At 57.7% G+C, this 114,137-nt stretch carries 102 protein-coding genes and 1 tRNA gene (1 of these 103 running past the window's edge); 49 read left to right on the top strand and 54 right to left on the bottom strand.

The annotated features are described in order from the left end of the window. Together G7W63_RS16115 and G7W63_RS20035 are read left to right on the top strand one after the other, a co-directional pair. Positions 1-211, top strand: the 3' portion of a protein-coding gene (locus tag G7W63_RS16115) for a gamma-glutamylcyclotransferase family protein (protein WP_166260558.1). 200 nt of this gene lie to the left of the window's left edge; only the last 211 of its 411 coding nucleotides appear in the window; its start codon lies beyond the left edge, outside the window; the stop codon is at positions 209-211. Between the two features lie 391 nt (positions 212-602). Further along, the gene (locus tag G7W63_RS20035; RefSeq protein ID WP_242634454.1) at positions 603-995 is read left to right on the top strand and encodes a fibronectin type III domain-containing protein; all 393 of its coding nucleotides are present in this window, start codon (positions 603-605) and stop codon (positions 993-995) included. Positions 996-1,029: 34 nt separating this feature from the next. Here G7W63_RS20035 and G7W63_RS16105 read toward each other — a convergent pair whose 3' ends face one another. From G7W63_RS16105 to G7W63_RS16090, 4 genes are all read right to left on the bottom strand, one after another. Continuing rightward, positions 1,030-3,618, bottom strand: coding sequence for a CHASE2 domain-containing protein (locus G7W63_RS16105; protein ID WP_166260555.1), 2,589 nt, complete (start codon positions 3,616-3,618; stop codon positions 1,030-1,032). A 30-nt stretch (positions 3,619-3,648) separates the two neighbouring features. After that, positions 3,649-5,301: a FecR family protein gene (locus G7W63_RS16100; protein ID WP_242634453.1), complete on the bottom strand. Its 1,653-nt coding sequence runs from the start codon at positions 5,299-5,301 to the stop codon at positions 3,649-3,651. Positions 5,302-5,305: 4 nt separating this feature from the next. After that, a complete protein-coding gene (locus G7W63_RS16095; RefSeq protein ID WP_166260549.1) occupies positions 5,306-6,028 on the bottom strand; it encodes a response regulator transcription factor in 723 nt (240 codons plus the stop codon). Between the two features lie 98 nt (positions 6,029-6,126). Continuing rightward, positions 6,127-8,337 carry a DNA topoisomerase III gene (locus G7W63_RS16090; protein ID WP_166260546.1) on the bottom strand — a complete coding sequence of 737 codons (2,211 nt, stop codon included), beginning with the start codon at positions 8,335-8,337 and terminating at the stop codon, positions 6,127-6,129. 211 nt (positions 8,338-8,548) lie between these two features. Here G7W63_RS16090 and G7W63_RS16085 point away from each other — a divergent pair, with 211 nt between their 5' ends. Then, the gene (locus G7W63_RS16085) at positions 8,549-8,881 is read left to right on the top strand and encodes a BolA family protein (RefSeq protein ID WP_166260543.1); all 333 of its coding nucleotides are present in this window, start codon (positions 8,549-8,551) and stop codon (positions 8,879-8,881) included. Between the two features lie 12 nt (positions 8,882-8,893). Further along, positions 8,894-9,520 carry an L-threonylcarbamoyladenylate synthase gene (locus G7W63_RS16080; protein ID WP_166260540.1) on the top strand — a complete coding sequence of 209 codons (627 nt, stop codon included), beginning with the start codon at positions 8,894-8,896 and terminating at the stop codon, positions 9,518-9,520. Between the two features lie 38 nt (positions 9,521-9,558). Here G7W63_RS16080 and G7W63_RS16075 read toward each other — a convergent pair whose 3' ends face one another. After that, on the bottom strand, positions 9,559-10,197 hold the full coding sequence (locus tag G7W63_RS16075; protein WP_166260537.1) for a hypothetical protein: 639 nt from the start codon (positions 10,195-10,197) through the stop codon (positions 9,559-9,561). 150 nt (positions 10,198-10,347) lie between these two features. On the opposite strand from G7W63_RS16075, the gene G7W63_RS16070 reads away from it, so the two are divergent. Next, entirely contained in the window at positions 10,348-10,524 is a 177-nt protein-coding gene (locus G7W63_RS16070) for a hypothetical protein (protein WP_166260534.1), read from the top strand. A 23-nt stretch (positions 10,525-10,547) separates the two neighbouring features. Here the strand turns inward: G7W63_RS16070 and G7W63_RS16065 are convergent, their stop codons facing one another. Together G7W63_RS16065 and G7W63_RS16060 are read right to left on the bottom strand one after the other, a co-directional pair. Beyond that, positions 10,548-11,027 (bottom strand): DUF6231 family protein, encoded by a 480-nt coding sequence (locus tag G7W63_RS16065; protein ID WP_166260531.1) that lies wholly within the window; start codon positions 11,025-11,027, stop codon positions 10,548-10,550. A gap of 65 nt (positions 11,028-11,092) precedes the next feature. Beyond that, positions 11,093-11,881 (bottom strand): ZIP family metal transporter, encoded by a 789-nt coding sequence (locus G7W63_RS16060; RefSeq protein WP_166260528.1) that lies wholly within the window; start codon positions 11,879-11,881, stop codon positions 11,093-11,095. A 181-nt stretch (positions 11,882-12,062) separates the two neighbouring features. Here G7W63_RS16060 and G7W63_RS16055 point away from each other — a divergent pair, with 181 nt between their 5' ends. Next, positions 12,063-12,956 (top strand): chemotaxis protein, encoded by an 894-nt coding sequence (locus tag G7W63_RS16055; protein WP_166260525.1) that lies wholly within the window; start codon positions 12,063-12,065, stop codon positions 12,954-12,956. Between the two features lie 6 nt (positions 12,957-12,962). Here G7W63_RS16055 and G7W63_RS16050 read toward each other — a convergent pair whose 3' ends face one another. Next, positions 12,963-13,958, bottom strand: a complete 996-nt coding sequence (locus tag G7W63_RS16050; RefSeq protein ID WP_242634452.1) for a PA2778 family cysteine peptidase — start codon at positions 13,956-13,958, stop codon at positions 12,963-12,965. Positions 13,959-13,977: 19 nt separating this feature from the next. Beyond that, the gene (locus tag G7W63_RS16045) at positions 13,978-14,379 is read right to left on the bottom strand and encodes a PA2779 family protein (RefSeq protein ID WP_166260522.1); all 402 of its coding nucleotides are present in this window, start codon (positions 14,377-14,379) and stop codon (positions 13,978-13,980) included. Positions 14,380-14,550: 171 nt separating this feature from the next. Between G7W63_RS16045 and G7W63_RS16040 the strand changes: the two genes are divergently transcribed. Continuing rightward, positions 14,551-15,210, top strand: a complete 660-nt coding sequence (locus tag G7W63_RS16040; RefSeq protein WP_166260519.1) for a DUF2238 domain-containing protein — start codon at positions 14,551-14,553, stop codon at positions 15,208-15,210. An 8-nt stretch (positions 15,211-15,218) separates the two neighbouring features. On the opposite strand, the gene G7W63_RS16035 is transcribed toward G7W63_RS16040, so the two are convergent. The 5 genes from G7W63_RS16035 to G7W63_RS16015 all read right to left on the bottom strand — a co-directional run bounded on the left by G7W63_RS16035 (position 15,219) and on the right by G7W63_RS16015 (position 20,251). Then, the gene (locus G7W63_RS16035) at positions 15,219-15,947 is read right to left on the bottom strand and encodes a glutamine amidotransferase (protein ID WP_242634451.1); all 729 of its coding nucleotides are present in this window, start codon (positions 15,945-15,947) and stop codon (positions 15,219-15,221) included. A gap of 119 nt (positions 15,948-16,066) precedes the next feature. After that, complete coding sequence (locus G7W63_RS16030) at positions 16,067-17,509, bottom strand: dihydrolipoamide acetyltransferase family protein (protein ID WP_166260513.1); 1,443 nt, start codon at positions 17,507-17,509, stop codon at positions 16,067-16,069. 15 nt (positions 17,510-17,524) lie between these two features. Then, positions 17,525-18,490, bottom strand: coding sequence for an alpha-ketoacid dehydrogenase subunit beta (locus G7W63_RS16025; RefSeq protein ID WP_479724287.1), 966 nt, complete (start codon positions 18,488-18,490; stop codon positions 17,525-17,527). 7 nt (positions 18,491-18,497) lie between these two features. Beyond that, a complete protein-coding gene (pdhA, locus tag G7W63_RS16020) occupies positions 18,498-19,589 on the bottom strand; it encodes a pyruvate dehydrogenase (acetyl-transferring) E1 component subunit alpha (RefSeq protein WP_166260507.1) in 1,092 nt (363 codons plus the stop codon). Between the two features lie 131 nt (positions 19,590-19,720). Continuing rightward, positions 19,721-20,251, bottom strand: coding sequence for a YqiA/YcfP family alpha/beta fold hydrolase (locus G7W63_RS16015; protein ID WP_166260504.1), 531 nt, complete (start codon positions 20,249-20,251; stop codon positions 19,721-19,723). Positions 20,252-20,630: 379 nt separating this feature from the next. Here G7W63_RS16015 and G7W63_RS16010 point away from each other — a divergent pair, with 379 nt between their 5' ends. Together G7W63_RS16010 and G7W63_RS16005 are read left to right on the top strand one after the other, a co-directional pair. Further along, positions 20,631-20,936: a hypothetical protein gene (locus tag G7W63_RS16010; RefSeq protein ID WP_166260501.1), complete on the top strand. Its 306-nt coding sequence runs from the start codon at positions 20,631-20,633 to the stop codon at positions 20,934-20,936. Then, on the top strand, positions 20,933-21,721 hold the full coding sequence (locus G7W63_RS16005) for a hypothetical protein (RefSeq protein ID WP_166260498.1): 789 nt from the start codon (positions 20,933-20,935) through the stop codon (positions 21,719-21,721). The genes G7W63_RS16010 and G7W63_RS16005 overlap by 4 nt, the downstream gene beginning before the upstream one ends. A 125-nt stretch (positions 21,722-21,846) precedes the next feature. Here the strand turns inward: G7W63_RS16005 and G7W63_RS16000 are convergent, their stop codons facing one another. After that, positions 21,847-23,361 carry a CoA-acylating methylmalonate-semialdehyde dehydrogenase gene (locus tag G7W63_RS16000; protein WP_166260495.1) on the bottom strand — a complete coding sequence of 505 codons (1,515 nt, stop codon included), beginning with the start codon at positions 23,359-23,361 and terminating at the stop codon, positions 21,847-21,849. 169 nt (positions 23,362-23,530) lie between these two features. Here G7W63_RS16000 and G7W63_RS15995 point away from each other — a divergent pair, with 169 nt between their 5' ends. Then, positions 23,531-24,430: a LysR family transcriptional regulator gene (locus G7W63_RS15995; RefSeq protein ID WP_166260492.1), complete on the top strand. Its 900-nt coding sequence runs from the start codon at positions 23,531-23,533 to the stop codon at positions 24,428-24,430. Positions 24,431-24,471: 41 nt separating this feature from the next. Here the strand turns inward: G7W63_RS15995 and G7W63_RS15990 are convergent, their stop codons facing one another. Further along, entirely contained in the window at positions 24,472-25,347 is an 876-nt protein-coding gene (locus G7W63_RS15990) for an AraC family transcriptional regulator (RefSeq protein WP_166260489.1), read from the bottom strand. A gap of 217 nt (positions 25,348-25,564) precedes the next feature. Here G7W63_RS15990 and G7W63_RS15985 point away from each other — a divergent pair, with 217 nt between their 5' ends. The 16 genes from G7W63_RS15985 (at position 25,565) to G7W63_RS15910 (ending at position 40,743) form a co-directional block, all read left to right on the top strand. Then, positions 25,565-26,731 (top strand): acyl-CoA dehydrogenase family protein, encoded by a 1,167-nt coding sequence (locus tag G7W63_RS15985; protein WP_166260486.1) that lies wholly within the window; start codon positions 25,565-25,567, stop codon positions 26,729-26,731. A gap of 124 nt (positions 26,732-26,855) precedes the next feature. Continuing rightward, complete coding sequence (locus G7W63_RS15980; RefSeq protein WP_166260483.1) at positions 26,856-27,635, top strand: enoyl-CoA hydratase; 780 nt, start codon at positions 26,856-26,858, stop codon at positions 27,633-27,635. A 39-nt stretch (positions 27,636-27,674) separates the two neighbouring features. Beyond that, the gene (locus G7W63_RS15975) at positions 27,675-28,760 is read left to right on the top strand and encodes an enoyl-CoA hydratase/isomerase family protein (protein ID WP_166260480.1); all 1,086 of its coding nucleotides are present in this window, start codon (positions 27,675-27,677) and stop codon (positions 28,758-28,760) included. Between the two features lie 73 nt (positions 28,761-28,833). After that, positions 28,834-29,721, top strand: a complete 888-nt coding sequence (gene mmsB, locus G7W63_RS15970; protein ID WP_166260477.1) for a 3-hydroxyisobutyrate dehydrogenase — start codon at positions 28,834-28,836, stop codon at positions 29,719-29,721. A 133-nt stretch (positions 29,722-29,854) separates the two neighbouring features. Continuing rightward, positions 29,855-31,504: an AMP-binding protein gene (locus G7W63_RS15965; RefSeq protein ID WP_166260474.1), complete on the top strand. Its 1,650-nt coding sequence runs from the start codon at positions 29,855-29,857 to the stop codon at positions 31,502-31,504. Further along, entirely contained in the window at positions 31,501-31,917 is a 417-nt protein-coding gene (locus G7W63_RS15960) for a PaaI family thioesterase (RefSeq protein ID WP_166260471.1), read from the top strand. Before G7W63_RS15965 ends, G7W63_RS15960 begins: the two co-directional genes overlap by 4 nt. A 118-nt stretch (positions 31,918-32,035) precedes the next feature. Next, on the top strand, positions 32,036-32,809 hold the full coding sequence (locus G7W63_RS15955) for an ABC transporter ATP-binding protein (RefSeq protein ID WP_166260468.1): 774 nt from the start codon (positions 32,036-32,038) through the stop codon (positions 32,807-32,809). Then, positions 32,806-33,528, top strand: coding sequence for an ABC transporter ATP-binding protein (locus G7W63_RS15950; RefSeq protein ID WP_166260465.1), 723 nt, complete (start codon positions 32,806-32,808; stop codon positions 33,526-33,528). Before G7W63_RS15955 ends, G7W63_RS15950 begins: the two co-directional genes overlap by 4 nt. A gap of 124 nt (positions 33,529-33,652) precedes the next feature. Continuing rightward, positions 33,653-34,867 carry an ABC transporter substrate-binding protein gene (locus G7W63_RS15945; protein ID WP_166260462.1) on the top strand — a complete coding sequence of 405 codons (1,215 nt, stop codon included), beginning with the start codon at positions 33,653-33,655 and terminating at the stop codon, positions 34,865-34,867. A gap of 124 nt (positions 34,868-34,991) precedes the next feature. Then, complete coding sequence (locus G7W63_RS15940) at positions 34,992-35,879, top strand: branched-chain amino acid ABC transporter permease (RefSeq protein ID WP_166260459.1); 888 nt, start codon at positions 34,992-34,994, stop codon at positions 35,877-35,879. Between the two features lie 2 nt (positions 35,880-35,881). Further along, complete coding sequence (locus G7W63_RS15935; RefSeq protein ID WP_166260456.1) at positions 35,882-36,877, top strand: branched-chain amino acid ABC transporter permease; 996 nt, start codon at positions 35,882-35,884, stop codon at positions 36,875-36,877. Positions 36,878-37,025: 148 nt separating this feature from the next. Next, positions 37,026-37,451, top strand: a complete 426-nt coding sequence (locus tag G7W63_RS15930) for an OsmC family protein (protein ID WP_166260453.1) — start codon at positions 37,026-37,028, stop codon at positions 37,449-37,451. A 17-nt stretch (positions 37,452-37,468) separates the two neighbouring features. After that, positions 37,469-38,350: a LysR family transcriptional regulator gene (locus tag G7W63_RS15925; protein WP_166260450.1), complete on the top strand. Its 882-nt coding sequence runs from the start codon at positions 37,469-37,471 to the stop codon at positions 38,348-38,350. A 128-nt stretch (positions 38,351-38,478) separates the two neighbouring features. Continuing rightward, positions 38,479-38,844 (top strand): DUF7352 domain-containing protein, encoded by a 366-nt coding sequence (locus G7W63_RS15920; RefSeq protein ID WP_166260447.1) that lies wholly within the window; start codon positions 38,479-38,481, stop codon positions 38,842-38,844. Positions 38,845-38,899: 55 nt separating this feature from the next. After that, complete coding sequence (locus tag G7W63_RS15915; protein WP_166260444.1) at positions 38,900-39,841, top strand: sodium-dependent bicarbonate transport family permease; 942 nt, start codon at positions 38,900-38,902, stop codon at positions 39,839-39,841. 317 nt (positions 39,842-40,158) lie between these two features. Next, the gene (locus G7W63_RS15910; protein WP_166260441.1) at positions 40,159-40,743 is read left to right on the top strand and encodes an outer membrane beta-barrel protein; all 585 of its coding nucleotides are present in this window, start codon (positions 40,159-40,161) and stop codon (positions 40,741-40,743) included. Positions 40,744-40,853: 110 nt separating this feature from the next. On the opposite strand, the gene G7W63_RS15905 is transcribed toward G7W63_RS15910, so the two are convergent. The 14 genes from G7W63_RS15905 to G7W63_RS15840 all read right to left on the bottom strand — a co-directional run bounded on the left by G7W63_RS15905 (position 40,854) and on the right by G7W63_RS15840 (position 58,911). Next, complete coding sequence (locus G7W63_RS15905; protein WP_166260438.1) at positions 40,854-42,212, bottom strand: mechanosensitive ion channel family protein; 1,359 nt, start codon at positions 42,210-42,212, stop codon at positions 40,854-40,856. A 21-nt stretch (positions 42,213-42,233) separates the two neighbouring features. Beyond that, positions 42,234-43,232, bottom strand: coding sequence for a branched-chain amino acid aminotransferase (locus G7W63_RS15900; protein WP_166260435.1), 999 nt, complete (start codon positions 43,230-43,232; stop codon positions 42,234-42,236). 193 nt (positions 43,233-43,425) lie between these two features. Continuing rightward, a complete protein-coding gene (locus tag G7W63_RS15895) occupies positions 43,426-45,126 on the bottom strand; it encodes an AMP-binding protein (protein ID WP_166260432.1) in 1,701 nt (566 codons plus the stop codon). Positions 45,127-45,179: 53 nt separating this feature from the next. Continuing rightward, positions 45,180-45,755, bottom strand: a complete 576-nt coding sequence (locus tag G7W63_RS15890) for a peroxidase-related enzyme (RefSeq protein ID WP_166260429.1) — start codon at positions 45,753-45,755, stop codon at positions 45,180-45,182. 67 nt (positions 45,756-45,822) lie between these two features. Beyond that, entirely contained in the window at positions 45,823-46,731 is a 909-nt protein-coding gene (locus G7W63_RS15885) for a hydroxymethylglutaryl-CoA lyase (protein WP_166260426.1), read from the bottom strand. Further along, the gene (locus tag G7W63_RS15880) at positions 46,731-48,734 is read right to left on the bottom strand and encodes an acetyl/propionyl/methylcrotonyl-CoA carboxylase subunit alpha (RefSeq protein ID WP_166260423.1); all 2,004 of its coding nucleotides are present in this window, start codon (positions 48,732-48,734) and stop codon (positions 46,731-46,733) included. The genes G7W63_RS15885 and G7W63_RS15880 overlap by 1 nt, the downstream gene beginning before the upstream one ends. Then, the gene (locus G7W63_RS15875) at positions 48,727-49,554 is read right to left on the bottom strand and encodes an enoyl-CoA hydratase-related protein (RefSeq protein ID WP_166260420.1); all 828 of its coding nucleotides are present in this window, start codon (positions 49,552-49,554) and stop codon (positions 48,727-48,729) included. Before G7W63_RS15875 ends, G7W63_RS15880 begins: the two co-directional genes overlap by 8 nt. A gap of 14 nt (positions 49,555-49,568) precedes the next feature. After that, on the bottom strand, positions 49,569-51,176 hold the full coding sequence (locus tag G7W63_RS15870) for a carboxyl transferase domain-containing protein (RefSeq protein WP_166260417.1): 1,608 nt from the start codon (positions 51,174-51,176) through the stop codon (positions 49,569-49,571). Positions 51,177-51,372: 196 nt separating this feature from the next. Then, entirely contained in the window at positions 51,373-52,539 is a 1,167-nt protein-coding gene (locus tag G7W63_RS15865; RefSeq protein WP_166260414.1) for an isovaleryl-CoA dehydrogenase, read from the bottom strand. Between the two features lie 99 nt (positions 52,540-52,638). Further along, positions 52,639-53,088, bottom strand: coding sequence for a MerR family transcriptional regulator (locus G7W63_RS15860; protein ID WP_166260411.1), 450 nt, complete (start codon positions 53,086-53,088; stop codon positions 52,639-52,641). Between the two features lie 177 nt (positions 53,089-53,265). Continuing rightward, positions 53,266-55,110 carry a protein kinase domain-containing protein gene (locus tag G7W63_RS15855; RefSeq protein ID WP_166260408.1) on the bottom strand — a complete coding sequence of 615 codons (1,845 nt, stop codon included), beginning with the start codon at positions 55,108-55,110 and terminating at the stop codon, positions 53,266-53,268. Between the two features lie 9 nt (positions 55,111-55,119). Continuing rightward, a complete protein-coding gene (locus G7W63_RS15850) occupies positions 55,120-56,718 on the bottom strand; it encodes a dihydrolipoyllysine-residue acetyltransferase (protein ID WP_166260405.1) in 1,599 nt (532 codons plus the stop codon). Positions 56,719-56,744: 26 nt separating this feature from the next. Next, on the bottom strand, positions 56,745-57,722 hold the full coding sequence (locus G7W63_RS15845; RefSeq protein WP_166260402.1) for an alpha-ketoacid dehydrogenase subunit beta: 978 nt from the start codon (positions 57,720-57,722) through the stop codon (positions 56,745-56,747). Between the two features lies 1 nt (position 57,723). Further along, on the bottom strand, positions 57,724-58,911 hold the full coding sequence (locus tag G7W63_RS15840) for a thiamine pyrophosphate-dependent dehydrogenase E1 component subunit alpha (RefSeq protein WP_166260399.1): 1,188 nt from the start codon (positions 58,909-58,911) through the stop codon (positions 57,724-57,726). A gap of 583 nt (positions 58,912-59,494) precedes the next feature. Between G7W63_RS15840 and G7W63_RS15835 the strand changes: the two genes are divergently transcribed. From G7W63_RS15835 to G7W63_RS15810, 6 genes are all read left to right on the top strand, one after another. Continuing rightward, positions 59,495-60,592: a Glu/Leu/Phe/Val family dehydrogenase gene (locus G7W63_RS15835; RefSeq protein ID WP_166260396.1), complete on the top strand. Its 1,098-nt coding sequence runs from the start codon at positions 59,495-59,497 to the stop codon at positions 60,590-60,592. After that, positions 60,589-61,989 (top strand): sodium-dependent transporter, encoded by a 1,401-nt coding sequence (locus G7W63_RS15830; RefSeq protein ID WP_166260393.1) that lies wholly within the window; start codon positions 60,589-60,591, stop codon positions 61,987-61,989. The genes G7W63_RS15835 and G7W63_RS15830 overlap by 4 nt, the downstream gene beginning before the upstream one ends. A gap of 230 nt (positions 61,990-62,219) precedes the next feature. Further along, positions 62,220-63,845, top strand: coding sequence for an acyl-CoA synthetase (locus G7W63_RS15825; protein WP_166260390.1), 1,626 nt, complete (start codon positions 62,220-62,222; stop codon positions 63,843-63,845). A 49-nt stretch (positions 63,846-63,894) separates the two neighbouring features. Then, positions 63,895-64,656 carry a 3-hydroxyacyl-CoA dehydrogenase gene (locus G7W63_RS15820; protein WP_166260387.1) on the top strand — a complete coding sequence of 254 codons (762 nt, stop codon included), beginning with the start codon at positions 63,895-63,897 and terminating at the stop codon, positions 64,654-64,656. Positions 64,657-64,671: 15 nt separating this feature from the next. Next, positions 64,672-65,832, top strand: coding sequence for an acyl-CoA dehydrogenase family protein (locus tag G7W63_RS15815; protein ID WP_166260384.1), 1,161 nt, complete (start codon positions 64,672-64,674; stop codon positions 65,830-65,832). Positions 65,833-65,998: 166 nt separating this feature from the next. Continuing rightward, positions 65,999-67,180: a thiolase family protein gene (locus tag G7W63_RS15810; protein WP_166260381.1), complete on the top strand. Its 1,182-nt coding sequence runs from the start codon at positions 65,999-66,001 to the stop codon at positions 67,178-67,180. Positions 67,181-67,234: 54 nt separating this feature from the next. Here the strand turns inward: G7W63_RS15810 and G7W63_RS15805 are convergent. From G7W63_RS15805 to G7W63_RS15790, 4 genes are all read right to left on the bottom strand, one after another. After that, positions 67,235-67,311, bottom strand: a tRNA-Arg gene (locus G7W63_RS15805). A 70-nt stretch (positions 67,312-67,381) separates the two neighbouring features. After that, the gene (locus tag G7W63_RS15800; RefSeq protein ID WP_166260378.1) at positions 67,382-67,999 is read right to left on the bottom strand and encodes a TPM domain-containing protein; all 618 of its coding nucleotides are present in this window, start codon (positions 67,997-67,999) and stop codon (positions 67,382-67,384) included. A 71-nt stretch (positions 68,000-68,070) separates the two neighbouring features. Further along, entirely contained in the window at positions 68,071-68,835 is a 765-nt protein-coding gene (locus G7W63_RS15795) for a TPM domain-containing protein (RefSeq protein ID WP_166260375.1), read from the bottom strand. After that, positions 68,835-69,392 carry a LemA family protein gene (locus tag G7W63_RS15790; protein WP_423202296.1) on the bottom strand — a complete coding sequence of 186 codons (558 nt, stop codon included), beginning with the start codon at positions 69,390-69,392 and terminating at the stop codon, positions 68,835-68,837. The genes G7W63_RS15795 and G7W63_RS15790 overlap by 1 nt, the downstream gene beginning before the upstream one ends. Positions 69,393-69,628: 236 nt before the next feature. Here G7W63_RS15790 and G7W63_RS15785 point away from each other — a divergent pair, with 236 nt between their 5' ends. The 4 genes from G7W63_RS15785 (at position 69,629) to G7W63_RS15770 (ending at position 73,011) form a co-directional block, all read left to right on the top strand. Beyond that, positions 69,629-70,432, top strand: a complete 804-nt coding sequence (locus tag G7W63_RS15785) for a flagellar motor protein MotA (RefSeq protein WP_242634450.1) — start codon at positions 69,629-69,631, stop codon at positions 70,430-70,432. 6 nt (positions 70,433-70,438) lie between these two features. Next, positions 70,439-71,497, top strand: a complete 1,059-nt coding sequence (locus G7W63_RS15780) for a peptidoglycan -binding protein (RefSeq protein WP_166260369.1) — start codon at positions 70,439-70,441, stop codon at positions 71,495-71,497. 67 nt (positions 71,498-71,564) lie between these two features. Continuing rightward, on the top strand, positions 71,565-72,350 hold the full coding sequence (locus G7W63_RS15775; protein WP_166260366.1) for a TIGR04283 family arsenosugar biosynthesis glycosyltransferase: 786 nt from the start codon (positions 71,565-71,567) through the stop codon (positions 72,348-72,350). Then, complete coding sequence (locus tag G7W63_RS15770) at positions 72,328-73,011, top strand: TIGR04282 family arsenosugar biosynthesis glycosyltransferase (protein ID WP_166260363.1); 684 nt, start codon at positions 72,328-72,330, stop codon at positions 73,009-73,011. Before G7W63_RS15775 ends, G7W63_RS15770 begins: the two co-directional genes overlap by 23 nt. Before the next feature lie 13 nt (positions 73,012-73,024). On the opposite strand, the gene G7W63_RS15765 is transcribed toward G7W63_RS15770, so the two are convergent. Further along, on the bottom strand, positions 73,025-75,886 hold the full coding sequence (locus G7W63_RS15765) for an insulinase family protein (RefSeq protein WP_166260360.1): 2,862 nt from the start codon (positions 75,884-75,886) through the stop codon (positions 73,025-73,027). A gap of 21 nt (positions 75,887-75,907) precedes the next feature. Continuing rightward, entirely contained in the window at positions 75,908-76,216 is a 309-nt protein-coding gene (locus G7W63_RS15760) for a hypothetical protein (RefSeq protein ID WP_166260357.1), read from the bottom strand. Between the two features lie 383 nt (positions 76,217-76,599). On the opposite strand from G7W63_RS15760, the gene G7W63_RS15755 reads away from it, so the two are divergent. Both G7W63_RS15755 and G7W63_RS15750 read left to right on the top strand, forming a co-directional pair. Further along, entirely contained in the window at positions 76,600-78,585 is a 1,986-nt protein-coding gene (locus G7W63_RS15755; protein WP_166260354.1) for an SDR family oxidoreductase, read from the top strand. 34 nt (positions 78,586-78,619) lie between these two features. Continuing rightward, positions 78,620-79,222 carry a peroxiredoxin gene (locus G7W63_RS15750; RefSeq protein WP_166260351.1) on the top strand — a complete coding sequence of 201 codons (603 nt, stop codon included), beginning with the start codon at positions 78,620-78,622 and terminating at the stop codon, positions 79,220-79,222. 78 nt (positions 79,223-79,300) lie between these two features. Here the strand turns inward: G7W63_RS15750 and rnt are convergent, their stop codons facing one another. Further along, positions 79,301-79,930: a ribonuclease T gene (gene rnt / locus G7W63_RS15745; protein ID WP_166260573.1), complete on the bottom strand. Its 630-nt coding sequence runs from the start codon at positions 79,928-79,930 to the stop codon at positions 79,301-79,303. A gap of 22 nt (positions 79,931-79,952) precedes the next feature. Further along, positions 79,953-81,017 carry a dihydroorotase gene (pyrC, locus tag G7W63_RS15740; RefSeq protein ID WP_166260348.1) on the bottom strand — a complete coding sequence of 355 codons (1,065 nt, stop codon included), beginning with the start codon at positions 81,015-81,017 and terminating at the stop codon, positions 79,953-79,955. A 231-nt stretch (positions 81,018-81,248) separates the two neighbouring features. Between pyrC and G7W63_RS15735 the strand changes: the two genes are divergently transcribed. Continuing rightward, the gene (locus tag G7W63_RS15735) at positions 81,249-82,157 is read left to right on the top strand and encodes a flagellar protein MotY (protein WP_166260345.1); all 909 of its coding nucleotides are present in this window, start codon (positions 81,249-81,251) and stop codon (positions 82,155-82,157) included. A 49-nt stretch (positions 82,158-82,206) separates the two neighbouring features. On the opposite strand, the gene G7W63_RS15730 is transcribed toward G7W63_RS15735, so the two are convergent. Then, positions 82,207-83,130 (bottom strand): histone deacetylase family protein, encoded by a 924-nt coding sequence (locus G7W63_RS15730; RefSeq protein WP_166260342.1) that lies wholly within the window; start codon positions 83,128-83,130, stop codon positions 82,207-82,209. Positions 83,131-83,359: 229 nt separating this feature from the next. Here G7W63_RS15730 and G7W63_RS15725 point away from each other — a divergent pair, with 229 nt between their 5' ends. Further along, complete coding sequence (locus tag G7W63_RS15725; protein ID WP_166260339.1) at positions 83,360-86,104, top strand: bifunctional acetate--CoA ligase family protein/GNAT family N-acetyltransferase; 2,745 nt, start codon at positions 83,360-83,362, stop codon at positions 86,102-86,104. Positions 86,105-86,116: 12 nt separating this feature from the next. Here G7W63_RS15725 and rdgC read toward each other — a convergent pair whose 3' ends face one another. The 8 genes from rdgC to G7W63_RS15685 form a co-directional block, all read right to left on the bottom strand. Beyond that, complete coding sequence (gene rdgC / locus G7W63_RS15720; protein ID WP_166260336.1) at positions 86,117-87,055, bottom strand: recombination-associated protein RdgC; 939 nt, start codon at positions 87,053-87,055, stop codon at positions 86,117-86,119. A gap of 102 nt (positions 87,056-87,157) precedes the next feature. Next, positions 87,158-87,358, bottom strand: coding sequence for a DUF2788 domain-containing protein (locus G7W63_RS15715; RefSeq protein ID WP_166260333.1), 201 nt, complete (start codon positions 87,356-87,358; stop codon positions 87,158-87,160). Positions 87,359-87,447: 89 nt separating this feature from the next. Continuing rightward, positions 87,448-88,218: a peroxide stress protein YaaA gene (gene yaaA / locus G7W63_RS15710; protein ID WP_166260330.1), complete on the bottom strand. Its 771-nt coding sequence runs from the start codon at positions 88,216-88,218 to the stop codon at positions 87,448-87,450. Positions 88,219-88,296: 78 nt separating this feature from the next. Further along, a complete protein-coding gene (locus G7W63_RS15705) occupies positions 88,297-88,548 on the bottom strand; it encodes a glutaredoxin family protein (RefSeq protein ID WP_166260327.1) in 252 nt (83 codons plus the stop codon). Beyond that, positions 88,548-89,336: a YciK family oxidoreductase gene (locus G7W63_RS15700; protein ID WP_166260324.1), complete on the bottom strand. Its 789-nt coding sequence runs from the start codon at positions 89,334-89,336 to the stop codon at positions 88,548-88,550. The genes G7W63_RS15705 and G7W63_RS15700 overlap by 1 nt, the downstream gene beginning before the upstream one ends. A gap of 75 nt (positions 89,337-89,411) precedes the next feature. Then, entirely contained in the window at positions 89,412-90,086 is a 675-nt protein-coding gene (locus tag G7W63_RS15695; RefSeq protein WP_166260322.1) for an HAD-IA family hydrolase, read from the bottom strand. 25 nt (positions 90,087-90,111) lie between these two features. Beyond that, on the bottom strand, positions 90,112-90,825 hold the full coding sequence (gene ubiG, locus G7W63_RS15690; protein WP_166260319.1) for a bifunctional 2-polyprenyl-6-hydroxyphenol methylase/3-demethylubiquinol 3-O-methyltransferase UbiG: 714 nt from the start codon (positions 90,823-90,825) through the stop codon (positions 90,112-90,114). 100 nt (positions 90,826-90,925) lie between these two features. After that, entirely contained in the window at positions 90,926-92,266 is a 1,341-nt protein-coding gene (locus tag G7W63_RS15685; protein WP_166260316.1) for a TRZ/ATZ family hydrolase, read from the bottom strand. A gap of 156 nt (positions 92,267-92,422) precedes the next feature. On the opposite strand from G7W63_RS15685, the gene mtnA reads away from it, so the two are divergent. Continuing rightward, complete coding sequence (gene mtnA / locus G7W63_RS15680) at positions 92,423-93,505, top strand: S-methyl-5-thioribose-1-phosphate isomerase (RefSeq protein WP_423202295.1); 1,083 nt, start codon at positions 92,423-92,425, stop codon at positions 93,503-93,505. Between the two features lie 43 nt (positions 93,506-93,548). On the opposite strand, the gene G7W63_RS15675 is transcribed toward mtnA, so the two are convergent. The 4 genes from G7W63_RS15675 to G7W63_RS15660 all read right to left on the bottom strand — a co-directional run bounded on the left by G7W63_RS15675 (position 93,549) and on the right by G7W63_RS15660 (position 100,304). Continuing rightward, entirely contained in the window at positions 93,549-94,352 is an 804-nt protein-coding gene (locus G7W63_RS15675; protein WP_166260313.1) for a helix-turn-helix domain-containing protein, read from the bottom strand. A gap of 73 nt (positions 94,353-94,425) precedes the next feature. Next, the gene (locus tag G7W63_RS15670) at positions 94,426-96,597 is read right to left on the bottom strand and encodes a carboxy terminal-processing peptidase (RefSeq protein WP_166260310.1); all 2,172 of its coding nucleotides are present in this window, start codon (positions 96,595-96,597) and stop codon (positions 94,426-94,428) included. Positions 96,598-96,901: 304 nt separating this feature from the next. Further along, positions 96,902-99,052, bottom strand: coding sequence for a 3-hydroxyacyl-CoA dehydrogenase NAD-binding domain-containing protein (locus tag G7W63_RS15665; protein ID WP_166260307.1), 2,151 nt, complete (start codon positions 99,050-99,052; stop codon positions 96,902-96,904). A gap of 43 nt (positions 99,053-99,095) precedes the next feature. Continuing rightward, positions 99,096-100,304: an acetyl-CoA C-acetyltransferase gene (locus G7W63_RS15660; RefSeq protein WP_166260304.1), complete on the bottom strand. Its 1,209-nt coding sequence runs from the start codon at positions 100,302-100,304 to the stop codon at positions 99,096-99,098. A 215-nt stretch (positions 100,305-100,519) separates the two neighbouring features. On the opposite strand from G7W63_RS15660, the gene G7W63_RS15655 reads away from it, so the two are divergent. Further along, on the top strand, positions 100,520-100,783 hold the full coding sequence (locus G7W63_RS15655) for a late competence development ComFB family protein (protein WP_166260301.1): 264 nt from the start codon (positions 100,520-100,522) through the stop codon (positions 100,781-100,783). Between the two features lie 50 nt (positions 100,784-100,833). Here G7W63_RS15655 and G7W63_RS15650 read toward each other — a convergent pair whose 3' ends face one another. Next, positions 100,834-103,335 carry a DUF349 domain-containing protein gene (locus G7W63_RS15650; protein ID WP_166260298.1) on the bottom strand — a complete coding sequence of 834 codons (2,502 nt, stop codon included), beginning with the start codon at positions 103,333-103,335 and terminating at the stop codon, positions 100,834-100,836. Positions 103,336-103,516: 181 nt separating this feature from the next. On the opposite strand from G7W63_RS15650, the gene G7W63_RS15645 reads away from it, so the two are divergent. Beyond that, positions 103,517-104,029, top strand: a complete 513-nt coding sequence (locus tag G7W63_RS15645; RefSeq protein WP_166260295.1) for a regulatory protein RecX — start codon at positions 103,517-103,519, stop codon at positions 104,027-104,029. A 48-nt stretch (positions 104,030-104,077) separates the two neighbouring features. Here G7W63_RS15645 and mltF read toward each other — a convergent pair whose 3' ends face one another. After that, on the bottom strand, positions 104,078-105,562 hold the full coding sequence (gene mltF, locus G7W63_RS15640; protein WP_166260567.1) for a membrane-bound lytic murein transglycosylase MltF: 1,485 nt from the start codon (positions 105,560-105,562) through the stop codon (positions 104,078-104,080). Positions 105,563-106,019: 457 nt separating this feature from the next. On the opposite strand from mltF, the gene purL reads away from it, so the two are divergent. Together purL and G7W63_RS15630 are read left to right on the top strand one after the other, a co-directional pair. Continuing rightward, a complete protein-coding gene (purL, locus tag G7W63_RS15635) occupies positions 106,020-109,925 on the top strand; it encodes a phosphoribosylformylglycinamidine synthase (RefSeq protein WP_166260292.1) in 3,906 nt (1,301 codons plus the stop codon). 599 nt (positions 109,926-110,524) lie between these two features. Next, the gene (locus tag G7W63_RS15630) at positions 110,525-110,836 is read left to right on the top strand and encodes a YqfO family protein (RefSeq protein WP_166260289.1); all 312 of its coding nucleotides are present in this window, start codon (positions 110,525-110,527) and stop codon (positions 110,834-110,836) included. 21 nt (positions 110,837-110,857) lie between these two features. Here the strand turns inward: G7W63_RS15630 and G7W63_RS15625 are convergent, their stop codons facing one another. Then, positions 110,858-111,409, bottom strand: a complete 552-nt coding sequence (locus G7W63_RS15625) for an NUDIX hydrolase (RefSeq protein ID WP_166260286.1) — start codon at positions 111,407-111,409, stop codon at positions 110,858-110,860. An 89-nt stretch (positions 111,410-111,498) separates the two neighbouring features. Here G7W63_RS15625 and G7W63_RS15620 point away from each other — a divergent pair, with 89 nt between their 5' ends. Genes G7W63_RS15620 through purT form a run of 4 tightly spaced genes read left to right on the top strand, consistent with a single transcriptional unit; the run spans position 111,499 to position 114,045 of the window. Continuing rightward, positions 111,499-112,077, top strand: coding sequence for an NUDIX hydrolase (locus tag G7W63_RS15620; RefSeq protein ID WP_166260283.1), 579 nt, complete (start codon positions 111,499-111,501; stop codon positions 112,075-112,077). A gap of 23 nt (positions 112,078-112,100) precedes the next feature. After that, complete coding sequence (locus G7W63_RS15615) at positions 112,101-112,637, top strand: gamma carbonic anhydrase family protein (protein WP_166260280.1); 537 nt, start codon at positions 112,101-112,103, stop codon at positions 112,635-112,637. After that, positions 112,634-112,816: a DUF1289 domain-containing protein gene (locus G7W63_RS15610; protein WP_166260277.1), complete on the top strand. Its 183-nt coding sequence runs from the start codon at positions 112,634-112,636 to the stop codon at positions 112,814-112,816. The genes G7W63_RS15615 and G7W63_RS15610 overlap by 4 nt, the downstream gene beginning before the upstream one ends. 47 nt (positions 112,817-112,863) lie before the next feature. Further along, entirely contained in the window at positions 112,864-114,045 is a 1,182-nt protein-coding gene (gene purT / locus G7W63_RS15605; protein WP_166260274.1) for a formate-dependent phosphoribosylglycinamide formyltransferase, read from the top strand. Positions 114,046-114,137: the final 92 nt, after the last annotated feature.

Genomic DNA, 114,137 nt, shown 5'->3' with positions numbered 1-114,137 from the left:
CATACCTCTGCTGGCCCGTCTGGATGAGCTTGAAGACTATAAGGCCGGCGCTCCCCGCACAGGCCTCTATACCCGCAAGTTGCTCAAAACGGCGTTCGGCCCGGCCTGGGTTTACCTTTTTAACAAGTGCCCGAACGAGAGCTCCCGACTACCCGACGGCGACTGGAAAGGTTCCTCAATAACCGTCCGCAACCTTCGTCGTGCTCGTTGAAGACCTGTCAAATAAATGACTGAAAAAATCTGACTCATCCTGATGCAGTGGTAATGCGGCAAATTTTAGTCGGTTGTTGGCGCGGGTTTGTGTTCTGTAGCGAAATGAGCCACAAAAATAGCTATAGAATATTTTACCTTTAGTAAACAAGGCTTAGGGCCATGCCCAATAGCTAGTATATAATTTATTCAACTGAAAACAGTAATTTATATGTCTTAATTAAGCCATATTCTGCAGTTTAATGCTGCTTCAGCCCCGCTAAAACACTTCGCCGGATACTTTCGGTGACAAGTTATTGACATTTTTGCCCTCGAAATACAGACCTATCGCACGCAATATCCTCGTTGCTTTTCATACAATTTCACAAAGTCGTCGGGGAAATGGTGGAGCAATGATAAATCGCGTCATAACAAGAACACTAACGGGTATTGCAGCGATTCTGATGGCGGGAGCCCTGAGTGGTTGTGTCGATGACTTGACGGATCTTGGTTCAGCATCCGAAGCCAAGGCTTTCTCAGGCAGTAAAACGGCTTCCTTGAGCTGGAATGCGCCAGCCACCCGCATAAACGGAGAAGGTCTGGCGATGGGCGAGCTGAAGGGCTACATCATTCTGTACGGGCAGGATCCATCGAAGCTTGATCGTCGTGTCGAGATCATTGAAGCCAGCACCATGGATTACACCGTTGCCAACCTCACCAACGGCGAATGGTATTTTGCGATTCAGGTTGTCGACACCTACGGGCTCGCCAGTGCGCCTTCCCAGGTTGTTAGTAAGGTGATCTGACTTGAGTTACCCCTGATAGGGGTTCTGATATGGGTTATCTGCGGCCATAGTCGGGGTCGGCCATGGGCAGTTTGAGTGTAAAGGTGGAGCCAACACCCTCGGCAGACTTCACCGCAATTTCTCCCCTGTGTTTTTCCACCACAACGTTCACAAATGACAGGCCCAGTCCGGTGCCGTGGTTGCCTGAGAGCTCACTACTCTTCTGACGGCGGTAACGATCAAACAGAAAAGGGAGTTCATGGGTCGCGATCCCCGAGCCCTCGTCTGCTACCGTAAGGCACGCCTGATGCCCGGCCTCGAACACCTGTATGGTCACGGTTGAGCCGCTGTCGCTGTACTGGACGGCATTGGTCAGCAGGTTGATGACCGCACGCTCCAGCAACTCGGCATTACCATTCAGCCAGATGTCGTCGCAGCCCTGTAAGTGCACCTCGATCCCCTTCTCGGCTGCCTGCTCAATGACACTGTCACGGGCATTCTCAACAATGGCAAGGAACTCACACTCGTAAAACCGCGTTTCCGTCAGCTGCTCTGCCCGGGCAAGCTGCACGAATTCCTCTGCCAGCTGGTAGCTGCGCCGGGCAAGGCGGCCAAGCTGGTCCAGCTGCTCGGGCATTATCTGCTCCGGACTGCGTTTGAGCTGCTCGATAAGAGCCAGCTGGGAAACTAGCGGCGAGCGTACATCGTGGGAAATAAAGTCGATAGCCTCCCGGTGCTGCCGCTGCTGGGCGCGAAGCTCGGAAATATCCGCTATGTTGGCGATGATGCCGCTTTGACGTCCGTCGGTGAGATCGGACGGTGCGAAGTGTATAAGAAAATCCTTGTCCCGTATCCGTAGGTCCACGGTTCGGCTTTGCTGCATCGTCAAAGTTTCAGATACGGTTTCGTACCAGGGGGGCGTATCCCTCGGGTCGTGTCCCTGCAACAGCCGCGTCAGGGGCATGCCAATCAGGCTGGGCCGGGGCTCACCGAACCATTCTTCTATGTGCCCATTGGTAAACTGGATGACACCCAGGGCGTCGGTGACAATGATTCCGTCGGGCATACGTTCGAAACTGCGGCCTATAAACGTCTGCATGCTGTGCAGGCGTTCGGTGGCAAGTCGGACACGTTCAATACGCGCTGAAATATTCTCCTGGGTCAGGCGTGTGCTGCCGGCTTGGTTCCGGTTGACGAGGGCAAGGCGCTGGAGATAGCGCTGGCTGGCATCCAGGGTCATGTCCTGGGGCAGCAGCAACCCAAGAATAAACACCTCACCGTTTCGTATGAGTCTGACCCAGCTCTGGTTATCACTGTGAGTCCAGTCCCCCGGCGTCGGCAGGGGGGGCTGATCTTTTGCGCTCAGGACTTTGCTGGCAAGGACCTCATCGCCCCAAGACAACCACCAGCCTTCTGCCTGTAACAGCGACGCCAGGTGTTCAACCAGCTGCATGGGGTGACGCTGTGCTGGCTCGGAAAGGCTCAGTTGGCGGCCTCGACCCAGCTCATCAAGTTGCCGGTTGAGAAAGCGGTTGGTCATGGCAAGCCGACGGGCGCTCCACAAAGGGAATGCAAAGACCGGCATCAGTAATGCCGATGCGACCGGGAAATGGAGCCCGCCGATAAACATGGCGCTGCTCACCATTAGCAACAGAAGCCCCACCAGAGCGCTGCACAGCGCCAGGGTTCGGGCAGGGCGCAGCCTCGGCAGCATCAGGGCCAGCACTATGATGACGATAGCCGGCAGCCACCAGGAAACTGTTCCCTGAACTCGCGTGATCAATGCGTCGGTTTGCAGAGCGGAGTAACTGTTGGCATGGAACTCGACCCCCGACATGGGACTGGCGTGACTTGAAAAAGGCGTCGGCAGTATGTCACCGAAGCCCGGCGCGGTTGCACCTATAAACACGGTTGTGTCCCTGAACAGGGGTGCCAGAGACTCGGAGGCAAGAACATCGGAGAAAGAATAGGTGGGAATGGTGCCGGATTGTCCAGCCAGGGGCACGGCGACGAAGTGCTTGCGCACGTTCATGAAGGCCGGGCTGTTCTGGCTATCCGGCCCTGTCCGAGCCTGGGCCAGAGGCTGGCGTTGCGCCGCAAGCCCGAGACTTGGCCAGAGTTGATCCCCCAGGCCATTGAACAGGTAAAGGCCACGGGCCACGCCGTCGGCGTCCAGCTCTACATGAGCGTGCCCTAGTGCTGCTGCAGCCTCAGACAGCTGAGGGGTGGGCAGCACAGCCGACATCAGCCGACCCGCAGACGGTGAGGCCAGGTGCATGGCGAGCACGGTGTCACCGTGACGGTTCATGGCTTCAGCCATAACGCTGTCATGGGCCGAGGGCTCGGGAAACAGAACGTCGAAAGCGATGGTGCGTGCGCCGGCCGCGTCAAGCCGTTGAATGAGTTCAGCATGGACTGAACGGGGCCAGGGCCAGCGCCCCAACGTCTCCAGACTTTTCTCATCGATTCCCACCACTACGACGTTATCGGCCACCGGAGCCGGATAGGCGGTGATCAGGACATCGTAGAGCCAGGCGTCCAGGCGTTCCGGTGCGAAGGTCTGGTTAAGCAGAACAAGGAGCGCAAAGAGAGGCAGGGCCAGCGTCCAGGATATGTGATGAAAGAAAAGCCAATCCCGTTTCATGGGCCCTACTGTGAGGTTGTCACTGGGTGATCACTCGATAAACAGCTCCCGTCCGGGGCCCCAGCGACTGGCCAGCGGACCTTCAGAAAGAGCTTTCAGGCGAACAAAATACCGCCTTCCGGGAATCAGACGCAAGGCCGCGGTCGTATCCCCGACAGTAGCTTCCTTTACTATATTCTGAAAGCCGGGATCCTCCGACAGCTGGAGAAGATAGTCATTGGCAGTGGCGACCGATTCCCAGAAAATGCGGACTTGGCTATCGATGTAGTTGATGTTGATGATTCTGGCGGGGGGCAGGGTGCCATTGACCAGCATCTTCCGGGGTTCGCTGGTGGCAACCGAATTGCCGCCGGCTTCCGTCACCACGCGCCAGTAGTATTCCCCCGGGCTGAGGGGGCGCGAGGGAAGAGCCGAGGTATCCGATGCCCACTCGCTGGTTGCCACCAGGTTGCCAAAATCATCTTTTGCTGAAATTTCCAGGCGCCCCACCTCATTTTCGCCCAGATAGCGCCATATGAATTCGGGCATATCGTCATTGAGGCTCTCCCCGGCAGCTGGGCTCAGCAGTGTGGCTGCTCTGGCCTTCAGATCAACGTCCACCTCCTGGACAGCGGGCAGCCCGGCAATGCCTGAGCGGGTAACCGCCGCAAGCTCGACCCGGTAACGGCCATTGTCCAGCTGTGCCAGGGTGGTTGACGAGTCCCCGGTAAGGCGGCTGAGTACATTCTGGCCGGTTGCAAGGTCGAATACGTCCAGCTGATGGGCCGGTGCTCCATTAGCTTTCCAAGTCAGGGTGGCTGGTAGCCGGTCCAGGCTTGGCGCGAGCGCCGATGTTTCGGGGACAGGGGGCAGGCGGCGAATTTCCACTCCGCGACTGGATGGCGAGTCGACGCTGGCACTGAAGCCCGCCGGTATCTGACGCTGGTTGCCAGGCGGGCCGAACGCGACCAGACCTTCTGTAACTCTCAGCAGGCTCTTGCTCCCGTCGCTGGCAAGGGAAAATCTGGTACCACGCACTGCAGCCACAGCTGACGGGGTTTCAATTTCGAACCGGGAGCCATCCTCGACCATAGGCTCCACATCGGTACTGACTCGCCCCTTGATTAGGCGCATCCGGGTGTCCACCATGCCGGTGCGGCCATATTGGGTCAGCCTGTTGAACACCAGGCGGGAGTTGGGCTCCACCCATATCATCGAGCTGTCGCCGAGTTTGATGGTGGCAGTACCCTGCTGGGTCGCGAGTTCATCTCCGACACGAAGAAGCATCCCGGTCTGCATGGGCTGGGCGCGGCTGTTGCCGGCAAGCCTGACGTGACCCTGGCCCGAAGCTGCGCTGATGGTGGCAGGTTCTGGTTGGCGTTTGAGCCAGTGCATGGGGATTCTGATCCGATCGCCGCCCTTGAGGATGATGGGGTTGGCGATGCGGTTGTGCCGGGCCAGCTGACTGCTGCTTATGCCCTTTGCCAGCAGAGCGTCCGCCGCTTCCTGGAAGGTCTCATCCGGACTGAGGGTGTAGCTCCACTCCGGCACCACGGCAATCTTGGATCCGAGCGAACCCGTGTGGGAGCCTGTAGCAACGCCCAGTTCAGCGAACGCAGAAGATGTGCCAAGGGTCAGGCACAGCAGAGTGACGGCCCGGAATAAGGCTCTCCATCGGCATCGGGTTAGGTTCCATGAAGGCACAGGGTTATCCGGCCTCGGCATGGGCGGACTCTGCCGGCGCTGACGTAGTCATGGCTTCCAGACGGTAGCCGCGCTGGTAGATGGTTTTGATGCGGAAGCCATTGTCCGGATTGAGTCCCAGGCGCCGGCGCAGCCGGCTCATGTGGGTGTCGACGGTGCGGGTATTGATGTCCCGGGTGACTCCCCAGACCCGTTCAAGGAGCATGTCCCGGGTCAGCAGGCGGCCCTGGTTCTTGAACAGGAACAGGGTCAGGTCATAGTCTTTGTCGGTGAGAGTCAGCAGAGTCCCACGCAGGGTGATGGTGCGGACCTGGGTGTCAATTTCGAAAGGGCCGAACGTCAGGGTTTCCTTTTCATTGTCCGGGTTGATTCGACGAGCCAGGGCGTGGATGCGAGCCATCAGCTCCGCCGGACGGGCTGGCTTGGCCAGATAGTCGTCTGCACCGGCATCCAGGGCTTCCACGATATCCTGTTCGCTATCCCTCTGGGTCAGGAACACCACAGGAATGGACCAGTTAAGCTGGGCTCGAACGCTGCGCAGCACATCAATACCGGTCATATCAGGGATTTGCCAGTCCAGAATCAGCAGATCGTAACTGCGGTGCTGCACTGCGCTGAGAAACGCTTGGCCTGTGGAAAAGGCGTCACAGTCATGGGCGCGTTCCGACAAGAGGGCCTGGATATGCTGGGCCTGTTCTTTCTCATCTTCCAGCAGGGCAATTCGCATACGACTCTCCTGATACTTCAACGGTGCCGGCGATCAGGCACGAATGGCCCGATATCACATTGATCCACGGGACATTCTGACAAAGTGTTCAGGTAAGGTCAGTGTCGTTTCGTAGCCTTGCGTAACGGTAGGTTCCCGGGCAGAACCGGCTTGCCTTCATGATCGTCGACAGTCTGGCGACAGCCCGGATAGCTGCTGCAGCCCCAGAACCACCCTTTTTTGCCCTCCCGTCGGACCAGCGGCGAATAACAGTGGGGGCAGGGCACAGGTTTCTGACTGCTGCCATCGGTCGGTACGCCTTCACCGAGTGGCCGCGTGCCGTTGCAGTCCGGGTAGCGGGTGCAGGCCAGAAAGTCGCCATATTTGCCGGTCCGCTGGCGCATGGGAGAGCGGCATTTTGGACAATGGACGGAGCCTGCGGACTCCGCTTCAGGTCCGGCGGGAGACGAGACGGGTGCAGGTCCTGCCTGTCGCGCCGGGCGTTGGAGAAAGCTGAGGATTTCGCTTTTCAGATCGGCCAGGAACTGCCGGGGGTCACCTTCGCCCCGGCGAATCTGTTCCAGGGTCATTTCCCAGCGCGCCGTCCTGTCGGGCTGGCTTATGGAGTCCGGCAATACGGCTATCAGGCCATGGCCTTTCTCCGTGGCCTTGATAAAGCGCCCGTCCCGCCTGAGGTAGTCACGCCGGAAAAGGGTTTCGAGGACGCTGGCCCTGGTTGCTTCCGTGCCCAGGCCATCGGTGTCCCGCAGGGTTTTGCGTAACTCCGCATCACTGACAAACCGGGCTATGTTGGTCATGGCCGAGAGTAGGGTCGCGTCGGTAAAATAATGGGGTGGTTGGGTCAGGCGCTCCTTGAGATCGGCGGTGTCACACAGCACCGGGTCGCCTTTGACCAGCCTGGGTAATGCCCGTTTGTCCGGTGTCTCGCGGGCCTCCCGCAAGCGTATTTCCAGAGTCTTCCAGCCAGCACTGAAAACGGCCGTTTCTGAGGCCCGGAAGCGGTGTTCGCCGATGGTCAGGCCAAGCCGGCCTTCCCGGTGGATGGCTTCGGGGCTGAACTGCATCAGGTAGTAGCGGCTGACCAGATCGTATACGCAAGCCTCGCCCTGGCTCAGTCTGGTTGCCGGCCGGGCCCGGCTGGTGGGGATGATGCCGTGGTGGGCGTCCACCTTCTTGTCGTTCCAGGCTGCGGAGCGCAGGTCCAGATCAGCCTGGGCTGTGGCCTCGAGCAGGTCAGTGGCAACCTTGCCAATGGCGCTTACAACGCCCTGGCGCTGTTCAAAATGGCCTTCCGGCAGGTAGCGGCAATCCGAGCGCGGGTAGGTAATAAGCTGGTGTTTTTCGTACAGGTTCTGGGCAATGTCCAGAACCTCTTTGGCGCCCATCTGGTAGAGCCGGCCAGCTTCGATCTGGAGCACTGAAAGCGACAGCGGCAGGGGTGGCGGCTCCTTGCGGTCCCTGAACCGGACTTCCGTCACGGTGCCTGGCCGGCCCTCCACTTCGGCGGCTATCTGCCGCGCAGTGTCACCATCGAGCAGACGGTCTTCTTCATCCAGATGGTGGCGGTAGGCCTCGTCGGCGACCCAGCGAGCCTGGAAGGGTTCCTGGTTTTCGGCATCGGTGGCATGGCAGGTGATGCTGAGCCGGAAATAGGGCCGGGGTGTAAAGTTGGCAATGGTCGCGTCGCGGGTCACCACCAGTCCCAGTACCGGTGTCTGTACCCGGCCGACCGAGTAAACCCCTTTTTCGCCCTGTTGCCGGTAAGACAGGGTGCAGAACCGGGTGAGGTTGATGCCAAACAGCCAGTCCGCGCGCTGGCGGGCCAGGGCAGAGTGAGATAGGTGGCGGAACTGTCTGTTGTCGATCGGGTTGCTGATCGCCCTCGCGACTGCCTGGGGGGTAAGGTCGTTGATCAGCACCCGCTCAACCGGGCACTTTGCGCCGGCGTGCAGGATGACCTCATCCACCAGCAGTTGGCCCTCCCGGTCCGGGTCGCCGGCGTGGACGATGACCTCGGCCTTGCGTATAAGCCCTTCCAGCACCTTCAGCTGGGTGCGGGCAGTGTCGCGGGGTGAAAGCGCCCACCGGTCGGGAAAGATGGGCAGGTCTGCCAGTTGCCAGCGCTGCCAGCGCGGGTCGTAAAAACCGGGCTCGGCGGGTTCAAGCAGGTGGCCGATACACCAGCTAACCACTACTGCCTCATCGCCGGAACCACACCTGAGCCAGCCCGGGCCTTTCTCCATCGGTCCGGGCAGTGCCGCCGCTATGGCGCGGCCCAGGCTGGGTTTCTCGGCAATGAAAAGGCGCATTGGATCCGGGCTCCGCCGACGCTGACTAGCTCTTGGGTTGTCAGTTCGGTGATTTACAGTAATAAGGGGCTCCGGAAGATGGCGAATCCCCGGGTTTCTGTCAACCACTAAGCAGCATGCCGTATGCTGTAGTACACTGGCACGAAACCTGTCGGAGCTGGCTGCCGCAGCTTCGGATAATCAATTTCAAAGCACTTGGAGTTGCCCGAGGATGTCGATAAAAACGTCCATTGAGCAGAAACTGGCTGAACAGTACAGGCCGGTTCATCTCACTGTGGAAAATGAAAGCCATATGCACAATGTGCCACCAAACTCGGAAACCCACTTCAAAGTGACCCTGGTCACCGAGGCGTTCAAAGGTACGGGTAAGGTGAAGCGCCATCAGGGCATATACCAGGCCCTGGCCGAGGAGCTGGCGGGGGAGGTTCACGCCCTGGCGTTACACACCTATTCCCCGGAAGAGTGGGCCGCCCGTCAGGGCACGGCGCCGGATTCACCCCAATGCATGGGTGGCTCGAAGCACGACCGCGCCAGCGAAGCCTGAGCAGGAGGCCCGATGAGCCAGTTTTTTCACATACATCCGGAAACACCGCAAAAGCGGCTGATCAACCAGGCCGTGGGCATCCTGCGCAAAGGCGGAGTCATCGTCTATCCGACAGACTCGGCTTACGCCATTGGCTGCCAGCTCGACGACAAGCAGGCGGCTGATCGTATCAAGCGTATCCGGCGCCTGGACGACAAGCACAACTTCACTCTGATGTGCCGTGACCTGTCCGACATCGGCACGTATGCCAAGGTGGACAATACTCAGTACCGCCTGCTCAAGACGTTTACGCCAGGGCCCTATACTTTCATTCTGGACGCCACCAGCGAAGTGCCACGGCGACTTCAGCACCCAAAGCGACGTACCATCGGCATCAGGGTGCCGGACAATGCCATTGTTCAGGCCCTGCTTGAGGAGTTAGGGGAGCCCCTGATGAGCAGCACGCTCATACTGCCGGGTGAAACCGATCCGATGACCGATTCCGAGCACATCCGTGACACCCTGGAACACGAGCTGGACCTGATCATCGATGGCGGCTTCTGTGGCCCGGAGGCCACCACCGTGGTCAACATGTGCGGGCCGGTGCCTGAGGTGACCAGGGTCGGCAAGGGCGATCCCGCACCGTTTCAGCAGGACTGAATCGTCGATCAGGAGCGTCCGGGCAAGGGCAGGCCGAGTCAGGCCTGGGCGTTGAAGCTGAAGGCGTAGCTGCGCTGGGCGCCCGCGGCGTCCAGAAGTTCTGAGCTTGCTGTCTTGCGAAGGCTGTCGTAGCGGTGAACCAGATCCTGCAGACCGTTGAACTGCTGGTTTTCGCTGACGATGGTATCCAGCAGCGAGTTGTTGACGCCGTAGGCTTTGTTGAGTTTCAGGGCGGTATCCACAAACGCCAGCGTCGGTTCATTGACACTCAGCCGGCTAAAGGCGTCTTTGAACGGTTTGTTGTTGTTCAGATCCTGCTCGATCTGGCTACGGGTCGTTTCGGGCAGGTGGGCGGTCAGGTGAAGGCCCGAGTCCGTTTTCTCGATGGCAAGCCTTGCCCCGGGATTAACGCCATACTCGGCAAGTTTATGCCGCAGGGTTTCCCTGACAAAGGCAGCATCCTGCCCTACATCAGACTTGTACTGCTTGACCGCCAGTCGTGCCGAGGCCTTTGGAAGCTCACCGCCGTTAAGGGTGACGCCTTCGTACAGACCTTCAGCGGACCCTTCAGGGGCCTTGCCCATGGACGCCTTGCGGGCGTTCGCAGCAGAAGTCTGACCTTCGGGAACCGTGAGTAAGCTGGCGCTGGCACGAGCCAGGGATGCGAGTAGTGACACAACGAGCCTCCTGTGCCGACGAAATATGATCGTTCTGATACAACTTCATAGCATCCAAGCATTTTTCGAGCCAACACTTGCGTGTGGGTGTGTTCCTGCCGCTCGGCGGCTGTGGCGAGATTGGCCCCGGTCCACGGCGAGGGCGAGCATATGGAGGCGAACGCCGCGCAGGCCAGGGAGGTCGGTGTACCGAAATGTCTGGTAGGCCAGAACGGAGACCTGTTCATGATCAAGCCAGTGGCGGAAATCAGGCGCAACGCGGTCGCGACAGGACGACTGGGTTATAACAAGGGCCAGCTGAAACCGATCGCAACCGAGCGTTACTAGCGGCGGTGTAACCCCTTAGCCCCTTACCAGCGGGCTTTATCCCACATTTCGGGGTTGGCCCAGTTCTTTGGGTTATTCCAGTCCCGTTTGCGGTTGTAGTTGGCAATATTGTAGGTGAACAGGGTCAGTACCGGGTCACTATCAAACCGGGCCTGCCTGACAAAACCCAGACTGATGTAATCGTTAAAGGTCAGTCCCTGGTCTTCCTCATTCAGAACCGCTATCTGCTGGGTGCCAAAGTTGCGTATATGCCCAAGCAGTAATAAGCCTTGTTCCCTGGGCAGCGTCGCCACCACATCGGTAATCAACGCCAGGTCATGGGGCTGGGAAAGGGTCGGTTCGCCCTGTGGCTGTAATTGCTGGGCTTCGGCCAGTTCGACCTCCGGCTGGGCCTTGGCCCATTCGGCGCCCAGCTCTGCTGCCAGCGAGCCGCAGACTAGAAGGCGCCTGGGTTGGCAAGCGGTGAGCACATCCATCAGCGAGTTTCTGACCTGTGTTGCCATTGTTTTTCCTTTACTCAGCCTGCCGGGTTTCAGCAAGGGTTCGTTGGGCTGGTCCGCCGGTCACGTCAGGCCAGGGTTGCGTCCAGGAACATCATCACCACAAAGCCGCCGAGCAGGGAAAAGGTCGCTACGGTTTTGTAGGCGGTTCGATGGGTCTCAGGAATGATTTCATCACTGATGATGAACAGCATCGCACCGGCGGCGAAGCCGAGTGTCCAGGGCATCAGCGGTTCGGCCAGCCATACCATGGCGCTCCCGAACACTCCCCCTATTGGTTCAAGCAGCCCTGTAAGAAAAGCGATCCAGAAGGCTTTTGTCCGGGAAAGGTTGATAGAGAGCAGCGACACGGCCACGGCAAGCCCTTCGGGGATGTTCTGCAGGCCGATGCCAATGGCCAGCGCGATGCCATTGCTGATGTTGCCACCGCCAAAGCCAACCCCAACCGCCATGCCCTCGGGAAAGTTGTGCAGGGCAATGGCGATGATGAACAGCCAGATCCGCCGGATCTTCTTTGCCTGCTCTGGCCCCTCCCGCCCCAGCTTGAAGTGTTCGTGGGGAAGACTCTGGTGGATGGTATAGAGGGCGATCGCGCCCATCAAGATGCCAGCGATGACCATCAGTGCCGCCGACCAGACCTCACCGGTGAGGTCCTCGCCATATTCCAGCCCGGGCAGGAGCAGCGAGAAGAATGAGGCCGCCAGCATTACCCCGGCCGCAGCGCTGAGCAGGCTATCCTGAAGAGCGTCTGACAGTTTCCGGACCAGGAAAACCCCCAGGGCTCCAAGCCCGGTACCCATACCAGCAAGCAGGCTGGCAATGGAGCCCAGCCATACCACGTTGAGATCTTCCAGCATCAAAGCTCCGTTCGTATCTGGTGATCAATATCATCCGGAAACAAAATGTTTCCCTGAATATGTATTGGGATGCGGGTGTTCTGAAGTAAAGTACTGGCGCAGGCTAGCAAACGCAGTGCATGGAATGTACCTGTCCGAGTTCTTATACCGTCATCCACGTTGAGTAAGGTTTCAGCCTTTTATGTCCAGCAGAGCTGCACCCCCCCAAAAACTTCTACTTTTTACCCTGGCCGGGCATAAATCCTTCGCCATAGGTACGCTTAAAATACGTGAAATCATGCCGTTCCGCAGGCTTACCAGATTGCCATATAGTCACTCTGCCGTTATCGGAACCACCATGTTCCGCGATGCAGCCGTGCCGGTGATCGATATGGCAGCAGCCGTGGGGTACGCACCGCTGAACGAAGAAGAAAAGCAGGCAGGCTCCATTATCATTACGGACGTCCAGCGCAGGGAGATCGGTTTTCTGGTGCGTAACGTCCGCAAGATCGTAGAGGCCGACTGGAAGAATGTTACCTCACCTCCGGCCGTGCTTGGGGAGCGGGCGTTCGTGACTGGTCTGATCAATGTCGAGGATCAGATGGTCCAGCTGCTGGACGTGGAGCTTCTGTTGTCGCTGGTCTACCCGAGCACCGGTGAGGGCGAGGATGTGGTCCTGACGGACGTTCAGAGCGAGCGCCTGAAGCATATCAATATCCTGCTTGTGGACGATTCCCAGGTTGCCCGCAAACAGCTGTCCGACGTGCTTGATAGCAAAAGCGTGCCCTACCAGGTGACATCAAACGGTCAGGATGCGCTGGAAAAGCTACTGGCAGCGGATAAAACCGGCAAGGGCGTGGACGTTCTGGTAAGTGACATCGAGATGCCCGGTCTGGACGGTTACGAGCTTACCTTCAACGTCCGTGACAACCCCAGCATCAAGCAGCCATACATCATTCTGCATACCTCCTTGAACAGCGAAATGAGCTTGAGCTATGCCAACCAGGTCGGCGCCAATGAAGCCCTCACCAAATTCGATGCGGACGAGCTGCTTCAGGCCATTCTGCGAGGAACCGACGAACTGGCGACTCAATAGACAGAGTCACTGAGCCATGACCGGACAGGCGCTGGCAGCGCCGGAGCTGTCGCTTTCCAGAGGTTCGGAAAAACGGTCGGGATTTAATGATCGGGCATGCTCAAGAGCCTCCTCGGCCTGGGCATGACAGCCAGTCTGCCCGAGGGCATGGGCAAGATTGTTCCAGCCCGCTCCAAGTTCGGGAAATTTCTGTGTCAGGCGCAGGTAATGTTGCACCGCTGAGGACCAGTCGGCCTGCTGATAGGCAATATTGCCCTGTCCCATGATGGGCGCTGGCTGTTCGGGCCAGGTAACTTCAGCCATGGCATAGGCCTGACTTGCCGCCTCGGTATGCCCGGTAACCTCCAGATCATTGACCGCCATAAGGTAAGGCAGCGGCTCGGCCGTGGCCGGCAGTTGATCCGGCGGCAGCATGACCGCCGCCCAGTTTCCGGCACGGGTCCAGGTTGCCATAAAGACCTCCAGCGTTTCCTCGTGTTGCTCCCGGGTATCGGTGTTCAGAATGACTCTGCGTGGGTCCGGATCAAACCCCACAACTACCGCAAAATGCCATTGCGGCCACCAGCTCAGTCGCAGGTTCTGCATAACCAGGACCGGATGGCCGGCCGCCACTTCCGAGAGTAAATGGCTGAGTGAGGGCTGAAGGGGATAGACCACGAGTCCGTAACTTCGAGCGGTGGCAACCAGCTCGACTCTCAGGCTCCCTTCACGGTCGGGCAGGTAGACCTTGTTTTTCAGCTCATTGGGATCGGTGGTCAGACCCTGGCTGTTAAGCATCATGGCAAGGGAAGCGGGCCCGCATTGAAAGAGTTCCTGGCCATGGAAAGGCACATGGTCCAGCAACTGGCGCTGATCAAGACGGGTAGCGGAATAGTGTTCGGGGATGGGCGTATGAGCAGGCTGGGCCGGCCACTCGGGTCGGGTGGCGCAGCCGCTGAGAACCACCATCAGCCCGAGACTGATGGCGATACCTGTACACTGTCTTATGGTGATACCTGGCACGTTTGGGTTATCACGCAGGTTATCGGATACAGTTGATGAAGGGGTAGATATTGGTGGCACAGAGGATATCGGTCACCACGAAGACCAGCAGGAAAAGCACGATAATACCCACCACGCTGCCGCCGGCCGGATCGTCCGCCAACTGCTGCTCGAACTGGGCGAGCTCCTGTGGCGTAAGGTTGTTGATGCGTTCTTCAACATCCGCCTGGCTGACACCCATCTCCGCCAGCTTGTCCTTGACCTCTTGCTGTTCAAGCATGCTCAACAGTGACGACCGGTCCAGATCAACCTGCTGTTCCTGAAGCAACTCGCCGGTACCCACAACGCTGGCAACCGCAGGGGAGGCCCAGACGGTAGCAAACGCCATAAGAATGGCCATAACAAACGAAACCTGCCGAAGGTATGTCCGTATTGTACGCATCTCAAACTCCTGTAAATCATGATTATTATTGAGGTAACGGGCTGTTCTTGCAGTGTGGCCCGCTGCTCAGTAGAGCACGTTTTGCCCCTGTCATAGAACGATAGTTGAGGTCATCGGGTTCCGCTTTATATGGTAGGGTGGACAAAATACTGCCAAAAGCCCCAAATATTCATGAAGATCCGCGTCACCCATCAGAAAATCACCCTTGTGCTGCAGCTGATCCTATTGGCGGAAGCCCTATTCGCCTTATGGGGCAGGCAGTGGTTTGTCGCTTTTCTGAGCAGCCTCATTATCATCATTACGTTTTTCCCCCTGGCGCTGGAGCGTCGCTTTCGCATCTATATACCGCCGGAGCTTCAGCTGCTGGCTATCGCCTTTGTGTTTGCTTCGCTTTTCCTTGGTGAAATTCATGGTTATTACACCCGCTTCTGGTGGTGGGACATTGCGCTTCACACTACGTCGGGGTTCCTGCTGGGTATCGTCGGGTTTCTGCTGGTTCACATCATGAACGAGGCCGAGCGCATTGACGTGCACATGAAACCCGGCTTTGTGGCGTTCTTTGCATTTCTGTTCGCCCTCGGGGTAGGGGCTCTGTGGGAAATATTCGAATTCGCCATGGATCAGCTGGCTGGCATGAACATGCAGAAGGCCATGCTGGGGGATCCATCCGGCCTGACGGACACCATGTGGGACCTGATAGTGGACGCCATCGGCGCCCTGATCATTTCAATCCTGGGCTGGCGTTATCTCAAGCTGGCCCACAACAAATCCTTTCTCGAACGCTGGATTGCCAATTTTGTCGCCCGTAACCCGCGCTTTTTTGAAAAGTAGCGGCTGGTTCAGGATGCCTGTTTAACCCTGGACTCGACGTAGCTGACAAAACGGTTCAGCAGACTGGCTGCCATAGCAGCCTCCCGCACAGCGGACCTAAGCGCTTCGGGCGACTGTCCACTTTCCTTGAGCGCCTCAGCCTGGGTCTCAAGATAGGCAATCATGACTTCGGGGGTGAACTCCGGGTGAAACTGCACGCCCCAGGCGCAGTCACCTATACGAAATGCCTGATGGGGCTCGTTATCGGAATGGGCCAGAGGCACAGCCCCAGCTGGCAGGCGGAGCACTGACTGGCGATGGGTCAGATGGGCGGGGAAACACTCAGGCAGACTGCCGAATAGCGGATCATCATTGGCTTCCGGCAACAGCCGTATGTCGAAGGTACCCGACTCCCGACCTTCAGCACGGTTATCCGCAAGGCCTCCGAGGGCGTGGGCCAGCAGCTGGTGCCCATAGCATACGCCCAGCAGCGGAACCGCCTCGCCTACCGCCCGGGCCAGCCAGGCCCCTGTGGTTTCACTCCAAGGCTCACGGTCTGAAACCATGGCAGGCGAGCCGGTAACCAGAATGCCGTCCCAGTCGGCTGGCACACCCGGGTCCTCGCCCTCGGCCACGTGAATTACGCGAATATTCAGGTCCGGCCCCAGTACCTTCAGGAACCAGTCTTCAAAATCACCGAAGCGGTCGCGGACGGGTCCGTAGGTTGATCCTGTTTTCAACAGCGCAAACTTTTTCAAACCCTGACCTCCGCCACACACATGCCACCGGGGGCACGGCCCCATCGATTCAAGAGCAGCATTCTAGCTTAAATGCAGGGCCCTGGCTCAAGGGATCGACAGCTCGGCCAGGGCCTGGCTCAGACTGCGAGCAGGAAGGATTCAGGATCCTGCAATATCTGAATAATGGTTCTCAAAAAGCCGGCAGCGTCTGCGCCATCGTTTAGCCGGTGGTCATAGGTAAGACACAGGGGGAGCTGAAGGCGGGCTTCGATTCGGTAGTTGTCCAGATCGCCCACCGCCACAGGCTCAAGCCTGGTGGCACACATGCCAAGAATGGCCGCCTCGGGGGCGTTGATAAGGGGGGTGAAGCTGGTCCCGCCAATGGAGCCGGGGTTGGTAATGCTGAAGCTTGCACCCACCATTTCGTCACGGCTCAGTTCGCCGTCCCGTGCCCTGTTGGCAAGTTCCACGGTTTCGACGGCAAGTTCGGTGACATCCTTCCGGTCCACATCCCGGATCACAGGCACCAGCAAGCCTCTGTCTGTGGCCACAGCCATACCAAAGTGATGGTAGTGCTTCAGTACCACCTCATCATTGGTGACGTCCAGGCTGGCATTAAAGCGGGGGTACTGCTTGAGGGCCGCCACCGCCGCCTTGAGTACCAGCACTGTCAGTGTCAGCTTGCCACCGCGCGCTTCTACCGCATCTTTGTGCCGGCGCCGGAAGCGTTCCAGTTCGGTAACGTCAGCCACATCCTGATGCATCACATGGGGGATCTGTTGCCAGGCACTGGCGGTCTGCCGGGCGATTGCGCGTCGCACCGACCTCAGCTTCTGTCGCTCGACGCTGCCCCAGCGCTCGAAGTCTGGAAGGGCGGGGGTTTCGGGCCGCCGGGCCTCGCTGGTTTCCTTTTCAGTGTCGGGTTTCGGCTCCTGACCTTCCGGCTCCCGGGACTCGTCCTCGGCGACACTTTTGACGTCCTCCTTGACCACTCGTCCACCGGGACCGCTGGGCTCTACCTGATGAAGATCCACATCCAGCTCACGAGCCAGTTTTCGGGTTGCGGGCGCGGCAGGTACCGGCTCTTGATGCGCCGCGTCCTTATTCTGTTGCTGTTTCCGGGAGCCCGTGCCGGTTTCGGGGGGTTCTTTTCCGGCGGCCTCTTCATGATCGTCATCGCCTTGATCGTCATCATCAGCTTGCTCGCTCTCACCGGTTGCTGCTCCGGCGGTCTCTTCCTCGTCCTGATCATCCGATGTTTGCTCTGGTGGCGCCGTATTGTCGGATTCGGCGCTATCGGTTTCGTCATCTCTTTCGTCAGTGTCTTCCTGCCCGGAGTCTCCCTCTTCGGTATAGGTTACAAGCACCTGGCCTACTTTTATAAAGTCGTCCTCGCTCACTTCCACGGACTTGATCGTGCCATTGAAGGGTGCAGTAATGTCGTTTACGGCCTTGTCGGTCTCCACGCTCACCAGCAGGTCGCCGTCCTTGACCTGGTCGCCTTCGGATACGTGTACGCCTACAATTTCAGCTTCGGTGATGCCTTCGCCGGGGTCTTCCAGCTTGTATTCCTTGGCCATGCAATTGCTCCTTGTTTACGCACTCAACGCCCGCCGGGCGCCCTCAATGATGCGGCTGACATCCGGAATGTAATCCTGCTCCCGGGCGAAGAAGGGCGTGATAACGTCATAGCCCGCAACGCGTTCCACAGGCGCCTCCAGGTAATAGAACGACTTTTCGTTGATGCGCGCGATGATCTCGGCGCCCGGACCGAAACTGCGATGGGCCTCATGCACGATGACCACCCGACCGGTTTTTTGCACCGACTCGCTCAGTTTCCTGTCATCCAGAGGCGAGATCGACAGCAGATCAATCACCTCAGCTTCCACGCCGTCTTCGTCAGCCAGCTGCTCTGCCGCTTGCAGGGAACGTTGGGTAAGGGCGCCATAGGTAATCAGGGTAAGATCGCGACCCTCCCGCACAACCTGGGACTCACCAATGGGCAGGGTTTCCGCTTCCTCAGGCACTTCTTCCCTGAATGAGCGATAGTTCAGCTTGGGTTCGAAGAAAATAACTGGGTCCGGGTCACGGATGGCGCTCACCAGCAAGGCCCGGGCGTTCCGTGGCCCGGACGGGATGACCATCTTGAGGCCCGGGGTATGGGCGAAGTAGGTTTCCCGGCTTTCGGAGTGATGCTCCAGCGCCCGAACGCCACCACCGTAGGGCATTCGGCACACCAGGGGGACGGTGTAACGACCGCGGGAGCGCCAGCGCATGCGGGATGTCTGGCCTTCCAGTTGGTGGAAGGCGAAATAGCTGAAGCCGGAAAACTGCATTTCACATACCGGCTTCATACCGTAAATAGCCATGCCGGTGGCCATGCCAACGATGCCGGACTCGGCCACAGGGGTATCCATGACCCGGTCCTCGCCGAACTGCTTCAGAAGACCGTCAGTCACCCGGAAGATACCGCCATCCACGCCAACGTCCTCGCCCAGCACCAGTACCGATTCGTCTGCCTCCATTTCCTGTTTCAGGGCCATATTTATGGCCTCAACCATCGTCAGCTCAGCCACGGCGAACCTCCATGCTCTGTTTCAGGGCGTCCCTTTGTTCCTTGAGGTAAGGGGGCATGTCGGCGTACACATGGTCGAACATGTCGAGAGGATCCCCGAGGTCTTCCATTTGCTCCGCGGCCTCGTCCCAGGCCTTGTTGACCTCCTCCACCACCTCTTCGTCAATTTTCTTGATCTGCTTTTCGGTCAGCAGTTTTTTATCCTTCAGATACTGCTGCATGCGAATGATGGGGTCCCGCTCCATCCAGGTTTCCACTTCGTCATCGGAGCGGTATTTGCTGGGGTCATCGGCAGTAGTGTGTACCGATAGCCGGTAGGTGACGCATTCAATAAGGGTAGGGCCTTCGCCCTTGCGCGCGCGCTCGACCGCTTCCTGGGTAGCGGCGTAGACCGCCAGCAGGTCATTGCCATCCACCTGGATACCCGGCATGCCATAGGCCAGGGCCTTCTGGGCGAGAGTGGATGAGGCCGTCTGCTGCTCCCGGGGCACTGAGATCGCCCAGTGGTTGTTCTGGCACAGAAAAACGGTCGGCGTGTTGAAGACCTGGGCCATGTTGAGAGACTCGTGAAAATCCCCCTCGGAAGTGGCGCCGTCGCCGAAATAGACCATGGTCACCTTCTTTTCCCGGCGGATTTTCATGGCATAGGCGATGCCCACGGCCTGGCACATCTGGGAGGCCACCGGAATAGAGATGGGCAGGTCATTCTGGTTTTCGGGAATTTGGCCGCCTTCATTGTAGCCGGCGTTGTAAAGGATCAGGCCGGTGAGGGGCGTGCCTCGCCACAGGGCAACTGCGGTCTCGCGAAAGCTGGGCACCACCCAATCCTCGTCCTTAAGGGCTGCAACGGAGCCGATCTGGCTTGCTTCCTGGCCCTTGACCGGTGCAAAGGTTCCAACCCGTCCCTGGCGCTGCCATTTAAGCAAATGTTCATCAAAGCGCCGGCATAACAGCATGACGCGGTGCATCCGCTTCAGTGTCTTACCGTCTATTTTCGGTTCCAGGTCCTTGTCGAGCTTCCCCTTGTCGTCAAGGACGGACAGATACTCCAACTGCAGTTTGGGTTTGAGCTTCTTCCTCGGCATCTGATGCTCTCCCTGTCTGTGCCTTTGGCTTCAACCTGTGGTTGTGAGCTCCTTTTACGGTGTTCTAGTACAGAGATAGGTCTTCAGAAACAAAATAACAGGGGTGAGCCCAAGAATTAAAGACTGACAGCTCAGCGGTCTTCAAGGCAGCGTGTCAGGAACAGCCGGAATTCGGCGCAGATTCTGTCCAGGCTGTCCTGGAGACGGTGCCCGTCGGGCAGCAGGAGTAGGGGTAGCGCCTGGCGCTGTGCGAGTTCGATGACAGGAGTAGGCAGCACCACATCATCCTGCCAACCATGGATTATCTGGGTGTGTCGGGCCTGTATCTGCGGACTGGACCGTGGGTAATCCGGCATGGCCAGGGCCGGTGCCAGCAGAAAACACCCAAGCACAGGGAGATCAGCGCTGGCCTGGGCACAAACCCAACCGCCCATGCTCGAACCCACCAGAAGGGTATGGGCGGGGTCTGCGTTGTTCTCCATCATGGCCTGCCGCAGCTGCTCCAGACGAAGGAGAGGATCCCTGGTGTCGCGGTGATCCAGTGCGGTTGCTGTGATCCCCGGAACTTTTTCAGCCTCGGATTTCAGGGCCTGAATCTTGGTGCCGTCAGGGCCGCTTTCCAGGCCGTGGGAAAGGAAAACTTGAATGGGGTGTGGAGTCATACGCTTCTTGCCGTGTGCCGGAATAAGGTGTCAAGCCATCCTAGAGGGAGGGGAGGCGAGATTAAAGTCGCGTTCTCGGGTATCAGGTAAAGATTAAATTACTGCAATGTTGGTCGCTAGCTGCTGTCGATTTCGAAGTGCTGAGACCGGCGTCACATTCGTTGTTGTGAGTGTTGGCAGGGAGTGCTTAATATCTGATGGATAAAATTGACGATTCACCTTTTGTAAAACTATGTTACGTTTCATTACATTTTCTGGGTTAACGCTTATTTTTAGGCCGATTACCAGTAAAGTGAATGGATGAGAAGCCGAACTGGATATGACGCTTTTCATTGGGTACCGAGGTGCCCTACCAGGATCCGCTTAAACAGGAAGTATTATGGCGCTGTCTGGAAGAACGTATTGTTCTGAGTTGCTCGACTTCGACTGGTTGACTGAACAAGTAGTTACGCTATTCGCACTCAGCTGTTTGCTAGTTCGTTTTCTGATCCCCACCACCCGTAATTCAAGGATGACCGCCAGGCTTGGCCTATGGCGGGCTGATGCGTGCGCGCAGACAATTGGTGACCAGGCCGCGGCAGTGGGAATCGACGATCAGATGGTTCCGGAGGTGGCGAAGGAAGGTGCCGCCGCCAGGAGAAGAAAAGCAGAAGAAGTAACCATGCTAAAAAGGATGACGAGATGAATAACATGGATAAGAACACCTGTAAGACCTTGTTCCGCACGACGGCAATTGCCGCCTCTATTTTTGCTCTGAGCGCTTGCGGTGGTGGGGGCAGCAGCGGCAGTGATTCCCCTACAGCACCGGCTTCTAGTCTGAAAGACCAGGTAGCGCCGGGGGTATACACGACGGAGCTCGTGGATGATTCCGGTAAGATTACAGAAGGTTTTGTTTCAATACTAAGCCCGACTGGAAAGCATGTGGTTGCCGTCAACCAAGCTGACATGACCACCGGTGCTCTCGAATTTCGGACCGACGGTACCTTTTCCGGTGTAGGTCAGCGTATATTCGTCAAAGACGGCTGGAAGATACGGAATCTAGATATTAAAGGAAAGGTAGGGGACGATCGGGAGTCCTTGCAGTTGGTCACTAATGATTATCGGGCCGCGCTTAGCCGTAAAAATGAACTCAGCGACCAGCCAATCTCACTAGAGCTAATTTCGGGCAGCTATACGCGAACAACAGCTGATGGTGACACTGTATTTACGCTGAATGGGGAGTCTCTTGACGGCTTTAGCGCAGACACGAGCTGTGTTTACAATGGTCAGGTGGCCATTCCAGATACATCGATAAATGTGATAGAGATTTCGTTCCTCGCAGAGAATTGCAAGGATGTTCAGCAAACCACAGGTGAACAGCGAAACGGGCAATTCACCGCCCTCGCAACTTACGATAACGAAGGGAATGGGACGTTGACTTTTGTCGGCAATAACGGCGAGGTCAACGTTCTATTTTTAGGCGAGCGGTGAGTCTTGCGGGTTAGAGAAACGTTGTTGATCTGCTCATTCTCCAGATGACAACGTATTTCAGGACGGGACATCAGTTATAAAAAGGCCCGCTTATAGCGGGCCTTTTTATATGCATTATCGTTTAATCACTTAAGCGTAATAGTAGTATTCACCGTCGCGCCCACTTCGTTTTCGTCAAACCAGCGTGCTGTGATGGTCTTGGTCTGGGTATAGAACTGCACCACCTGCTTGCCGTAGGGCCCGAGGTCGCCCAGTTTGGAGCCTCTGGAGCCGGTGAACGAGAACAGCGGAACCGGAACCGGAATCGGCACGTTGATGCCGACCTGGCCCACATCGATCTCTTCCTGGAAATGTCGAGCAGCCGCGCCGGAGCGGGTGAAGACCGCGGTGCCGTTACCGTTCGGGTTGGCGTTGATCACGTTGATGGCGTCATCCATGGAGTCGGCTGTCATGACACACAGAACCGGGCCGAACATTTCTTCCTTATAGATAGTCATGTCAGCGGTTACGCCCGAGAACAGGGTGGGGCCGATGAAGTTGCCGTCCTCGTAACCTGGTACTTTCGGATTGCGACCATCCAGATGCAGGGTCGCGCCTTCCTTAACGCCGGTTTCCACAAAGCCATTGACCCGTTCCAGTGCGGCCCGGGAAATAAGCGGTCCGACATCCGTTCCGGCCTCGTGACCGGCGTTGACCTTGAGCGTCTCCGCTTTTGCCACCAGCTCCGGAATCCACTCGGCCGATTCGCCAACCAGAACCACCACGGACAGGGCCATGCAGCGCTGGCCGGCAGCGCCAAAGGCTGAGCCTGCCAGTGCGTTGAGGGTCTGTTCCTTGTTGGCATCCGGCATGACGATGGCGTGGTTTTTCGCGCCCATCATGCACTGGGCGCGTTTGCCCGCCTGGGTGGAGCGGTTGTAAACGTGGGTGCCCACGGGTGTGGAGCCAACAAAGGAAACCGCTTTAATGTCCTTGTGGTCGCAGATGCCGTTGACCACGTCCTTGCCGCCATGAACCACATTCAGAACCCCTGCCGGTATACCTGCCTCAAGGGCGAGCTCCACCAGACGCATGGTCACCATGGGGTCCTGTTCGGATGGCTTCAGTACAAAGGTGTTACCGGTGGCGATGGCCATGGGGAACATCCACAGGGGAATCATGGCCGGGAAATTGAACGGGGTGATGCCCGCACAGACGCCCAGGGGCTGCTGCAGGGTGTAGGTATCAACACCGGCCGCCACATTGTTCGCCATTTCGCCCAGTTGAAGGTTGCCGATGGCAGAGGCATGCTCCACCACTTCCAGGCCGCGGAATACATCGCCCTCTGCATCGGCCAGGGTTTTGCCCTGCTCAGCGGTGAGAAGAGCCGCGAGTTCCTTCATGTTCTCGCGGATCAGCTGCTGATACTTAAGGAAAATACGGGCACGACCACCAATGGACGTCTTGCGCCAGGTCTGGAAGGCTTTCTGGGCGCTGGCCACCGCCGCATCCACTTCATCTGCAGTGGCGAAGGGTACCCGGGCCAGGACTTCCTGGGTGGCGGGGTTGATGATGTCTTTCCATTCGTTGGTGGAAGATTCGACAAATTCGCCGTCGATCAGAAGCTTGACGGTTGGAACAGCAGCCGCGTTGGTCGTCATGGGAGTCACCTTTGCAAGAGCGCTATTGGTCGTTTCCGTAGGCGTCTGGTCAAATTATAGCCAAATTCTACGGGCTGGGTTGAACCCGATGGTACCAGTGCGTTTGTACGCGCAACAATGAGCTACAATGCACACTTAGTCTGCATTTTTGCACACCGGGGTTTTCGGCATGGATTGGAATAACTTACGATTTTTTCTGGAGCTTAGCCGGGCAGGGCGCCTGACCACGGCGGCGCGGCGTCTGGGGGTTGATCATACCACGGTATCCCGCCGGATCCAGATGCTGGAGAAGAACCTGGGTGTCCAGCTGTTCATGCGGGAAACCTCCGGGTACACCCTGACCGAGGCGGGAAGAAGCCTGGTGCCCCAGGTAGAACTGATGGAAAGCGCCAGTGTCGAGATTGAACAGGCGCTGCCGGATACCTACGACAATCTTTCCGGCCATGTCCGTATCGGGGTCACCGAAGGCTATGGCACCACCCTGCTGGCGCCCAAGCTGACCGAGTTCTGCCAGCGCTATCCTCACCTTCACATTGACCTGCTGGCTTTACCCCGGGCCCTGCGCCTGTCCCGCCATGAAGCCGACATTGCCATTACCCTGGAGCGGCCGGAACGGGGGCCTTATATCATAACCAAGCTGACCGATTACGTACTGCAACTCTACGGCAGCAAAGCGTACCTGGAGCAGCATCACCCTATCAGGCAGCGCGCTGATCTCAAGAAACACCGGTTCGTCAGTTACGTGGATGACCTGGTGTTCAGCAAAGAGCTGCTGTTCCTGGACGAGATTGGCGGCTCTGATGATGTGGGCCTGCGCAGCACCAGTATACTGGCCCAGCAGGAGGCCGTCGCCAGTGGTGCCGGTCTTGCCATTCTGCCGGCGTTTGCGGCGGATCCCGACCCGAGGCTCGAAGCCATCATGGCGGACCAGATACGCTTCGTCCGCACCTTCTGGATGCTGATGCCGGTCGAACTCAAGAATATTGCCCGGGTGCGGGTGACCTGGGATTTCCTGCGGGAGTTGGCGAACCAGTCCCAGGACCGCTTGTCCGGCGGCGTCAGACTCTGAATAGGGCCGGCTCAGAATAGAGCATGAGGCCCCAAGAGGTGTCAGTGCCGGCGGGTGTGACGATACTCCGTCGGTGACTGGCCCATGACTTTTTTGAACAGCCGTGAAAAATAATAGTTGTCGTCGTACCCGAGGTCGCTGCTGATCTGGGTAAACGACAGCTCAGAGGAGTCCAGCATCTGGCAGGCCTGCTCCACCTTCAGATGCAGAAAGTGCTGAATCGGTGAAACCCCGGTCAGAGTCCGGTAGCGGGTGGCGAAATGCGCGGGCGACTGCCCGGCGAGCTCAGCCAGCTGGCCAAGCGTAATCCGTTCCTTCAGATGTTCCCGCATATAAGCGTGAATCGTATCCAGATCAGGCTGATGGGCAACCGCAGCCTCGCCGGCGCTGAGCGGTATCGCCGCCAGCAGTTGGCGCAGTCGATTGGCCACATGAACCAGGCCGGCTGTCCGGAACCCGGTCTGGCGCACGGCCAGTAGCCCGCTGAAATCCACCAGCAGCCGGGGCTGCCGTCCCAGGTGTAGCAGGTTCACCCCTTCAGTGAAGCCCATGTGATCCCTGAAATCCGCTGCCAGGGGGCCGGTGTAATGGACCCAGTGAATACTCCAGGGGTGATCCGGCGCCGCGGTGTAGCGGTGAGCAGCACCTGCGGGTAGCAGTACCAGATCCCCCGCTTTGACCATGCAGGGTTCATCATCAATGCTCAGGTAGGCCCCGCCCTCGGTGCAATAGATCAAAAGATGGTCGTCATGGTGCTCCCGGTGCATGTGGTGTCCGGCGGCGCGCCGGTAATGACCGAACGCCAGCGGGTAGAGGTCACGGGTCAGCGGGTGGCTTGCAAGCGCCTTGATCACCGGCCTCGGGATGACATAGCGAATGCTGTCGGCAGGGACAGGCCACTGGGAGGTTTTGGTCATGGGTGCGCCCTGTTGTGGTGGGTGTCATCAATACAGCTCCGAAAAATAGTCCATCATGTGCGAAATTTAGTCAATCACACAGTCTGACCTGCCGTGATAGGATCGATGAGATCTGTCGAAACAGTACATTGATGAAACGTGATGATAAGACGAAAAATTCCGCTGGAAATACGGGAACACGCCCGAATCGCGGAACGGCCTGCACCAGGAGCGCCCGATGAATTTTGACCTTACCGAAGACCAGCTTGCATTCAGAGATGCGGCCAAAGCCTTTGCGGAAAAAGCCATGGCCCCTCATGCCGCGCAATGGGATGCAGAGCATATCTTTCCGGTGGACGTCATACGGGAAGCGGGCGAAATGGGGTTCTGCGGGATCTATACCCCCGAAGCTCAGGGCGGCATGGGTCTTTCCCGGCTTGATACCACGGTTATTGTTGAAGAGCTTGCGGCGGCCTGCCCCTCTACGGCCGCCTACATCACCATCCATAACATGGCCACATGGATGGTCGCCAAGTTCGGTAATGCCCATGTCCAGAATGATATTGCCCCTCGCATGGCCAGTGGAGAGTGGCTGGGTTCCTACTGCCTCACCGAACCCGGAGCCGGTTCAGATGCGGGCAATCTGAGTACCAAGGCAGGCCGCGACGGGGACGATTACATTCTCAACGGCAGCAAGGTGTTTATCTCCGGTGCCGGCAGTACCCAGATGCTCGTGGTGATGGCCCGCACCGGCAGCCCCGACAGTGGCGCCAAGGGCATCAGCGCCTTTGTCGTACCGGCGGATTCCGACGGCATCCATTATGGGAAATGCGAAGAGAAGATGGGCTGGAACAGTCAGCCCACCCGGCAGATTACCTTTGAAGGGGTGCGGGTGCCGGCCCGAAACCGGCTGGGGGAGGAAGGCGACGGCTTCAAGATCGCCATGAAAGGTCTCGATGGCGGCCGGCTCAATATCGCTACCTGTTCTCTGGGCGGTGCCCAGGCGGCACTGCTGCGCGCTCGAAACTACATGCACGAGCGCAAGCAGTTCGGCACGGCATTGGCCGGATTCCAGGCCCTGCAATTCAAGCTTGCGGATATGGCAACCAACCTGACCGCTGCCCGGCAAATGGTTCGGCTGGGGGCCTACAAACTGGACCAGACAGACCCCGAAGCGACCATGCTCTGTGCCATGGCCAAGCGCTTCGCTACCGATGCCTGTTTTGAGGTGTGCAACGAGGCCCTGCAGATTCACGGCGGCTACGGCTATATCCGGGAGTATCCCCTCGAGCGTTATGTAAGGGATCTGCGTGTGCACCAGATCCTGGAAGGGACCAACGAAATCATGAGGCTGATTGCGGCCCGCCGACTGCTGGAACCGGGAGTTGTCGAAGCGATTCAGTAGCCGTTTCCATGGCGGCGAGAAAAGCAGAGAGACAGCAGCGAGAACAGCGGCAAGAGTAGCGGGCCAGCCTCCCAGGAGCGGCCCGGGACTCAGGGCCTCCACACCAACAAAAGAGAGAACTGTGATGAGCTCACTGATCCAACTGGAGAAACGCGACCATATCGCGATTCTCACCATCAATAATCCCCCTGCCAACACCTGGACCCGGGACTCTCTGGCCGAGCTTGCCGAGACTGTCGACGGGCTGAACTCCGACACCAATATCTTTGCGCTTGTGATCACAGGCCAGGGTGAGAAGTTCTTTTCTGCCGGTGCCGATCTCAAGACCTTTGCGGATGGTGATCCGGCGACCGCCAATGATATGGCCCAGGCATTCGGCCATGCCTTTTCGGCCCTGACCCGTTTCCGCGGCGTTTCCATCGCTGCGATCAATGGCTACGCCATGGGCGGCGGGCTGGAATGTGCTCTTGCCTGTGACATTCGCATAGCCGAAGACCATGCCCAGATGGCATTGCCGGAGGCCAGTGTGGGCCTCTTGCCCTGTGCCGGCGGGACCCAGAATCTGCCCTGGCTGGTAGGCGAGGGCTGGGCCAAGCGGATGATCCTGTGCGGCGAGCGCATCAAAGCTGACAAGGCCCTGGCCATTGGTCTGGTGGAAGATGTGGTGGCGAAGGGCGCCGGCCTCGACAAGGCGCTGGAACTGGCCGCCATGGCCTGCAAGCAGAGTCCGTCATCCATCGCCCGCTGCAAGACCCTGGTGATGAGTGCCCGCGACGGTCGCAGCCACGCTGATGGCTGGCGCATGGAGCGTGAGTTCTTCGTGGACCTTTTCAGTACCGAGGATCAGACCGAGGGCGTGAATGCCTTTCTCGAAAAGCGCGCACCAGAGTGGAAAAACAGGTAGGCCTTTTACCCTGACGAACGACAGGACGACCGGATTCCCATGAGTAACCAAACTGTCATCTTTGAAGAACTGGAAGCCACCGAGGGTGGCTTTATCGGCGTAGCCCGCCTGAACGCGCCGCGCTCAATGAACGCCATTTCCCTGGAAATGATCCGGCTGCTGAAATCGCGGCTCGACGACTGGGCCAAGGACGAGAAAATTCGCGCGGTCTGGCTGGAAGGCGAGGGCGACAAGGCGCTTTGTGCCGGTGGTGACATAGTGGCCCTGTACAGGGACATGACCGAGCCTCGTTCGGACAGCCACCAGGCAGGGGTCGGCAAGCATTTCTTCACCGAAGAGTATGATCTGGACTACCTCATTCACACCTTCCCCAAGCCCTTTATTGTCTGGGGCAACGGCGTCGTGATGGGTGGTGGCGTTGGCCTGATGGCTGGCGGCTCACACCGGGTGGTGACCGAGCATTCCAAGATCGCCATGCCCGAAACGAGCATCGGGCTGTATCCTGACGTCGGCGCAGGCTGGTTTCTTAACCGCATGCCCGGGCGAACCGGCCTCTTTCTTGGCCTGACCGGGGCTCGCCTGAACGGTGCAGATGCCCTGTTCCTTGGTCTGGCCGATCGCTTTATCAGGCACGACCTGAAAGCCAGCGTACTTGAGACCTTGCAGCAGGCGGATTTGCTGACCACGTCCGCGGCCAATATCAGTGAAGTGTTGCGGCGTTTTGCCGAAGAATCCAGCAATGACTTACCCCAGAGCGTGGTCCGCAGCCACTATGATGAGATCCAGTCGCTGACCGATGCCCATTCACTGGAAGAGGTGGTGGGCAATATCGCAGGCTACGATGGTGAAGATCCCTGGCTCAAGCGGGCGGCCAAGACCATCGCAACCGCTTCACCCACGGCCCTCGCTATTCACTGGCAGCACTATCATCAATCACAACACGCCAGCCTTTCCGAGGTTTTCAACAAGGAACTGACCCTTTCCCTGAACTGTCTGGAGAAAGGTGAGTTTGCTGAAGGCGTCCGGGCCCTGCTGATCGACAAGGACCTTCAACCCCGTTGGCAGTACCCGACCCTGGCAAGCCTTGATTCCGCCTGGGTAAATGGTTTTTTTGAACGGTCCTGAATCCGGACAGTTCTGACCCCACTTGGTCTGGCGCCCACCGGGTTCCGGACCTATAAGAATACGGAGAACAATAATGGCGAATGTAACGTTTATCGGTCTGGGCAACATGGGCAGTCCAATGGCCTCCAACCTCCTCAAGGCGGGTCACACCCTGACCGTATTTGACCTGGCCCAGCCCGCTGTCGACGCCCTGGTGAAAGAGGGCGCAAAGTCGGCCTCGTCGGTTCAGGAAGCCGCCGCTGATGCGGATTACATCATCACCATGCTGCCCGCAGGACAGCATGTGGAAACCGTGTATCTGGGCGACAGCGGTCTGCTGGCCAGCGTGTCAGCCAAAACCCTGGTGATCGATTCTTCCACCATCGCACCGGAAACCGCCCGTAAAGTGGCCGAGGCTGCCGTTGCGGCCGGGGTCGACTTTTTGGATGCCCCGGTGTCTGGCGGCGTAGGCGGTGCCAAAGCAGGCACGCTTACGTTTATCTGCGGGGGTGAAGAGTCCGCCTATAACCAGGGCAAGCCCATTCTCGAAGCCATGGGCAAGAACATTTTTCACGCCGGGCCCCATGGCTCTGGCCAGATCGCCAAGATCTGCAACAACATGCTGCTGGCCATCCTGATGAGTGGCACCAGTGAAGCCCTGGCCCTGGGTGTTAAGAACGGACTGGACCCGGCTGTGCTCTCCGAGATCATGAAACAGAGCTCTGGCGGGAACTGGGCTCTGAACGTCTATAACCCATGGCCCGGTGTGATGGACGGTGTGCCTGCGTCCCGGGAGTACGAAGGGGGCTTCCTGGTCAACCTGATGAACAAGGATCTGGGCCTGGCCATGGATAATGCGGTCAAGAACCATGCCCCTGTACCCATGGGTGCACTGGCGCGCAATCTGTTCACGTTGCATGCGGGCCAGGGTAACGGTGGCCTGGATTTCTCCAGTATCCAGCGCTTTTACCATCAGGAGTAGCGACGTTCGGCTATCGTCAGGGGGTGCTTGAAAAACCCCCTGTTTCAGGCCAAGGTTTACCTTTACGTAAACTAAAAGCTGTGTTAAACCTTGTGCCCATAGAGTCCACCTACAAGAACAACAGGAGCTGATGATGAACCTTCCGGAATATGCCTCTGTCTACCAGGACTTCGACCCCCAGCGTCTTGAAAACGAAGTGCTGGAAGGTAGCCTGGAATCAGGACTGAACGTCTGCACGGAAATCTGTGACAAGTGGGCCAAAGATCCCCAGCGGGTGGCCCTGTTCTACGAAACGCCGGACGGTGGCTCGGGCAAACTGACTTTTGCGGAGCTTCAGGCAGCGTCGGCCCGTTTTGCCAACTACCTTGCCTCCCAAGGTATTGGCAAGGGCCACCGTGTTGCCGGCCTGTTGCCACGCAGCCCGGAACTGCTGATCGTTATCGCCGGAACCTTGCGGGCGGGCGCGGTGTATCAGCCCCTGTTTACCGCCTTCGGTTCCGGTGCGATTGAGTACCGGCTGGAGCGGGCGGATACCCGGCTTGTCGTGACCGACGCCGTCAACTACCCCAAGCTGACGGAAGTGAAGGATTGTCCGCCGGTTCTGTGTGTCGGGGCAGCCGACGCAGGACCCGACGTGACCGATTTCCACGCGACCCTTGAGCAGCAGTCCGACCAGTTTGAGCCGGTCCAGATCACAGGCTCCGATCCTTTCCTGCAGATGTTCACTTCGGGCACAGTAGGTAAGTCCAAAGGCGTTGCGGTGCCTGCCAGAGCGCTGCTGTCCTTCTATGTCTACATGAAATACGCCATCGACCTGCGGGACGACGACGTGTTCTGGAATGTGGCGGACCCGGGCTGGGCCTACGGACTGTATTATGCGGTGATCGGGCCACTGATGATGGGCCATGCCACCCACTTCAACCCGTTGCCGTTTACCCCTGAAACCACCTACGACATGATCCGCAAGTACGGCATTACTAACCTTGCCGCGGCTCCGACTGCGTATCGCCTGCTGAAGGCCAATGATGACGTATTGCCGGAGGGCGAGAATCTGGGCCTGCGCGTAGCCAGCAGTGCCGGCGAGCCCCTGAATCCGGAGGTCACCAACTGGATTGAGCGCCGTCATCATTGCGTGGTGCTCGACCACTATGGTCAGACCGAAACCGGCATGACCTGCTGTAATTTCCATGCCCTTTCCCATCCAAAGCGGGTGGGTTCCATGGGCTATTCGTCTCCAGGCCATAGGGTGGTGGCGCTGAATGAGCAGAATGAAGAAGTGGGCGCCGACGAGGTTGGCCAACTGGCGGTGGATGTGAAGGCTTCGCCCCTGTTCTGTTTCGATGGTTACACCTGGGGCGAGAAAGACCCCTTTGTCGCCGGCTACTACCTCACCGGTGACATGGCTATTGCCCATGGTGACGGCAGCTTTTCGTTCAGTGGCCGGGACGACGACATCATTACTACCGCCGGTTACCGTGTAGGGCCTGCCGATGTCGAAAGTACCCTGCTTGAGCACCCGGCGGTGGCCGAATCCGGCGTGGTGGGCAAGCCTGACGAAAAGCGCGGCTCGATCATCAAGGCCTACGTGGTGATTCGGGCAGGCCATGAACCGGATTACGAAAACGAGCTGGCCACAGAACTTCAGGACCTGGTTCGTCGAAGACTCTCAACCCATGCCTATCCCCGGGAAATCGAGTTTGTATCCGAGCTGCCAAAGACCCCCAGCGGCAAGATACAGCGCTTTATCCTGCGTAACCAGGCCAAGGAAGAGCTTGATCAATGAGTGTATCGCGGGACGAGTTGCGCGTCTTCCTCACCGAGCATTTCCCCCAAGGTGAACGCTTCGGAACACTGGAGCGTTCGGGGGAGGGCTGGGCAGAAATGATCCTTGAGGTCGGGGATGAACATCTGCGCCCGGGCGGTACGGTGTCCGGTCCTACGCTCATGGCCTTGGCGGATGTGGCGCTTTACGCTGCCCTGCTTAGCCAGATAGGGCTGGTGCCGCTGGCGGTCACCAGCAACCTCAACATTAATTTCCTGCGCAAACCCATGGCAGGCCAGCCCATCATTGCCTATGCTCGAATGCTTCGGGTAGGCAAGGTGCTGGGCGTGGGAGAGGTTTACCTGAGGTCGAAAGGAAGCGATGACCCGGTAGCCCATGCAACTATCAGTTATTCCATACCGGCAAGCCGTTGATGTCTTCAAAAACCTGACTTTGTTCCGTTTTTGGTATTTACGTTTACGTTTACGTTGACGTTAACTAAGCTTGTGCTATAGTTTTGAACAGAACAAAAACAAGAGGTGGCACGGTACCATGAGTGATCAATACGTTCTGGAAACCCGAGGCCTTGTGAAAGAATTCAAGGGTTTCGTGGCAGTGGACAATGTTAACCTCCAGGTCAACAAGGGCCACATTCATGCTCTGATTGGCCCCAACGGTGCCGGCAAGACCACGGTTTTCAATCTGTTGACCAAGTTTCTGCAGCCCACCCGGGGCAAGATCCTCTTCAATGGCAAGGACATTACCTCGGAAAAATCTGCGGCCATCGCCCGCCAGGGGATAGTACGCTCGTTCCAGATTTCCGCCGTGTTTCCCCATATGACTGCTCTGGAAAACGTCCGTATCGCTCTACAGAGCTTTCAGGGAAACACCTTCCACTTCTGGAAATCCGGCCGCAGTCTCGAGAGCCTCAATGACCGGTGCATGGAACTGCTGGATTCTGTGGGTCTGACTGAATTTGCCGATACCACCACCGTCGAGCTGGCCTATGGTCGTAAGCGGGCTCTTGAGCTGGCGACTACCCTGGCCATGGAGCCCGAACTGCTTCTGCTCGACGAGCCTACCCAAGGCATGGGTGGCGAAGACGTAGACGGTGTAGTGGAGCTGATCCGCAAAGCAGCGGTTGGTCGAAGCGTACTGATGGTTGAGCACAACCTGGGTGTGGTCAGCACTCTGTGCGATCGCATTACCGTACTGTCCCAGGGGGCTGTCCTGACCGAAGGCGATTACAAGGCCGTTTCCAGCGATCCGCAGGTCCGTGAAGTGTATATGGGCACGGCTTCTTCAACGGCAGAGGTAACCGAATGAGTAACCCAGTGGACAGGGAATACGAGCAGCTTCGGATTTCCGGCCTGCATGCGTTCTATGGTGAGTCGCACATTCTGCACGGCATCAACATTGTGGTCCGTCGGGGCGAGCTTGTAACCCTGCTTGGCCGTAACGGTGCAGGGCGCAGCACCACACTCAAGGCCATCATGAACATGGTGGGCAAGCGCACCGGCTCCATTATGATCAACGGGACTGACACGCTTTCCTGCGCACCCCACCAGATCGCCCGGCTCGGGGTAGGTTACTGTCCCGAGCACCGGGGTATCTTTGCCAGTCTCAATGTCCAGGAAAATCTGACACTGCCACCGGTGGTGCGCAGTGGTGGCATGGGCCTGGAAGAAATCTACAACATGTTCCCCAACCTGTATGAACGCCGCTTCAGTCAGGGCAGCAAGCTGTCCGGGGGCGAACAGCAGATGCTGGCTATGGCCCGGATACTGCGGACTGGTGCCAACATGCTGTTGCTGGATGAGATCACTGAAGGCCTGGCGCCGGTCATTGTCCAGAAGCTGGGCGAGGTGCTAATGAAGCTAAAGGCCAAAGGTCTGACTATTATACTTGTGGAACAGAATTTTCATTTTGCTGCACCGCTGGCAGACCGTCACTACGTGATGGAACACGGCCAGATTGTAGAAGAGATCAGCGCCGATGAGCTTGAAGCCAAGCAATCGCTGCTAAACAACTATCTTGGCGTCTGACGCCTGGTAGGCAAGAACGGAACAGCCTGAAAGCTATCGGCTCGAACTGAGCCTCCAGGGTAGTTCAAGACAGTTTCGTGCCATAGAAGATGACTGAAACAAAGACATTAATGGAGACACAACAATGACAATTATGAAAAAGCTCCTGACGTCGGCCATAGCCTCAACCATGCTTGTCGGTGGTGTTCAGGCAGAGATATCAGATAAAGCCGTCAAGATCGGGTACCTGGCGGACATGTCGGGAACTTACCGGGATCTGGCAGGGCCAAATGGCGAGGTCGCCCTGAAAATGGCCATTGAGGATTTCGGTGGTGAAGTGAACGGCGCCAAGATCGAAGTGGTCAGCGCTGATGACCGTAACAGTCCGGACGTGGCTTCGAGCACTGTCAGGCGCTGGGTGGAAAACGAAAATGTGGACCTGGTAGCAGGTCTGGTTGCATCGTCAGTCTCCATTGCTGTCACGGATATCCTTGAGCAGAATGACCGCCTGGGTATCGTGTCGGGTTCAGCTGCATCGAGCATCACGAACGAACACTGCACACCCAATCACATCCACTACGTTTATGACACTTATCCTCTGGCTAACGGTACAGCCAGCGCCGTTGTCAAAGAAGGCGGCAAGGAATGGTTCATTCTCACGGCTGATTATGCCTTTGGTCACGCGCTTGAAGCGGATGTTACAAAGGTTGTGGAGGAAAACGGTGGCAAGGTGCTTCAGGCCGTCCGCCATCCGTTCCCAACCTCTGACTTTTCATCCTACATCCTCCAGGCCCAGTCCTCCGGCGCTGACGTCGTAGCCCTGGCGAACGCCGGTGCTGACACCACCAACGCCATCACCACCGCCGGCGAGTTCGGCCTGACCCAGTCCGGTCAGACGCTGGCGGCACTGCTGCTCTTCCTCACGGATGTACACGCGCTGGGTGTCGAATCCGCGCAGGGCATCCAGCTCACCACGGGCTGGTACTGGGATATGAACGATGACACCCGGGAATGGGCAGACCGTTTCTATGAGCGTACCAACGTGCGTCCCACCATGGTCCACGCTGGCATCTACTCAAGCACCATGCAGTATCTGAATGCCGTCAAGGCAACCGGTTCTGATGATGCCCAGACGGTTCGCAAGCAAATGATGGAAACACCCATCAACGACATGTTTGCGACCAACGGCAAGATCCGTGAAGACGGTCGTATGGTCCACGACATGTACCTGGCTGAGGTGAAGACACCGGAAGAGTCAGAGAATGAGTGGGACCTGTACAAGATTGTCCGCACCATCCCTGGCGACGAAGCCTACCGGCCGCTGTCTGAAAGCAAGTGTCCGCTGGTAACCAGCAAATAAATGAAGTGTTGAAATTACTGCCCGCGCCAGGCCGTTCCCTTGTGAATCGACCTGGCCGGAGCAGTGCTCAGGGTTCAGCCCGCTGAGCGGGTAAGTCAGCTACATTGCTTTCGGAGTTTTCCACATGGACATGATACTGGGTGTGCCTATCGCCGTGCTGGCCGGGCAGTTACTGCTCGGGGTGATCAACGGCGCCTTTTACGCACTGTTAAGCCTGGGCCTGGCGGTAATTTTTGGCTTGCTGAAAATAATCAATTTTGCCCACGGCGCCCTGTATATGCTCGGCGCCCTTACCACGGTCGTCATGTTCGACGCCTTTGGCGTCAATTACTGGGTATCGCTGTTTCTGGCCCCCATTCTGGTCGGATTTGTCGGTGTTCTCATCGAGTATTTTCTTCTGCGGCGCATCGCCCACGAAGACCACATATACAGTCTGTTGCTGACCTTCGGTGTCGCCCTCGTAATCCAGGGGGTACTGACCAATATCTACGGGGTCTCCGGCCTGCGCTATTCCATGCCCGATGTGTTCCGGGGCGGTGTGAATCTGGGCTTCATGTTCCTGCCTTATTACCGCGCCTGGGTTATCGTGATAGCGCTGCTGGTCTGCTTTGGCACCTGGTTCATGATCGAAAAGACCAAGCTTGGGTCCTATTTACGGGCCGGTACTGAGGACTCCCAGCTCATGCAGGGGTTTGGCATCAATGTGCCATTACTGGTGAGTCTCACCTACGGATTCGGGGTCATGCTTGCCGCGTTCGCCGGGGTTCTGGCGGCGCCTATCTACTCCGTCTCACCGGTCATGGGCGGCAACCTGCTGATTGTGGTGTTCGCGGTGGTGGTCATTGGTGGCATGGGGTCCATTGCCGGTGCGGTGATCACGGGCTTGCTCATGGGGGTGATTGAGGGCTTCACCAAGGTGTTCTATCCGGAAGGGGCCTCGGCGGTCATCTTCCTGGTCATGGTCATCGTTCTGTTGATACGCCCATCGGGCCTGTTTGGTAAGGAGGCGTAATCATGGCGGGTTCAACGAACGAGTCGGCTATCAAGCAAAGCATTATCCAGCAGCGAAAATCCGCGGACCGGAAAAAACTGATTCTTAACCTGGTCCTGCTCGCGATACTGCTGATCGCTCCGGCAGTGCTTTATCCGGTTTTCCTGATGAAGATACTGTGCTTCGCACTGTTTGCGGTGGCATTCAACCTGCTGCTGGGATTCACCGGCCTGCTGTCATTCGGGCACGCGGCATTTCTGGCGACTGGCGGGTACACAACCGGCTATCTTCTATCAACCTATGCCAATGTCTCTACGGAAATGGGCATTATTGCCGGTACCGCCGCGGCAACGGTTCTTGGCCTAGGGTTTGCCCTGGTGGCCATACGCCGGCAGGGCATCTACTTCGCCATGATCACCCTGGCGCTGGCCCAGCTGGTCTTTTTCTTCCTGGTGCAGGCCCCGTTCACCGGCGGTGAAGACGGCATGCATGGGGTGCCCCGGGGCTACCTGTTCGGTCTGGTGGACCTGCAGAACAACACAGCCATGTATTACTTCGTGCTGGCGGTCTTCCTGTTCGGGTACCTGCTGGTACAACGTACGGTCAACTCGCCCTTCGGACAGGTTCTCAAAGCCATCAAGCAGAACGAACCCCGTGCCATCTCCCTGGGTTATAACGTCAATCTCTACAAGGTGCTTGCCTTCGTCATGTCCGCTGGGCTGGCAGGGCTGGCCGGGTCGGTAAAGACCGTGGTGTTCCAGTTGGCTTCTCTGAATGACGCCCACTGGCACATGTCCGGGGAAGTTATCCTGATGACACTGCTCGGCGGCACCGGGACCCTGCTGGGACCTGTGGTCGGTGCGGCTTTCGTTGTCAACCTGGAGTATCAGCTCTCCCAGGGCGCGTTGGGTGATTGGGTTGACGCCATTCTGGGCGGCATCTTCATCATCACAGTGATAGCGTTCCGCTCCGGCATCGTGGGTGAAATCCAGAAGTTCATGAAGAAAAACCTCAGCTGAGGAGGGGGCGCCTGACAACTTTTACTTTGTCGGCAGCCCTGTTATCGTCCGGGCAGGGCCTTGGCTGAAGCGGCTTCCGGGCAGGCTGTCCGGTGCTCAACAGGGGCCCCTCGCTTGTACATTTTATGGATGAAAAGGAGAGTCAGAAATGGATAAATCTGCATCAGCTCACTGGGAAGGCAGCCTCAAGAAAGGCAAGGGCACTATCTCTACGGAAAGTGGCGCACTTTCGGAGAATCCTTACGGCTTTAATACCCGCTTTGAAGACGAGCCGGGCACCAATCCCGAAGAACTGATTGGTGCGGCCCATGCTTCGTGCTTTTCGATGGCGTTTTCAATGCTGTTGGGTGAAGAGGACTTTACGGCTGACAGCATCGATACCAAGGCGGTCGTCACCCTCGACAAGCAGGATGATGGCTTTGCGATCACCAAGGTGGATCTGACTATGCGCGCCCGTATCCCGGGCATCGACAAGAGCCAGTTCGAGGAGATCGCAAACAAGGCGAAAGCCGGTTGTCCTGTGTCCAAGTTGTTCACGGCTGAAATAAACCTGAAAGCAGAGCTGGAGTCCTGAGCGTGAGCTTTACCTGAATGGCTGGCCAGCTTAACCTTCGTCATCTGCAGTACTTCTGGGTTATCAGCCGTGAAGGTTCCATTGTCCGTGCCAGTGAAGTGCTGGGGCTCGCTCCGCAAACGCTGAGTGGGCAGCTTGCCACCTTCGAAGCATCCGTGGGCGGCCGACTCTTTAAAAGAGAACGCCGCTCGCTGGTGCTAACGGAACTGGGCAGGATGGTGCTTGGCTATGCCGAGGATATTTTTGCCACCGCAGCGGAGCTCAACGACGCCCTCAGTCTGTCACCGTCCGATCGCCCGCTGAGGCTTTCGGCAGGCATATCCGCCACCATACATAAGCTCATTGCCTATCATCTTCTACAACCCGCCCTCGGGCTCAAACGCCCGGTCAGCCTGCACTGCGTGACAGGAAGGACAGAAGACCTTCTTATGGCGCTCAAGAGGCAGGAGCTTGACGTGGTCCTGACTGACCGGATGCCCTCCCTTGAAGACCACAGCCATCTGATGGTGCATTCGCTAACAGGGTCCACGGTCAGCCTGTTTGGGGCGCCGACCCTGGCAGGTCGCCTGCGAGAAAAGTTTCCGGCATCCCTGACCGGTGAACCTTTTCTCGCCAACGCCACCGATTCTCCCTATTACGATATGCTGATGAACTGGTTTTCGGTCGTCGGGGTCCGTATGAAAATGGTGGCTCAGATAGATGACAGTGCCTTGATAAAGGTGTTCGGCCGTGAAGGGCTAGGGGTGTTTGCTGCCCCTACGGTCATTCGTGATGAAGTTTGCAGGCAGTACGAAGTGGAGCACATCGCCTCTATTGAGGAGGTCCGGGAGGAGCTCTATGCCGTCGTTCGCGGCCGGAACCTGATTCACGAAGGGGTGCGGGCTATCTGTACCGCCTGAGCTGCTAAGACGCCTCGAAAAGGCTTGAATAAGACGATGTGTAACGATCAAAAAAGATGATTTTACCGAGCTACAAATAGGGTAATCATGGTCCCGTGTGTCATTGAAACTGTTTCGGAGGGGCGACCATGAAAACAATTCACAAGTTCCGTATTGAGTCTGGAAAAGAGGCCACCGTATTAAGCTTGAAAGAGGGGCACAGGGTGGTGCGCTGCGAGTACCTGGTACCCCAGAAATCAGTCTTTGTCTGGGTTGAACAGCCGCTGAGCATTGGCATTCCTACGGTTGAGCGTTACTTTCGGGTTGCGTTTTCCGGTGAGCCGGTGCCAGACAGTTATCGTTATCTCGACACGGCTCTTGATCCATTTGGCCCGGAAGCATTCCATGTATTTGAAGTGCCGGTCCCAAAGCAGTCCGGGTTTGGTGATGATCAGGCGGCGCTGGAGCCGGCCTTGATAAGAACACCAAAATACCGGCAAACTGGCACAGCGTAAGTGCCTGAGCGGGGCCCTTCGGGGCCCTTTTTTTTGCCTGAAAACAGGATTTAGCATGCCCGATATAATCGTAATGTTTTTTTTGCTGGGTCTGGTGGCCGGAGCGCTCAAGTCTGATCTGACCATACCCAAGGCAGCTTACGATATCCTCAGCCTGCTGCTGATGCTTACCATCGGTCTCAAGGGTGGCATGGCGCTGTATGGCAATATCGAATGGCGGCTACTTCCCGAAGTTCTTGTGGTTGTGGCACTGGGCTTTGCTTTGCCGATGCTAATCCTGCCTATACTTCGCAAGCTGGTGGGTCTGAGCATCGCGGATGCCGCCAGTTTCGCCGCCCATTACGGTTCGGTGAGTGCCGGTACCTTTGCGGTGGCCTGGGCCTGGGTTGAAACCCGCGGCCTTGCCCTTGACGGCCAGGTAACACTCTACCTGGTGCTGTTAGAATTGCCCGCCATACTCACCGGGCTCTGGTACTATCGGCGCAAAACCAAGAGCGCTGACACGGGTGCTGCAGCGCCTCTCTGGCAGGAAACCCTGACCAACCGCAGTGTTGTCCTGCTGGTCGGCGGCGTCGTGATCGGAGCGCTATATGGGCCTGATCAGGGCAGCAGCGTCACTAATGTCCTTACCGGGGCGTTTTCCGTTGTGCTCTCGCTGTTTCTGCTCGAGATGGGTCTGGTCGCCGCGGAGACCCTCAGGGGATTGAAACTCAAGCACTGGCGAGTAGTTGCGTTTGCGCTGGTCATGCCGCCCATCCTGGCGGTGCCGGGCCTTGTGGCAGGGCTTGCTTTGGGTTTGGCTCCCGGCAGTGTGGTGATCCTGGCAAGCCTTACGGCGAGCGCCTCCTACATTGCCGCACCGGTTGCGGTAAGGCATGCCATACCCGAAGCAGACATCGGTTTGACCATGCTGGCTTCCCTGGGCGTGACCTTCCCCTTCAATGTTCTGGTGGGCATAGGGCTTTATCATGGCTATATGGTGGCATTGACCGGCTAGCGCCAGTGTCATTGCCATCGCCGGTCTTCGTGTAAAGCCCGGTCTTATTCTTCGCGAAGGGCAACGGACCGGAACGGCAACTTGCCAAAGGCGCCAAAATCGCACCTCCAAAACAGAATCTGCCTGTAGCGGCCAATTTAGAAACTTGAATTAAAATTGGCGAACGGCGTTATATTTCAGCGAAAAACATCTAAATTTCCAAAATTGGTCAAAAATCCTTATTTTGAGTTGCCGTTGCTAAGCGCTGTCATTTAGACTCCGCGCCGGGGGAGCCAGGGAGTGGCCCTCGTATTCCAATTCGCAACCAGGACTCAAAAATGAAAAAGATTCTGTTTTCCGTCGCTACTTCAGCGGTTCTGTTTTCCGGCGCCGCTTCGGCCGACAATTTTCAGCGTGCGGTGGATTACCTGAAGGATGATGCCTATGTGAAGGCCACGATCGGTTTTGCCGATGTCGGTCTTGACGATTCTGCTCTCGCGGTGACTGGCACCTATGGTAAAAACCTGCCCCATATCCACCCTGGTGTCAGTGCTGAGTTCGACCTGAGCTTCAGTTTGTCCGACGCCGAAAGCACCTACAGCCACTCCATGGGCAGAGGCAAGTTGAGCGCCAGCTACGTAGCGCTAGGCGCTTACGGGGTGTACGAGCATGGCCTTGATGACCTGCTGGCCAACCTGAGCATCTATGGTCGCGCCGGCCTTGTTTATACATCGTTTGATGCAGAGACTTCTTCAAGCTATGGCGGATATTCTGCCAGCAACTCATTCTCCGACTCGAGCTTTGACCTTGGTCTGGGTGTGGGTGGCAGATACCAGTACAACGAGCCGGTTTCGTTTGTGGTGGACTACACAACCTTTGATGAAGTTGATCTTTTTTCTGTAGGCGCGCGTTACGAATTCTGAGTTTTAGCCAGGGTACCTTGGGGGCGATCAGCCCCCATCTTTTGGCCGTTCATCTATTGTCTATCCCGGGTACAGCCTGTTCAGGCGAAGCCTCCACCCGGAATGAAAAGTCAGCGCTGGTTGGTTCGCCCTTTGCCACTTAACAGATTCTCTTCACTTGATTCGCGGAGGTCAGCTTCCACCTGGCGGGACAAGGTGTTGTCCGTAGCTACGTCAATCTCCTCCGGAGCAGCGATCGGTTTGCGCTGAGGCGCGTTTGCCACGTCATCCTCCTCGGGCCGGCGAAGAATTACCCGATTACGGGGCCCCGGCATCTTCATTTCTGCCTGATCGTATGCGGTTTTAACCAACCGCAGTGCCTCACTGCGTGCCTTGTCCGGATCGGTATCGCGCTGGTCTATCCAGGCCAGGAAACGAAACTTCATGATACCTTCGCCAAGTTCCGTCATGAGTACCCGTGGCCGAGGGTCAGCAAGAATACCCCTCATACCCGCTATTGTGGCGACACCCAGCTCCTTGGCCCTGACCGGATCAGCATCTGCTGAAACGCCAAGGGTGAAGTCGAAGCGGCTCAGAGGATTGCGACTGAAGTTGGTCAGAACAGAGGTGATGATGATGCTATTGGGGATGCGAAGATGATTGCCCCCCGGGGTCATCAGAACGGTGTCCCGGGAGGTGAGTCTTACAACGCTGCCCTGGGAGCTGCCGACCTCTATAAAATCACCGATTCCGAACGGATGACGGATACTGAGCAGAACGCCGGCCAGGTAATTCTCCACGATGTTCCGAAAGGCAAAGCCCAGGGCTATACCCGCTACCCCCGCCACACCCAGCAGGGCACCGAAAAGAGCTGTAGCATCAAGGATTTCCAGCGCGATCAGAAACCCCAGCCCGGTGACTACCAGGCGCAATATGCGCCGACCCAGCTGTGAGGTCAGCTCAGGCAACCCGATCCGGCGCAGCCATCGGCTGTGGTTTCCTGCCCAGCGCCCGGCAATCCAGAACACAATGATGATAACCAGCGCCAGCACGATTACCGGCAGGTTTCGCAGAATTTCGGTGCCCAGGTTTTCGAGCCGCTGGCCAAGGGGTTGAAGGCGGGAAGAAATTGCAGTTTCGTCAGTGAGCCGGTTCTGGACATGAATCACCCCCTGTACCCGTCGAGCGAGGTTGGTCAGCTCCCGGGCGGCGCTGGCATTGGCAACCTCGCCGGTCAGAGTGACGACACCGGACTCCACCGTTACCCCGATGTCCGAGGCCTCATCCATGGCCGCGAGTACTGCCTTAAGGCGGCCCTGTATGGCGTCATCATGGGGGGTGTCAGTTACCTTGATCTCCGGTTCGCCGGCCTCCTGGGCGGCGCTGGTCCCGGGTACAGCGAGCAGTGTTATCAAAGTCACAAAGCAGGCCAGGGCCCACCAGGAACTGTAAGGTCCCTCTTTACTGAACTGTCCATGTCCGAAAACCATTTGCCTTCCTTGAGCCCTGAATCAGGTCACGTCGGTTAACCAACCGTAGGTATCTTTGGTCCGACCCCACTGGATATCTGTCAGAGCCTGCCTGAGTTTCCTGGTGGTCGGACCCGCGAGGCCGCTACCTACCTGAATCTCCTCGCCGCGATGCAGCAAGGTGCCCACTGGCGCAAGCACGGCTGCGGTCCCGGACAGCGCCGCCTCACAGCCTGGCTTACGGGCCCTTTCAAGCAGCTCTTGAACACTGAGTTCCCGTTCCTGAACCTTGAACCCCATGTCCCGGGCCAGGGTGAGTATCGAGTCCCGGGTAACGCCGTGCAGGAATGACTGGTCCAGGGCTTTGGTGATCACCTCGTCGCCGTCAATCAACAGGAAATTGGCAGCGCCGGTTTCCTGGACGTCACCACCGGGGCAGAAGAGTACCTGATCAGCCTGGACCGAGGCCCTGGCCTTCTGGATAACCTGAAGTGCGCTGGCATAGTTGCCGCCGCACTTGACGGTGCCCATGTGAGGTGCACAACGCATGCCTTCGTCGTCGAGCAGCAACCTCAGGGTGGCGTCATTGCCAGCAAAGTAGTCACCCACGGGTGACAGTATGACGTAGAGCATAGACGTCGCCGAGGAAGCCGCCGCCTTGCCGATGGCCGGCTCGGTACCAATATGGGACGGACGGACATACATGGAGCCGGGAGGCTCGGGGACTTCCGCTGCGAAACGGCCAACAATATCGAGAATCATGCTCCCGACCATGTCTTGGTCGATGGCCGGCATGCCCAGCAGATCCGTACTCTGGCTCAGACGGGCGAGGTTCCGGTCCATCCGGAAAATCTTCACCTTGCCATCGGTATGCCTGAACGCTTTCAAGCCCTCGAAGCAGGTGCTGGCGTATTGCAGTACATGGGCACCCGGGTGGAGCTCGATCCTTTCGCTGGACACAATTTGCGGCCGGGACCAGGCCTGACCATCAAATCGGGTCATGGTCATTTCCGGCATGAAGACACTGCCAAATGCTGTCATTGGGATAATTCCTGAATTAGAGAGAGTTGCCGGGGCCGGCCGGGCGAGGCCAAAAAATACCGATGCCCCAATTTACTGAAAATCATGGCCCCACGCCATACACGAAAGGATCAACAGCAGGCCTGATTTTGTTAAAAGCCCCGGCAGGCCGGGGCTTTTTTTCTTTGTACCTCGTTCGACCCGGGTAGTCTTTTCAGCGTTTCAGCCCCATCTCCTCAATGGAAATTTCCCGCATCTTGAACTTCTGGATTTTGCCGGTCACTGTCATCGGGAATTCATCCACGAACTTGTAGTTCCTGGGGATCTTGAAGTGGGCGATTTTGCCCTTGCAGAATTCCCGAAGTTCTTCGCCCGTAACCGGATCCGCATCCGGGGCCAGTTTTACCCAGGCGATGAGCTCTTCGCCGTACTTGTCGTCGGGGATGCCGGTTACCTGAATGTCCTCGATGGAGGGGTGGGTGTAGAGGAATTCCTCGATTTCTTTCGGGTAGATATTCTCACCGCCGCGGATGACCATGTCCTTGATACGGCCGACGATCTGGATGTAGCCCTCGTCGTCCATCGTGGCCAGATCGCCGGTATGCATCCAGCCGGCTTCGTCGATGGCCTCATTGGTTTTTTCTTCGTTGTTCCAGTACCTCAGCATCACGCTATAGCCACGGGTGCAGAGTTCGCCGGTTTCGCCACGGGGCAGGATGTTGCCGTTGGCGGGGTCGACGATCTTGGTTTCCAGGTGCGGCTGGGTCCGGCCCACGGTGGTGACCTGCTTCTCGAACAGGTCGAGAGAGCTGGTCTGAGTGGACACCGGGCTGGTTTCGGTCATGCCATAGGCAATTTGGACTTCCTTCATGTTCATCTTGCCGTTGACCTTCTTCATCACTTCCGCCGGGCAGATGGAGCCGGCCATGATGCCGGTGCGCAGGCTGGAGAGGTCATAGCTTTCAAACTCGGGCTCGGCCAGTTCGGCGATGAACATGGTGGGCACGCCGTAGAGGGCGGTGGCCTTTTCCTGGTGCACGGCCTGCAGCACGGATTTGGGCTCGAAGCCTTCACCCGGATAGATCATGGTGGAGCCGTGGGTGATGCAGCCCAGGTTCCCCATCACCATGCCAAAGCAGTGGTACAGGGGCACGGGGATGACCAGGCGGTCTTTCTCGGTCAGGCGCTGGCTCTCGCCCACAAAATAGCCGTTGTTGAGGATATTGTGGTGGGTGAGGGTGGCGCCCTTGGGGTTGCCGGTGGTACCGGAGGTAAACTGGATGTTGATGGGGTCGTCGAACTGAAGCACGCTCTGGCGCTCGTCCAACTGCTGCTGAGTCACTTCGCTGGCAAGGCTGACAAATTCATCCCAGGTCCACATGCCTTCGTGGCTCTGCTGGTCGAGGTTGATCACGCCCTCAAGCTCTTCCAGACGCTGGGACTTGAGCTTGCCGGGTTGGCTGGCTTTCAGTTCCGGCGCCAGCTCGTAGATCATCTTGCGGTAATCGGAGGTCTTGAAACTATCCGCAGTAACCAGGAAGCGCATACCAGAGAGATTTAATGCGTATTCCAGTTCGTGGACGCCATAGGCCGGATTGATGTTTACCAGGATGGCGCCCACCTTGGCGGTGGCGAACTGGGTGACGGTCCACTCGTAACGATTGGGGGACCAGATGCCCACCCGGTCGCCGCGTTCAACGCCGATGGCCAGGAAGGCGCGGGCGGCTTCGTTGACCTTTTGCTGGAACTCTTTGTAGGTCCAGCGGATGTCCTGATGAAGGGCAACCAGGGCTTCGGTGTCCGGATACTTGCCTGCAGTGCGGTCGAGCATATCGCCGATGGTCATGCCCAGCAGCGGGGTTTCGGAGGTACCGCTGGTATAGCTTGGATAGGAGCTGGGTAGAGTCTGGTTCATTTGTCTGCCTCCATTGTTTTTGTAGTCGAGAGTGCACAGACGGCCGGCGTCTGCTAGCGACTCTGGCTGTGATATTCAGGATTTGGTTGCATGTCGCTGGCGATGGCCACACGATTGGTCATGTTGTAGAAACCGATCAGGTTGCTCAGGTCCCAGATGCCGCTGTCGCTGAGGCCGGCGTCCCGCAGGGCCTGGATGTATTCTTCGGTGACGGTGGCCGGGGAGCGGGTGAGGTGCGATGCAAAGTCCAGCATTGCCCGTTGGCGCCTGTCGAGTCTGGCGCTGCGGTAGTTCATCACCATGTGTTCGCCCAGTTGCGGATCACCGCTCAGTACCCTTACGGCGGCGCCGTGGGCGACCAGGCAGTAGAAGCATTTGTTTTCGGATGACACCACCACGGCGACCATTTCCCGCTCAAGCTTGCTGAGTTCGCTTTCACCCATCATCAGCTCGTTGTAAAGGCGGGTGAAGCCCTCGAGCTGTTTGAGATTCTGGCTATAGGCGGTGAGTACGTTCGGGATCATGCCCAGCTTTTCCTGGCAGAGATGGAAGTACTTCTGGGTGTCTTCCGGCATGTCCTCGATCTCCGGGATGGGGAGATCCAGGGCTACGACATTGTTCTTGTTCATTCTGTGCTCCTAGCCTTTTTGTTTGGTGCTTTGGCGGCCGGGAAGGACTTCCCGCCCACCAATCGGTTCATTGGCAGTTATCGCCCAGTGCCTGGCCGACTTTGGAGCCGTTATGGCGATTCAATTGCTGGCAGATCCAGCCGCCGGTGGCGACCAGTTTTCCGAGGTCGACCCCTGTTTCTATGCCTAAACCGTTCAGAAGGTATAGCACGTCTTCGGTGGCGACGTTGCCGGAGGCGCCTTTAGCGTAGGGGCAGCCGCCGAGCCCGGCTACAGAAGAGTCAATAACTGCAATGCCTTCCTCCAGAACCGCGTAGAGGTTGGCCAGCGCCTGACCGTAGGTGTCGTGGAAGTGAGCGGCCAGCTTTTCGATAGGGACTTCAGCGGCAACAGCTTCGAGCATGCGTTTGGCTTTCAAAGGCGTGCCTGTGCCGATGGTATCGCCCAGGGAAATTTCATAGCACCCCATGTCAGCGAGGGCTTTCGCCACTATCGCGACCTGTTCGGGAGCGATCTCGCCTTCGTAGGGGCAGCCAAGGACGGTGGAGACGTAGCCCCGTACCGGGATCTTGTGCTTTTTGGCCGCTTCCATCACCGGTAGAAAGCGGTCGAGGCTTTCTGCGATGGAGCAGTTGATGTTTTTCTGGCTGAAGGACTCGGACGCGGCGCCGAAGACGGCGACTTCGTCTGCCCCGGCCGCCAGGGCATTTTCAAAGCCCTTGAGGTTGGGGGTGAGCACGGAGTAGCGCACGCCTGGTTTGCGATTGATGCCGGCCATAACCTCGGCGGCGTCGCCCATTTGGGGCACCCATTTCGGGGATACAAAGCTGGCGGATTCGATGTGGTTGAGGCCACAGTCGGCCAGCCGGTCGACCAGGCCGGTTTTAATTCGGGTTTCTATGACCGCGCCGGGTTCGTTCTGGAGGCCGTCCCGGGGACTCATCTCAACCAGTCTTACCTTGTTGGGGAAGGCCATCAGCCTGCCTCCTCTTCCGCGTCTGCAGTAACTTCAATGGCGATCAACTCGGCGCCTTCGGAGACCTGGTCGCCTTCGGCGAAATATATGGCGGTGACCACGCCGTCGGCCGGGGCTTTGATAGCGTGCTCCATTTTCATGGCTTCCATGATTACCAGGCTCTGGCCAGCGGTGACGTTGTCGCCTACTTTTGCCTGCACCGCTACGATCGCGCCGTTCATCGGGGCGGCCAGGCTGCCTTCGCCCGCCATTTCCTCGAAGCCGTAGGTCTCCCGGTACAGGATGCACTGGAAGGTGTCACCTTCGTAGAAGAGCACCAGTTGGTCGTTGTGCAGGTTGCCATGGATGCTGATGCGATGGCCGTTGATCACCGCCTGCAGGTAGTCGTCGTCCAGGCGGGCGGTGAGGTTGTACACACTGCCGCCTACGAATACCTGGTAGCGGTCGTCACGCTCCAGCACTTTCAGTTCGTGAATCTCATCGCCCACCTGCAGTTGCAGGGGCTGGGCGTATTCCGAGTTCATGCGCCAGCTGTTCTGACGGCCGAACGGCGACCAGGGGTCGGTGCTGATCACTTCCCGGGATTTGCGCTGTTCCAGCACGAAGCCGGCGGCCAGTACCAGGGCCTTATGGGTATCGAGTTTCGATTTCGGGAACAGCAGCTCGCGGTGGTCGTCGATAAACCCGGTGGTCAGCTCGGCTTCCCGGAATGGCTGGGCGTCGGCCAGGGCGTGGAGGAAGCGGATGTTGGTTTTTACCCCAGCGATCCGGTAATGCTCCAGGGCTTGCACCATGCGGTTGATGGCCTGGTCTCGGGTTTCGTCCCACACGATGAGTTTGGCGATCATCGGGTCGTAGTGAATGCTGATGTCGTCGCCTTCGGTCACGCCGGTATCCACCCGCACGTGGGCGCTTTCATCAGGCGTACTCAGGTAGCGCAGGTTGCCGGTGGCGGGCAGGAAGTCCTGGTCCGGGTCTTCGGCGTAGATGCGGGCTTCCAGGGCGTGGCCCCGGGTTTTTACCTGGGCCTGTTCCAGTGGCAGCGGGTCGCCCCAGGCCACTTTCAGCTGCCATTCCACCAGGTCCTGGCCGGTGACCATTTCGGTCACCGGGTGCTCTACCTGCAGGCGGGTGTTCATTTCCATGAAGAAGAAGGAGCCGTCCACATCGTAGAGAAACTCCACGGTGCCTGCGCCTACATAGTCGATCGCCTGGGCGGCTTTGACGGCGGCTTCGCCCATGGCTTTGCGGGTGTCTTCGCTCAGGCCCGGGGCCGGGGCTTCTTCCAGTACTTTCTGGTGGCGACGCTGTACGGAGCAGTCGCGCTCGGCCAGGTAGACGCCTTTGCCGCTTTTGTCGCAGAACACCTGGATTTCCACATGGCGCGGCTGGGTCAGGTAACGTTCGATAAGCATGTCCGGGTTGCCGAAGGCGTTCTTGGATTCCCGCTTGGCGGCAGCCAGGGCGTCGTCGAAGTCTTTCATGCGCTCCACGACCCGCATACCCTTGCCACCACCGCCGGCGACGGCTTTCAGCAGCAGCGGAAAACCGCACTTTTCGGCTTCCTTGCGTAGCGTGTCCGGGGACTGGTCGTCACCGTGGTAACCCGGCACCAGGGGCACGCCGGCTTTCTCCATGATGGCCTTGGCGGCGGATTTGGAGCCCATGGCTGCGATAGCCGATGAGGGCGGGCCAATGAAGACGATGTCGTTGGCTTCGCAGGCTTCGGCGAACTGGGTGTTTTCGGAGAGAAAACCGTAGCCGGGGTGGATGGCCTGGGCGCCGCTTTCTTTGGCTACCTCGATGATTTTGTCGGCTTTCAGGTAGCTCTCGGAGCTGGGGGCCGGGCCAATGTTGAAGGCTTCGTCGGCCATGGCCACGTGCCGTGCGTCAGCATCGGCGTCGGAGTAGACGGCCACGCAACGGACGCCCATGCGATGGGCGGTTTGTATGATTCGGCAGGCGATTTCCCCGCGGTTGGCGATCAGGATTTTGCTAAACATTGTTGTCGTTCCCGTTCTTGTCAGCCTGAATCCAGCTGGCCTTGCGCTTGTTCAGGAAGGCACTGAGCCCTTCCTGGCCTTCGGCACCCACACGGATGTCCGCTATGCGTTGTGCGGTGTCGTTGATGACGTCCTGGCCGATCACTTTCTGGCTGACCGCGAAAATCAGGTTTTTGGCAGCCTGCATGGCTTCCGGGCCATTGAGGGCAAGCTGCAGCAGCAGCTCGTCGCAGCGGCGTTCCATGGCAGTCATGTCATCGCACACCTCGTGTACCAGGCCGAAGTGCTGGGCTTGCCTGGCAGTGAACGCCTCCGCTGAAATGAAGTAGCGCCGGGCCTGGCGTTCGCCGATGGCACGCACCACGTAGGGGCTGATTACAGCCGGTATCAGTCCGAGTTTGACTTCGCTCAGACAGAAGCTGGCCTTCTCGGTGGCGAGCAGGATGTCGCAACAGGCGGCCAGGCCGACTGCGCCGCCGAAGGCCGCCCCCTGCACCAAGCCAATGACTGGCTTGCCCAGGTGGTTCAGGGTGTCCATGAGCCTGGCCAATTCCCGCGAGTCGTCCAGGTTTTCCTGCCGGCTGTTGTCCGCCATGCGACGCATCCAGCCTAGGTCCGCTCCGGCTGAGAAATGTTTGCCTTCGGAGCGCAGGATTACGATGTTGGTATTCTTGTCCGCATTCACTTTTTCCAGCGCGTTGATCAGTTGCTGGATGATGACATCGTCGAAGGCGTTGCGTTTGTCCGGGCGGTTGAGCACCACTTCGGTGACCCCGTCGGCGCGTTGGTTGAGCAGTACCGCTGATTCCTGATCGGTCATGGCGTTGTCCTCCGTTACATGCGGAACACGCCGAAGCGTGTTGGCTTGGCCGGGCGATTAAGGGTGGCGGACAGGCTCAGGGCGACCACTTCGCGGGTCTGCGCCGGGTCGATCACGCCGTCGTCCCACAGGCGGGCGCTGGCGTAGTAGGGATGGCCCTGGTGTTCGTAGGAGTCGACGATGGGCTTCTTGAATGCTGCCTCTTCGTCGGTGCTCCACTCCTGGCCCTTTCGCTCCATACCTTCGCGTTTAACCGTGGCCAGTACGCCGGCGGCCTGTTCGCCGCCCATCACCGAGATACGGGCGTTGGGCCACATCCACAGGAAGTCTGGGCTGTAGGCGCGGCCACACATGCCGTAGTTGCCGGCGCCAAAGCTGCCGCCGATCAGTACGGTGATCTTGGGCACTTCGGCACAGGCCACAGCCATTACCATCTTGGCGCCGTGCTTGGCGATGCCTTCAGCCTCGTGCTTCTGGCCCACCATGAAGCCGGTGATGTTCTGCAGGAACAATAGTGGGATGTTGCGCTGGCAGCAGAGTTCAATAAAGTGCGCGCCTTTCTGGGCGGACTCACTGAACAGAATGCCGTTGTTGGCGATGATGCCCACCGGGTAGCCGTGAATATGGGCGAAGCCGGTGACCAGGGTCTGGCCGTAGTAGCGTTTGAATTCGTCAAACTCGGAGCCGTCGACGATGCGGGCGATAACGTCTCTCACGTCGAACTGTTTGCGCAAATCGGTACCGACGATGCCGTAGATTTCTTCGGCGTTGAACAGGGGCGCCTTGGGTTTGCGGATCTCCACGTCTGCCGGTTTGCGGCGGTTAAGGTTGGAGATGCAGCGCCGGGCGATTTCCAGGGCGTGAGCGTCGTTTTCAGCGTAATGGTCGGCCACGCCGGAGACTTTGCAGTGAACGTCCGCCCCGCCCAGGTCTTCTGCGCTGACCACTTCACCGGTGGCCGCTTTGACCAGCGGCGGGCCGGCCAGGAAGATGGTGCCCTGGTTGCGCACGATGATGGACTCATCCGCCATGGCCGGTACGTAGGCGCCACCGGCTGTGCACAGGCCCATAACGACGGCGATCTGGGGGATGTCGTCGGCGGACATGCGGGCCTGGTTGAAGAAGATGCGGCCGAAGTGGTCGCGGTCCGGGAAGACTTCGTCCTGTCGTGGCAGGTTGGCGCCGCCGGAGTCCACCAGGTAGATGCAGGGCAGGCGGTTCTGCAGGGCGATTTCCTGGGCCCGCAGGTGTTTTTTCACGGTCAGCGGGTAGTAGCTGCCGCCTTTTACAGTAGCGTCGTTGGCGATAATCATGCATTCGGTGCCGGAGACGCGACCGACGCCGGCAATCACGCCCGCGGCGGGGACTTCTTCATCGTAGACGTTGTAGGCGGCGAACTGGCCCACTTCCAGGAAGGGGGAACCGTCGTCCAGGAGGCGGTTGATGCGTTCCCGTGGGAGCAGTTTGCCGCGGGCGATGTGGCGTTCCTGGTAGGAGGGGCCGCCGCCCTGCTGGATGGTGGCTACCTTGTTCCGCAGGTCAACCACAGCTTTTACCATGGCTTCCTGGTTGGCCTGGAACTCTTCGGATCTTGGGTTTATTTTGCTTTGCAGTATCGTCATTTTCCGGGCCTCAAGGGTCGGGGCTTCGGGTCTGGCGGGGTATCGCTTCAGGAACCGCTGCGAGCACATCCCTGTGCGCTTGTTTCAGGCCATCCCTGGCCTTCAAAATTCCTTGAGCGATACCCCGCCAGCCCTCGTCATGCTTTGGGAACTGGCCTTTTAGACATTAAAAGCCAGTAGCTTGAAGCTGCTTTTTTTAGTTGTTCAGGTACAGCTCACGACCGATCAGCATCCGGCGAATCTCGGAGGTCCCGGCGCCGATCTCATACAGCTTGGCGTCCCGCAACAGTCGACCGGTAGGATACTCATTGATGTACCCGTTACCGCCCAGCAGTTGGATCGAGTCCAGCGCCAGTTTGGTGGCCATTTCGGCGGAATAGAGAATGGCACCGGCGGCATCCTTGCGCGTGGTGTTGCCGCGGTCGGCGGACATGGCGACCATGTAGACGTAGGACTTGGCCGTGTTCATGGTGGTGTACATGTCAGCTACTTTGCCCTGAACCAGTTCAAACTCACCGATGGCCTGGCCGAACTGTTTGCGTTCGCGGATGTAGGGAACCACCACGTCCATGGCCGCCTGCATGATGCCCAGCGGGCCGCCGGCGAGGACGAGGCGTTCGTAGTCGAGGCCGCTCATCAGTACCTTGGCGCCGTTGCCCAGGCCACCCATGATGTTTTCCTTGGGTACTTTGGCGTCTTCGAACACCAGCTCACAGGTGTTGGAGCCGCGCATGCCGAGTTTGTCCAGTTTCTGGGCCTGGCTGAATCCGGGGGTGTCGCGTTCGACGATAAACGCGGTAATGCCGCGGGGGCCAGCGGCCGGGTCGGTTTTGGCGTAGATGACGTAGACATGGGCGTCGGGGCCGTTGGTGATCCACATCTTGCTGCCGTTGAGCACATAATGGTCGCCGGCGTCTTTGGCGCTGAGTTTCATGGACACCACGTCGGAGCCTGCGTTGGGTTCGGACATGGCCAGGGCGCCGATGTGTTCACCGCTGATGAGCTTGGGCAGGTACTTTTCTTTTTGCTCGTCGGTGCCGTTACGGTTGATCTGGTTGACGCACAGGTTGGAGTGCGCGCCGTAGGACAGGCCAACGGAGGCAGACGCGCGGCTGATTTCTTCCATCGCAATCACGTGTGCCAGGTAGCCCATGCCGGAGCCACCGTAGGCTTCGTCGGCGGTTATGCCCAGCAGTCCCATGTCGCCAAACTTCTTCCACAGGTCATTGGGGAAGAGGTTTTCATGGTCGATGTCAGCGGCGCGGGGAGCGATTTCCTGGGCGGCAAAGCCGTTAATCTGCTCGCGCAACATGTCGATCGTTTCACCCAGGCCGAAGTTGAACTCGGAATACTGTGAAATCATGGTCATTCCCTTTTTGATTTTGCTGTGCTTGTTTTTGACGTAGCGAACGGGTGCTCAGGCCGACAGCCATGTGCTGATCGGCCAGAACCCTGTGTTCGTTTATGCCTGGGTATCCTGAGTGTCCTGAGTGGGGACCTTGGAGACCCTCATTTTCTCTTTCTTCTCTTCAAGAATTTTCAGGGCTTCGATGCACCGGGCTTCCGCTGTATCCATCTCAATTTCCGCCATGGCGATGTCGTTTTTCTGCTGTTCCAGCTGGGCCCGTTTACGGGCCAGGGTTTCGAGCATCAGGTGCAGCTGCTTTTCGTTGCCACTCAGAGTCTCATCCCACAGGTCGAACAACTCTTTTGTTTCCGCCAGGGAGAAGCCCATGCGTTTGCCGCGAAGAATCAGTTTGAGGCGGACCCGATCCTTCGAGCTAAAAATACGGGTCTGTCCTCTACGGCCGGGTTTCAGCAATCCCTGGTCTTCGTAAAAGCGCATGCTCCGTGTGGTTACATCGAACTCACGGGCAAGTTCACTGATGCTGTAAGTTTTTTTGGTCGACATGGAATACACCTTTTTCCCCAAGGTTAGATAAAGTTTACGTAAACGTAAAGCGGTTTTAGGCTTTGTGTGAGTTAAATCTGAAGAATTGGCTCAAGCCGGCTCATGGATGGCATTTTACCGCAGACAAGCCTGAGATCGGGCCTGAGCCGGGTTCTTCCCCGACGGGTCCGGGGTGCCTCAGGTCTGATCCGCTGATAGGTAGGGGTTCTTCGGGTAGTACCGCTCTGGTAGTCGTTCGATATGGGAGAAAAATTTGGTGTCCTTGTAGGGCATTTTCATGAAACCGGAAACGCCGAGACCCATGATCTGGCTTACGGCAGCAAGAATCTCATCAAGCCGGTGCTGAAATTCCGCTTCCTTACCGGGGTCCAGAAGACGGTAGTGGCTGTGAATCTTAAGGTGCTCCGGTAGCGCTTCGAAGATGATCATACCGGTGTGATGAATTGAGTTGAGGGCCTCAAGGGATCGGATGATGGCCGGGGGCAGGGTCAGGAATTCTTCCGGGTCGGGGCCGTCTTCAAAGTAGGAATGCACCCGGGAGCGGTCCTCAACCTCTGGCGCAGCGCTGATTTCATAGGGCAGGGTCATGCCCGGCGCCACAATAAACGGCTCTTCCGGGCTCGCACGATCTATGTGAAGGGTATCGCGGGCGTTGAACAGACAGCTCTTGAAAATACCCTGGCGGTAGATGGCGCGGGCCAGGTTCACCATGTTGTTCACCGCCGTGACGAAGGCCGTTTTCAAGGCGGGGTCGTGTAGGTTCAGTGAGGTGTCTACATAGATGCCATCAGCTTCCCAGCGCACGGCCAGGCCGCCGACCACAGGGTAGCGTCCGAGCCGGCTGACCGCCGCCAGAAAAGCCTTTTCGGTTTCGCCCATGCCCTGCATGAAGTTCTTGTAGTAGCGGTCAAGTTGCACGTCATTGACGTCGCTTAGGGTCTGGGGGGCTCCCTCTTGACGCAGAAAGGATTTGCGGGAGCTGTAGACTACCGTGTCGATATCCCGTTCCGATGGTCGCAGCCAGACCGGGACCAGGGCCGGGTCCGGTAGTTCAGGCAGGTCGATCATCACCGTACGTGCCAGCCTGGGCATCTCCCGCAGGTAGTAGTCCCCGGCCTGCAGGCGCTTTGTGGGGTCCGGGTCGAGCATGCCTTCGAGCATGCGGGCAAACTCCATGGGCAGGCCCAGGGATGTCGGCGGAATGGCCTGGTGCCCGAAGCGGCATGACTGGGCTGAAGCCAGAGCATAGAGGGTGCCGGCGACGCCCTGTTCGTCAAAGCGCGGAGATGAGAGGCCGCCGTTGAGCTGTTCTTCGCCAATGAAGTAGACATCCCCCAGGCGGGCGTTGGTTTGTTGCAGATTGTCGGACATCAACTCCATCACGTTGGTACTGAGGAACTGCAGGTTGGCGTCCAGTTGCGCAAACACCGATGAGCCCCAGTCGATTAGGGCGATGGTTTCGGTGGCATGCTCAAAGACCAGATTGGACGGTTTGATGTCACCGTGAACGATGGGGCCCCGGCTGCCTGGCGATTCCCGGCGTAGGCTGCGCAGAATGTCAGCCAGCTGCGCTGCAATGCGTATGATCAGCCGGGGTTTGAGCCGACCCTCCCGGAGGGAGACCTCTTCCAGGTTGATGCCGGGCGCGCGCTCCATCACCAGGATGGGCTGGTTGCCGGCCCGTTGATAGGAGATCAGGCGGGGCACCCTGGGGTGCTCCACCTGTTCCAGCATGAAGGCTTCTTCTTCGAGACGGTCCTGCAGACGCTGGGGCAGGGTGACCCGGGTGAACTTGAATACATGCTCCAGCTGGCTTGCACCCGGTTGCTCAAGAATGCCCGCAAATACAAAGCCGTAGGCGCCCTTGCCGATCATTTCGATGTTCCGGTAGCCCAGTTGCTCAAGCTGGGTGGCACAGAGCGCCACCCAGTCCTTGAGCTTGCGGGCGTCATCCTGGCTCAGCAGGTAAACAGACTGCTCTTCCGGAATATAGAACTGCTGCAGTTGGGCCTGCTCGGTCATGATTGGCCGTCAGCCCAGGTGCAGGAGCATGGACTGGGGCGACTCCAGATAGCCTTTCCAGAGGTTGCAGAACCGCGCGATGGTGCCTCCGTCAATGATGCGATGATCCCCCGCCCAACTGATCGTCATGATTGACCGCTCTACCACCTGGCCCGCCCCATCGAAGCGCGGCAGCTTCTGGGTGCGGCCGATGGCTACGATCGCCACTTCCGGGGCATTGATAATAGGCGCGGCGTAAGTACCACCAAGGGCGCCGATATTGGAAATCGTAATGGTGCCACCCCTGAGGTCCTCCTGGCTTACCCTACCCGAGCGGGCAGCCTCCGTCAGCCTTGCCACTTCGTCGGCTATTTCCAGCAGCGTAAGCTGTTCCACATTTTTCACGTTCGGCACGATTAGGCCCGAAGCGCTGTCCACCGCCATGCCAATATTGCAGTGGGGCAGGTAGCGTATCTCGGTCGCCTCACTGTTGAGCTGACTGTTGAGCACGGGGTATTCACGAACCGCCAGGGCCATGGCTTTCATGATGAAGGGCATGAGAGTCAGGCGGGAGCTGCGGGTTTCTGCGTCCGGCTTGAGCTGAGTCCTCAATGCCAGCAGATCAGTGACATCAATATCTTCACTGTAGTTGAAGTGGGGAATTGTCGAGGCCGCTGCCGCCATATGTTTGGCCATGGCTGCACGAACACCCTTGATGGGCTCGACCCGGACCTCCTGGGGGGTCTGGACACGAGCGGTTGCTGTGGCGGCTGACCCCTGCTCTGGCTGTGCCTTATCCCGGGCCTCTGCAGGCTTCTCCAGATGAGCGATGATATCGGCTTTCAATACCCGGCCATCCTTGCCCGAGCCCTGGATGTCGGCCAGCCTGAGATCGTGTTCGCGCACCAGGCGGCGGACCGCAGGGCTGGCCGGTGTCCGGTGCCTGGGACCGGTGTCCGGCGCTTTTGCAGCGGTCACAGCCTGGGTCTGATCGGTTTCAGGAGTCGTGGACTCCGCTTTAGGGGCGGCCGAAGGCCTGGCAGTGTCTCCCGAGGGCGCTTCGCGTTCCCGGGGAACGAACGCAAAGAGTGGTGAATGTACCCGGGCCATTTCTTCTTTCTGATAGTACAGCTGGGTTACCCGGCCGGCCTTGGGGGCAGTAATCTCCACCATGGCCTTGTCGGTCATTACGTCCACTATGGGCTGGTCTTCCTCGATTTCATCGCCCTCGGCGACGCGCCATTCCACTACCTCACACTCGACAATGCCTTCGCCAATATCCGGAAGGATAAAATCCTCCGTCTCATCATCGTTGCCGGAAGGAGCCACTTCCGCCTGCTGAACCGCTTCCTCTCTGGGTGCGTCAGCAGTAGTCTGTGTTCCGGCTTCATCGTCCTCGGCCACCAGCTCGAATAGCGGTGCATGTACTTTGGCAATCTCACCTTCGCGATGATAGAGCCTGGTGATCTTGCCCTTGTACGGGGCGGGAATTTCAACCAGCGCCTTGTCGGTCATGACCTCGGCCACGGGCTGGTCTTCCTCGATCAGGTCGCCTTCGCTAACCAGCCATTTGACCAGTTCGCATTCCACGATACCTTCGCCGATATCGGGCAGTAAAAAATCACTCATGGTTGCTCTCCTGTCCTGATATCAGTCTAGAATTCGACGCTGGTTCTGATGGCTTCATAAACCTTCAGGTGATCCGGCAGATACTCCTTCTCAAGGGCAAGAGGGAAGGGAGTGTCGAGGCCGGTCACCCGCGCGATCGGGGATTCCAGATAAAGGAAGCAACGTTCCTGGATCGTGGCTGCAATCTCACCCGCAAAACCGCCGGTGAGTGGAGCTTCGTGCGTGACCACCAGGCGACCGGTTTTCAGTACGGATGCAGCCACCTTTTCCACATCCCACGGCAGGATGGTGCGCAGGTCGATTACTTCGCAGGAGATGCCGTCCTTCTCGGCCATCTCGACCGCCTGTCCGATCACCTCCATTTGCGCCCCCCAGCCCAAAAGCGTGATGTCCTTGCCTTCCTTGGTCACTTCGGCCTCACCCAGGGGCAGACGGTAGTCGCCCTCTGGCACTTCGCCGACGGAGGCTCGGTACAGCCGTTTGGGCTCGAAAAACAGGGTCGGGTTAGGATCATTGATGGCACCCAGCAACAGGCCTTTGGCCTGGTGAGGGTTGCGGGGCACCACAACCTTGAGCCCTGGGGTATGAGCGAAATAGGCTTCCGGCGACTGGGAATGATACAGCCCCCCCGCGATACCGCCGCCATAGGGGGCACGAATGGTAAGGCCGCCCACGTTGAAGAGGTTGCCGGACCGGTAACGGAACTTGGCAGATTCGTTCACGATCTGGTCGAAGGCCGGAAAGATATAGTCCGCGAACTGGATTTCCGCGACGGGCACGGAGCCCTGGGCGGCCAGGCCGTTGGCGAAACCGATAATGCCTTGTTCCACCAGGGGGGTATTGAAGCAGCGGGACTTACCGTACTTCTGCTGCAGATTGCTGGTGGCACGGAAAACACCGCCGAAGATACCGACGTCCTCGCCAAAACACAGCACTTTTTCATTGTCTGCCATAGCAATATCGAGGGCGTCATTGATCGCCTGGAGCATGTTCATTTTCGGCATCTTATGCACCTCCCTTGGCTTGTTCTGCGCTGTTGGGGTAGGTGTCCGGGTACTTCCTGATATGGCTTTTAACAGCTTCGAGCTGTTTCGCCAGGGCTGGCGGCACCTGGTCATACACGTCAGTGACCAGGCTATCAAGAGGCGGAGCCGGCCGTTTCTGGGCCACTTTCATGGTCGCCAGAACCTCCTTGCGCAGGCTTTCCTGCAGCTGCTTCTCTTCGTCATCATTCCACCAGCCGGCCTTTTCAAGCCACGCTCGCATGCGAAGAAGAGGGTCCTGGTCCCGCCATTTCTGCTCCTCATCCTTGCTGCGATAGCCCGAGGGGTCGTCAGAGGATGAGTGAGCAGCAAGCCGGTATGTCATGGCTTCAATCAACACCGGGCGATTATCTTCCACCGCCATCCGGCGGGCCTCCCGGGTCGCTTCGTACACTGCGAGAATGTCATTGCCATCGACACGAATCACATCCATCTTGTAGCCAAAGGCTCGGGGCGCGACACCGTCAGCTGCGAACTGTTCAACCGATGGGGTTGAGATGGCGTAGCCGTTGTTGCGACAGAGGAAAATCACCGGCACCCGATGAACTGCAGCCATGTTGAGAGCGGCGTGAAAGTCGCCTTCTGAGGCTGCACCTTCGCCAAATATGGTGATGGTACAGAGTCCCTCGCCAGCCAGTTTCTGGCCGTAGGCGTAGCCCGTGGCCTGGGGAATCTGTGTCGCCAGGGGCGAGGAGATGGTCATGTAGTTGAGTTTGGCAGAGCCGTAATGCACAGGCATCTGCCGGCCCTTGCCGTAGTCCTGCTCGTTGCCGAACAGCTGGTTCATGAATTCGTCGGTGGTAAAGCCGCGATAGGCCAGGGCACCCTGCTCCCGGTACTGGGCCATGATCATGTCGCGGTCATCAAGGGCAGCGGTGCTGCCGATGACTGCAGCCTCCTCGCCTGTGCATTGCATGTAGAAGCTAAGGCGTCCCTGGCGCTGGGCCGCGAGCATGCGCTCGTCAAGTACCCGGGTAAAAACCATCGAATGATACATGCGCAGGGCTTTGTCGCGGTCAAGGTCAGGGGCTTTGGCGCCCTTGTAGAGCGTGCCATCCTGCTTCAGAAGCTTGAACGTGGGGATTTTGAATTCCGCGCCGTCTGTGAATCGAGGCGAGTACACTACGTCGGACGTTTTTGTTTTGGCCATAATCCTCTTCCTGGGGTAGGGGTCTGAGGAACGAATGGACCCCTTGTGAGGGCTTCGTCATTTAAGGTTAGCCAGTTGCCTCAACCCTGGTGGGGTACTTCAGAAACTGACCTAAAGCTTACCTTAACGTAAAAGAATACCTGAGGACAGACAGAAAAAGCTGAGAATTGCATGTTTGTATTTGACGTTCGCGTGCCGGGTACTTATCTTCTCAGTGTCTGCCCCAAAAGGGCGCCAATCACTGAAAACAGGTCTCCGTGGCAACCCCCGGCGACAACAACAACGACCTCATAAGCCGTGATCCGGCTAAATAGACGAGGATTTCAGTATGTTATTCTTCAGCGAACTACGCGATACGGTAAGCTCCAGCGGAGCAGGTCGTACCCCCGCAGTACCCGGTTCATCCCGAGCCAAAACAGTGCAGGGCTTTGCCCATGTAATTGCCTGGCGGCATTGCATCAGTCACTGACCGCGTTTGTTGTCTGTATTACGCAGTTTCAGCCGAGCCGGCGAATCGCCAGCACAGCCCAACTGAACCTGAGCATGCTGCAGATGGTGGCAAAGCTCCAAGAAGGTATTAACCATGAGTGTGTTTACTCATCCTGAATTTGATAACCACGAACACATCAGCTTTCACCGGGACCCCGAAACCGGCCTGAGCGCCATAATAGCTGTCCATAACACCTCACGCGGCCCGGCTCTGGGGGGCTGCCGAATGTTTCCCTACCCTGACGAGAATGCTGCCCTGACCGATGTGTTGCGTCTTGCCAAAGGCATGACCTATAAATCGGCATTGGCCAACCTCGATCTTGGCGGTGGTAAATCGGTGATTATCGGCGATCCTCGCGAACAAAAGACAGAAGCCCTGCTTGAGGCCATGGGTCGTTTTGTTGAGCGCCTCGGCGGCCTGTATATAGCTGCAGAAGACTCCGGCACCGGCGTGCCCGACCTCAAGGTGATGGGCAGGCATACGTCTCACGTTGCAGGTGTTTCGCCAGGCCTGGGTTTTGACGGCAAGCCGAGCACAGGCGATCCGTCCCCAGCCACTGCCTATGGCACCTTCAAGGGTATACAGGCGGCGGTACAACACCGGCTCGGGCGAAACGATCCGGCAGATCTGGAGGGTCTGAGTGTGGCCGTTCAGGGGATTGGCAATGTCGGTTACCGACTCGCCCGCCACCTGAAAGAAGCGGGTGCGAAACTCTGGGTCTATGATATTCATCAGGACCGCATGGACCAGGCCCTGGCGGAGCTGGACGCCACACCTGCCACAGCAGAGGATATTCTGTTCCTGCCAGTGGATGTGGTGGCGCCCTGTGCCATGGGGGCGGTGCTGAACAATGAATCCATACCGCGTTTGCGGGCTCCCATAATCGCAGGGGCCGCCAATAATCAGCTCGGCAATGCCAGCCACGACCATGCACTATGGAAGCAGGGCATCCTTTACGCACCGGATTTCGTGATAAATGCCGGCGGCATCATTGATATTCATTACGAACGCATAGGGGCCGAGCCCTCGGTTGTACGTGAGCACCTCGACGGTATAGGCCAGACTCTTGCGGAAATATTTACCCGTTCTGCCCAGGGCAATCTACCGACTGGCGAGATTGCGAACCAGCTTGCAGAAGAACGATTCAACCTTAAAACAAAAACCGGACACCACAGCAGGAGAACATCATGAGCAACGCGACCCCCAGTAACCGGGGCCCCAGTCAGAGCAGGATCAAGCGCGGATTCTGGTCTTCCCGCATGGCCTTCGTATTGGCCGCCACTGGCTCGGCAGTTGGCCTCGGCAACATCTGGAAGTTCCCCTACATAACCGGGGAGAACGGGGGCGGTGCCTTCGTGCTGGTCTACCTTTTGTGCATCGCCGCAGTCGGTCTCCCCATCATGATGGCAGAAGTGCTTATTGGCAGAAGGGGTGGCGCAAGTCCGATCAACAGCGTTCGGGCGATTGCCAAGCGCGATGGCCATAATCCGGCCTGGCGCCTGGCCGCCGGTCTGGGTGTTCTAACGGCTTTTCTGATTCTGTCATTCTATTCGGTGATCGGTGGCTGGGCGGTCTCCTACGTGGGCACCGCGGCGACCGGTCAGCTTGCCGGGCAGTCAGCCGATGCCATAGGCGAAATATTCAGCGGTCTGCTCGGCAGTCCCTGGACGCTACTAATGTGGCATACGCTGTTTATGGGTCTGGTCATGCTGGTGGTCGCACGGGGGCTTCGCAAAGGTCTTGAGCGTGCCGTAACCATTCTGATGCCGGCATTGTTCGTGCTGCTGCTAGTGGTGGTTGCCTATTCAATGACGACCGGCTATTTCGGTCAGGGTGTCGCGTTCCTGTTCAGCCCCGACTTCTCCAAGCTGACCACCGAGGGCGTACTGGTGGCACTGGGTCATGCGTTTTTTACCCTGAGCCTGGGTATGGCCGTAATGATCGCCTATGGGTCTTACCTTTCAAAGGATGTGTCCATCGCAAAGACCTCCATATTGGTCTCGCTCATGGATACGGGCGTTGCCCTGCTGGCAGGTCTTGCCATCTTCCCCATCGTCTTCGCCAATGGTCTTGAGCCAGGCGCCGGCCCCGGTCTGATCTTTCAGACCCTGCCGCTGGCATTTGGGGCTATGCCCATGGGAAGTCTTTTCGCAACGCTCTTCTTCGTATTGCTGACCTTTGCCGCCTGGACCTCCGGCATTTCGCTGCTGGAGCCACTGGTGGAATGGTTGGAGGAGCAGAAAGGCCTCAATCGGATGGTCAGCACTATCGGTGCCGGTGGTCTGTGCTGGTTGCTCGGCGTTGCCTCTATCCTATCCCTTAACCTCTGGTCAGATGTCACGCCATTGGGCATGTTCGCCATGTTTGAGGGCAAGACCATCTTCGACCTGCTGGACTTCTTCACTGCAAGTGTCTTCCTGCCCCTCGGTGGCCTGCTGGTTGCTATCTTCGTAGGCTGGATCATGACCCGTCAGGCCCTGCAGGATGAGCTGGCGATGGGTTCCGGGACCTTCTCCCTGTGGTACAACACCCTGCGCTATTTTACCCCGGTGGCAGTGCTGGTGGTGTTTGTCTATAACCTGGTCTGAGCTGAAGGTCTGAAATAAAGGCCTTATTGAAAGGCGCCGGGAACTCCCGGCGCCAGTCTCCCTCCAATAGCCAGCCTAGCGCTGGCATTTCCCAATGACTGTCGCTGCCATGCCTGCCTGAACTGCCAAGTTTGTGATGGCAGCCAGGCTCATTTATGTTAAGTTTATGAGGTTGACGTTAACGTAAAGTTGTATCCGCCGAACTACAAGAATCTGCTCTGGAGGCCAGTATGACTTCAATATACGACAAGGGGCTTGAGCCCACTGAAGCCAACCACGCGACCCTGTCGCCGCTGGACTTTATCAAGCGCACGGCAAGCATCTATCCCAATTACCCTGCGGTTATCCATGGCGACATACGGCGGACCTGGCTTGAGACCTATGATCGCTGCTGCCGACTGGCCTCGGCCCTGTCAAACAAGGGTATAGGCAAGGGCGACACGGTAGCCGCCATGCTGCCCAATATTCCCCAGATGCTGGAATGCCATTTCGGTGTACCCATGATTGGGGCAGTGCTCAATGCCCTTAACACCCGGCTGGACGCCAGGACCATCGCCTTCATGCTGGAGCACGGCGAAGCGAAGGCTCTGATTGTGGACCGGGAATTCGGTGATGTGATCCGGGAGGCCCTGGCTAAGTTGGACAACCCGCCCATTGTCATCGATGTGGACGATCCGGAATACGGGCAGGGCAGTGCAGTCAGTGACCTGGATTATGAGGAATTCCTCAGAAGAGGTGACCCGGAGTTCCATTGGGAAATGCCGGATGACGAGTGGCAGGCTATCTCCCTGTGTTACACTTCAGGCACTACCGGTAACCCCAAGGGAGTTGTCTACCATCATCGGGGCGCCTACGAAAACGCCATGGGAAATCAGGCGGTCTGGTCCATGGGCATGCACCCGGTCTACCTGTGGACCCTGCCCATGTTCCACTGCAATGGCTGGTGCTTTCCGTGGACGATTACCGGGTTTGCCGGTACCCACGTGTGCCTGCGAAAGGTTGACCCCCAGAAAATCATCAAGCTGATCAGCGAACACAAGGTCACCCACATGTCCGGTGCGCCGATTGTCCTTAACAGTTTGCTCAGCGTTTCCGAAAAGGAAAAAAACAGCTTCAGCCATACGGTACATGCCACTACCGCCGGGGCGGCGCCACCGGCCAAGGTTATTGAAGCCATTGAAGAGATGGGCTTTTCTGTTACCCATGTTTATGGACTGACCGAAGTATATGGCCCAGTTACCGTGTGTGCCTGGAAAAAGGAATGGGATGAATTGCCGGTGGAAGAACGGGCTTCCCTAAAGGCCAGGCAGGGGGTTCGTTACCACACCCTGGCAGGTCTCATGGTAGGGGACCCCCAGACCATGAAGCCGGTGCCGAGGGACGGCAAAACAGTCGGCGAAATCTTCATGCGAGGCAATACCGTGATGAAGGGCTACCTGAAAAATCCTGAAGCCACGGCGGAAGCCCTGCGAGGCGGCTGGTTCCACACCGGCGACCTGGCGGTATGCCACCCGGACGGCTATGTGGAGATCAAGGACCGCCTGAAGGACATCATCATCTCCGGCGGCGAAAATATCTCTACCATCGAGGTGGAGGATGCCCTGTACCGTCACCCCCATGTGCTGGAAGCTGCGGTCGTTTCCCGGCCGGATGAGAAGTGGGGCGAGACCCCCTGCGCGTTTGTAACGCTCAAGCCGGATGCGCCGGAAGTCACTGAAGAAGACATCATCAATTTCTGCCGCGAGCGTCTTGCCAAGTTCAAGCTGCCCAAGAAGGTGGTGTTCAGTGAGCTGCCAAAGACGTCCACCGGTAAGGTCCAGAAATTCGTACTGCGTGATCAGGCCAAAGAGCTATAGCAAGCCTGCTTCAACCAAAAGCTGACATATTAATTGACGAGGAACGACTATGGATTTTCAGGGAGTGCCGGCCATCGTGACCGGTGGAGCTTCAGGGCTCGGCGAAGGTGCGGCCCGGGCGCTGGCAAAGGCAGGCTGCAAGGTTGCGATTTTTGATGTGCAGAAGGAACAGGGTGAGCAGGTCGCCAGCGATATCGGCGGCATTTTTGTTCATTGCGATGTGTCCTCATCCGACAGCGCCGAAGCCGCCGTTGCGACAGCCCGTGAGGCTCATGGCCTCTGTGGTATCGCGGTTAACTGCGCCGGCATTGCCCCGGCAGGCAAAATTCTTGGCCGCGAAGGGGTAATGCCCCTGGAGAACTTCAACAAGGTGATCCAGGTCAACCTGATCGGCACCTTCAACATCATGAGGCTGGCGGCGGCAGACATGGCCCAGCGGGAGCCTAACGCTGATGGCGAGCGTGGCGTGGTGATTTCGACGGCATCGGTCGCCGCCTATGAAGGTCAGATCGGCCAGGTGGCCTACAGCGCCTCCAAAGGCGGCGTGGTTGCCATGACTTTACAGGCTGCACGGGAATTGGCCCGGGAGGGCATTCGCGTCAACACCATCGCTCCCGGTCTGTTCATGACGCCGATGATGGCCGGAATGCCGCAGGAGGTCCAGGACAGCCTGGCGGCCACCTTGCCCTTCCCCCAGCGCCTGGGCAAACCGGAAGAATTCGGCATGCTGGTGGACCAGATGGTCCGCAATCCGATCCTGAACGGTGAAGTCATCCGCCTGGACTGCGCCCTGCGTATGGCCCCCAGGTAGACACAGGAGACAACCATGACCAGTGTTGCTGGTGTTATCGATAAAGAAGAACTCGAAATGTTTCGGGGGTCCGTCATCAAGGCGCTGGAAACCGAGGTGACACCCCATTACGAAGCGTGGGAGCAGTCAGGCATTGTGCCCAGGGAGCTCTGGAATACCCTGGGTAACGCCGGCATGCTATGTGTTGACGTGCCAGAAGACTGGGGCGGCTGCGGCGCGCCCTTCCAGTACTCCGTGGTAGTGGGCGAAGAAATGGCCCGCATGGGCTTCGGTGCACTATCCACCAACGTCATGGTGCACTCCGACATCGTCGCTCCGTACCTCAGCCACCTCGGCAACGAAGAGCAGCGCCAGCACTGGCTGCCGAAAATGGTTTCCGGAGAAGCCGTCGGTGCTATTGCCATGACCGAACCCGGTGCTGGCAGCGATCTGCAGGCTATGCGCACCAGCGCCGTAAAAGATGGCGACGAATACATCCTTAACGGCTCCAAAACCTTCATTACCAACGGCCAGCATGCCGACATGGTCATCGTAGCCGCCAAAACCGACCCCAAGGCCGGGGCCCGCGGCATCAGCCTGTTTCTGGTAGACACTTCATTGCCGGGCTACAGCAAGGGCCGCAACCTCGACAAGATCGGCCAGCACTCCGGTGACACATCGGAACTTTTCTTCTCCGACATGCGCGTCCCCGCCTCGGCTTTGGTGGGTGAAGAAGGGCAGGGCTTTATGTACCTGATGCGCGAACTGCCCCGTGAACGCCTGGTTATCGGGGCCCTTGGGGTTGCAGCTGCCCGCGGTGCCCTGGACCTGACCATCGCCTACGCCCAGGAGCGGGAACTGTTTGGCCAGAAATTGGCCCAACTGCAAAACACCCGTTTCGAAATCGCCCGTATGGAAACCGACTGCCGCGTCAACCGCGCCTTCATTGACGAGTGCATCTCACTTTACGAAAAAGGTGAGCTCGACGCCCCCACGGCTTCCATGGCCAAGTACAGCGCGACGGAAATGCAGTGCAGGGTAGCCGATGGTTGTCTGCAGTTATTCGGTGGCTATGGCTACACCAGCGAGTACCCCATTTCGCGAGCGTTTATAGATGCCAGGGTACAGAGAATCTATGGCGGTACATCCGAAGTAATGAAAGAAATTATTGCGAGATCTGTTTTAGGAAAGGCTTAACCGAGTAGACCATCCTTCTCACAAGTTGGAGACCGTGCGGGGGCCTTGTTCCGGGACCGACAAAAGCCATGGATGGCTTTTGTCGAGCGTACAAGGGATGTATTTACAGCGTGTCTCGAACAAGGTCGCCCGCAGGGTCCTGCACCGGAATCAGAGGATTAGAGAAATGAACAGCAACGACGTAGTAATCGCGGGCTCCGCCCGAACCCCAATGGGTGGATTGATGGGTGACCTGAGCTCCGTGCGTTCCCCGGACCTGGGCGCCGCCTCCATCAAAGCGGCCATTGAAAGAAGCGGCCTGCAACCCGCCGATATCCAGGAAGTCATCATGGGCTGCGTCCTGCCCGCAGGCCTCGGCCAGGCGCCCGCGCGCCAGGCCTCCCGCGCCTCGGGGATTCCTGATTCCAGTGGTTGCACTACGATCAACAAAATGTGCGGCTCCGGCATGCAGGCCGTCATCATGGCCCACGACCAGATCAAAGCCGGCACCAACAGCATCATGATCGCCGGTGGTATGGAAAACATGAGCCAGGCTCCCTACCTTCTGCCCAAAGCCCGTGGTGGTATGCGCATGGGGCACGGCCAGGTACTGGACTCCATGTTTCTGGACGGACTGGAAGATGCCTACGAAGGGGGTCTAATGGGTGTGTTTGCCCAGCGCACCGCAGACACCTACAAGGTTAGCCGGGAAGCCATGGACAGTTTCGCCATAAGCTCTCTGAACAAGGCCCTGGAAGCCATCCGCCAGGGCTGGTTTGAAGATGAGATCACCGCTGTCCCGGTGCCTGGTCGTGGCGGCGAAACACTGGTTGATACTGACGAGCAGCCTGGCAATGCCCGGCCGGAAAAAATCCCCACCCTTAAACCCGCGTTCGCCAAAGACGGAACCGTTACGGCGGCTAATTCCAGTTCCATAAGCGATGGCGCGTCAGCCATGGTACTGACTACCGCATCAGAGGCCGAAGCTCGTGGGCTTAAGCCCCAGGCTCGTATTGTGGCCCATGCTACCCATGCTCGGCTGCCCTCCGAGTTTACTCTGGCACCCATTGGCGCAATCCAGAAAGTGCTTGATAAGGCAGGGTGGCACAAAGACGATGTCGACCTCTTTGAAATCAACGAGGCTTTTGCGGTGGTAACCATGCTGGCGATCCAGGAGCTGGGGCTGGGTGAAGACAAGGTCAACATCCACGGCGGCGGTTGCGCACTGGGTCACCCCATCGGCTCATCCGGTTCCCGCATCATGATTACCCTGATCAATGCCCTGAAACAGCGGGGATTGAAGCGGGGTGTGGCTTCGCTTTGCATTGGCGGTGGTGAGGGTACTGCAGTTGCGATTGAACTGATGTAATAGCGGACGAAGATTTATCCTGCCTGGTACTGGTTTGGCGCTGGTATAAAATGGTGGTGTCCCAGGCAGGATTCGAACCTGCGACCTGCCCCTTAGGAGGGGGCTGCTCTATCCAGCTGAGCTACTGAGACATATTGCGGCAGGGCGGTATGATAGCGGCAGAGGCGGCGCATCTCAAGTCTGTTTGAGACGCGCGCTATGTCACGGTAGAACGATCAGATGATCAGGCAACTCATTGCGTTCGTGAGTGGCGGGGATTTCGGTTTTCAAATGCTTGCCGCAGGCCTCGACACAATCAAGAAAGCCCTGCAGGGTTTCGCCCTGTTTCACCTGGTGGGTGAAATGCTCAACAATGCCTTCCCAGACCGTATTGTCGATGCGGCTGGAAATCCCCTGGTCCACCAGTATTTCAACGTAGCGTTCCGCTTCTGATACGAAAATCAGCATTCCGGTGCCGCCGTCAGTGTGGTGCAGGTTCTGCTCCAGAAACTGCCTGCGCGCCAGATTGGAGGCGCGCCAGTAGCGCACGTGTCTGGGAATCAGCCGGGTGTTGATCTGGGGCAGCCGGAAGATCAGGCACAGCAGAACAAAAGTCGCCCACTGGGTGAGCATCAGCATGTCGGCGCCCACCCAGCCGAAGAAATAGTTGAGTATGCCGGGCACCAGCAGGGCAATAATGCCTGCCCATACCAGAGGAATGTAGGAGTAATTGTCGGACTGGCCCGTTAGTACGGTGACCAGTTCGGCATCGGTTTCCTTCTCCACCTGGTTTATCGCGGCGGTTACCTGGGCCTGCTCGTTTTTACTGAGTAATGTCATGGGTCATTCTTACTGTTGAAGTGTGAGGGCTTGTTGCTTGTTCAGGGATCCGTCGAGCCTTGCCTTGGCTGTTACCAGCCGCCGGAGGCACCGCCACCACCGAAACCGCCACCGCCGCCGCCGAAACCTCCGCCACCAAAGCCACCGCCGCGGCCGCCCATGCTTGCGCCAAGCAATGCGCCGCCCAGCAGAGCTGCACCGCCCCGGCCTCGGGTACCCCGGCCGCCGCCGGTAAAGAAGATCACCGCCATCATGATGATGAACATCAGGGCGGCCTTGCCAAGATCGGGCTTGTCCTGAGCCTGTTGACCCACTGGCTGGCGGGCGTTTGTCAGGGGCTCACCACCCAGAACCTTAACCATGGCGGCTGCGCCGTTCATGATGCCCTCAGTATAGTTGCCCTCGCGAAAGGCCGGCGTGATGATACGGTTGATGATGACAGACGAATTGGCGTCAGTGAGGCGCCCTTCGAGCCCGTAGCCAACCTCTATCCGAACCTTGCGCTCGTCCTTTGCGACGAGCAGCAGGGCGCCATTGTCCTCACCTTCCTGGCCAATTCCCCAGTGTCTGCCAAGCTGGTAGCCGAAGTCCTCAATGGGATAGCCCTGCAGGTCAGGCACGGTAACCATCACGACCTGTTCCGAAGTGGCGTCTTCGTGGGCCTTGAGCATACCCGTGAGCTTCGCCTCGGCAGCGTTGTCGAGCAGATCGGCACGGTCGACGACCCGTCCGGTCAGTTCCGGGAAATCAGGGCCGGACTGGGCCAGAGCCGCGCTGGCCTGAACCAGGCAGAGGGTAAGCGCTGCGAGCAGGCTGTACTTGATGGAAAAGACCATTAAAACTCCACTCTTGGCGCATCTTCAGCATTTTTGGCCGTTGCTTCGAAGTTTTCTCGCAAAGGCATATCGCTGTACATAAGGCTGTGCCAGATCTTGCCAGGGAAGGTCCGGATCTCGGTGTTGTAGCGCTCCACCGCCTGGATGAAGTCACGTCTGGCAACAGCGATGCGATTCTCGGTGCCTTCCAGTTGTGACTGCAGCGCCAGGAAGTTCTGGTTCGACTTTAGATCCGGATAGCGTTCAGAAACCGCCATCAGTCTGCTAAGCGCACTGCTGAGCTCGCCCTGGGCTTGCTGGAACTGTTGCAGTTTCTCGGGATTGTTGAGGATGTCTTCGTCCACCTGAATGGAAGTGGCCTTGGAGCGGGCCTCCATCACGGCAGTGAGGGTTTCCTGCTCCTGTTTTGCAAAGCCCTTGACGGTTTCGACCAGATTGGGTACCAGATCAGCGCGGCGCTGGTACTGGTTTTCGACCTGGGACCAGGCTGATTTAACCTGTTCGTCATAGGTGGGAATATTGTTGATACCACAGCCGGAAAGAAGGGTCGCCAACATCAGCAGGGCCGAAAGCTGCCAGAGCGTTCCGAAGGAGGTCCGGGTATTAAGTCTTCGCATGGGGTCGTTGTTCCTGGGGAAAAGCAGTGAAAAAAGATCAGTCAGAGTCTTTTAGCGAGTGTATGGTTGATGGTGCCGGATTTGCTGCTTTCAAGGGTCAAAGACCGGCCATTGTTTATGCTAGTGTCTTAAATCTGGTTTCGCTTAACTTTCAGTGTTAACTCTCGGTGATGGCAATGAGCAACCCCAAGCACACGCTTTTCTGGATGACCCTGTTTCTGGTGGTAGTCGCCACGGTATGTGCGCTGATCTACGGCCCCCTGCAAACCGCCTTCATGGCGAACTGGGTATTTAACCTTCTGATTGTCTGTGTCCTGCTCGTGGGCATAGGCCTTACCTACCGCCAGGTATTCGTACTCTTCCCCGAGATGCGATGGATAGCCCAGTTCCGGACCGGTCATTCCGGCCTGTCAGTGATGCAGGAGCCCCGCCTGCTAAAGCCTCTGGCCAAGCAACTGGGTGATGACTACAAGCGCGACCAGTTCTCTCTCTCGACACTTTCTCTGCGCACGGTGCTCGATGGTATTCACTCGCGGATGGACGAGCAGCGGGAGATTACCCGCTACTTCATAAGCCTGCTGGTGTTCCTGGGGCTGTTGGGCACTTTCTGGGGCCTGTTGGGAACGATCAATTCAGTGGGCGCTGTCATCGTCAATCTGGACATGGGTGACGGGGATTTCGGCGAAGTCTTCGCTACCATGCAGTCTGGGCTACTTGAACCCCTTGAAGGTATGGGTACGGCTTTCAGTTCCTCCCTGCTGGGACTTGGCGGCTCCCTGATCCTTGGTTTCCTGGATATCCAAGCCGGCCACGCCCAGAACCGTTTCTACGACAGCCTGGAGGAATGGCTGACCAGTGTCACCAATCTCGTGGATGACGTTAATCCCAGTTCCCGCCAGGCTGTGGCTGTGAATGCTGACGTGGAGCGCTTGCTGGATGAGAATCGCAAGCTTCGAAGCCAGCTGGCGGACAGGGAATAACGGCCTATGATCGGATCCAGACGGCGTACCCGCAGCACGATCAATGTATGGCCCGGGTATGTGGATGCCCTTTCAGCGCTGCTGATGCTGGTGATCTTCATGTTGCTGGTTTATGTGGTGAGCCAGCTCTACCTGTCCCAGACCTTGTCGGACCGTGACACCCAGCTTGCCCGCCTGAGCAGCCAGATGGCAGAAATCTCCCGGTTGCTGGGGCTGGAAGAAGAGCGGGCAAGTGCGCTTGAGGAGGAACTGGAAACCGCCAGAGGCGAGCATAGCGCTGCCCTGGCCCTGGCGCAGAGTCTTCAGGCACAATTGGAGGAAGGCCGCGCGTCCGCCCTTCAGGAACAGTACGATGCCGAAGCCGAAGCGACACGCCTGCAACGCTCTCTCGAGGAAACTGAAGCACAGCGGGAAGAGGAGCAGATTCTGACCGTCTCCCAGCGGGCGATCATCAACCGGCTCTCGGCCCAGATAAGCGCCCTGCAGAAGCAGCTGAGCGCGATCAACTCAGCCCTGCGCCTGCAGGAGGATCTGACCGCTGAGAAGGAAGCCGAGCTGGCAGAAATGGGTCAGCGCCTGAACCTGCTACTGGCGGAGCGGGTCAACGAACTTGAGCAATACCAGTCCGAGTTCTTTGCACGCCTGCGCAACATCCTGATGGATAATGAGAATGTCAGGGTCGTGGGAGACCGCTTCCTGCTGCCTTCCGAGCTTTTGTTCGCGTCAGGTTCCGCAACACTGGGGTCAGAGGGCAAGGACGAGCTGGATAAGCTCGCTGATGTGCTGCTGGATGTGGTGAAGGCCATTCCGGAAGACATCGACTGGATCCTTCGCATTGACGGTCATACCGACCGAATTCCTATCAATACACCGGAATTCTCGTCCAACTGGGAACTTTCTACGGCACGGGCGGTATCTGTAGTAAGGTACCTGGCGGAGCAGGGTGTGCCTGAGAAGCGCATGGCAGCAGCCGGCTTTGGCGAGTTCTACCCGGTCGCCGAAGGCACCTCGGAAGAAGCCTTGCGCCGGAATCGACGAATCGAGCTCAAACTGACCGACCGGTAAGCGGCTGGCAATGCAGCAGCGACCAGATTACCAGACAGGCTCAACCTGACACGTTTGACGAGAGACAATGGACAGCGAAGCAGAGCCCCCGGGCACCGAAAGTATTAACGTAACCGCAAGAAAAAGCCGAAATGTCGTCGGCGAAACCGTTCCTGAGCCCAAGGTCAGCATTATCGTACCGGTGTGGCAGGAAGAGGCGAGCATCGAGGCTACGCTTGCAAACCTGCAGCCTTGGCGAAAAGCAGGCCACGAAGTAATCGTCGTGGATGGAGGCAGTGAAGATCGAACCCGTGAGCGGGCCCGTTCACTGTGCGACCGACTCCTGACTTCACCTCCCGGTCGCGCCATACAGATGAACACCGGTGCCGCTGATGCCCGAGGCGATCTCCTCCTGTTCCTTCACGCCGATACCCGGCTTCCCACCGGGGCACTGGATGAACTGGGCGGTTTCTACCATTCCAGGCGCCACTGGGGCCGGTTCAATGTGCGTCTCAGCGGTCAACGTCCCCTGTACCGGACCATTGCGTGGTTCATGAACCGGCGTTCGCGCCTGACCGGCATAGCGACCGGGGATCAGGCAATATTTGTACGCCGGTCCGTGTTTGAGGCGCTCAGGGGCTTTGCTCCCTTGCCCTTGATGGAAGATGTTGAATTTACCCGACGCCTGAAGCTGGTTTCACCGCCGTATTGTGTTCGCCAGCCTGTCATTACCGACAGTCGTCGTTGGGACGCAGGCGGCCCCTGGCGTACTATCTTTCTGATGTGGCGGCTGCGTTGGCGATATTGGCGGGGCGAGTCTCCGGAAACTCTTGCCAGGGAATACCGATCCAATGTCCGAAACCCCGGTTTCTGAACTGAACACTTCTCAGCCTACCGAGACTTCCCGCCCCCGGGTGGTGCTCTTGCAATTTGCCAAGTGGCCGGAGCCTGGGCGGGTTAAAACCCGGCTTATCCCGGCCCTTGGCGTGGAAGGCGCCCTGGAGGCGCATCTCCTGCTTACCACGACGGTACTGACACAACTGGCGGTCACCGAGTTGCCGCTTCAATTCTGGTGGGACAGAGCCGTGGATACCGTCCCGGAGCATGCCCGCAAGATTGTTTCGGCTCTTAATCAGCGTGCGGTGGTGCAGAGAACCCAGGCCGGCGCCGACCTGGGTGAGCGCATGTGCCATGCCCTCGAGGCCAGCCTGGCCAAGTACGACAAAGTGGTGATTGTGGGCAGTGACTGCCCCTCGGTGGAGGAGCAATACGTGACCCAGGCCCTGGCGGCCCTTGATGATTCAGACCTGGTGCTGGGGCCTTCTGATGATGGTGGCTACGTACTTATCGGTGCGCGCCGGACCGAGCCCGGGATGCTTGATAGCATCGCCTGGGGCTCTCCGGACGTTCTGGCCCAAACCTGTGAACGGCTGACCGCCAAGGGCCTGACCGTCAGCCTTCTGGAGCCGCGCTGGGATGTGGATGAGCCGGAGGACTGGCAGCGTTTCCTGGGCTCGCCCTCCAACTTTACCTGAGCATCAGGGCAGGCTACCGAACACCTGGACGCTTCCTGAGCATCTCCATCATTTCCTCACTGTTTGCGTATTTGTCTTCCCTTACAGTGACAATATTGAGGCTGTGCTGGCGTTCAATCAAAGCCTGCCGATAAGCCTTCACCAGAGACTCATGGGTGGTCTGCAGCACCGCGTCAGCCAGCTGCTCCCGTGAGTCGAAGTCAGTTTCCCCACGGTCAATCTCACGCCAGTAACGCTCCGACACCTCGCCGAGAGTGCGGTCTTTCTCAAGAAGATTACTGATAACGGCCTGTTTTTCCTGAGTCAGGGCATCGGTGCTCAGTTCGGCCAGGCGCTTGCCATAGTTCTCAGCAAACTCGGCCACGGCCTGGTCAATTTCGTCCCCCGATGCTTCCGGTGACTGCACCACCAGCCCAAGCGCAGGCGTTTCCAGCATCTCGTAAGGGGTCGCGTAAACCACATAACCCAGCTGGCGGGTGGTGCGGAGTTCTTCGTAGAACGGGCTGCTCACCACCTGCGCCATCAACCGGTGGATGGCTCGGGTTTCAAAGCTGGTGTCCTGACCCTGCAGATAGAGTAGGTAGCCGGTGTCTGGATGGACCACCTTCAGATTGATTTCCGTTTCACCCGCAGGCACCTCCCGTACTGAGCTGCGAGGCACAGACACTATCTCGCTGTCTGCCAGTACCACGGCCTTGGCCAGCCGGCTGAAATTCAGGGCCGAGGCTTCGCTCAGGTTACCGTGGGCGAGCATGACGGGATCAACCTGCGCCAGCAGTTCGCCGGCAAAGTCCTCGAGTTCATCCAGGGTGACAGCCCTGGCTGCCTCCAGCTTCTCTTCGGTGGTCCAGGTACTCTGGATCAGCGCTCCCTGAAGATATTCGGATATCTGTTCAACAGGACGGTCCTTGGCTTTGTTGCGCAAGCTGTCAATCATGTTCTGGCGGGCGATCTGGAACCGCCTTTCCGTAATTTCAGGCTCCGCCACCTGGTTGAGGATACGGGTGAACAGGGTATGGAGCTTGTCGTCGTAGCCACCCACCCGTATGGTCACTCCCCGCAGGTGGGTATACACGCTGTAGTTGAGACCGGCTTCGTGGGCAGGATAGGCCCAGGCATTCAGGTTGTAGTTGATGGCATCCACCAGCAGCTGGGTAAGAACCTGGTTACTTGCCGATTGCTGGGTTTCTGGCGAGCGCAGGCTCAGGTAGACGTTGGCTTTGGGCGCCTCGAAACTGGTATCCCGGGCGTACCAGAGCGACAGGCCCTTGTCCTCGTCCGGATCGGACAGGAGTAATTGTTCCGGCTTCTCCATAGTGCCGCCAGGCACCATGTCCAGATCTTCGGGGATGAAGGGGTTGGGTGCCGGCAACGCCAGCTGGTCGGCGAGCTCCCGGGTTTCGGGTTGTGTCAGGGAGTCGGACTTGATCTCCCGGTACGCGTAGGTGGTGCCATACCAGGGCGCCTCACTGAGCTCTGCTTCGGGGGTCTCCGGTTGGACCAGCGTTACTAACACATTGTCGGGCGTTAGCTCTGCCAACAGATCTTTATAAAGCTCCGGGCGATATTCCTCCATCATGTAACCGGCGCGCAGCACGTCCTTTGGCTCAACGTGGTGCATACGCATTGAAAGCTGGCTCACCAGCTGGATCGGTGATGACTGCTCACGAAACCGGAAGTGTATGTCAGCCAGATTGGCCATTTCAACGAATCGCCTCCTGGTGATGCCGTCGTCACGCACCTTGTCTATAAAGTCGAAGGCAAGACTGATGATGCGATCCTGGTGAGCCAGACCCTCCTCGGTAAGCCGCATGCTGAGCTCCAGTGTGCTCTGATGGCCGGTATCCATACCAGTGCCGGCGGACAGGCTCTCCACCAGCCCTTCGTTGCGGAGCACATCGTAGAGGCTGCCCGGGCCCTCATGGCCGAGCAGGCTGGCAACGTAGCTGGCCGGCTTGCTGCGGTAGTGGTCCTGCTGGGACGGAATAGGGAATTCAAGGGTCAGGCTGCGTAGGTCTTTGAGCGCTTCAATCTCTAGTTTCGCAGGCAGCTCGCTCGGCTCGAACAGCGGCTCTTTATGGGCTTTCGGTTCCAGATGCCGGTTTTCGATCTCGACGAAACGGGGTCGAACCATGCGCTCCAGTTCGTCCAGCGACTGTGGCCCGTAAACCACCAGATTCATGATGTTGGCAGAGTAGTGATTGCGCCAGAATTCGATCAGGTCTTTTCGAAGAGGGTCTGCTTCCGTGTCGTCCAGTGTGGACAGGTTACCGACCGAGAATTGATGAAAGGCATGGTCCGGGTTCGCAACGGCTTTCTTGGCGGCGTAGATGCGACGGCCGTCGTCCTTCAGGCCTGAACTGAACTCTGAATGCACCGCCCTGCGTTCGCGCTCAACCAGCTCTGCCGTGAACAGAGGCTCTGAAAATTGCTGGGCGAACCGGTCCAGGGCCGACTCCAGATGTTCGGCCTGAATGTCAAAGAAATAGTTGGTGTCCTGGAACGCAGTGAACGCGTTGTGACTCCCTCCGTGGCTGCGGATGAACTGCTGATATTCGCCGGGGTCCGGGTATTTTTCTGTGCCCAGAAACAACATGTGCTCCAAAAAGTGAGACAGTCCTTCCCGGTCCTTGGGATCATCGCCACTGCCTACAGCAACGTCCAGGGACGCCGCGGCTTTTTCCGAGTCCGGATCAGATATCAGTAGCACTTCCAGGCCATTATTCAGGGTCAGGTAGCGGTAGCTGTTCTTGTCGTTGGGACTTTTGACGGGTTCCAAGGCAGCCTGGGCGAAACTGACAGTCCATAACAGAAGTAAAGAGGGCAGCAAAAGGTGGCGCAAGGCAAAGCCACCCGATTTAAAGATAGTCTGCATAGGAACTCCGATCAGAAAAGCTCAGTGGATAATTGATTTACGGGTGCTTTGTGGCTGTTGATCAAGGGTTTTTCGCGCCAGGCTTGCCGCTGCCGTTCCGTCCAGTTGGCCGGACGCGATACGCTCCAGTACCGAGGCCATTATCGCGTTTGCCTGTTGGTAATCTGCAAATTCCTGCTGGAAGGCATTGTCGATCGCTTGGTAGACAGCCTGGATCTTATCTTCCCGGCTGCCGTTATCCGAGGCGGTATCGTTAATGGCTTTCAGGCAGGCTTTGGCGATAGCAATGTAACGTTCAGCATTGGCATCTTGTTTGGGCTGTTTAGGCATCGAGTAGTCCAGATTAGGTAGTGCAAGAAAGTTAGATTATGTCATCCGGGACAGTCTGTTTCATGTCCATCTTTTAATACCCGTGAGTTCAGCCGCCGGGAAAGAGGCAGGCTGTCGGGGCTGTGCTAATCTCAAAACACATCGTTTGCAAACAGCCTACGTGACTGACGTGCCTGTGCCTCGGCCCGGGGTTGGCAGAGAAGGGCATGCTAGAGTTATTGCTCTATAGGAATCAAAAGGTTAAGGAGTAATTGCTCTAAAAAAGAACAATACATGAGATTTGCAATTAAGTACAATGCCGCTCAAATTTTAAGCGGTGGGCCAGCCGCCGGGACGGTGGTTTCGGGCAGGACATTAACAATGACAAGCAGGATGGGGAATTAATGAACTATTTTCTTACAGGTGGTACCGGGTTTATCGGGCGTTTTCTGGTTGAAAAGCTGCTGGCGCGCGGCGGCACCATCCATATTCTGGTGAGGGAAGAGTCCCAGTTCAAACTGGATACACTGAAAGAACGCTGGGGCGCTACTGATGAGCAGGTCAAGGTGGTGATTGGCGACCTGGCGAAACCGAACCTTGGTATTGAAGCAAAAGCCCTGAAGGCCCTGAAGGGAAAAGTGGATCATTTCTTCCATCTGGCAGCCGTTTACGATATGGGCGCAAATGAAGAGGCCCAGGCTGTCGTCAATATAGAGGGCACCCGCAATGCGGTAAACGCCGCCGAAGCCATGGCTGCAGGGCGTTTTCACCATGTCTCCTCAATAGCGGCCGCCGGCCTTTTCAAGGGCACGTTCAGGGAGGACATGTTCGAGGAAGCCGAAAAGCTCGATCACCCCTATCTCAAGACCAAACACGAGTCCGAGAAGGTGGTTCGCCAGGAGTGCAAGGTGCCTTTCAGGATCTATCGTCCCGGGATGGTCATTGGCCATTCCAAGACCGGCGAAATGGATAAGGTGGACGGACCCTACTACTTCTTCAAGCTGATCCAGAAGATCCGCCGAACTATTCCCCAATGGGTCCCCACCGTAGGCATAGAAGGCGGGAGACTCAATGTGGTGCCGGTGGATTTTGTGGTGAATGCCATGGATCACATTGCCCACCTGGACGGCGAAGACGGCAACTGTTTCCATCTTGTGGATTCCGATCCCTATAAGGTGGGGGAGATCCTCAATATCTTTGCCGAAGCCGGCCACGCCCCCCGAATGGCCATGCGCATTGACTCGCGCATGTTCGGCTTCATCCCGCCCTTCATCCGCCAGAGCGTGAAGAATTTGCCGCCGGTCAAGCGCCTAACCTCGGCGATTCTTGATGATATGGGCATCCCGGCCTCGGTGATGTCCTTTATCAATTACCCCACCCGCTTTGACGCCCGGGAAACCGAGCGTGTTCTGAAGGGCACCGATATCGCCGTGCCGCGTCTTGAGCAATATGCGCCTGTGATCTGGGATTACTGGGAGCGCAAGCTTGACCCGGACCTGTTCAAGGATCGCACCCTGCGCGGTTCAGTGGAGGGACGTGTCTGCGTTGTGACAGGTGCGACCTCTGGTATCGGCCTGGCAACGGCACAGAAGCTGGCGGACGCCGGCGCCATTCTTGTTATCGGCGCCCGCAAGAAAGAGCGTTTGATGGAGGTTTCCCGGGAGCTGGAGTCCCGTGGTGCCAGCGTGCACCCCTACCAGTGCGATTTTGCCGATATGGACGCCGCGGACGAGTTCATCAAGACCGTGCTGGATAACCACGGCCACGTGGACGTACTGATCAACAACGCAGGCCGTTCCATTCGCCGCTCCCTGAACCTGTCGTTCGATCGTTTCCACGATTTTGAACGCACGATGCAGCTTAACTACTTTGGCTCAGTCCGTCTTATCATGGGGTTTGCGCCTGTGATGCTGGAGCGAGGCCGGGGCCATGTGATCAATATCTCGTCAATCGGTGTGTTGACTAACGCGCCGCGGTTCTCTGCCTATGTCGCTTCCAAGTCTGCTCTCGATGCCTTTAGCCGATGTGCCGCTGCGGAATGGTCAGATCGAAACGTGACGTTCACCACCATTAACATGCCGCTGGTGAAGACGCCGATGATCGCCCCAACAAAGCTCTACGATCAGGTCCCGACCCTGAGCCCGGATGAAGCTGCAGATATGGTTGCCGACGCCATTGTCTACCGGCCCAAGCGTATTGCCACCCGCCTGGGCACCTTCGCGCAGGTTCTCCATGCGGTCGCGCCGAAGATGGGTGAAATCGTGATGAACACGGGCTACAGGATGTTCCCGGATTCCATGGCAGGGGCCGGTGTAAAAGGTGCTGAGAGGCCCAAGGTCTCCTCCGAACAGGTCGCCTTCGCCGCTATTATGCGGGGCATATATTGGTAATACAGATCAAATTACCCACACAAGGAGACTGATCATGGGCGTACTCGTAGGGAAACCCGCACCCGACTTCACCGTACCGGCCGTGCTGGGCGATGGCACCATCGTCGATGAATTCAACCTGGCGGAAACCATCAGGGGCAAGCCGGCCCTGATCTTTTTCTACCCGCTGGATTTCACTTTTGTCTGCCCTTCAGAACTGATAGCTCTGAATAACCGCATGGATGCCTTCGCTGAGCGAGGCGTGGAAGTCATCAGTGTCTCCATCGACTCCCATTTCACTCACAACGCATGGCGCAACACCCCCGAGGATAAGGGCGGGATCGGCAAGGTCCGATATACAATGGCGGCTGACATGAATCATGATATCGCCAAGGCGTTTGATGTGGAGTCAGCCGGGGGCATGGCCTACCGTGGAGCTTTCCTGATCGATAAGGTAGGCATGGTGCGTTCACAGATCGTCAATGACCTGCCTCTGGGTCGCAATATTGACGAACTGGTGCGTCTGGTGGACGCCCTGCAGTTCCACGAAGAGCATGGCGAAGTCTGCCCGGCAGGATGGACCAAGGGCGACAAGGGCATGAATGCATCACCCGAAGGCGTCGCCAAGTACCTGTCGGAGAATGCCAGCGGTCTTTAGATGCTGGCCACCAGGTAATCAGTAAAAACCCCGCTTCCAAGGCGGGGTTTTTATTTAACCGGCATTATCGGGCGGTGCTCAGACAGGTTCTTCGGTCAATACCGGCGGCGGAGGGAAGCCTCCAAGTTCTTTCCAGCGGTTTACAATGCAGCAGAACAGGTCCGCCGTTTTTTCGGCATCATAGGCGGCCGAATGGGCTTCCTTGTTATTGAAGGGAAGGCCTGCCAGCTTGCAGGCTTGGGCCAATACCGTGTGCCCATAGGCGAGGCCTGCCAGTGTGGCGGTATCGAAGGTCGAAAATGGATGGAAGGGGTTGCGCTTGATGTCGGCCCGCTCAGCAGCGGCAAACAGGAAGGTATGGTCAAAGGTGGCATTGTGGCCTACCAGCACCGCCCGTTTGCAACCCTGGGCTTTGACGGCCTTGCGAATGGCGCCGAATATCTCACTCAGGCCTTCCCGTTCGGGTACGGCCTCCCGTTCCATGTCCCAGGGGTCAATGCCGGTAAAATCCAGGGCAGACTGCTCCAGGTTAGCTCCTTCAAAAGGTTCAATCTGCTGGGCTACGGTTTCGGACCTGACCAGCCAGCCGTTTTCATCGAGCTCCAATATCACCGCTGCGACTTCCAGCAAGGCGTCTGTCCGTGCGTTAAAACCACCGGTTTCCACATCAACGACCACCGGGAGGAAGCCTCGGAATCGTGCGGCCATGGGGGATGGCAGGGCTGTTTCTTCAGTCACTCAAACTCCTTGACTCGTGTTTAGCAGGGGCCAGGCGCCACCGTAGGGTCTCACCGGCGCGCAGCGGGACGATAGTATCATTGCCAAGCGGAAGGGTGGCGGGTATTGCCTGCTCCTCTTTCACCAGCGTAATGACTCCGGTATTGCGGGGCAGGCCGTAATAATCTGCGCCATTAAAGCTGGCAAACGCTTCCAGCTTGTCCAGTATGCCCAGGTCTTCGAAAATCTCGGCGTACAGTTCGATAGCTCCAAACGCTGAGTAACAGCCGGCGCAGCCACAGGCCGATTCTTTCTGGTGTCGGGCATGAGGCGCTGAATCAGTACCGAGGAAAAAGCGTCGGTCACCGCTGACCACCGCATTCTGCAAAGCCTGCTGATGAGTGTTTCGCTTGAGGATCGGCAGACAGAAGAGGTGGGGCCGTATGCCGCCGACCAGCATGTGATTACGGTTATACATCAGATGCTGAGGTGTCAGCGTCGCCGCCAGGTTGCCATCGGTATGGTGTTTTACAAAGGCGACCGAATCGGCCGTTGTGATGTGCTCCAGCACCACTTTCAACTTGGGAAAGGCCACCAGCGTCGGGCTAAGTACCCTTTCGAGGAAAACTTTCTCGCGATCGTAAATGTCGATATCCGGGTCGGTGACTTCGCCGTGTACCAGCAACAGCATGCCGCACTCCACCATGGCAGCCAGCACGTCATGAATCTTTCTGACATCCGTCACGCCGGAGGCGGAATTGGTCGTGGCACCGGCGGGGTAGAGCTTGGCAGCCACCACGCCACTTCTACGGGCTTCGATTATCTGCTCCGGCGTCGTCTGCTCGGTCAGGTACAGAGTCATCAGTGGCTCGAACTCTGCAAACTCGCCCCGCGCCTCCAGAATGCGTTCGCGGTAAGCCAACGCCATGCTGGCGGTCGTAACCGGTGGCGCAAGGTTGGGCATGACGATGGCGCGGCCAAAGCATCGGGCTGTGGCGGGCACCACGTCGTTCAGAACGACGCCATCACGGAAGTGAATGTGCCAGTCGTCAGGTCTGGTAAGAGTCAGTTCGGTCATGCAGTGGCTGCTTCCTGAGGGCATTGAGGTCATTGAGCAGGCTGGAGCGACAGGCGCTTGATGACAGCGCAGGCTCCGCCGCCTGTTGGGCGTGAGTATACCAGAAGCGGTTTTTGAATGGGGCCGGTTAAAGAGTTCGGCTTTGGGGCCGATAAGTACTCAAGGCAAGATGGCAATACATGCATGTACAGGAACTCTCCCACTGAGATCACAGTGAAGCGGAAACTCAATATGAAACTGCTTTCCCGACAGACAATGATGGCAGGCCTGGCGTTGGTGTTGTTCAGCATGCCTGCAGGTGCCTCGACCTATGGTGCGGGAATCGAGAACAGCGAGTGGTACCTGGCCGAATCGGTGTTCGACTGCACCCTGACCCATCCGGTTCCGGGGTTCGGTCGGGCGGTATTTCGTCACCGTGCCGGTGAGTACCTGGGCTTTTACCTTGAATCGGACCTCCGGCTCATGCGTCCGGGGCAGGGTATGGTGGTCGTAGAAGCGCCGGCCTGGCGGCCAGGCGCAAACCCTCGGCCCGTGGGTAAGGTTCAGGTGGCTGATGGCTCAAGGCCCGTCAAAATGGACCCCCGGATGACCATGGCGATGGTCGCCGGTCTTCTGGACGGCATGGCTCCCACTGTGACCCGGCAGGCCTGGTACAGCAGTGAACCGGTTCGGGTCCGGCTTTCCAATATCAATTTCAAGAACCACTTCAATAACTATAGGAGCTGCGTAGGCGGCCTGTTACCGGTTAATTATGACCAGATCAAAAGGTCCAGGATTCGCTACGGTGTCGACGGTTCACGATTGTCGCCCCGGGATTATGAGCTTCTGGATAACATAGCGACCTATGTTCAGGCGGATTCAACGGTTGACAGGGTATTTGTGGATGGCCATACCGATAGGGTGGGAAGCCGGATTCATAACCGGGCGCTGTCGGAAGAGCGCGCCAATGCAGTGACCGATTATCTTATCGCGCGGGGGATTCCCGCGGACATGATTACAACTCGGGCCCATGGTGATCAGTTTCCGGCCTCAACCCGTCACTCCGAGAACCGCCGGACCACCATCCGACTAGAGCGACAGGGCGAGCGGCCCGACTTGCAGCGCGCAAGCGGCGGACAGGGCAATGGCAGGAACGGTTAGCGCCAACGGGCCCGGTACCGCTCCTGTACCGCTACATGAACGCCCTTTACTAGACGGCGGTAAGTCCTTCCAGATGAGCTGCGACCCCTTCGGCCAGTGCCTGCAAATGATAGCCTCCTTCCAGGGTTGAAATGAGCCGGTCGCCGGCATGGTCGTGGGCCACGCTCGTGAGCATCTCGGTAAGCCACAGGTAGTCTTCAGACTCCAGGTTCAGTTCCGCCAGAGGGTCGCGCCTGTGTCCGTCAAAACCTGCTGAAACCAGAACCAGTTGTGGTCTGAAATCCTGCAGGGCATGGAGCCACGCTGCTTCCACTTTTTTACGATAGTCGCTGGCGGACGTTCCGGCGGCAATGGGCGTATTGATGATGTTTTCCGCCTGCCTGTGAACGTGTGAGTGGGGGTAGAAGGGATGCTGAAAGCTTGAACACATCAGTACCCGTCCATCCCCCTGGACCACGTCCACCGTGCCATTGCCCTGATGCACATCAAAGTCCACGATCGCCACCCGCTCTAGATGATGGAACTTGAGCGCTCTCATGGCCGCAAGTGCGATGTTGTTGTAAAAGCAGAAACCCATGCTTTTGCTGCGCTCGGCGTGGTGGCCCGGTGGTCGGGCGCAGACGAAGGCATTGGTCACCTGGCTGCTCAGCACCATGTCCACGGCCTGCACGTTCGCACCCGCAGCCAGCCGCGCCGCCCTGAGGGTGTGAGGCATCATGGCCGTATCCGGATCGGTAAATACCCGGCCACGGGTCGGCTGCATGATGTCAAGCTGATGGAGGTACCCTTCCGGATGAACCGTCGTCAGCTGGTCACGGGTTATCTCATCGGGCCGAACCCAGTCGAGCTTTTCTTCAAGTTCGGTGTCGGCAATGTAACTGATGATCGCCGCGAGGCGGGTTGGAGACTCCGGGTGCTCCGGGCCCATGTTGTGCTTCTGGCAGTCATCGTGGGAAAAGAATGCGGTGGTCATAGCGTACCTGGTCTGAACTGGCGCCAGAGACTGAAAAACTCTGGAACAAAAGTGCATAGGTTTTCCAGATATTATCAGGGATACAGAACCCTTGCTGTGTTTCTTTGGTATTAGGTCTGCCCCGGGGAAGCTGGCCTTCGTCCCTAACACAGGCGTTTCACATCCTGGCTGGAACGCCTAAGATAAGCCCATTGACTGTTTGTCACCCTGCAACGTAAGGAGACCTGCATTGGGGACCCGGTATCTGGAAAGTCTGTTCAATCCCGAGTCCATTGTGGTTGTTGGAGCTTCCGAAAGAGCCAGCAATCTAGGTGGAATGGTATTGCGTAACCTGATGTCCGGAGGTTTCGAAGGCAGACTTCTGGTTATCAACCAGAACGATTACGAGACCGTCCATGGCGTGCCGTGCATTCGGCGAGTGTCAAAGATGGGGTTCAGTCCGGCGCTGGCAATTATCTGCACGCCACCGGATACCGTGCCCAAGTTGATCCGGCAGCTGGGCCAGGCCGGGGTAAGGACGGCCATCGTAATGACCGGTGGTATGTCACGGGCTCACAGCAAGACCGGTCAGCCATTGATGTACTCGGTAAGGGACGCCGCCCGGGAGACCGGCATCAGGGTGCTGGGGCCCAATACCATTGGGCTCATGGTGCCCAGCCGCAATCTGAACGCCACCTACGCCCACATGGGGGCCATCCCCGGCAAGGTTGCCTTCATTGGTCAGTCCGGCACCATCGCCAGTTCGCTTCTAGACTGGGCTTTCGCGCGGGGGGTCGGTTTTTCCTTCTTCCTGACCCTGGGCGACGGTATGGATATTGATCACGATGATCTGATCGACTACCTGGCCCAGGACACCCAGACCCGCGCGATACTGCTTCATATCGAGAACATACCCAACCCGAGCCGGTTCATGTCAGCGGTTCGAGTGGCGTCGCGGACCAAGCCAGTCATTGCCGTTAAAAGCGGCCGTGTGCCCGAGTCCGAATGGTTTCCCTACCAGTTACCCCCGGGGATCACCCGCAGCGATCCCATCTTTGATGCCATGCTGGAAAGAGCGGGCGTGTTAAGGGTGGATGGCCTGGGTCAGACGTTCGACGCACTGGAGACCCTGACCCGGATGCGCCCCCTTCGGCGCGAAACCCTGGCAATCATGGCGAACGGCGTCGGCCCGGGGGTGCTTGCTGTTGACCGACTGTCTGCGGAAGGGGGCGAGTTGGCCAGCCTGGAGCCTAAAACCATCGATGCACTGGCTGATTTGCTGCCGCCGTACTGGTCGCGAAAAAACCCGATAGACCTGAACTACGATGCTTCACCTGAACTCTATGCGTCGGCAATCAAGATCCTGGCCCGGGACCGAGGTGTTGCCAATGTGCTTATCATGTACGCGCCCAGTCTCACCGAGGACAGTCTGCAGATTGCCGACGCGGTGATTCAGGCTTGCAAGGGCACCCGTCTGAACATATTCACCTGCTGGCTTGGTCAAAGCACGGTGCTGGACGCCCGTGATGAGTTTTATCGCGCCGGTGTACCGTCATTTTTCTCGCCAGAAAAAGCGGTCAAGGCATTCATGCAGCACGTCAACCACCAAAGGGTGCAGCGTTTACTGGCGGAAACACCCGAATCATTCACCGACCATTTCATAGACCGTACCCCCACCAGGGCATTGGTGTTATCGGCGATCAGGGAAGGGCGCTACCTTCTCTCTAACGAAGAAGCCCGGATGGTGATTGCTGATTACGGCATAAGAACCATCAATACCATCTACTGCGATGACGAAGAAGAAGTGGTGGAAGCGTTTGCGGTGGAGCGCCGTCCAGTCGATGTGACGCTTCTTCATGAGGAGGCCTGCCATCCTTTCCGGGAGCGCGCTGGCCATTCTGCCAGAAACCGGTCAACGCTCCAGGGGCTGAGCAGCGAGAGTGCTTTGCTTGAGGCCTGTCGCACCTTGATGGATGAGTACCAGAAGTACCATCCGGACAGCGGCTTTCTGGGCTTCGCCGTACAGCGGTCCAACCAGCACGTGGGTGGCGTTGGCTTCAGTGTCGGCATCACCAGGGACGCTGTATTTGGCCCTCTGGTGGTCTGCGGCGCCGCCGGTGCCCATGTGACGGTGATGACAGACCGCAAGATTGCCTTGCCGCCACTGAACATGGTGCTGGCCCGGGAGTTACTGCGCCGCACCTATATGTATAAGCTTCTAGTGGAATACAGCACTCACCCGGAGGACGATATCCGGGCGGTGAGTGAAACCCTGGTGACCCTTTCTCAACTGGTCATTGATATACCAGAGATCAAGGGACTGGAGATCCTGCCCCTGCTTTTCAATGAGCAGGGCGCTGTTGCAGTAGATGTGGCCATCGACCTCTCGGAAAAGCCGGGACGACCGATTATCCAGCCCTACCCCCGGGAGCTCGAGGAGTGGGTAGTGCTGCCCAAGTCGGGTCGACGGGTCATTCTTCGGCCCGCGCTGGCAGAGGACGAGCCTACACACCGGGCTTTTCATGAGCTGCAGTCCCCGGAGTCCATCCGCTACCGGTTTTTTCAGTATCGCAAACACTTCTCCCGGGAAGACGTTGCCCAAATGGTCCAGATCGATTACGACCGTGAGATGGTATTCATCGCCAACGCCCCGAAAGAAGATGGCAAAGGGGAAGAAACCCTGGGCACGGTTCGTACCTGGACGGATGCCGATAACCTGCGCTGTGAATTCGCAGTCATGGTCCATGACAAGATGAAAGGGGAGGGCCTGGGCATGTTGCTGATGCAGAAGATGATCGATTATTGCCGTGCCCGGGGCACAGTTGAAATGGTGGGGAACGTGCTGCCCGAGAACCGGCCCATGCTGAAGCTGGCGGAGCGGCTGGGGTTCGAAGTGCACTTTAACCGCGACGAAGAGGTCATGGACCTCCGGCTCGTGCTGAACGAGCCGGAGCGTTCCTGGCAGCGTGAGCGCCTCAAGTTCAAGGCGCACTAGGCCGGGTTCAGTTCAGGCCGCGTCCGCCTCGTCAATAATGGCGCTGCGGTCCTCGCCTCCGAGGGCTTCCAGCAGGCCAGGAATCAGGCGGGCGAGCTCCAGGGTCATCAGCGCAAAAGCGGCGTCAAAGCGGGCGGCGGCATCGTCGGCATCCACGTCATCCAGCTTTTCCTGCAGCGTATCCCCGAATTTTAGGCGGCGGATACCAAGTTCTTCATCGAGTACGAACGACAGGTTGTCATCCCAGGTGACGGAAAGCTTGGTGACCTGCATGCCGGCGTTGAGGTGATTGCGGATTTCATCACCTTGCAGGTCGAGCCCTTTGCAGCGCACAACCCCGCCATCTTCACCGGTATCTTTCAGCTCACATTCGTCGCCCAGAGCCAGAGTGGGGTGCAGGTCGATGGTTTCGTTCAGCCAGCCGGTGAAGGTGAACGCCGGCGCCTGCTCAACGACCGGCGGCCGCACGGGCAGGGAGCCAATGGATTTGCGAAGGCTGGAGGCGAGGTCTTCGGCCTGCTTGGCTGAGCCTGCATCCACCACCAGGACGCCATCTTTTGGCGCCAGATAAGCGTAGCAACGGCGATTCTTGGAAAAGGCCTGGGGCAACATCTCCAGCAGCACCTGCTCCTTTATTTCGTCTTTTTCCTTCTTGGGAATCTTGCGCATCTGCTCGGCCTCGATGGCTTCCACTCTCTCTGCGACCAGCTCCTTGACGACCGCGCCCGGCAATAGCTTTTCCTCTTTGCGAAGGGCGATTAAGTGGTAGCCGTTGGCGCTGTGAACCAGCTGCTCACCGTGCTTGCCCAGGGGCGCAACCCAGCCCTGGCGCGAGGTTTCCTGGGGGCCGCAGGGCTTGAATGCGTCTTGCTGAAGCTGCTCTTCAAGTGCCTCGGCAGTAATGTCAAAAGGTTTGGTAAAACGGAAAACGCGGGCGTTGCGAAACCACATGGAGGTATTAATCCTTAATGATGGTGTTGATGACGAAGGATGATGTAAAAGTGTACAGAATGTTGTGTCAGTAGCAGTGCCTGATGGTCGCGGCCAAGGCGACTACAGGTTCATCACCTCAACCAGCACGGTCTTGATGACGAAGCCTAGCACGCCTGCTCCCAGAACAATAAAGAGCAGGAGGGTGCCAAAACGTCCTGCTTTTGACTTTTTGGCCAGGTCCCAGACGATAAAGCCCATGAACCCGATCAGCACGGTCAGGAATACGCCCATGGCGATTTCGGCAAAAACGGCTTCACTCATTCAGAACTCCTGGTCTCCGGGTCATGGTCAGGCAATCGCCTGGCTCGGCTCAGGCCGGGCCAGGGTAGCGGGATTGGGAAGCGCCGGGATCAGTCCTGTTTACGCAGAAATACCCACTGGTCGCCTTCAGACTGTTCAGGATTATAGGCGTAACCTTCCAGATCAAAACCCTGCAGGTCAGCGACCTGGGTTATGCGGTTCTGGATGGCGAAACGGCACATAAGGCCCCGGGCTTTCTTGGCGTAGAAACTGATCATCTTGTATTGGCCATTCTTCCAGTCCTTGAACTGGGGTGTGACAACACGGGCGTCGAGCTTCCTTGGCTTGATACTCTTGTAGTATTCGTTGGAGGCAAGGTTTACCAGTACGCCGTCATCCTGGCTAAGAGCTTCATTTAGCGTATGGGTCAATGACTCGCCCCAGAAGGCGTAGAGGTCTTTGCCGCGGTTGTTCTCAAATTTGGTGCCCATTTCCAGGCGGTAAGGTTGGATCAGGTCCAGGGGGCGAAGAATTCCATAGAGCCCTGACAGGATACGCAGGTGTTTCTGCGCAAAGTCAAAGTCGTTTTCATCGAAACTGCTCGCATCCAGGCCGGTGTAGACGTCTCCCTTGAAGGCGAGCACCGCCTGCCTTGCATTCTCCAGAGAAAATGGTGTGTGCCACTGACCAAAGCGCTCGGCGTTCAGCTGACCGAGCTTGTCACTGATGCCCATAAGATTACTTACCTGATGGGGTTCCAGCTCCTTGAGCTGATCAATGAGCTCCCGGGAGTCACCCAGAAAGGCCGGCTGGGTGTAGGTCCGGGTGGCCAGCGGGCTTTCGTAATCCAGGGTCTTGGCAGGTGAAATAACCATCAGCATGGCAGGTGTTCCTCACTCAACTTTTAAGGTAGCGCCGGTTGGGCTTGTATGGGATTTACGCCTGATCCAGGGCGTGGATCAGCCGGAGGCATCCGAGGGAGCCAAAAACGCAAGCAACTGTGTCTGGTCGAAAGGCCAGTCGAGCTCAGCTCCGGTATCCGTGCGTTTCAGTACGGGTATGCGCGTGCCATAAGTGGCAACCAGTGACTCTGACTGGGCGATGTCGATCGCATCAACCGGAATCGGTTCCGGCAGGGGCGTATGGACCAGCAAGGCTTCAGCCAGCTCGCACAGCTGACAGTGAGATGTTGTGTAGAACACCAGTTCCATCAGAGATCCTGCTGGCCTGGATGCATGGCTTTGGTCGCACCCTTGGGCTGCGCATCGAACTGGCCTCCCGTGATGCCTTTGCTGGCCGGTCCCATCAGGTACAGGTAGCTGGGCATTATGGCTTCCGGCGTCGGATTCTGGTTTGGGTTCTCTGCCGGGTAGGCATGGGAACGCATATTGGTTCGGGTTGCCCCCGGATTCAGGCTGTTCACCCTGACATTGTGCCGTTCATCATCCAGCTCGTCGGCCACCAACTGGCTCAGGCCTTCCAGTGCGAACTTCGACACTGCATAGGCCCCCCAGTACGCCCGGGCCTTGCGACCTACACTGGACGAAGTAAAAATTACCGAGGCGTCGTCAGACTGACGCAGCAGCGGAATGAGCGCCCGGGTCAATAGATAGGGAGCAGTGACATTCACCTGCATTACCTGGGACCAGGTCTCAGGTGAACTCAGCTCGACCGGTGTCAGTTGTCCCAACAGGCCGGCATTGTGGAGCAATCCGTCCAGGCGGCCAAAGTTATCCTCGATAGTCATGGCCATCTCTTCGTAGTCCTTCACTGCCGCGCCTTCCAGATTCAGGGGAACGATGGCAGGCTTGGGATAACCCGCGTCTTCGATTTCGTCATACAGGGATTCGAGTTTGCTGATGGTCCGTCCCAGCAAAATCACCGTGGCGCCATAGGCGGCGAACGTTTTCGCGGCTGTGCGTCCGATTCCGCTGCCGGCACCGGTGACCATGATAATCCGGTCCTTGAGCAGCGCCGGCGGCGCCTTATAATCGTGCATACACAGTCTCCGGTATTCGATGCTTCTGAAAAGCCTATTGTAACCCCTGGCTAACCGAGAATCAGGTCTGATTTTTCAGATCTTTATAAGGCTGTGCAGCAGCTCCGCCAATTCAGCCGCCGAGTCCACCACATGGTCCGCCTGCCAGGAGACCACCTCCTCAGGTGACTCTATGTAGCCGTACCGAGCGGCAATGGTGGTCATGCCGGCCTGGCGACCGGCCTCAATGTCCCGCAGGTGATCGCCTACGTAGAAACTTGCGCCCGGGTCCGTCCCCAGGCTACGGCAGGCAAGGAACATCGACTCCGGATGGGGCTTGCGCCGGGTGACATGCTCGGGGCAGACAACCACCTGACACCGCTGATCCAGTGCCAGTGCGGCCAGCAGCGGTGTGGTGAACCGCACCGGCTTGTTGGTGACTATGCCCCAAGGGATCTGGTTCACTTCCAGCCAGTGCAGTACCTCATCCATGGCAGGAAAAAGCCGGGTTTCCCGCGCAATTTCGGCTTCATAGAGGTCCAGAAAGGCGCTGTGCCGACCGGCATAGTCCAGGTCGCCCGGCTCCAGGTTGAAGCCGGCCTGAATCATGGCCCGTGCACCGTTGGAAACGGACCGGCGCAGTAGGGCCTCCGGCAGTGGCTCCATGGCCAGCTCGGCTCTGAGCTGATTAAGGCAACGGACGAAATCCGGAGCGGTATCCAGCAGCGTACCGTCCAGGTCAAACAGCACGGCAATCGGTGGGAGGCTCATAAAGCTCGGTATGTCCCGTCGCGGATCATTGGTTATCGAACGTGGCGAACATCATATAGTTCACATCCACATCACGACCAAGACGATAGACCTTAGTGATCGGGTTGTAGGTCATCCCTGTCAGTTCCCGGACTACAAGCCCGGCATGCCGAAGGTGGTCCGCCATTTCTGACGGCCGGATAAACTTGCGCCATTCGTGGGTACCCTTGGGGAGCAGTCCCAGCACGTACTCGGCGCCAATAATGGCAAACACGAATGACTTGGGATTGCGGTTGATGGTGGATACGAACATCACGCCGCCTGGCTTGAGCATGGCGGCACAGGCACTAATTACAGACGCCGGGTCGGGTACATGCTCCAGCATTTCAAGACAGGTAACCACGTCGTAGCTCCCAGCCTGCTCCGGGTCACCCGCCAGTGCTTCTATGGTGGTCTGTCTGTAATCGACGGTAATGCCGGACTCCAGGCTGTGCAGTTTTGCCACAGCCAGTGGTGCCTCGCCCATGTCGATGCCGGTGACGTGGGCACCCCTGCGTGCCATGCCTTCTGAGAGCAGTCCACCACCGCAACCGACGTCAAGCACCTTTTTTCCTGCCAGCGGCGCGCGCTCGTCGATATAGTTCAGCCGCAGCGGGTTAATATCATGCAGGGGCTTGAACTCACTGGTCGGGTCCCACCAGCGACTGGCCAGGGCGTCGAACTTGGCAATTTCGTTATGGTCTACGTTGTGGTTGCTCATGTGTCTGTCCGCCTTGTTCGATCAAAAGGTACTATTCAAAAGGTACTAATCAATAAAAGGTAATAATCAATAAAAGGTACTGGGAATACGAAGGCTGTCCTCACCCGGACTCACTGGCCCGGATGCGGTCGGCCCAATCGGCGACACGCAGCATCAGGTCAGCCACGTCTATTCGGGTGAGCCGGCCTTCCTGAAGCTGGGGCACGCCGGCGATCCAGCTATGGCTGACCTGGCGCCCGTGGTTGCTGTAAACAAGATGTGAAGCCGGGTCGTAGACCGGCTGGATGAACGGATCACTCATGTCGATGGCAATCACATCCGCCAGTTTGCCGGCCACAAGGGAGCCCAGCTCATGGTCACGACCCAGGGCGCGGGCGCCATCGATGGTAGCCATCGCAAGTGCGGTGTGAGCGGACAGGGCCGAGGCGTCACTGGCAACCACCTTGGCAATCATGGCCGCTGTGCCCAGTTCACCGAACAGGTCAAGGTTATTATTGCTGGCTGCCCCGTCGGTGCCAATGGCTACATTGATGCCTTCGCGCAGCAGGCGCTCAACAGGACACAGCCCGCTGGCCAGTTTCAGATTGGACTCAGGACAATGGATAACATGGGCGCCGGTCTCCTGCAGATGACGGATATCCTCGTCGTCTATCTGGGTCATATGGACGCACTGGGTACCGGGGCCAAGCAGTCCCAGTTCAGCAAGACGGGTGAGTGGGCGCTGGCCGGACCGTTCCAGGGCGTCGGCGACCTCAAAGGCGGTTTCGTGGAGATGCAGTTGTATCCGGGCATCAGTCTCTGCGGCCAGGGCGATGGCTTTCTCGAGCGGGCCATCGGAGACGGTATAGGGAGCATGGGGACCGATTGCCGGCATGATTCTCGGATCGCCCTGCCATTGCGCGATCAGCTCCCGCCCTTTAGCCAGATACTCGTCAGGGCCGCTGCCCCACATGGTGGGCATGTCCATCAGCGGGAAACACACCTGGGCCCGCATGCCGGTATCATGAGCCGCCTGGGCCACCACCTCCGGAAAGAAATACATATCCGAAAAGCAAGTGGTCCCGGTGCGCAGCATTTCCGCCATGGCCAGTTGGGTGCCGTCGGTAATGAAACGGGCGTCAACGAACCTGCCCTCTGCCGGCCAGATGTGATCGTTCAGCCAGGTCATCAGAGGAAGATCGTCCGCAAGCCCCCGGAATAGGGACATTGCGGCATGGCCATGCATGTTGATCAACCCCGGCATAAGCACGTGTGTACTTAGGTTGACCGTTTCCCTGGCACGGTAGGCTTTATCGGCTTCCTGTTGCGAGACCACGGCTACAATGCGATCCGCCTGGATCAGCAGAGCCTGATGGTCGAGCACAGTGCCGGCAGGTTCGATAGGAATTAGCCAGCGGGCATTGATGCGGGTATCAACCGCCACAATAGTATCTGCAGTCATGCCTTGAGCCTTAAGGTCCTGTTACCGGGTCGCCTTTCCTGAATGGGGACGGTCCAGAGTGGCAGGAAAGTATAGCGAGCCACCTCCGGGGCGGCCACCCCGGTGGGTAAAATCAGTATAATGCCACCATTAATTGACCTGAGCGGAGTTGAATGAATGTCCGGAACCCAAGCTGATTCTGCCAGCAAACGTTCATTAGGAACCGTCGCCATGAAGTGGCACGGTGATACCCTTGAATTGCTTGACCAGCGACTGCTGCCTAACGAGGAACGTTGGCTGTCCCACGGCAGTGCCCTCGAAGTGGCGCGCAGCATTCGGGAGATGGTGGTAAGAGGCGCCCCAGCCATCGGTATAAGCGCTGCGTACGGCGTCGCGCTGGCTGCCAGAGGGGCCGGTAGGGATCGATGGCGCCAGGATATAGAAGCGGGAATAAACGCCCTGGCCGAATCACGGCCGACCGCAGTTAACCTGTTCTGGGCGCTGAATTTTATGTCCGACATTCTGGCGGGGTGCGATACCCAGGCCAACGCCATAGGCCGATTGGCCGAAGGCGCGATCCAGATTCATGAGGATGATATCAAGGCCAATCTGGCCATGGCCGGGCATGCCTTGGATATCATGGACGACAAGACGCCTTTCTCTGTTCTCACCCATTGCAACACCGGCGCCCTCGCTACCGGTGGCTATGGCACAGCGCTGGGTGTGATCCGGCGGCTGCACGAAGCGGGGCGGCTAAAGCGAGTGTTTGCGGACGAAACCCGGCCCTGGCTCCAGGGCAGCAGGCTGACTGCCTGGGAGCTTATGCGCGACAATATTCCGGTGACTCTAAATGCGGACGGTGCCGCAGGCTGGATCCTCAACCAGAACGAGGTGAAGTGGGTTGTGGTGGGTGCAGACCGGATTACCGCAAATGGAGACGTTGCCAATAAGATTGGCACCTACAGCCTGGCTGTACTGGCGCGTCACCACAAGGTGCGCTTCATGGTCGTGGCGCCGTCCAGCACAGTGGACATGAGCCTGGCGTCCGGAAAAGAGATTCCGATCGAGGAGAGGGAGGGGCTGGAGCTTCGGGAAATCCGTGGCACAGCCATTGCGCCGGAAGGGGTTGATGTCTTTAATCCGGTTTTTGATGTCACGCCCGCAAGCCTGATAGATGCCATCGTCACTGAGAGAGGAGTTGTACATAACCCGAACATGACCGGCATGAAACAGATGTTTGGCCAGCCCCAACGGGCATAGGCCGGCGAGCTCAGACGCTCAGGCTATTGAGGCCCGGAAGGGTTCATTCTGTGGACTCATCATCCTTGGCGTCTTCGTATTTGGCCTTTGCCTGAGCCACCGCCTGCTCCTGTTCAGCCACGAAGTGCATGGACATCTCGAAACTCTGGCGAGTGAAGGCCAAGACCCGCTCGAACCCTTCATCCGACAGGGTCCGGGCATCATCTTCACCCCGGAAAATGTTAATGAACTGCCGCTCTCTCTCAAATTGCAGAGGCAGCTTGCCCACTCCCCAGTCGTTGAGGACCTGCCAGGCTTCCGGGTTGTAGGTGCGGGTGTACTTCAGAATGAAGGGTATAGGATCGTTACGGGCGACCAGGGCAGCTAGGCGCAGGATCAGCTCAAATGACAGGGTCGAAGTACCATTCTCCATGGCTTCCAGCAGACTCTTGTCCCGGAGGTTCAGGGCCTCGCTCATTTCTGAAAGGGTCAGGCCGGCAACTTCACGTATGTCCCGCAAAGACTGCCCGGTTGCCAGCATGAACTTGAGCTGATCCTGGGACTTCATCAGAGCCCGGCCCACCCGCAACGAGGTGTCCGTGGAACGTGCGGCAAAACGCAGTGCCGATCCAGTCAGGTCGGAAATCCGATTAACGAGGGTGCCATCTTCCCGGGTCTCTTCCTGCAACAGATCGGCTGCTGCTTCATTATCCGGCTTCTTTCGCGACGTGCCGGTTTTGGCTGATGCGGACTGGTTTTCCGTAAGGCCAAGCTTTTCCACCTGTTCCATCGACGTCATGGCGTGCATGGCGTCCATCATCAGGCTTTCCAGCGCTTTTGCCCGCCTTTTCTTGTCGTCCTTTGCCATGTCTGCTCCTGCTCTGCCAGGGCCGCTCCGTGTCTGTTCTTGATCGCCCGGAACTCCGGCGCGTACGCCGCCGTTATGGCGCCTGGGCAGTGATCTTGTCGGTCTGGATAATGGAGGCCATTGATCGATCCAGATCGAGCATGTCAGCCATTATATGACCCCCTTCGCGGACCACGAAGTCCAGGCGGTCATCCTCATTGTCGGGCGATGAATTCTGGGTATCCTGCCAGTTCTCGAGCTCATCGAGGGTTTCGAACGGCTCTTCATCACGGATTTTCCGACGGGCATTGGCTATGGCAAGCTGGCGATTCTCCATGGTGGTCTGATAGGTTCGACGCTCGTCTTCATTGAGGCTGACTGAGTTGATCGTGCGCTGCTCTTCCAGCAAATCAATTTCTTCCTGCAGCAGCCGGAACTCGGGACTCTTGGAGAAGCGGGTGTCGTGGTTTTCCCGCAGCTCATCGATAATGCCGCTGAAATCAAAATACCGATTGTGGGGCACGGCTTCGATCTGGTCCCAGGGAAGGGCACGCTTAAGCGCATCTTCACCAATTCGGGTTTTATCGATTCGGGTCGGAATCTCGATGTCCGGAATTACGCCCCTATGTTGGGTAGAGCCACCGGAAACCCGGTAGAACTTGGACTGGGTGATCTTGAGCTGACCGTGATTTAGGGGACGGACCGCCTGAACAGTGCCTTTCCCGAAAGTCTGGGAGCCAACCACAAGTCCGCGACCATAATCCTGGATAGCGCCGGCAAAAATCTCCGAGGCTGAGGCGCTCATCCGGTTTACCAGAACCACAAGTGGTCCGTCGTAAACGACCGTAGGGTCCTGGTCAGTCAGTACCTGCACCTCGTTATCCGAGTTGCGGATCTGTACCGTAGGGCCCTCGTCAATGAACAGGCCGACCATGTCATTGGCTTCATGCAAGGCGCCGCCGCCATTGTTACGAAGATCAATCACCATGCCGTCAACACCATCTTCTTTCAGATCCTCTATCAGGCGTCGTACATCGCGAGTGGTGCTTTTATAGTTGGGATCGCCTTCCTGCATTGCCTTGAAATCAGCATAAAACGTGGGGATGTTGATCACGCCGACCTTGTACTGGCTGTCGTCACGTTCCAGGTCGATTACGTCACTGCTGGCACTTTGCTCTTCAAGTTTTACCTTATCCCGCTGGATAGCGATCGTCCTGGTCATGGTTTCATCGCTGGCATTGGCCGGAATAACTTCCAGATAAACCGTGGACTCACGCGGGCCGCGGATCAGGTCGACCACTTCGTCAAGACGCCAGCCAATCACGTTGACCGGCGTTTCTCCACCTTCCTGGGTTACCGACACGATGCGGTCTGCAGGCTTGAGCTGGCCCTGTTTCGAGGCCGGGCCACCGGGCACCAGGCGGACCACTTTCGTGTATTCATTATCAGACTGCAACACTGCTCCGATGCCCTCAAGGGACAGGCTCATGTTGATGTTGAAGTTCTCGGAGGTACGGGGCGAGAAGTAGGAAGTATGCGGGTCCCACATGCCGGCAAAGGCATTCATGTAGGCCTGGAAGGCATCCTCACTGCGCATCTGGGCAACACGCTTGCGCTGGCCTTCATACCGGCGCATCAGGACTTCCTTGATCTCTTCGTCTGTTTTCCCGTTCAGGCGCTGGCCCAGCACGGCGTTCTTGATGCGCTTGACCCAAAGCTCGTTCAGCGCCTCAGTGTTGGGTTCCCAATCGCCTTCGGAGCGGTCGAGTACGAGGCTTTCTTCAGAGCTGAACTCAAGTTTGTCGACACCTTCATTCAATACGCCGATGGCGAAATCCAAGCGCTGCAGGATTCGCTGCTGGACTACGTTGTAGATGTCGAAGCCGGGCTCAAGGCGACCCGTCTTCAAAGCTGAATCCAGACCGTTGCGGATACTGTTGAAACCCTGGATATCTGCCTGTGTCAGGTAGATCTTCTGGCCATCGAGGTAATCCAGGTAAGCATCAAAAACCTTTTCCGATAGTTCATCATTGATCTTCTGATCACGGAAATGGGTGAACTGGAGCTGACGGGAGATAAGGATGTTTGCGCGGGCCTGCTCTACCGTCGGCGACACCGGCTCGAACTTGTCGTCATTCTCGCCCGCAGCGAACAGGGCAGCAGGTGCCATTATCAGGCTGAGTGCCAGCGCACGACCGGCGAGTTGATAGCGCCTGGCGACCAGCCATGCGGCGCCTTGAGAGAGAATTCGTGCGGTGATTGTCATAGATACTTACCCGATTGCGAGTGATTGGTCCTGAATACGCCTGAGCCGGCCGGGCGGATTGACCTAAACCTCATTGTAGGCAAGGCCATGAGCGGTTGCCATAGGGTCTGAGTGTCCCTGTGTGACAATGTGTCCATAAATGCGGACGATGTTGAGGCATGTCAGGCTCAGGAGGCATTAAATGGTTGAAAGTATGCCTGGGTGGTTGAAGTGCACTGGCCTGGATGGGTAAAAAAAGTAAAGATTCTATTGGAAATGCGAAGCCATGGCGGTACTGTCGCCGCCATGGCTACCATGTTTTGACCTATGCGAAAATGGAATTGGTCTCTGCTTTGTCAAGCAGCAGTCGAGGCGGCGCGAATCGTTCTCCATAAGCTGATGCCAGCTCTTGAGCACGCGACACAAACTCCCGAACCCCATACTGGTTAATGAACTGGATCGCGCCACCCGTCCAGGGGGCGAAGCCGATTCCAAAAATACTGCCGATGTTGGCATCTTCCACCGTGCGCAGGACTCCCTCTTCCAGACAGCGCACGGTTTCTATGGCCTGAATGAACAGAATCCGGTCTTTCAGCTCCTGAAGCTTGACCTGGGCGGCCGTGTCCTGATTCACGAAAATGGTTTCCAGTTCCGGCCACAGAGCTTTCTTGCCGGCAGCGGGGTAATCGTAAAAGCCCGCACCAGCCGCCTTGCCTTTGCGGTCGTGTTCGTTGACCAGTCTGTCTACCACAGCTTCCGCAGGATGGGCACTATAACTTTCTCCCGCTGCCTCCAGGTCTCTGCGGCTCTGGTCCCGGATGTGCTGAATCAGAGTCAGGCTGACCTCATCACAAATCGCCAGAGGACCTACAGGCATCCCACTGAGCAGGCCGGCATTTTCAATGCTTGAGGGATGTATGCCTTCACCAAGCATGGCGATGCCTTCATTGACAAAAGTGCCAAAGACCCTGGATGTGAAGAAGCCCCGGCTGTCATTTACCACGATTGGGATCTTGCCAATCTGCTGAACATAGTCGAACGCCCGTGCCAGAGTCTCATCAGAGGTTTTCTGGCCTACGATGATCTCTACCAGCTGCATTTTGTCTACCGGTGAGAAAAAGTGCAGGCCTATGAAATTCTCTGGCCGTGCGGAGGCCTCCGCCAGCTGAGTGATGGGGATGGTTGAAGTGTTCGAGGCGAAGATGCCGTTTTCTGACAGTTTGGGTTCCGATTCGCCGGTGACCTTGGCTTTCAGGCCGCTGTCCTCAAATACCGCCTCTATAATCAGGTCGCACTCAGCCAAGTCGTCTACTTTGGCTGTGGCGTGAATGCGCGCCAGAGTCTTGTCACGCTCGGCCTCAGACAAGCGCCCGCGGCTGACCTTCTTTGAGAGCAGACTTTCCGAGTAGGCTTTACCCTTGTCGGCGTTTTCCTGGGACACGTCCTTGAGCACCACATCCACACCCCGGGTCGCGGTCGAGTACGCAATACCGGCGCCCATCATGCCGGCACCCAGGATGCCCACTTTGCTGAACCGGGCTTTTTCAACACCCTCGGGACGGCTTTCCCCGGCCTTGATGGCATTGAGTTGGAACCAGAAGGTGCCGGTCATGTTCTTTGCCACCTGACCGATGACCAGCTCCGTAAAGTAGCGAGTTTCAATCCGGTCGCCGTTGTCGTAGTCCACCTGGGCGCCTTCAACGGCCGCGGACAGGATCCTTTCCGGTGCGGGATAGCAGCCCTTGGTTTTCTGCTTGAGCATGGCAGGCGCTATGGCCAGCTTCTGTGCCATGGCCGGATGGTGAGGGGCGCCGCCGGGGAACTTGAAGCCTTTCTTGTCCCAGGGCTGTTGCGAGCTGGGGTTGGCTTCGATGTAGGCTTTCGCCTTGGCCATCATCTCGTCGATTGAATCGGCGAGTTCATTTACGATGCCGGCCTTCAGTGCCGCTTTCGGATTCACTTTCTTGCCTTCCATCAGAAAAGGGAAGGCGGCTTCAAGGCCGATCATCCGGGGCAGGCGCTGGGTTCCGCCACCGCCAGGCAGCAGGCCCAGGGTAACTTCAGGCAGGCCCAGCTGAATGCTGTCATCGTCCAATGCAACCCTGTAATGGCTGGCCAGGCAGATTTCCAGGCCTCCGCCAAGGGCGGAGCCGTTGATAGCCGCCACTACCGGTTTTCCACAGGTTTCAATGGCGCGCATGTCAGCCTTAAGACCGGTAACCATGCGCTCGAACATCTCGGCGTCGTCGCGGGTGACCTTGTAAAGCTCATTCAGGTCACCGCCGGCAAAGAAGGTTTTCTTGGCGGAGGCAATGATGATGCCGCGTATGGAGTCCAGGTCACCCTTGAGCTTGGTGACCACCTCAGACAGGCCGGCCCGGAATTCGGCATTCATGGTATTGGCGGACTGGCCTGGCATGTCGATGGTCAGGGTCAGGATGTTGTCCGCGTCGATCTGATACTTGATGGCACTCATGTAGGGAGTCTCCTCTGGCAATTATGGGAACGGAATCGCGGACTTAACAGCGTTCGATGATGGTGGCGATGCCCATGCCGCCGCCCACGCACAAGGTGGCCAGACCGTATCGCAGTTCACGCCGCTCCAGTTCATCCAGGAGGGTACCCAGGATCATGGCACCGGTTGCGCCCAGAGGATGGCCCATGGCGATGGCGCCGCCATTTACATTCACTTTCTCGTCGGGCACCGATAGCTCACGCTGAAAACGCATAACCACCGATGCAAATGCTTCGTTGACCTCGAACAGATCAATCTGGTCGGCGGTCAAGCCAGCTTTCGCAAGGGCCTTGCGAGCTGCCGGCGCCGGGCCCGTGAGCATGATGGTCGGGTCGGTACTGGTCACAGCGGTCGCGAGTATGCGAGCCCGCGGCTTCAGGCCGAGCTCCTTGCCCTTGGCTTCGCTGCCGATCAGCATGGCCGTGGCGCCATCCACAATGCCGGACGAGTTGCCGGCGTGGTGAACATGATTGATGCGCTCCACATGGTGGTACTTTTCCCGCGCCACGCCATCAAAGCCCATTTCGCCCATCATCTGGAACGATGGTTTGAGCTGGCCCAGGGACTCAACGGTGGTGTTACCCCTGACATGTTCGTCTTGCGCAAGGATCATGACGCCGTTCTGATCGGTAACAGGAATAATAGAGTGTTTGAAGTAGCCTTTTTCCCAGGCGTTCGCAGCTTTTTGCTGACTGCGGACCGCAAACGCGTCCACATCAGCCCGGCTGAATCCCTCCAGGGTGGCGATAAGATCTGCGCCAATACCCTGGGGCATGAATCCGGTATGCAGATTGGTCGCCGGGTCCGTGGCCCAGGCCCCGCCGTCGGAACCCATGGGCACCCGGGACATGGCCTCGACGCCGCCGGCGACGACCATGTCTTCCCAGCCGGACCGAACCTTCATGGCGGCAAGATTGACGGCCTCGAGCCCGGAGGCGCAAAAACGGTTGAGGGTGACCCCTGCCACGACCTCATCCCAATCTGCCGCCAAGGCCGCAGTTTTTGCAATGTCAGCCCCCTGATCACCCACCGCGGTGACGCAGCCCATGACAATGTCATCAACCTGTGACGTGTCCAGTGTGTTCCGTTCCTGAAGCGCCTTCAGAACAGTAGTAAGGAGAGTTATCGGCTTGACGCTGTGGAGGGAGCCGTCTTTTTTGCCGCGTCCTCTTGGGGTGCGAACTGCGTCGAAGATGTACGCCTCGGTGGTCATTACTGATCCTCTGGTATTGATTGGGGGAGGGCGGGTCCAGAACAGGGTCCCGATGGCTAACCATAGCCGTTGAGCTGCGGTCGGGTAATGACCACCGCTGCCAATCGGAGTGACGAAAATGCTCAGTGGATCTTGCGAGTCTGCCACAAACCATGACATTACCGGCGGGCCACTCTATTGTTAAGCCTGAAGTACCTAATAGCCGAGGATGTAATATGTCGCTGCTGGACACCATTGATAACTTCTACGAGCGTCTGGTTGCAGATGCGGTCGAGGAAACGCGGGAGGATAACGATTCTCAGGATACTCTGTCCGATATTATGTGTGTCGCCCTGAACCGCCTGCCACCACGCTATTTCCGCCATACCATCGACATGATGTTCTACCTGGCTGATCCCGAATTGCAGGAGATGCGGGAGCGGGTTGCCGTAGCCGTTGCAGAGGCGCGGGTGTTTGTTAAAACCCACCAGCGAGACTAGCGGTATTTAGCATGGGGCCCGTTTCAGGCCCCAGAATCCCGCCGCTCTGCTCAGCCAGGCTGTGGCAGAGCTGGACGAGCCAGGGCAGCGTCAACGGCCGAGCTGAGCCTTTTTGTCAGCTCTTCTGTTATTTCGTTGTCAGGGGTTGCTATACACCATGCCGCAACCAGGTTCTCCATCTGTTTTGCTACGGTGCCACCAGCCCCGCTGCCGCTCATTCCCTCTGCAAGACGTCTAACCTGAATCTCCATGCGTCTGGCCTGATCGGCCTCCGGCGACGGCACGGTGGTCAAGATCTCTGCGCGGATCACCAGGTCCCGAGCCGGTGTGCCGGCATAGCCCTGCGCCATCGCCTGCCATGCTGCCGGATAATCCGGGGCTTCATCAGCTGGCTCCGCCCGCTGCCATATCAGCGCCTGCCACTGGCCGGCCTGTTGGCGCAGGATAAGACTGTCACGCACACCGGACAGACGTTCGGTTTCGCCGCGTAAACTGCTGGTCATGGCGGCAGAGGAGGGCTGTGATTGGGCATCTTTCAGACCGGCGAGAGCTGCGGTGACCTCAGTCAGGTCTGGCAGGTCCTCATCGTTTTCTGTCAGCGCCAGGCCTGCAGAGTGCTCCAGAAGTTGACCGAGGTGTTCCTCAGCAGCCCGTGTCTGGGATTGCTGCTCTTCCTTTTCCTGAGCACGGCGGGCAAAGACCTGATCACAGGCGGCACGGAAGGTCTGCCACAACTTGCGGTCCTGTCGGTGCCTGGTGATTCCGATGGCTTTCCATTCGGTTTGCAGGGACTTGGCCTGGTTCATGGCTTCAGGCAGAGGATCATGGTTTACCAGTGCCTGGGCGCGCTCAACTATATCCTGCTTCAGGGCTTCATTTTTATCCCGCTCCCGATTCAGCGGTTCCTCAACCCGGCCCAGTAGGTCGTCAAAGCGTTTCTGGAGCGGGCGATTGTCCCGAAAATCCACGGGCCAGGCAGACTTCCACTCGTCCCGTGCTACCCGATGAATCTGTTCAACGGCCTTCCAGTCAGCCTGGTTCCAGTCTGTGTCACGGACGAAGAGTTCCAGTTCGTCACAGATGGTCTCACGGGTGGCCAGATTGTTCTTCTTGAGTCCGGATTTAGCGGAAAAATACTCCTTGCAGGGTTCGTAGGCTCGGTCTGAGGCTGCTTTGAACCGCTGCCATAGGGTCCGGTCCGACGAGCCTCCGAGCTCGCGCCACTCATTTTGCAGCTCCTTGATTTTCTCTGCCTTGATTTCTGGCTCAAGAGGCTGATCAGCGAGGTGCTCCATGTGTTCGCAAAGCTCGATCTGTTTGGGCTGAGTCGCAAACCCCTGCCAATCCTGAAGTTCATGGAGCTGGCCTGACAACAGTTGAAGGCGGGCCTGGAGCGGGCGACCATGGCGCGCATCCAGGCTGCGGTGCAAACTCTGAGCCTGCTTGAACAGTTGCCTGGAAGGCTTGAGTTGGCGTGCTTCCAGCGCTGCCTCCAGTTTTTCCAGCATGGTTTCAAGTTCGGCAACCTGGGAGGTCTGTTGCTCGGCCTTCGGTGCCGGCGTGGGCCTGGCTTCAGCGATTGCCATGCTCAATCTGGTCAGTGTGGTAGGGCGGGTAAAGCCGTCCGGCCAGGCCAACTCTTCCAGAATGGTCTGGGCCTGGGCGTGCCAGTCCTCCGGTGGGGCACCCGTCGAGGCCTCGCCCAGTAATTCGTCAATTCGGCTGGTATGCTGGCTGAACCGTTGGACGGCCGAGATATACCCCCGCAGGGCATGCATTAGAGCTTCATAGGCCCGTTGTTCGGCTTTCTCCACCTGGGTTTCACGGGTTGCCTCCAGCCAACGGTTTTCCTGGGTTTTTTGCATGGCGTCAAGAGCCGCAAGTGAGGCCAGATGATCTTCAGGCTGAGCTTTCAGTTCTTCGATTGTTGCTTTCATGAGTTCGAGGGTATTGTTCCGTTCCACCGCTTTATTGGCGTGGATCTGCTCCTGCTCCTGCTCATAGCGCTGGGCGTTGATGCGCTCCCTGGATTGGTGCACAGCCCGTAAAAATTTAGCGGCCTGCTCAGGTGTGGCGAGGCTTTCCGCGTCTTTCCAGTGTTTGAGAAGGTTTTCCAGCCGGGCCTCGTAGAGTCGCGTGTTTTCAGTCCGGGCATGCTCCTCGGCCTGATGCACGATGTCTTCCGCCATCTGGGCCAGGCGCTGCTGCTCCGACTCAATGTCCCGGATCTGCTGGAGCTTCTGACGCACGACCTGGTAGACGTTCTTGTCCCGGCCCCGGGCAGCCTTTTGAAGTCGCTGCAACGCCTCACGATCATTTAGGCTTTCGGCTGCAGTCAGCCGGATGTCGGCCGCCTTACCCTCGAGGGCAAGGGTTTCCAGCTGCTGTGTTGTGGGATAGCCCTGCAGCAACTTGCGCTGTTCCGCGACCATATCCTGTGCCTGTGCCTGTGCCTGTGCCTGAACGTCAGGCGCTTTGACGGGTGCTTTGGCGGGCGAGGAGGGTTTGGCGGTCTTGCGGCCCCTGAACAGTCTCTGAATGAATGCGGCCATAGAAAATACCTTCTAATGTTGGTCAGGTCCTAGCGGCCGGATAAGGGGTAAAGACCGCTACAAGTCGGCAACTCTCCCCAGGGAGAGGCTGGTACATTGATGGGTGCCCGGACTTTTTTTCGTTGGCCCCGGCTCCCAGCGACGGTAGTCTAGCGTTTTGTCGGCGACTGCGGGAAGGGTCATGGGGCTAAATAAAGAAACGACAGATAATACCGTTCAGACTACTCGTGCAACAGCCCTCCGATTGCTGGCCCGTCGTGAACACAGCCGCCTCGAACTCACCATCAAACTGCGCCAGAGAAAACTGCCTGATCCGGTTATTGCGGCTGTGCTGGATGAGTTTGAGGACGAAGGCTGGCTGAGTGACGAGCGGTTTGCTGATGTATACGGGCGTCAGCGCCGGGATCTCGGCTACGGCCCCCTACGCATCCGTAGCGAGCTTCAGCGGCGCGGGGTGGATCACTGGCCTCCCTCGCTCGCGGCCATGACTGATCAGGACTGGGCGATGCTCGCCACCCGGGCTCGGGCGAAAAAATTTGGGCTAGAGCAATTGGCAGAGGACTGGTCGGAGAAAGCGCGGCAGGCAAGGTTTCTTGCCCAGAGGGGATTCGGCGGAGAGCATGCAGAGCAGGCCCTGGAGGCCACGAGCGAAGAGGCGCTGGTTTTTTCAGGGCATACCCGCGGTTGGCTTTAAGTCCAGGCAGACTGATTGATATGTTCAGCTAGAGGTTAGAGGCGACTACTAAAGGGTAGGTGGGGTCATGCCCAAAGCCTTGGGCAGTGCTTGAGAATCGTCAGAGGTTCTATCGGACGTGGTGCCCTCGCCTCCGTCAGAATAGTTTTCTCCGTAGGTTTCCCGTTGTGCCAGCTGATCGGTGGCCACGCTCGGGCTTTTCATCCAGGCTAGGACATCGTAGTAACGTCGGATGTTTTGTACATAGGCGACCGGTTCATGGCCGCGAGCATAACCGTAGCGTGTCTTGGAGTACCACTCTTTCTGTGCCAGAAGGGGCAGGAACTCCTTGACGTCCATCCAACGGTCGGGGTTCTTCCCCGCGTCTTCAGTCAGTATGCGCGCATCCTCCAGATGCCCGAAACCCACGTTGTAGGAGGCCAGCGCAAACCAGGTGCGATCCGGCTCCGGTATCCGCTCAGGGATTTTTGCATGAACAATCTTAAAGTAGCGAGCGCCCCCCTGAATGCTTTTCTCAGGATCCAGTCGGTCGTCAATCCCAATCTGACTGGCGGTGTTGCGGGTAAGCATCATCAACCCCCGAACTCCGGTTGGGGACTTTGCGTTGGGCCGCCAATGAGACTCCTGATACCCGATGGCCGCAAGCAGGCGCCAGTCCATCTGTTCCGTCGAGGCATAATCCTGGAAGAGCGTTTCGTAGGTCGGTAGCCGGTTACGCACATGGTGAACGAATGTCCGCGCGCCAACATAGTTGAGGCGGTCGAGATGCCCGTAAAAACGCTCCTTTATTTGCGCCAGGCTGCCATCCTGTTCAACACGCTCAAAAAATTCACCGGCTGCTTTTACCAGGCTGTCGTCCTGGACCTTGGGTAATAACCAGGCCAGATTTTCAGGTTCGTTCAGGCTGAAGCTGCTCTTCACATCTGGGAAAAACACCTGATTCAGGGCGAGCTCGTTACTATCAATGATCGCAACACCAAACTCTCCCGATTCCACGCGTTTCAGAATGCCGGCGGTATCCAGATCGGGATGAGCCTGCCATTGCAGGGAACCGATTTCCTGGGAGAGGTTCTCGAGGTGACGAATGTGGTTGCTGTCAGGAAGAACATGGACAATGGTGCTGGCAAGATCTTCAGGTGACTTGGGCCGGCTTTCGTCACGATTATAGATGACCACTGACTCGGTCGTCAGGCGTGTCGGAACGGTATGAAAACGGGTTTTCTGGGCTTCATTTGCAGCCAGGCCGGCCAAGCCAATGTGAGCATAGTTACGGTCCAGCACTGACAGTATTTCCGCATTGCCGTCCACGACACGAACCCGCAGTTCAACACCAAGATCGTCCGCGAAGCGCTTGGCCAGCTCGTACTCAAAACCAGACGGACCGTCCCGGCCCTCGTAATACACAGAAGGAGCGTTGCGGGTAATAACGTGAAGGACGCCTTCCGAGCGGATTTCTTCCAGGGTGGTGGGCTGTGAGCAGCCGGCCACAACAGCAGCCAGTCCGACCAGGGCCAGTTGCTGAAAATAAGCCATGCGATTGATCAAGCGGTGTTGTGCCAAATCCTTAGTCTCCCGTACAGCAAGTCCGAAGGTGTACGTTGCGATTAGCTCCCCGATCACTTTTAAGGAGAGCCCGTTAGCCGATATGGCTTCGAAAGGCGCGGGTCTAGCTTCCATGCGTCGAGCCAATGATCGCTCAGACCTTCAGTTGGGGTCAATGAATTGTGCGTTATGTGTGCAAAATCCTGTTAACTGCCCGCGTTCTATATATCCGTTGGCCTGTTTCATACTGGCAATCACTAAGATGTACGGAACTGTGGATGTTTCTCTAGCGGAATTTGACGACTTCCCCGGCTGTATCCGGAGCCGGCTTTCCAGTATTATTGCCGGCTTCAGAACGAGGGGTAATGTACGGTCGCCGGGTAACAGCCAGGCCGATTGCCGGACATGCGCTCGTGCTCCCAGATACGCGTGAAAACAGGTTTAGACCATGCTGGAACTTCGTGGCGCACCCGCGCTCTCGCCATTTCGCATCGAAAAGTTGCTGAGTCAGGTTAAGGACGTCGTTCCCGAGGTGGGCCACATCTATGCCGAATTCATGCACTTTGTCGACCTCAACTCGGATCTTTCCGAGGCTGATGAGGCGGTGCTGGGTCGCTTGCTCACCTATGGGCCGTCCATTCCGGCAGAGCAACCCGATGGCATACTGTTCCTGGTGGTCCCAAGGCCTGGGACACTGTCTCCCTGGTCCAGCAAGGCTACGGATATAGCCCACAACTGCGGTTTGCAGCAGATCCGCCGAATTGAGCGGGGAACAGCGTTTTATGTTCAGGCTGCCAACAAGCTGGGCCTTGAGCAGCGGGAGCTGATTGCCGCCCTTCTCCATGACCGGATGACCCAGACCGTATTCCATGAAGTGGGCGGTGCTGAGTTGCTGTTCAGCAAGAATGAACCCAAGGCTCTGGACCGGGTGCCCGTACTTGATGGCGGGCGCAAGGCGCTGGTTGAAGCCAATGATCGGCTTGGGCTGGCGCTGGCAGAAGATGAGATCGAATACCTTGAGCGGTCGTTTAATGATCTTGACCGGGATCCGACCGACGTCGAATTGATGATGTTTGCCCAGGCCAACTCCGAGCACTGTCGGCACAAAATTTTTAATGCCTCCTGGGATATTGACGGCGAGGGTCAGCAGAAGTCCCTGTTCGGAATGATCAAGAATACCTTCGAAATGAATAGTGAAGGGGTCTTGTCCGCTTACAAGGATAACGCTTCGGTTATCGCGGGAAACACCGGCGGTCGCTTCTTCCCGGATCCCGAATCCCGAGTGTACGGCTACAATTCTGAAGATATCCACATTCTGATGAAGGTGGAGACCCACAACCATCCAACTGCGATCTCACCTTTCGCCGGAGCCGCCACCGGTTCCGGCGGGGAAATCCGTGACGAGGGTGCGACCGGCCGAGGTTCCAAGCCCAAGGCCGGACTGAGCGGCTTCTCAGTCTCGGATCTAAATCTTCCCGGTGACATTCAACCATGGGAGCAGGGCTACGGCAAACCTGACCGTATCGCGTCGGCCCTGGACATTATGATTGATGGCCCGATTGGAGCTGCATCGTTCAATAATGAGTTTGGCCGCCCTAATCTGGCAGGTTACTTTCGCACGTTTGAGCAAAAGGTAGCGGGTCCGGCAGGGGATGAGGTCCGCGGTTATCACAAGCCGATCATGATCGCCGGTGGGCTCGGCAATATCCGGCCCGAACACGTCGAGAAAGGTGAAATCCCGGTGGGCGCCAAGTTGATTGTGCTTGGCGGTCCTTCGATGCTGATCGGACTGGGTGGCAGCGCAGCCTCATCCATGGACAGTGGTACCAGCCAGGAAAATCTGGACTTTGCCTCCGTCCAGCGGGACAACCCGGAAATGGAGCGGCGTTGTCAGGAAGTTATAGACCGCTGCTGGCAGATGGGGGATAAAACGCCGATCTGCTTTATCCATGATGTGGGCGCGGGCGGTCTGTCCAATGCCATGCCAGAACTGGTGAAAGACGGCGGCCGTGGTGGCAAATTCGAGCTGCGGGATATCCCCAACGACGAGCCCGGCATGTCGCCACTGGAAATCTGGTGCAACGAATCCCAGGAGCGCTATGTGCTGGCGGTGGCGCCAGAGCATCTCGAGACGTTTGATGCAATCTGTCGTCGTGAGCGCTGCCCGTATGCGGTCATCGGCGAAGCGACCGAGGCTCATCACCTTGCTCTGGAAGACGCATATTTTGGTAATAATGCGGTCGACCTACCCATGGAGGTACTGTTTGGCAAGCCGCCCCGTATGCACCGGAGCGTGCGGCGCTCTTCCTTTACCAAGCCCATTTTCGACTCTACCGAAGTGGATCTTGAAGAGGCTGTGCAGCGAGTTCTGAGACTGCCTTCGGTGGGCAGCAAGAGTTTCCTTATCACGATCGGCGACAGAACGATTACAGGCCTCGTGGCACGGGATCAGATGGTAGGCCCCTGGCAGGTGCCGGTTGCTGACGTTGCCGTCACTGCAGCTTCGTTTGACACCTACGCCGGTGAAGCCATGGCGATGGGCGAGCGCACGCCCGTCGCGACAATCGATGCACCTGCTTCAGGAAGGATGGCCGTAGGTGAGGCAATTACCAACCTGGCCGCGGCACCCATTGGCAAGCTTTCCGATATTCGGCTCTCAGCAAACTGGATGGCTGCCGCGGGGCATCCGGGTGAAGACGAAAATCTGTACGAGACGGTCAAGGCCATCGGCATGGAGCTTTGTCCGGCCCTGGGGATATCGATTCCTGTAGGAAAGGATTCCATGTCCATGAAGACCGTCTGGGAGGATGAGAGTGGGAAACAGAAGAGTGTAACCGCGCCACTTTCCCTGGTGATCAGCGGTTTCGCTCCGGTAACGGATATCCGCAAAACGTTGACGCCTCAGCTTAGGACTGACTGTGGTGAAACCGACCTGATCCTGATCGACTTGGCGGCAGGCCAAAACCGCCTAGGCGGTTCCGCCTTGGCCCAGGTATTCGATCATGTGGGAGCCGTTGCGCCCGATCTGGATGACCCAGAAGACATGGTCGCATTCTTTGCAGTCATCCAGGGTCTCAATAGCGACGACAAGTTGCTGGCCTACCACGACAGGTCCGATGGCGGTCTCTTCGTAACACTTGCAGAGATGAGTTTTGCCAGCCACTGCGGTCTGGAGATCAAGCTTGATGGCCTTGCCGAAAAGCCTGCCCAGTTTGCCAGGGAGTTGTTCAATGAAGAACTCGGTGCAGTAGTCCAGGTCCGTCGCGACGATACTGCGTTCGTGCTACAGCAATTCTCGGCGGCAGGTCTGGGTGAGCACGCCTCAGTCATTGGCACGCTGAACAGTGACGACCGGATCCGCTTCGGGTTTGGCGGCGAGTACGTTATTGACAGGCCTCGGGCCGAGCTGCAGCGGCTATGGGCCGAGACCAGCTATCGGATTCAGGCCTTACGGGATAATGCCGATTGTGCACAACAGGAATTCGATAATCTGTTGGCGACCGGTGATAAGGGCTTGTCTTCCCACCTTACGTTTGATCCCCAGGAAGATGTAACCGCTCCCCTTGCCGGCAACGGACCTCGACCAAGAGTTGCGATCCTGCGGGAGCAGGGCGTCAATGGACAGGTTGAGATGGCGGCAGCCTTCGACCGCGCGGGTTTCGAAGCCATTGACGTCCACATGAGTGATCTATTATCAGGCAGAGTCAGCCTGGAAGGCTTCAGGGTCCTGGTCGCCTGTGGCGGGTTCTCGTACGGCGATGTGCTTGGGGCCGGTGGCGGATGGGCCAAATCCATTCTGTTCAATCCACGATTAAGAGAGCAATTCGCTGCTTTCTTCGAGCGACCGGATACCTTGTCCCTTGGGATATGTAATGGCTGTCAGATGTTATCAAGCATTCGCGAACTCATACCGGGTAGCGAGGGCTGGCCGAGATTTGTCCGGAACCAGTCCGAGCAGTTCGAGGCCCGTCTCGTCATGGTCGAGGTGAAAGAAACCAACTCTGTCTTCCTCCAGGGCATGGCCGGCTCGCGTATACCTGTTGCGGTAGCCCACGGGGAAGGTCAGATAGAGTTTGGCAGTGAGGCTGAAAGAGATCAGTTGCTTAACTCCGGACGCGTGACGTTGAAGTTCGTTGACCATGATGGACTCGAGACAGAGCGTTATCCCTTCAATCCCAACGGATCACAGCGGGGTATTACAGGGGTTACCTCGGCCGACGGCCGCGTGTCCATCTTGATGCCACACCCTGAGCGGGTCTTCCGGTCAGCCCAGTTCTCTTGGAAGCCGGATAATTGGGGGGAGGATGGGCCCTGGCTTCGGCTGTTCAGGAACGCCCGGCAGTGGCTCGGTTGATGGCTTTGTCTTAGAGCAAGGCCATAGGCTGAACAAGCCGGTTGCGTCATTTCTCCCGTGGAATGGTGCAATCGGCTTTTTCATGTTTAATGTAGTAACAAGTAACAAGTCGCGTTACTAGGCGTATCAATGCTTGTGTATATTTGTGCTACATAGCTACGACTACGAAAAACCGTCACTGATAAGCCGAAATCTGCGCCAAGTTTTAGCTTAAAATAGACGTTTCGAAGCGCTTTTTCTTCTTGACTTACCGGTTTTATGCACATTTTCAACCAGCTCCTGCCGGTTCTTTAAACAAACTGTCCATTTATGCTTCAACTCCTGAAGCTGATAACTAACCTTTTGAAAATAAAGGATAAAATTAGTTAGGCCAATTTGTCGCCAATTTGTTCCCTGGGCTGTAATGACAGGGGGTTAGGAGGCATTCCCCAAATCTTTCCCCAGAGTTATCCACAGATTCTGTGGGTAACTTTCTTAGCCTTTGAAAAAGAAAAAATTACCGGATATACCAGGGTGCGAGCATGGTTTTTGGGCCCGACATTGTGTCAGTATTTTCCAATGCTTTAGAAATGCCCATAAGGTAAGCCGCGAGGTGTCTTGTGTATAAACTGTGCTATTTCGTACCTGAAACCCATCTCGAGCCGACCAAGACAGCCCTGTTTATGGTGGGGGCTGGTCGGATCGGAGACTACGACTCCTGTGCCTGGCAATGCGAAGGCAACGGTCAGTTCCGGCCCCTGGCGGGAAGTCAGCCGTTTCTGGGTCAGGAAGGAGCGCTGGAGGTTGTAAAAGAGTTCAAGGTTGAGCTGGTATGTGAGGATGAGGTCATCGACCAGGCGATCTCGGCTCTGAAAGGGGCTCACCCCTATGAGGAGCCTGCCTATGAGGTCTATCGAATGGAAGCAAAGTAAAGCGGTGCACTGACATCGATACTAGTCTTTCTTTTGGTCCATACGATGGCGGATGTCACTGACATGAAGTGTAAAGCGACCGTTACGCTGCTCTTCTATAAAATGTTCCAGCGTTCGTTTGACCGTAGGGAAGGAAATTTCACTCCACGGAATGTTGTCCGGCTCGAAAAGTTCCGTCTCCAATGATTCCTCTCCTGCGCCATAGATGGCGTCCTTCATGGATGCACGGTAGAACATATGGACCTGATCTATGTGAGGGACATGGATGATGGAGTAAAGCTCTTCGATGGTAACGTCCGCCAGGGCTTCCTCCCAGGTTTCCCGCCTGGCCGCCTCATCTGTGGTTTCAGTGTTTTCCATGTACCCTGCCGGAAGGGTCCAGTACCCGTACCTGGGTTCGATGGCTCGCTTGCAAAGCAAAATGCGGCCGTCCCAGACGGGAACTGTTCCAGCAACGATGCGGGGGTTCTGGTAGTGGATAGTCTCGCAGCTTGAACAAACGAATCGATGGCGGTTGTCGCCGGCCGGAATCCGGTGCTCAACAGGATGGCCGCATGTGCTGCAATATTTCATGTAAACCCCCGTATACTCTGTGAAGCGCCAGTGTAACTTTCTCGTTTCCCGGTGTCTCACTCAACTTTGATCGCAGCGAGGCGTGTGTTTTGCGTGACATACTGACAGAACGATTGGCGGGGTATGCTCCCAGACAGTTGGCTCTGGACTACCCCGAAGCGGGCATCCTTGTGCCAGTAACGGACAATACGCAAAACCCGGAGATCATCTTTACGTTGAGGTCCGCCAATATGACCACCCACCGCGGCCAGGTCTCTTTCCCCGGCGGCCGACGTGACCCTGAGGATCCGTCCCTTCAGCATACCGCCCTTCGGGAGACCCATGAGGAGATAGGGCTGCCGCCGGAGCAGGTCCAGATAGTTGCGCCGCTAAGCCAGGTCATGTCCCGCTACGGTATTCTCGTTACGCCCTATGTGGGGGTTGTACCCGAGGCGCATCCTCTGAGTGCCAATCCGGCTGAAATCGAGACAATATTCCGGGTGCCGGTATCCTATTTTCTTGAAGATAGACGCGAAAGGACAGACGCTCTCGATTTCCTAAGCAATACCTACTATGTGCCCTGCTATCGCTGGGAGCGTTTTCAGATATGGGGACTGTCGGCTGTGGTTCTGGTCGACTTTCTGAATGCGGTGTACGATGCCGGCATTGACCTGCTAGAGCCCCGGTAAACCGAAACTATAGAGGGACAGTTATGATATTTGAGCTTGGCGATCGCAAACCTGAGTTGAAGGGCGGTGATCATTTTATCGCCGAAAACGCAACGGTTATCGGCAGCGTTGTACTGGGTGACCGTTCCAGTGTCTGGTTTAACGTGGTGATTCGTGGGGACAACGACTTGATCTCCATTGGTCCTGAAACCAATATCCAGGACGGTTCGGTCCTTCATACGGACTCAGGCGTCAAGCTTACCCTGGGCCGCGGCGTCACGGTTGGGCACAAGGCCATGCTTCACGGGTGTACAGTGGGGGATTACTCTCTGATCGGTATCAATGCGGTGGTTCTCAACGGTGCCCGTATCGGAAAGCACTGTCTCATTGGCGCAAATGCGTTGATTCCCGAAGGCATGGATGTACCTGACGGGTCCCTGGTAGTGGGGTCGCCGGGCAAGATCAAGCGTGAACTGAATGAAAGCCAGCGTAAGATGCTGGAGCTCAGTGCTGATCACTACGTGCAAAACGCTGCCCGTTACCGTACGGCGCTGAAGCCCGTCAGGGTCGATGGAGCATGACAGTGGCTGACAAAGTACGCTCGCCTTGTGTGAGCGTATGCGCACTGGATGAAAACGACGTCTGCATCGGATGCCAGCGAACTGGCGATGAAATAACAGCCTGGAGCGGACTGACAAACGAAGAGCGTCTTGAGGTTCTGAAGAAAGTAGCAGAGCGCGAACGCCAGGTAGCCCTTTAGTCTCTGATTGATCTCACGCTCATACAGAAATAAGTACAGGTAACGTCATGGTCAATATTGGTACGCCGCTCAAGGAGAATGCGTTCAAAGTTCTTTTTTGCGGTGCGGGCGAGTTGGGTAAAGAGGTTGTCATCGAACTCCAGCGCCTGGGTGTAGAGGTTATTGCAGTGGATCGCTATGCCAACGCCCCGGCAATGCAGGTCGCTCATCGCAGCCATGTAGTGGATATGTTGGACCCAATGGAGCTTCGTCGAATAATTGAACAGGAACAGCCCGATCTGGTGGTGCCAGAGATCGAGGCGATCGCCACGTCTGAACTGGTGTTGATGGAAGCCGAGGGGCTAAAGGTCATACCCACAGCTCGGGCCGTCAACCTCACCATGAACCGTGAAGGTATTCGAAGGCTCGCTGCGGAAGAACTGGGATTGGCAACATCGCCCTATCGCTTTGCAGAGTCCCGGGAAGCCTATCACCTTGCCGTCAGGGAAATTGGGCTACCGTGTGTGGTCAAGCCGGTTATGAGTTCGTCGGGCAAAGGGCAGAGTCTGGTGAAGGTGGATCAGGACATTGATCCCGCCTGGGAATATGCCCAAACCGGCGGGCGCGCTGGCAAGGGCAGGGTGATTGTCGAAGGCTTTGTGGATTTTGACTATGAGATTACGCTCCTGACGGTTCGGCACATCAATGGCGTGGCCTTCTGTGACCCTATCGGCCACCGGCAGGAAGATGGCGATTACCGCGAGTCCTGGCAGCCCCAGCCTATGAGTGGCGCGGCTTTGGCCAGTGCTCGAGATATCGCTGCCAAAGTAACGGAGAACCTGGGTGGATATGGCGTCTATGGGGTTGAGTTCTTCGTGAAAGGTGATGAGGTGTACTTTTCCGAAGTTTCGCCACGGCCCCATGATACGGGGCTGGTGACCCTTATTTCACAGGATCTGTCCGAGTTCGCCCTGCACGCCCGGGCTATTCTCGGGTTGCCGGTACCGGTAATCCGGCAGTTGGGTCCGTCTGCCTCTGCTGTAATATTGCCTGACGGGGAGTCAGAGAATCCATCCTTCAACGGCCTTGAAAACGCGCTTGCAGAACCTGATACTCAAATAAGACTGTTTGGTAAACCCGCGATCAGCGGCAGGCGTCGGATGGGGGTTTTGCTTGCCCGAGACGAGACAATAGAAGCGGCCAGGGCCAAAGCAAGCCGTTCCGCAGCGTCTGTTAAAGTGTCGTTTTGATCACCGAATAATCGATCTGGAAGGTTTTAGGTTTTTTTCCAAAATCCCCGTTGACACCTGAGTGGGTGTCTGTAGAATGCGCATCTCCTTCG

The sequence above is a fragment of the Marinobacter salicampi genome, assembly GCF_011074795.1.
GTDB classification, from domain to species: domain Bacteria; phylum Pseudomonadota; class Gammaproteobacteria; order Pseudomonadales; family Oleiphilaceae; genus Marinobacter; species Marinobacter salicampi.
Note: the sequence above shows the minus strand (reverse complement) of the source record. Positions and strands in the feature narration are given on the sequence as shown.

Bases quoted from the DNA above. Each gene is read 5' to 3' on its own strand.
- mmsB (WP_166260477.1), top strand. From the start codon at position 28,834: ATGGCGAATGTAACGTTTATCGGTCTGGGCAACATGGGCAGTCCAATG.
- G7W63_RS15795 (WP_166260375.1), bottom strand. From the start codon at position 68,835: ATGGTCTTTTCCATCAAGTACAGCCTGCTCGCAGCGCTTACCCTCTGC.
- G7W63_RS15890 (WP_166260429.1), bottom strand. From the start codon at position 45,755: ATGAACAAGAACAATGTCGTAGCCCTGGATCTCCCCATCCCGGAGATC.
- G7W63_RS15830 (WP_166260393.1), top strand. From the start codon at position 60,589: ATGAGCAACGCGACCCCCAGTAACCGGGGCCCCAGTCAGAGCAGGATC.
- G7W63_RS15940 (WP_166260459.1), top strand. From the start codon at position 34,992: ATGGACATGATACTGGGTGTGCCTATCGCCGTGCTGGCCGGGCAGTTA.
- G7W63_RS15675 (WP_166260313.1), bottom strand. From the start codon at position 94,352: ATGGCAAAGGACGACAAGAAAAGGCGGGCAAAAGCGCTGGAAAGCCTG.
- G7W63_RS15685 (WP_166260316.1), bottom strand. From the start codon at position 92,266: ATGACTGCAGATACTATTGTGGCGGTTGATACCCGCATCAATGCCCGC.
- G7W63_RS15915 (WP_166260444.1), top strand. From the start codon at position 38,900: ATGCCCGATATAATCGTAATGTTTTTTTTGCTGGGTCTGGTGGCCGGA.
- G7W63_RS15855 (WP_166260408.1), bottom strand. From the start codon at position 55,110: ATGACCGAGCAGGCCCAACTGCAGCAGTTCTATATTCCGGAAGAGCAG.
- G7W63_RS15950 (WP_166260465.1), top strand. From the start codon at position 32,806: ATGAGTAACCCAGTGGACAGGGAATACGAGCAGCTTCGGATTTCCGGC.
- G7W63_RS16085 (WP_166260543.1), top strand. From the start codon at position 8,549: ATGTCGATAAAAACGTCCATTGAGCAGAAACTGGCTGAACAGTACAGG.
- G7W63_RS15875 (WP_166260420.1), bottom strand. From the start codon at position 49,554: ATGACCGATCAGGAATCAGCGGTACTGCTCAACCAACGCGCCGACGGG.
- G7W63_RS16080 (WP_166260540.1), top strand. From the start codon at position 8,894: ATGAGCCAGTTTTTTCACATACATCCGGAAACACCGCAAAAGCGGCTG.
- ubiG (WP_166260319.1), bottom strand. From the start codon at position 90,825: ATGAGCAACCACAACGTAGACCATAACGAAATTGCCAAGTTCGACGCC.
- G7W63_RS15755 (WP_166260354.1), top strand. From the start codon at position 76,600: ATGAACTATTTTCTTACAGGTGGTACCGGGTTTATCGGGCGTTTTCTG.
- G7W63_RS15650 (WP_166260298.1), bottom strand. From the start codon at position 103,335: ATGGCCGCATTCATTCAGAGACTGTTCAGGGGCCGCAAGACCGCCAAA.
- G7W63_RS15865 (WP_166260414.1), bottom strand. From the start codon at position 52,539: ATGATTTCACAGTATTCCGAGTTCAACTTCGGCCTGGGTGAAACGATC.
- G7W63_RS15860 (WP_166260411.1), bottom strand. From the start codon at position 53,088: ATGTCGACCAAAAAAACTTACAGCATCAGTGAACTTGCCCGTGAGTTC.
- G7W63_RS15935 (WP_166260456.1), top strand. From the start codon at position 35,882: ATGGCGGGTTCAACGAACGAGTCGGCTATCAAGCAAAGCATTATCCAG.
- G7W63_RS15945 (WP_166260462.1), top strand. From the start codon at position 33,653: ATGACAATTATGAAAAAGCTCCTGACGTCGGCCATAGCCTCAACCATG.
- G7W63_RS15670 (WP_166260310.1), bottom strand. From the start codon at position 96,597: ATGACAATCACCGCACGAATTCTCTCTCAAGGCGCCGCATGGCTGGTC.
- G7W63_RS15925 (WP_166260450.1), top strand. From the start codon at position 37,469: ATGGCTGGCCAGCTTAACCTTCGTCATCTGCAGTACTTCTGGGTTATC.
- G7W63_RS15975 (WP_166260480.1), top strand. From the start codon at position 27,675: ATGAGTAACCAAACTGTCATCTTTGAAGAACTGGAAGCCACCGAGGGT.
- G7W63_RS15785 (WP_242634450.1), top strand. From the start codon at position 69,629: ATGAGCAACCCCAAGCACACGCTTTTCTGGATGACCCTGTTTCTGGTG.
- G7W63_RS16095 (WP_166260549.1), bottom strand. From the start codon at position 6,028: ATGCGAATTGCCCTGCTGGAAGATGAGAAAGAACAGGCCCAGCATATC.
- yaaA (WP_166260330.1), bottom strand. From the start codon at position 88,218: ATGCTGATGGTTATTTCACCTGCCAAGACCCTGGATTACGAAAGCCCG.
- G7W63_RS15870 (WP_166260417.1), bottom strand. From the start codon at position 51,176: ATGACGATACTGCAAAGCAAAATAAACCCAAGATCCGAAGAGTTCCAG.
- G7W63_RS15790 (WP_423202296.1), bottom strand. From the start codon at position 69,392: ATGTTGGCGACCCTTCTTTCCGGCTGTGGTATCAACAATATTCCCACC.
- G7W63_RS16070 (WP_166260534.1), top strand. From the start codon at position 10,348: ATGGAGGCGAACGCCGCGCAGGCCAGGGAGGTCGGTGTACCGAAATGT.
- rnt (WP_166260573.1), bottom strand. From the start codon at position 79,930: ATGGCCGCACGATTCCGAGGCTTCCTCCCGGTGGTCGTTGATGTGGAA.
- G7W63_RS16055 (WP_166260525.1), top strand. From the start codon at position 12,063: ATGTCCAGCAGAGCTGCACCCCCCCAAAAACTTCTACTTTTTACCCTG.
- G7W63_RS15735 (WP_166260345.1), top strand. From the start codon at position 81,249: ATGAAACTGCTTTCCCGACAGACAATGATGGCAGGCCTGGCGTTGGTG.
- G7W63_RS15705 (WP_166260327.1), bottom strand. From the start codon at position 88,548: ATGGAACTGGTGTTCTACACAACATCTCACTGTCAGCTGTGCGAGCTG.
- G7W63_RS15800 (WP_166260378.1), bottom strand. From the start codon at position 67,999: ATGACATTACTCAGTAAAAACGAGCAGGCCCAGGTAACCGCCGCGATA.
- G7W63_RS15815 (WP_166260384.1), top strand. From the start codon at position 64,672: ATGACCAGTGTTGCTGGTGTTATCGATAAAGAAGAACTCGAAATGTTT.
- G7W63_RS15965 (WP_166260474.1), top strand. From the start codon at position 29,855: ATGAACCTTCCGGAATATGCCTCTGTCTACCAGGACTTCGACCCCCAG.
- G7W63_RS15765 (WP_166260360.1), bottom strand. From the start codon at position 75,886: ATGCAGACTATCTTTAAATCGGGTGGCTTTGCCTTGCGCCACCTTTTG.
- G7W63_RS15610 (WP_166260277.1), top strand. From the start codon at position 112,634: ATGACAGTGGCTGACAAAGTACGCTCGCCTTGTGTGAGCGTATGCGCA.
- G7W63_RS15920 (WP_166260447.1), top strand. From the start codon at position 38,479: ATGAAAACAATTCACAAGTTCCGTATTGAGTCTGGAAAAGAGGCCACC.
- purL (WP_166260292.1), top strand. From the start codon at position 106,020: ATGCTGGAACTTCGTGGCGCACCCGCGCTCTCGCCATTTCGCATCGAA.
- G7W63_RS15910 (WP_166260441.1), top strand. From the start codon at position 40,159: ATGAAAAAGATTCTGTTTTCCGTCGCTACTTCAGCGGTTCTGTTTTCC.
- G7W63_RS15835 (WP_166260396.1), top strand. From the start codon at position 59,495: ATGAGTGTGTTTACTCATCCTGAATTTGATAACCACGAACACATCAGC.
- G7W63_RS15995 (WP_166260492.1), top strand. From the start codon at position 23,531: ATGGATTGGAATAACTTACGATTTTTTCTGGAGCTTAGCCGGGCAGGG.
- G7W63_RS15930 (WP_166260453.1), top strand. From the start codon at position 37,026: ATGGATAAATCTGCATCAGCTCACTGGGAAGGCAGCCTCAAGAAAGGC.
- G7W63_RS15615 (WP_166260280.1), top strand. From the start codon at position 112,101: ATGATATTTGAGCTTGGCGATCGCAAACCTGAGTTGAAGGGCGGTGAT.
- G7W63_RS15715 (WP_166260333.1), bottom strand. From the start codon at position 87,358: ATGAGTGAAGCCGTTTTTGCCGAAATCGCCATGGGCGTATTCCTGACC.
- G7W63_RS15900 (WP_166260435.1), bottom strand. From the start codon at position 43,232: ATGACAGCATTTGGCAGTGTCTTCATGCCGGAAATGACCATGACCCGA.
- G7W63_RS15665 (WP_166260307.1), bottom strand. From the start codon at position 99,052: ATGAGTGCCATCAAGTATCAGATCGACGCGGACAACATCCTGACCCTG.
- G7W63_RS15645 (WP_166260295.1), top strand. From the start codon at position 103,517: ATGGGGCTAAATAAAGAAACGACAGATAATACCGTTCAGACTACTCGT.
- G7W63_RS15820 (WP_166260387.1), top strand. From the start codon at position 63,895: ATGGATTTTCAGGGAGTGCCGGCCATCGTGACCGGTGGAGCTTCAGGG.
- G7W63_RS15780 (WP_166260369.1), top strand. From the start codon at position 70,439: ATGATCGGATCCAGACGGCGTACCCGCAGCACGATCAATGTATGGCCC.
- G7W63_RS15960 (WP_166260471.1), top strand. From the start codon at position 31,501: ATGAGTGTATCGCGGGACGAGTTGCGCGTCTTCCTCACCGAGCATTTC.
- rdgC (WP_166260336.1), bottom strand. From the start codon at position 87,055: ATGTGGTTTCGCAACGCCCGCGTTTTCCGTTTTACCAAACCTTTTGAC.
- G7W63_RS15750 (WP_166260351.1), top strand. From the start codon at position 78,620: ATGGGCGTACTCGTAGGGAAACCCGCACCCGACTTCACCGTACCGGCC.
- G7W63_RS15840 (WP_166260399.1), bottom strand. From the start codon at position 58,911: ATGGCCAAAACAAAAACGTCCGACGTAGTGTACTCGCCTCGATTCACA.
- G7W63_RS16090 (WP_166260546.1), bottom strand. From the start codon at position 8,337: ATGCGCCTTTTCATTGCCGAGAAACCCAGCCTGGGCCGCGCCATAGCG.
- G7W63_RS15845 (WP_166260402.1), bottom strand. From the start codon at position 57,722: ATGCCGAAAATGAACATGCTCCAGGCGATCAATGACGCCCTCGATATT.
- G7W63_RS15810 (WP_166260381.1), top strand. From the start codon at position 65,999: ATGAACAGCAACGACGTAGTAATCGCGGGCTCCGCCCGAACCCCAATG.
- G7W63_RS15775 (WP_166260366.1), top strand. From the start codon at position 71,565: ATGGACAGCGAAGCAGAGCCCCCGGGCACCGAAAGTATTAACGTAACC.
- pdhA (WP_166260507.1), bottom strand. From the start codon at position 19,589: ATGCCGAGGAAGAAGCTCAAACCCAAACTGCAGTTGGAGTATCTGTCC.
- G7W63_RS16010 (WP_166260501.1), top strand. From the start codon at position 20,631: ATGGCGCTGTCTGGAAGAACGTATTGTTCTGAGTTGCTCGACTTCGAC.
- G7W63_RS16005 (WP_166260498.1), top strand. From the start codon at position 20,933: ATGAATAACATGGATAAGAACACCTGTAAGACCTTGTTCCGCACGACG.
- G7W63_RS15655 (WP_166260301.1), top strand. From the start codon at position 100,520: ATGTCGCTGCTGGACACCATTGATAACTTCTACGAGCGTCTGGTTGCA.
- G7W63_RS15905 (WP_166260438.1), bottom strand. From the start codon at position 42,212: ATGGTTTTCGGACATGGACAGTTCAGTAAAGAGGGACCTTACAGTTCC.
- G7W63_RS15990 (WP_166260489.1), bottom strand. From the start codon at position 25,347: ATGACCAAAACCTCCCAGTGGCCTGTCCCTGCCGACAGCATTCGCTAT.
- pyrC (WP_166260348.1), bottom strand. From the start codon at position 81,017: ATGACCGAACTGACTCTTACCAGACCTGACGACTGGCACATTCACTTC.
- G7W63_RS16060 (WP_166260528.1), bottom strand. From the start codon at position 11,881: ATGCTGGAAGATCTCAACGTGGTATGGCTGGGCTCCATTGCCAGCCTG.
- G7W63_RS15895 (WP_166260432.1), bottom strand. From the start codon at position 45,126: ATGAACCAGACTCTACCCAGCTCCTATCCAAGCTATACCAGCGGTACC.
- G7W63_RS16105 (WP_166260555.1), bottom strand. From the start codon at position 3,618: ATGAAACGGGATTGGCTTTTCTTTCATCACATATCCTGGACGCTGGCC.
- G7W63_RS20035 (WP_242634454.1), top strand. From the start codon at position 603: ATGATAAATCGCGTCATAACAAGAACACTAACGGGTATTGCAGCGATT.
- G7W63_RS15730 (WP_166260342.1), bottom strand. From the start codon at position 83,130: ATGACCACCGCATTCTTTTCCCACGATGACTGCCAGAAGCACAACATG.
- G7W63_RS15760 (WP_166260357.1), bottom strand. From the start codon at position 76,216: ATGCCTAAACAGCCCAAACAAGATGCCAATGCTGAACGTTACATTGCT.
- G7W63_RS16065 (WP_166260531.1), bottom strand. From the start codon at position 11,027: ATGGCAACACAGGTCAGAAACTCGCTGATGGATGTGCTCACCGCTTGC.
- G7W63_RS16040 (WP_166260519.1), top strand. From the start codon at position 14,551: ATGAAGATCCGCGTCACCCATCAGAAAATCACCCTTGTGCTGCAGCTG.
- G7W63_RS16015 (WP_166260504.1), bottom strand. From the start codon at position 20,251: ATGACTCCACACCCCATTCAAGTTTTCCTTTCCCACGGCCTGGAAAGC.
- G7W63_RS15660 (WP_166260304.1), bottom strand. From the start codon at position 100,304: ATGACCACCGAGGCGTACATCTTCGACGCAGTTCGCACCCCAAGAGGA.
- G7W63_RS15625 (WP_166260286.1), bottom strand. From the start codon at position 111,409: ATGAAATATTGCAGCACATGCGGCCATCCTGTTGAGCACCGGATTCCG.
- G7W63_RS15695 (WP_166260322.1), bottom strand. From the start codon at position 90,086: ATGAGCCTCCCACCGATTGCCGTGCTGTTTGACCTGGACGGTACGCTG.
- G7W63_RS15770 (WP_166260363.1), top strand. From the start codon at position 72,328: ATGTCCGAAACCCCGGTTTCTGAACTGAACACTTCTCAGCCTACCGAG.
- G7W63_RS15825 (WP_166260390.1), top strand. From the start codon at position 62,220: ATGACTTCAATATACGACAAGGGGCTTGAGCCCACTGAAGCCAACCAC.
- purT (WP_166260274.1), top strand. From the start codon at position 112,864: ATGGTCAATATTGGTACGCCGCTCAAGGAGAATGCGTTCAAAGTTCTT.
- G7W63_RS15850 (WP_166260405.1), bottom strand. From the start codon at position 56,718: ATGAGTGATTTTTTACTGCCCGATATCGGCGAAGGTATCGTGGAATGC.
- G7W63_RS15880 (WP_166260423.1), bottom strand. From the start codon at position 48,734: ATGTTTAGCAAAATCCTGATCGCCAACCGCGGGGAAATCGCCTGCCGA.
- G7W63_RS16045 (WP_166260522.1), bottom strand. From the start codon at position 14,379: ATGCGTACAATACGGACATACCTTCGGCAGGTTTCGTTTGTTATGGCC.
- G7W63_RS15700 (WP_166260324.1), bottom strand. From the start codon at position 89,336: ATGCACGATTATAAGGCGCCGCCGGCGCTGCTCAAGGACCGGATTATC.
- G7W63_RS15985 (WP_166260486.1), top strand. From the start codon at position 25,565: ATGAATTTTGACCTTACCGAAGACCAGCTTGCATTCAGAGATGCGGCC.
- mtnA (WP_423202295.1), top strand. From the start codon at position 92,423: ATGTCCGGAACCCAAGCTGATTCTGCCAGCAAACGTTCATTAGGAACC.
- G7W63_RS16030 (WP_166260513.1), bottom strand. From the start codon at position 17,509: ATGGCCAAGGAATACAAGCTGGAAGACCCCGGCGAAGGCATCACCGAA.
- G7W63_RS16025 (WP_479724287.1), bottom strand. From the start codon at position 18,490: ATGGTTGAGGCCATAAATATGGCCCTGAAACAGGAAATGGAGGCAGAC.
- mltF (WP_166260567.1), bottom strand. From the start codon at position 105,562: ATGGCTTATTTTCAGCAACTGGCCCTGGTCGGACTGGCTGCTGTTGTG.
- G7W63_RS15980 (WP_166260483.1), top strand. From the start codon at position 26,856: ATGAGCTCACTGATCCAACTGGAGAAACGCGACCATATCGCGATTCTC.
- G7W63_RS15885 (WP_166260426.1), bottom strand. From the start codon at position 46,731: ATGGCCTTCCCCAACAAGGTAAGACTGGTTGAGATGAGTCCCCGGGAC.
- G7W63_RS16000 (WP_166260495.1), bottom strand. From the start codon at position 23,361: ATGACGACCAACGCGGCTGCTGTTCCAACCGTCAAGCTTCTGATCGAC.
- G7W63_RS15955 (WP_166260468.1), top strand. From the start codon at position 32,036: ATGAGTGATCAATACGTTCTGGAAACCCGAGGCCTTGTGAAAGAATTC.